The following is a 111,323-nucleotide window of genomic DNA, read 5'->3' on the forward strand; positions in this document are numbered from 1 at the left end:
GACGCGGGCCGACGCGGGCCGACGCGGGCCGACGCGGGCCGACGCGGGCCGACGCGGGGCGACGCGGGGCGACGCGGGCCGACGCTACATGCGGACGACCACGGTGTTGGAGACGCGGTCGTGGACGCCACGCTGGTCGCGGTCGAAGATCACCGCGGGGACGGCCAGGCACAGCAGGATCGTGCGGACCAGCACGGGGAACCACCGCGGCCGCCCGCCGTCCATCGCGGCGACCCTGATGCCCAGCAGGCGGTGGCCGAAGGTCTGCCCCAGGAACCCGACGAGCAGCAGGTACTGCACCGCGAAGATCGCCACCGGCACCCAGGGCGACTCGGCGGGGTTGACCCGCAGCAACGCCTGGGCGATCGCCCAGGTGCAGATGAGCCAGTCGATGACCAGCGCGCCGATCCGGCGGCCGAACCTGGCCACCGAGCCACTGCCCTCCTCGGGCAGCCCGAGGCGCTCACCCGGGTAGCCGAGGTCGACGCCGGCGGACCTCACCCCGCCCAGCCAGGTCTGGGTCCACCGGGGTTGCTGCTCCTTGCTGCTCATGCATCAACGGTATCCGGCGGGGTGGCCGGTCACGCCAGCCGTACATCGTGATCTGATCGCGCTTCTGCCCAGGGGGGTCGCACCAGCATCATGGGCCGGTTGGGCGGCGCCGTCCGGCTTCCGCGGAACGGGGGTAAGGGATGACAGGGGACGATCTACACGCCCGCTTCGACGCGGTCGTCGCGCAGATCGGCGAGGACGAGCGGCGCAGGATGCGCGCGGCGGCCACCAAAGGGATGCGCTCACCCCGGCGAACCCGGCCACGGCGGCGCGTGTGGCTCGCGGTGTGGATCGTCGTCGCCGTCGTCGCGGGCGCGGCGGTGCTCGTGGCGGCCTGGCCCGAACTGCTGGCGGACATCGTGCCCGCCGTACGGCAGGAGCCGCCGGCCGTCCTCGTTCCTGGGCCGGGACACGCCGAAGGGTCCTGAAACGGGAGGACCGGACGGCGCGGCGGGCCGGGTCCCCCTTAACACATGCGAAACAATCGGGACACGGGCCGGAAACGGCCGACGCCTAGGGTCTGCCTGATAGCCCATGCCCCGGGAGGTTCGAGAGTGTTTAACTCCGCCGACGACGTCCTGAAGTTCATTGGGGACGAAGGGGTGCAGTTCGTCGATGTCAGGTTCACCGACCTGCCGGGAACGACGCACCACTTCACCTTTCCTGTGGAGAACTTCAGTTCCAACGTTTTCTCCGACGGCCTCATGTTCGACGGCTCGTCGATCCGCGGTTTCCAGGCCATCCACGAGTCGGACATGCTCCTGCTGCCCGACCCCACCAGCGCCGTGCTCGACCCGTTCCGTCAGCACAAGACGCTCAACATCAACTTCTTCGTGCACGACCCGCTGACCGGTGAGGCCTACAGCCGCGACCCGCGCAACGTCGCCCGCAAGGCCGAGGAGTACCTCAGGGGCACGGGCATCGCCGACACCGCCTACTTCGGCCCCGAGGCCGAGTTCTACATCTTCGACGACGTCCGCTTCGAGACGAACCAGCACTCGAGCTACTACTACGTCGACTCCATCGAGGGCGCCTGGAACACCGGCAAGGCGGCCGAGGGCGGCAACCTCGGCTACAAGCCCCGCTACAAGGGCGGCTACTTCCCCGTCCCGCCGATGGACCACTTCACCGACCTGCGCTCCGAGATGGTCCGCAACCTCATCGAGTGCGGCATCGACGTCGAGATGCAGCACCACGAGGTGGGCACCGCCGGCCAGGCCGAGATCGACTTCAAGTTCGGCACGCTGCTGAAGACCGCCGACAACCTGATGCTCTACAAGTACGTCATCAAGAGCACGGCGCTGGAGTACGGCCACACGGTCACCTTCATGCCCAAGCCGATCTTCGGTGACAACGGCTCCGGCATGCACTGCCACCAGTCGCTGTGGAAGGACGGCTCGCCGCTGTTCTACGACGAGGTGGGCTACGCGGGCCTGTCCGACACCGCCCGCTACTACATCGGCGGCCTGCTCAGGCACGCCCCGTCGCTGCTGGCCTTCACCAACCCGACGGTCAACTCCTACCACCGGCTCGTGCCCGGCTACGAGGCGCCCGTCAACCTGGTCTACTCGCAGCGCAACCGCTCGGCCTGCGTGCGCATCCCGATCACCGGGTCCAACCCGAAGGCCAAGCGCATCGAGTTCCGGGTGCCTGACCCGTCGTGCAACCCGTACTTCGCGTTCGCGGCGATGCTCATGGCCGGCATCGACGGCATCCGCAACAAGATCGAGCCGCCGGAGCCGGTCGACAAGGACCTCTACGAGCTTCCGCCCGAGGAGGCCCGCCAGGTGCCGCAGGTGCCCGCCTCGCTGCCCGAGGTGCTCGACGCCCTCGAGGCCGACCACGACTACCTGCTCGAGGGCGGCGTGTTCACGCCCGACCTCATCGAGACGTGGATCGCCTACAAGCGGGAGAACGAGGTCGACCCGATCAGGCTGCGCCCGCACCCGCACGAGTTCGAGATGTACTACGACGTCTGATCGCGCGTTTCCGGCCTGGACGACCTTCTCGAAGATGGGCGCTGAGCTAGGAAACCTTGTCGTTGGTTGTCGTTGTTTGTAGTTGCTGAGCGACGTCAGCCGGAACAGATCCGGACCAGAACGGCCCGGCACCGTCATCGGTGTCGGGCCGTTCGTCGCTGGTGGGGCTGATGGCAGCGCTCCCGCAATCGTGTTCCGCGTAGTGCTCATCCTCCTCCCAGGCGCGTTCGTTCTACGCCCTTGACGCGTCTGGCGTGCCGACAGACGATCGGCACAGGTCGAGAAACTTCGAGCAATTCGATCAAGGAGCAGTCATGCGCCTGCGGTTCCTCGGAAGCAACAGCGAGCAAGGCACCTGTCCCGCCGTCTACGAGACCGACCGCGGCACGATCGCCGTCCAGGGGAAGGTCGTCATCGATCCCGAAGCGCTCGGGGATGCGATCAATCTGGCCTCCGACGAGGTCATCGTCGAGATCCCCAAGGACCTCCTGCCGTACTTCCCCCAGGGGTGATCGTGCTTCTGTCCGAGGCCGAGCTGGGCGACCTGCTCTCCAGCTTCACCGCAAGCGCGTTCCGCTTCGAGCTGCGCGAGCGCTACAACAGCACCGTGGGCGCCGAGCCGTTCCGCAAGTGGCGGGCCGGCGAGCCGGATGACTACGTCTGGCACCGGTCTTGGATGGAGAAGATCAGCCGTGATGTCGCGGCTGGGAAGACCTGGCAGCGGATCCGCATCGTATCCGTGCCGCCATCCGACTACACCCGGTACGGCATCGAGGTAGCCAGGCTCAGCGTGGAGGCCGGCGAGGACATCCGATACCTGCGCCGGGACAAAGCCGAGCAGCTGGGACTACGCCCCTACGACGCGTGGCTGCTCGACGGCTCCCGCTTGGTCTGGCTGCACTTCAACGACGCCGACGACACTTTCACCGGCGCCGAGCTCGTCACCGATCCAGACGTCGTCTCCCGCCATGCCCGATGGCGGGACCTGGGCCTGGAGCACGCTCAACCGCTGGACGAGTTCGCCGCGCATCTGCCGTGAATCAGCCCCTCCTTGGCCAGCAAGCCGTTCAAGCGCTCGGCGTCCGCCTGCGAGACCTACGGCGTGATGCCGGGCTGACCGGCCGCCAGCTCGCCGCCGCCTGCAGGTGGGTGCCGTCCAAGGTCTCCAAGATCGAGCTCGGCAAGCAGGTCCCGACCGAGGACGACATACGCGAGTGGTGCCTGTCCTGCCGCTTTCCAAGCGAGATCGCAGACCTGATTGCCGCCGTCCGGTCGATCGACGCCCAGTACATGGACTGGCGGCGCTCCCTCAAGACCGGCACCCGCCGCCGCCAGCGCGCCAACATCGACGCCTACGAGAAGAGCACACTTATCCGGGCCTGGGAGCCTACAGTCATCCCTGGCCTCCTCCAGACGGCCGCCTACGCACGCGGGATCTTGGCGACTGTCGTCGACTTCCACGGCATCCCAGACGACATTGAGGAGGGCGTACAGGCCCGCATGGAAGCCCAGCGCGCGTTCGATCGCCCGCAACGCCGCTTCCTGTTCCTCCTCGGCGAGGCAGCGCTCCATACCTCCGTCGGCGAGCGCGCCACGATGGCCGAACAACTCGACCGCCTCATCGAGGCCTCTCGCGTCCCACGGATCAGCCTGGGAATCGTGCCACTCGCGGCCCCGTACACCGTGCCGCGGAACAACGCGTTCACCATCTACGACAGTCGAATGGTCACGGTAGCCACGTATACCGCCGAACTGACCTTGCAGCAACGCCATGAGGTCTCCATCTACGAGAAGGCGTTCGACCGCCTTCTGGCCCTGGCCGTGCACGGCGAGGCAGCACGCAGGCTGATCGAGCGGACCCTTCCCGATCAACAAGAAATCTGAAGCAACTTCATTGAGCTCGGCGCAACCCGATTCATAGCGTCCTGGCCATGGACAGTCACGGGTCCACGCCCTCCACACCCGCTGACCGACCGTGTTTCCTTCTACACGGCGACCACGACCATGAGCGCAAGTCTCCTGGCGGACCCGTGCCACCACGGCATGGTCGACCAGCCCATCCTCGCCGAACACATCGTCTTCGTCGCCTGGGATGCCGTCCGCTACCACGCGTACGCGCTGGCCCCAGCCCAGGTGGTCGAGCTGCACGGCATGAAGTCCCCCCTGTAGGAGCCCAAGTGCTCTCTTCTGAAGTCCTCCTCAGGCGAGGGCGTCCTGCACCACCACTCAACCGCAGCACAACAGAAGGAAGGACAGCATGATCGCAGCAACAGCAGTCGCCCCATGGGGGCTCAGCCGGATGACCGATCCGGTTCCGGACTCCCCGCGGCTGTATGAGACGGTCCACCTCGACCCGGAGACGCAGATCACGACCTTCCGCGACACGGACGGCGGCATCGTGGACATGGGCAACAAGGTCACCGTCACCACATCGAAGGGCGGCGGCAGCGACGGCTCAGGCGGCAGCCCGAACGTCGCCGACGACTCCACCACCGACTCGTAACCCCCGTGCAGCCCACAACTCAGGCCGTGCTGGTCATCACCGCGGAAGAGGACGTCACCGCCAACTTGGTGATCGAGGCGCTGCGCGAGCGCCAGGTGCAGGTCGTCCGTACCGATCCGGCCGACATCGGCACCGAGCTGACGTTCAGCGCCTTCATCGGCGATGACCGCAAGGAGTGGGCGGGCCGGCTACGTACGGCGAGTCGCGACATCGCACTCGCAGAGGTTGGGGCGGTGTACTACCGCCGCCCCACCCCGTACTCGACCCGATTCGCCCACCTGCCCGCCCAGCAAAGCGCCTTCGCCACCGCTGAAGCACAGCACGGACTCGGTGGCATCCTGCGCACCCTGCACGGCGCGACCTACGTCAACCACCCCGCGGCGATCAACGCCGCCGACTACAAACCGGCCCAACTCCACATGGCCACCCGTCTCGGACTGACCATCCCGCTGACCCTGATCACCAACGACCTCGAACAGGCGCAGAAGTTCGCCACCGAGCACGGCCCGATCATCTACAAGTCATTCCGAGGCGCCCCATCGACCCCAGATGGCCACGTCGCCATATGGACGCAGCGGGTCGCCCCGCAGGACCTGGACGACTCGGTGTCAGTGACCGCCCACCTGTTCCAGCAGGAGGTGCGCAAAGTCGCCGACGCGCGGGTGACGGTGATCGGGCAGCGCGTGTTCGCCAGGAGGATCACCACTCCTGACGGTGCGCTCGACTGGCGCAGCGGCGACTGGGAGCATCTGGCCCACGACCCCATCGACGTGCCCGAGTCGATCAGGCATGCGCTACACGCCTACCTCGACCACTTCGGGCTGGTGTTCGGGGCGTTCGACTTCGCGCTCGACGCCGACGGGCAATGGACCTTCATCGAGTGCAACGCCAACGGGCAGTGGGCCTGGTTGCCTGACTCCGACGCGATGGCGCACGCCTTCGCTGATGTGATCTTGAAAGGATGGCGGTCGTGAGCGACACAGCCGCAAAGCTTCGCCACGCCCTGGCGGACACGGTGGGATCCAAAGGCTGGCGCGCGGCGCTGGAGGCAGTGCCCCGCGAGCTGTTCGTCGGCGACGCCGTCCTGCTGCGCGACGCGGCCCGCGGCGACCTGTGGACAGCCGCCCGCCGAGCCGAGACGGACGAAATGGACTGGCTGCGCCAGGTCTACACGGACGCGACATGGGTGACCCAGGTCGATGGCGTCCTGGCCGAAGAGTCGACGGGCGCGGTGTCGGGCGCACCCAGTTCATCGTCCACGACCCCGAGTCTGGTCGTGCGGATGTTGGAGGCCGCCCAGATAGCCGAAGGCGACAAGGTGCTGGAGATCGGCACCGGCACCGGCTACTCCACGGCACTGATGTGCCACCGCCTCGGCGAAGGTGCGGTCACCTCGATCGAGTACGACCCGGCCGTGGCCGAGCGCGCAAGGAAGGCGATCATCGGGGCCGGATACACGCCGGCTCTTGTGGTGGGTGACGGCCTTCACGGCTACGCCGACAACGCCGACTACGACCGGCTGATCGGCACCTGCTCGGTACGGACCATCCCCCCAGCGTGGATGGGGCAGGTACGCGCCGGAGGAACCATCACCACCCCCATGTGGGGCTGGATGGGTGGGGTCGCGTTCGCGCACCTCACCCTGACCGACAACGAGGAGGCGAGCGGACGCTTCCTGCCGGACGACCTGTACTTCATGCGCGCCCGAACCCACATGCCGCCGCCCAGGCCGCCGGTCAAGACGGGGATCGGAGACGCCCGCGAATCCAGGATCGACCCTGCAGTCCTGGACGGTGAAGCCGCACTGTTCGTCGCCCAGCTCGCCGCGCCGGCCGCTCAGCGGGCATCGGTCGGCGACACGACGATCCTGTTGGACGTCGGCACCGGCTCGCGGGCCGACGCCAAGCCGGCCCCCGGCGGCGGGTGGATCGTTCATCAGCACGGCCCGCTGCGCTTGTGGGACGCGGTCGAGAACGCCATCCTGCTCTGGCAGGACGCCGGATCACCGCACCAGTCGGCGTTCGGGCTCACGGTCACCCCAGAGCGCCAACACGTCTGGTTGGACGAACCGGGCGGCCCATCCTGGGACCTGCCTGCCTGACAACCGTGCCGTGAACACGAAAAGGCGCCCCGCATCTCCAGCGGCGCACTCGAGGGTCGTACGAGGATCTGGTCGCCGCGGGCATGGCGGACGCGGACCTGCTGGAGGCGCTCGCCGGGGTCCGGGCGCGCTTGACGGAACTCCAGGGCTGACGAGCCCGTGAACGCGCGCCCGGGGTGCCCGCCTCGCCGTACCCGACGGCGGGACGGCGAGGCGGGCCTCCGGCGGCGTGCGGTCAGGGGCAGGACTCGCCGTACTTGACCACGCCGAGCGTGACGGGACCGGTCAGCGGCGCGGCAGGGGCCGGCCGCTGGGTGCACACCTGCCAGGCGGTGTCCCAGAAGACGAGGCGGTTGCGCCCCGTGGCGTCATTGATCCTGATCGTCGTACGGCCGGGCAGCGACCGGCGGGCGACGCGGACGCTCTTGCCCGCGAGGTCGGGCATGAGCCCCGGCGCCACCTGCGGGCTCTCGCGGACGGGACAGGTCTCGTTCGCCTTCACCACAGCCAGCTCCACCCGCTGCCTGTCCGGCGTCTGTCCGGCCGTCGGCCGCTGAGCGCAGACCTTCCAGTCGCGGCGCACGACCACGACCCGCCCGCGGCCGCTGACGTCGACGGTCCTGACGCGCTCGTATCCTGCGTCCCTGAGCTCGCCCAGCGCCTGCACCAGGCCCTGGCCGGCGACGTCGGGCACCGGCGCCGCGACGCTCGACAGGATGACGATCCCGGCGATCAACCACATGTGAGGACTCCTCCCTGAAGACCATGGGGGGAGTGGGCTGATCTTACTTCGGGGAGCGCAGGCCGGTGATGCGGCGGAAGAGATCCCACCAGAAGGGCGCGCCGAACAGCAGCGCCACGTAGGTGAGCAGGAAGCCGGGCCAGTGACTGAGCGTGGTCAGGCGCGACCACCAGACCGGGCCGTTCCACGAGAGGGACGGGTCGCCCTCCTCGGGGATGACGACGCTGACGATGGCGTGGTCGAAGACCTTGACCAGGGCGGGCGAGCTGAGGGTCTCCGTGACGCACAGGTAGGGGTTGCCCGGCGTGTCGCACTCCTGGCGCAGCGGTTCGATCTGCTCGGCGCCGCTTCCCGCGATCGCCGAGACCGCCGAGCGGTAGGCGTTGTCGCGCAGCAGCGTCTTGGCGTACTCCAGGCCGTCCATGCTGAACAGCAGCACGACGACCAGCCCGAGGACGCCGACGACCCACTTGACGTAGCGCTTGTACAGCATGGACAGGCGCTGCATCTCGGCGTCGAACCAGGTCTCGACGCCCTGCCGGAAGCGGTCGAGGTCGCGCTGGGCGCCCTCCCACAGGCCCTGCAGGTGGCCGTGGAGCGGGCTGCCGATGCCCTTGAGCTTGGCCAGCAGCCCTTCGACGCCGTCCTTCTCCGCCGAGGCCATCTCCATCATGGCGACGGCGAACCGTTCAGGGGGGATGTTGGCGATGCTGGTCCTGCCGGTCTTGGGATGGTCGATCTCGCGGACCCGCTGGTAGAACAGCGTGGTCATGGCCTCCTTCGCCGCGCTCTCCTCGGCCGGCACCGGCGCGACCTCGGCCGGCGCGGGCAGCTGGCTGTGCTCGGGCCTGGGGTCGTGGGTGAACGGCAGCTTCGCGAAGACGTCGGCGACCTTGCTGGGCAGCCACGCCCTGCCGGAGGAGTCGGCGCCGTCCATGGTGTCCCTCAGGTAGGCCCACAGGAACTTGCTGCGGATGGACAGCAGCCGGACGAAACCCTCGTTGAGGCCGCTGACCAGGAGCGACAGCAGCAGGAAGCACAGCACGAGACCGAGCGCGAGATCGACGTAAAGAGACAGCAAAGCGATCACCCCACGCCGTGATACACGCCTGGCTCGCCGCACGCAACGCCTTTCACCCACGCAGGCCGGGGAAAGGCGCGTCAGTAGAAGACGCGCTCCACCACCTGGCGGGCGCGGCGGGTCACCCTGCGGTAGTCGTTGACGAAGTCCTCCGAGCCGTCGGGCGGGTAGCCGAGCGTCCTGGCGAGCAGGCGGCGCTCGTGCGCGCCGGACGGCACCATGTCGCCCGCCCTTCCCTTCACGAGCATGATCGCGTCGCGGATGCGGGAGGCGAAGCGCCAGCTGTCGGCCAGCACCTCGGCGTCGGCCGGGTCGAGCAGCCCGCGGGAGGCGGCCGCGCGCAGGGCTTCGAGCGTCCTGGTCGTGCGCAGCGCGGGCTCCGTGGCGGCGTGCCGGAGCTGCAGGAGCTGGGCCACCCACTCCACGTCCGACAGCCCGCCCCTGCCGAGCTTGGTGTGCAGCGTGGGGTCGGCTCCGCGGGGCAGCCGCTCGGCCTCCATGCGCGCCTTCAGCCTGCGGATCTCGCGCACGGACTCCTGGGGCAGGCCGCCGGGCGGGTGGCGCAGGTCGTCGATCATCTCGACGAACGCCGCGCCGAGCTCGGCGTCGCCCGCGCAGAAGCGGGCACGCAGCAGGGCCTGCGACTCCCACGGCGAGGACCAGCGGGCGTAGTAGGCGCGGTAGGAGGCCAGGGTGCGCACCAGCGGGCCCTGCCTGCCCTCGGGCCGCAGGTCGGGGTCGATCGGGAGCGGCGGGTCGGGCGCGGGCAGCGACAGCAGCCGCCGCAGTTCGTTGGCCACGGCGAAGCCCGCCTCCGGGCGTTCGGCGACGAACATGACGTCGGCGTCGCTGGCGTAGGAGCACTCCATGCCGCCCAGCCGGCCCATGGCGATGACGGCGAACGCGCCGAGCGGCTCGCCCCTGCGCTCCGCCCGGACCTTGGCCAGCGCGGCGTCGAGCGCGGCCTGGATCGTCACGTCGTTCAGCTCCGACAGAGCGACGCCGACCGTTTCGATGTCGGTCAGGCCCGACAGGTCGGCGACCGCCGTACGGAACAGCTCCCTGCGGCGCAGCGCCCGCACGGCGGCGACGGTGGCCTCGGCGTCGGTGTGCCGGGAGACGGCCGCCGCCGCCTCGGCGCGCAGCGCCGCGACCGGACGGGGCCGCAGGTCGGCGTCGGAGCCGAGCATGGCGACGCCCTCGGGGGCGCGGGTGAGCAGGTCGGTGGCGTAGCGGCTGGTGCCGAGGACGCGCGCCATGCGGGCGGCCACCGCGGTCTCGTCGCGCAGCAGCCTCAGGTACCACGGTGTGGTGCCGAGCCGGTCGCTGACCTGGCGGAAGCCGAGCAGGCCCGCGTCGGGGTCGGGGGCGTCGGCGAACCAGCCCAGCATGACCGGCAGCAGGGTGCGCTGGATGGCCGCGCGCCTGGAGACGCCGGTGGTGAGCGCGGCGATGTGGCGCAGCGCCCCGGCGGGGTCGTGGTAGCCGAGCGCCTGCAGGCGGGCGGTCGCCGCGGCGGTGGACAGCCGTGCCTCGGTGTCGGGCAGCCTGGCGACGGCCTGCAGGAGCGGCCGGTAGAACAGCTTCTCGTGCAGCCGCCGCGCCTCCATCGCGTGCTTCTTCCACTGCCGGGTGAACGCGGCGGCGGGGTCGGGGCCCAGCTTGAGCGCCCTGCCGAGCCTGCGCAGGTCGTCGCTGCCCGAGGGCACGACATGGGTACGGCGCAGCCGGTGCAGCTGCAGCAGGTGCTCGACCTGGCGCAGGAAGGTGTAGGCCTCGGCCAGGCCCCTGGCGTCGTCCCTGCCGACGTAGCCGCCGCGGGAGAGGGCGGCCAGGGCGGGCAGTGTGGCCCTGCGGCGCAGCAGCGGGTCGAGCCGCCCGTGCACGAGCTGCAGCAGCTGGACGGCGAACTCGATGTCGCGCAGACCGCCGGGGCCGAGCTTGAGCTGCCGGTCGCCCTCCTCGCTGACGTGCGCCTCGACGCGGCGGCGCATCGCCTGGACGTCCTCGACGAAGTTCTCCCTGGCGGCGGCGTTCCAGACCAGCTCGTCGACCGCGGAGACGTAGGCGGCGCCGAGGGCGGTGTCGCCGGCGACGGGCCTGGCCTTGAGCAGCGCCTGGAACTCCCAGGTCTTGGCCCACCGCTGGTAGTAGGCCAGGTGGCTGCCGAGCGTGCGCACCAGGGGGCCCGCGCGGCCCTCGGGGCGCAGGCCCGCGTCGACCTCCCACAGGGCGGAGCAGGCGCGCATCATCGCCTGCGCCAGGCGTGTGGCGGTGCGCAGCGCCTTGGTCTCGTCGGCGCCGTCGGCGGGCTCGGCCACGAAGACGACGTCGACGTCGCTGATGTAGTTGAGCTCGCGGGCGCCGCACTTGCCCATGCCGATGACGGCCAGCCGTACGCCGGTGGAGTCGACCTCGGCCCGCGCCACGGCCAGGCCCGCCTCGAGGGCGGCCCCGGCCAGGTCGGACAGCTCGGCGGTGACCTCGGCGAAGGAGGCGGCGCCGGTGACGTCGCGGGCGGCCAGGAGCAGCAGGCGCTGCCGGTAGGCGGACTGCAGCGCCTGTTTCGCGCCCTGGTGGGAGGCGGTCGGGCCGGGCTCGGGCGCCCCAGGGTCGGCGCCGACGGCGCGCAGCAGCGCGGCGCGCAGCTCCTCCTCTCCCGGCCTGGCCGGCGCCGGCTCCCCCGCCAGCGAACGCCACTGGCCGGGGTGGGTGATCAGGTGCTCGCCCAGCGCCGCGCTGAGCCCGAGCACGCCGAGCAGCCGCGCGCGCAGTCCTTCGTCCGATCGCAGCGCGTCGAGCACGGCGGGGTCGCGCTCGGCGAGCCGGGTCAGCGACAGCAGGGCGAGGTCGGGATCGGCGACGGCGGCGAAGGCGTCGAGCAGCCATGGCCCGTCGATCTCAGCGACCAGGCGTTCGGCGCGGGCCGCGTCGGCGAAGCCGAGCTTGGCCAGGCGGGCGGCGGTGGACTCGATCCTCGGCACCTTCTCATCTTGTCAGCTACGCGTATAGTGAGAACTGCAACGCAACGTTGCGTTGTATTAAGGGGAGAGGAGAGGTCATGCCCGCATGGGGACTGCTCGCCGCCTGGGCGCTGCACGACGCCGAGGAACTGGCCACGATGGCGGGCTGGGCCCGCAGGGCGCGTCCGCGACTCGTGGAACGCTTCCCCTGGGTGCCCGACCGGGTGTGGGAGGCCATGGACGTCGACCAGCGGCACGTCAACGTCGCCATCGGCCTCATGGGCGGGGTCGTGGCCGCCGCCGCGGCCAGCGGGCCTCGCAGCGGCTTCTACAAGGCGGCGCTGGCGGCGTTCGGCGCGCACGGGGTCATGCACCTGGCCCAGGCGGCGACCGTGCGCGGCTACACGCCCGGCGTGGTCACCGCGCCGCTGGTGGTGATCCCGTACTCGGTGTGGGCATGGCGGCGGCTGGAGGACAAGCGGCTGCCCGCCTCGAGCTGGCTGCTGCTGCCGCTGGCGCTCGGCGGCGTCCACACGGCCGCGCACGTGCTCACCAGGCCGCGCGCCCGCGCGCTCACGCGGTGGCGCGACCGCTGGTTCTGACCACCTCGCCGAACGCCTCGGCCAGCGGCCGCCACGCGGCGACCAGGTCCTCCTCGGCCCGCTTGACCTCGACCACCAGGTCCTCGGGAGAGTTCCAGCCCGCGAAGATCTCGGGCGTGGCCTCGGGGTGGAACTGCACCGCCCACGCCCGCTCGCCGAGGCGGTAGGCCTGGTGGGGGTACTGCTCGCCGGTGGCGAGGAGCACCGCCCCCTCGGGCAGCACGGTCATGACGTCCTGGTGGTACTGCACGGCCACGGCCCTGTCCAGGCCGCCCAGCAGCGCGTCGCCGGCCGCCGCCGGCAGCGCCACCACCTCGCGGGCGCCCACCTCGAGCCCGTCGCCGCCGCGCTCCACCGTGCCGCCGCAGGCGATCGTCATGAGCTGGGCGCCCAGGCAGATGCCCAGCGTGGGCGTGCCGTCGGCCACGCCGGCCCGCAGCAGCTCGCGGGTGGCGGGCAGCCACGGGTAACCCGCGTCGTCCCAGGCGGACGCCTCGCCGCCGAGCACGATCAGCCCGTCCTCGGCGCGCGCCGGCACCTCCTCACCCAGATACGGCCGGACGACCCGCACGTCGACGCCGAGCCATTCCGCTAAGTACCCCAGACCGGCGCCGGCCTCGTGCTCGATGACAGTGATGCGCATACGCGCATTATCCGACCTTTATCCGCACAGGCGGGTCGGGCTCGGCCATGTACTTCGGCATCCCGGGGAGCGTCGGCCTGGGCCGCCTGGGCTCCCTGACGCCACCCTCGCCTCCCGGCGGTTCGCCGGGGGAATCACCGGAATCACCGGAATCACCGGGAAAGTCGTCGGTCCAGTGCGGCTCGCCAGGGCCGAACCCCGGCATCCAGGCGGGCGCGCCGCTGGTCAGCGCGCGACGCCGGCGTGAGCGCTTGCTCATCGCGGGCACCCTTCGTGGGGGAAGACTCCAGTGTCACCCGGGCATCCCGATAACGCCAGATCGAACCTTGTACCCAGCTTTCGCATCAAACGCCACAGAGATCACGATCACGGGGACGGCGGTATGGCGACGGCACTGATCGACGGGGACCCGCAGCGGCTCGGCGGCTACTGGCTGGCCGCCAGGCTCGGCGCGGGCGGCCAGGGCGTGGTGTACGAGGCGTACGCGCAGGACGGCCGGCGGGTCGCGGTCAAGGTGCTGCACGGCGACCAGGCGGCCCAGCTGGGCAGGGAAGCGGAGGCGGCCCAGCGGGTGGCCTCCTTCTGCACGGCCAAGGTGATCGCCGCCGAGCTGGACGGGCCGCGGCCGTACATCGTCAGCGAGTACGTGGAGGGGCCGAGCCTGCGCAGGGCGGTCGCGGACGGCCGCAGGTTCGCGGGGGGCGACCTGGTCAGGCTGGCCACCGCGGTGGCGACCGCGCTGACCGCCATCCACGAGGCGGGCGTCGTGCACCGGGATCTCAAGCCCGACAACGTGCTGCTGGGCCCCGACGGACCTCGCGTCATCGACTTCGGCATCGCCAGGACCGAGGAGATGTCGCTCACCGACACCGGCCTGGTCAAAGGCACGCCCAGCTACATGGCGCCCGAGGTGTTCACCGGACAGCGGGCCGGCGCCCCCGCCGACGTGTTCGCCTGGGGCGCCATCATGCTGTTCGCCGCGACGGGCGCCGACCCGTTCCAGGCCGACAGCCTGGGCGGGGTCATGCACAGGGTGCTGTCGTCCGTTCCCGACCTCGGCGCGCTGCCCGAGCCCCTGCGCCCGCTGGTCGCCGCCGCGCTCGGCAAGGAGCCCGCGCAGCGGCCGGTCGCCCGCCGGCTGTTACTCGCGCTGGTCAGCGGCGAGGCGGGGATCGGTACCGCGCGGCTGCTGGCCAGGGGCGGGAAGCAGGCCGCGCTGGTCAGCGGCACCGCCGACGATCCCGCGCTGGGCACGCTGGCCGAGGAGGCCTACGCGCTGCTCGACCCGGCCGAGCGGGAGCTGGCGCCCGAGGTGTTCCTGCGCCTGGTGACCGTGGACGAGCACGGCGAGCTGTCCGTACGGCACGCCGCGACGGCCGAGCTGGTCGAGGGCAGGCCACTGCCCGAGGTGGCCGCCATCACCAAGATCCTCAAGGTGTACGGCTACCTCCTCGGCCGGGACGGGGAGGAGATCTGGCTGGCCCGTCCGGCGCTGCCGCACGCCTGGCCGAGGTACCGCCGATGGATCGACACCAACAGGGACGGTCTCGCCGTCCACCGGCAGATCCTGCTGGCGTCGCGCCGGTGGGACCAGGGCGGCCGCAGGGACGGCGACCTGTTCCACGGCTCCAGCCTGGAGAACGCGCTGCAGTGGGCGGCCACGGCGCGCAGGAACATCACCCTCTCCCCCGCCGAGCGCGACTTCCTCGACGCCGCGGCGGGGGTGCGCAGGCGCCGGGCCAGGAGGAGCAGGCTCGCCTCGCTGAGCCTCGCGGGACTGCTGGTGATCTCCCTGGTGGCCGGGGGCCTGGCCGTCCAGCAGAGCATGGTCGCCGACGAGCGGGCCGCGCGGATCGCCAGGCAGCTCGAGCGCTCGGAGGCGACCAGGCTGACCGCGCTGGCCGCCGCGACGCGCGACACCGACCCGAGGCTGGCCATGCGGTTGAGCGCCGCGGCGTGGACGCTGGACCACACCCCGCAGACCAGGGCGGGCCTGGTGGCCTCGCTGGCGCAGCGGGAGACGGAGGTGTTCCAGGATCCCGCCGCCGACGGCGGCACGGTCAGGCGGCTGAGCGCCGACGGCAGGACGCTGCTCAGCGTCGGCGAGAACGCGGCGCGGCTGTGGGACCTGCGCACGGGCCGGAGCGCGGGCGGTGTCCCCGCTCTCGGGCTCGGCACCGAGACGGTCGCGGACGCCGCGCTGTCGCCCTCGGGCCGCACCCTGGCGGCCGTCACCGACAAGGGCATGAGGGCGTGGGACCTGCGCGGCGGCAGGCTCGTCGGGAGGTGGGACTTCCCGCGCACCCTCGACCTGGTCAACGCCGGAGCCTCCGTCGCCTACGCCGACGAGCGCGGCCCCGTCCTGTCGGTGACCGAGCGGCCCAGCGTGCGGTGGGACCCGCGTACCGGGAGCAGAACCCGCGCCGCCTTCCGGCACCGGCTCGACGCCGGGGGCGAGTGGGACACGGCCGACCATCCGCGCGAGCTGCGCCTGGTCAACCTCCGGACCAGGCGCGAGGTTCGGCTGGGCGTGCGCGACGGCGCGAACGAGCGCGGCGGCTGGAACCAGGGATCGGTGGCGGTCAGCGCGGACGGCCGGTTCGCCGCCTCGGCCTCCCACCGGATGATCCAGATCTGGCGGATGGGCGATCGGGGACTGCTCGCCACCATGCCGGTGCGGGGCGACTCGGCCGACACCGACCTCCCGCAGGGCGCCTTCGACGGCCGCACCTACCGCTACCTCGTCGACGACCGGGTCTTCTCCATGGACCTGTCCGACCTGGCCTGGCGCGACGGCGAGCACCCGTCCTCGGTGGCGCTCGCCCCCGGCGGCCGTCACCTGCTGAGCGACGGCGAGCTGCGCCAGACCCGCGGGGGAGGCGTCCTCGGCTCGCTGCCGTCCACCGACCAGCCCGTCTTCTCCCCCGACGGCAGGCGGCTGGCCCTCCTGCTGCTCGACAAGATCAGGATCGTGGACGTGCCGTCACGGGCCACGCTCGCCGAGTTCCGGCCGGCCGTCCGCGGCATGGAACCGCTGACGGCCGTCTTCAGCCGGGACGGCGCGCGGCTGGCGGTCGTGCTGCGCACCCCCGACGACGGCACGTCGGTACGCCACCACGCCGCCCAGGTCTGGGACTGGCGGAGCGGGCGGCGGCTGTGGAGCGCGGACCAGGACGAGATCATCGACGTCGCGCTCTCTCCCGACGGCCGCACGCTCGCGCTGACCGGTCCCCGCCAGTCACTCCTCGACGCGGCGACCGGCAGGCGCGTGGGGGCGCCGTTCGGCGGCGAGGGGGTGCGGGTGTTCTTCACCCGGACCGGCAGGCAGCTGGTCGTGCTCGACTCCCGGGGACGGGTGACGCTCTGGGACGCCGCCACCAGGCGCCGGCTGAGCCCCGTCGCGAGAGGCGCCGACGGCATGTCCGCCGCCTACTCCCCCACCGAGGACGTGGTCGCGGTGGGCGGAAAGGCCAGGCTGCTGCTGTTCGACCCGATCAGCGGGGTGAGCCTGGGCGGCTACCCGGACGCCGGCGGGGCCGAGGCCGACGGCGGCGGCTGGATCAGGTCGGTGGTCTTCACCGACGACGGCACGTCGGTCCTCACGGTGGACGAGAAGGGGGTGGTCCGCGAGCAGCCGGTGGCCCCGGCCAAGGTGCTGGCGGCCGTCTGCGCCAGGGCGGGCGGGGCGCTCACCCCGGCCCAGTGGGGGGCGTACGTGCCGGGCCTGCCGTACCGGGAGGTCTGCCCCTCCTCATAAGATCGCCCGCATGAGGGAAGAGGATGTCGAAGGCCTGCGGATCGCCACCTTCGGAACGGGTCCCCGGCTCGTCATCGCGGTCCACGGCATCACCGCGTCGCTGATGGCGTGGGCGGCGGTGGCCCGCCGGCTGCCGCAGGAGTGGTCGCTGGTGGCGATGGACCTGCGCGGCCGCGGTCACAGCCGCGACCTGCCGGGCCCGTACGGCCTGCCCCGGCACGCCGACGACGTGCTGCGGGTGGCCGAGCACGTCGGCGCGGGCCCCGACGCGGTGCTCGCCGGGCATTCCATGGGCGCCTACGTGGCCGTCCTGGCCGGGGCGCGACGGCCCTTCGGCAAGGTCGTGCTGGTGGACGGCGGGCTGCCGTTCCCGCCGCTGCCGCCGGGCACCGACGTGGACGCCGTCATGGAGGCCACGCTCGGGCCGGCGGTCGCCAGGCTGAGCCAGACCTTCGCCACGGCCGACGACTACGTCGCCTTCTTCAAGGCGCACCCCGCCTTCGCCGGGCAGTGGACGCCGGAGGCGGAGGAGTACGTCAGGTACGACCTGGTGGGGGAACCGGGGGAGCTGCGCTCGCGGGCGGTGGGCGCCGCCGTACGCGAGGACGGCAGGTGGATGCGGCTCAACGGCGACGCCATCGGCGCCGCGCTGGCCGCCGTCCAGGCGCCGACGACCCTGCTGCGGGCACCGCGCGGGCTGCTCAACCAGGACGTGGGGATGCTGCCGGACGCGCTGGCCGCCGAGTGGACGGCGCGGGTGCCGGGGCTGCGCGACGAGCTGGTGCCCGACTGCAACCACTACACGATCCTGTTCGACGACCGGTGCGCGTCCCTCGTCGCCGCTCGCCTGACGGAGCGGGCGGATCGGCTCGTCTGACGGAGTGGCCGAGCGCGTGGGTGGCCCGAGCGGGCCACCCACGGGGCGTGTTCTAGCGTGGAGCGATCCAGGTCGCCTTGGCCGCGGCCACCGGCGTGCCGTCCACCTCGTAGATGGCGCTCTCGCCGAAGAGCTTGCGGCCCTCGCGGCCCGTGGCCCTGGCGACGACGGAGTAGGTGCCGCCGGGGTAGACGCGCCGGTTGACCTGCAGGGTCAGGCGGCCGAGCAGGGCCGACTCGCCGGGCTCGAAGTGGGCCCAGCCGGTCACGCAGTCGAGCACGGCGCCCACGACGGACACCGGGACCGCGCCGTCGGCGTCGGTCACCGTGAACGGCACGCGCCACCCGGCCGCGACGAGGCGGCCCTCGCCGGCGTCGGCACCGTCGACCGGGCCGGGGAAGACGCGCAGGCCGTCACCGGGCTCGCGCAGACCGCAGGCGAAGCACTCGGGGAAGGCGTGGCCCTGCCAGCCGGCGAAGCCGGCCTCGGCGCGGGCGGCCTCGTTGAACGGCACGAAACCGGGACCGGTCAGGTGCTCGGCGACCGGGATGGCCTCGACGAGCAGCTTGCCGTCATGGTGAAGGGACGCGGAGTTGGCCACGTGCTCCAGACGGACCTCGGTCTCGAGCGGAGTGGGGGCATGCAGCGTGACCTCCACGGCCGAGGAGAGACCGTTGAGCGCCTCGGCCACGGTGCCGGAGATCCAGCCGCCGTTGGCGATGCCCGCGGGGCCGCGGAAGCGCTCGGGGACGGTCAGCACGGTCTGCAGGGCAGCCGTCGTCATCCACACCCTCCAATATGTCCGGAAATATCATTTAGAACGGACCGATTTTACCCGAGGGTCCACACACCAAGAGAACCAGGGGCTCATGTCAGGGTCGCTAAGCACGTGTAACGCGCCGATGACGGCCTAGCTTCCCATGGAATCGGCAAAAGCACTCACTTGTCCGTAAGATTCTGCTCCTTGACACAGATGTGACATGGGGGTCAGAAGTGACTGTGCTGAGCCGTCGGAACCTCATCAGGGCGGGCGCCGCCGCCACCGTGACGCTGGCGTTGCCCACCAGGGCCGAGGCGGACCTCCTGGTCAGCGGGACCATCCCGGCGCAGCTGGCCGCCTTCGACAAGACCATGCAGAAGTACATGTCCGAGCGGAGCATCGGCTGCGGCCAGCTGGCGGTCGCCAGGAAGGGCAAGCTGCTGGCCGCCCGCGGTTACGGCTTCTACCGCCCCAACACCACCGACTCGGTGGCGCGCATCGCGCGCGTGCAGCCGACCTCGCTGTTCCGTGTCGCGAGTCTGAGCAAGAGCCTCACCGCGGCGGCGATCCTGCGCCTGGCCCAGGACGGCAAGTTCACCCTGACGACCCCGGTGACCACGCTCCTCGGCCTGTCGGCCGCCGCCGACCCGCGCCTTGAGCAGGTCACCCTGTGGCGGCTCATGCAGCACACCGGTGGCTGGGACAGGGCCGTCAGCAAGGACCCGCTGTGGCTCGACGCCACCATCTCCGCCTCCCTCGACGCGCCGCTGCCGATCAGCCACGCCGACATCGTGAAGTACGTCACCGCCAAGCCGCTCGACTTCGACCCCGGCAGCAAGATGTCCTACAGCAACTACGGGTACATGCTGCTGGGCCGGATCATCGAGAAGGTGTCGGGGCAGAGCTACGAGTCGTACGTGCGGTCCAAGCTGCTGGCGCCGCTGGGCATCGACCGGATGACGCTCGGCAGGAGCCTGCGCGCCGAGATGTCGCCCAGCGAGGTGAGCTACAGCTCCAAGTACACCAACAAGAGCGTGGTCGACTCCTCAGGCGCGGTCGTGCCGTACCCCTACGGCGGGTTCAACATGCCCAACCAGGACGCCAACGGCGGCTGGGTGGCCTCGGCCGTCGACATGGTGCGGTGGGCCAGCGCCTTCGACGCCTCCGGCGCCGTCCTGAACGCCACCTCCATCTCCCGCGCCTTCGCCAAGCCCGAGATCGGGGTGAGCGGCGACGGCTGGTGGTACGGCTGCGGCTGGTACGTCAGGACGTGGGGCAACGGCCTCAACACCTGGCACACCGGGTCGATGCCGGGCACGTTCACCCTGCTGGTACGGAACGCGGCGGGCGTGACCTGGTGCGTGCAGTTCAACCGGCGGGAGGAGGAGGGCTCGCCCGACTTCGACGTGATCGACAGGCTGATGTGGCAGGCGCACGACACGGTCACCTCCTGGCCCACCACCGACCTCTACCCGAAGTACCTCTGACACCGGCCGGCCGCCGGCGCACCCGCTCGGCACCCGGGCCGCAGGTCGTGAATTCTTCACTGGCCCGCGCCCCCAGCGCCTTCGACGATCGAGGACATGACGAACCTCGACAGTCAACCGCCCCGCCAGGTCATCCCCGCCCGCCCCGCCGACCTCCTGGTGTTCCTCGCCATCGCGTTCGGCGGCGCGTGGCTGGCCGCGATCCCGCTGTGGACCGCCCCCGCGTCGGGCGCGGGCGGCGCGCTGCAGCTGACGCTGGCGGGCATGCAGCTCTCCCCCACGCTCGGCGTCCTGGCCGTCTGGCTGCTGCGCAGGGACAGGGCGCGAGCCTGGGCCCGCGACACCGGCCTGACCCTCGGCGGCAGGCGGGGGCGCACGCTCGGCGTCACCGCGCTCACCTGGATCGGCACGCCCGTGCTCGTCGCGGCCGTGATCGCGGCCAGCGCGCTGCTGGGCCTGTTCCCCACCGACCTGGCCGGGCTGTCCGGCTACCGCCAGGTCTTCCCCGGGGCCACGCACAGCTTCGCGGTCATCGGGGCGCTCCTCGCGGTCGTGGTCTACCCGCTGCTGTACGCGATCGGCGCGTTCGGCGAGGAGTGGGGCTGGCGCGGCTGGCTGCTGCCCCGGCTCATGCCGCTCGGCCGCGGCAGGGCGCTGCTCGTGTCGGGCGTCATCTGGGGCCTGTGGCACGCGCCGCTGACCGCGGCCGGCCTGCACTACCCCGGCCTCGGCTGGGCGGGCGTGCCGCTCTTCACGGTCAGCTGCGTGGCACTCGGGTCGTTGCTGGGCCTGCTCCGCCTCCGTACGGCGAGCATCTGGCCCGCCGTGATCGGGCACGCCGCGTTCAACGCCTCCGCGCAGGCGCTGCCGTTCATCGTCTCCGACGCCCGCCACCCGGCCGACGCCGTGCTCGGTGGCGTGTTCGGGCTGACCGGCTGGGTGCTGACCGGCGCCGTCGCCGTCCTGCTGGCCAGGAAGACCCCGGCGCCGCGGCCCGCCCTCGATGTGGCCGGCCGCTAGAGGAAAGAACTCGGGACCTGAACGAGATGGGTCATCGGTGGCGTTCGTGGAGCTCAGCGCGAGTGCGACGACCAGCCGCGCGGTCAAGGCCGGTAGACGTTCGGCAGCGGCAGATAGGAGCTGAAGTGGTCGGCCACGATGTCCGCCATGGCCTCCGCATCATCGAGCCCGTCAACCTCGAGGACTCGTATGCCCAGGCGACGAGCGGAGCGGGCGGCCTCGTCGGCGACGAGGCGGTCTCGGGCGAGCCGGTTGCGCTGTGCTCGATCAGGGTCGCTGACCGCGCGATCGACGGCGGCGGCACGGGGCAGTTCGCGGAGCTGACGCTCACGGAATTCCTCGCTCGGCACCATCACGATCATTCGACGGGGTGAGTCGATGATGGGGGCGACCAGTTCGGGACGCAGTCCCCAGCCTTCGGCGACGATGGGTCGCCCCGATACCAGGCCGCGCAGGTCGTCCAAAGCCCACTCGAACCGCGTGGGGAAGCCGGCCAGGGTCTCGTCGGCCATCTCCTGAGGGCTGGTGTTCACCCAGACGCTGTCCGGATCGGGGTCCGCGGTGGGCTCGCCGAGTCGCGCTCGGCGTGCGATCCGACGGTCGTTGTGCGCACGCGCGTCGTGATAGTCGTAGTGGTACGCGGTCAGCCCGTAGCGGGTGGCCAGCAGCCTGGCGACGGTGGATTTGCCGGCCCATTGGCCACCTCCGATCCATAGGGCGCTGCGCAAGGTGCCGAACGGATCCCAGACCTCACCACCTGTGGCGTTCACGGTTACAGCCTGACAGCCGTACAGACCAAAGAAACAGTCTTGTTCCTGCCTGCCTGGCCGGAAGATGATCGAAGAGAAGGGGAAAGTCGATCACCCCCGAGCACGTACGGTGACCGGTCATGCCTCGGCGATCGTCAGGGCCGCGACATGCCCTGCCGCTGAGCGACTCCCGATCACGACGGAGGTCTCAGCAGCAGGGCTGCTTGCCTGCTCAGAGCACGGGCAGGTAGCGGCCCAGCTCGAACTCCGTCACCTGGCGGCGGTAGTCGCGCCACTCGGTGCGCTTGTTGCGCAGGAAGTAGTCGAAGACGTGCTCGCCCAGGGTCTCGGCGACCAGCTCGCTGCGCTCCATCACGGAGATGGCCTCGTCGAGCGACTGCGGCAGCGGCTGGATGCCGAGGGCCCGCCGCTCGGCGCTGGTCAGCGCCCAGACGTTGTCCTCGGCGGGGGCGGGCAGCTCGTAGCCGTCCTCGATGCCCTTCAGCCCGGCCGCCAGCACGAGCGCGAAGGCGAGGTACGGGTTGCAGGCCGAGTCGAGCGAGCGGAACTCGATGCGGGTGGAGCCGCCCTTGTGCGGCTTGTACATCGGCACGCGCACCAGCGCCGAGCGGTTGTTGTGGCCCCAGCAGATGTAGGACGGCGCCTCGCCGCCCTGCCCCGCGATGGCCTCGGCGCCGCCCCACAGGCGCTTGTAGGAGTTGACCCACTGGTTGGTGACCGCGGTGATCTCGGCGGCGTGCTTGAGCAGCCCGGCGATGAACGACCTGCCGATCTTGGACAGCTGGTACTCGGCGCCCGCCTCGTAGAAGGCGTTGCGGTCGCCCTCGAACAGCGACATGTGGGTGTGCATGCCGGAGCCGGGGTGCTCGGTGAACGGCTTGGGCATGAACGAGGCCCAGATGCCCTGCTCCAGCGCGACCTCCTTCATGACCAGCCGGAAGGTCATGATGTTGTCGGCGGTGGTGAGCGCGTCGGCGTAGCGCAGGTCGATCTCCTGCTGGCCGGGGGCGCCCTCGTGGTGGCTGAACTCCACCGAGATGCCCATCGACTCCAGCATCATGATCGCCTGGCGGCGGAAGTCGTGGCCCGCGCTGTGCGGGGTGTGGTCGAAGTAGCCGCCCGAGTCGATCGGCTCGGGGCGCGGCCCGCCCGTCTCCGGCCGGTTCTTCAGCAGGAAGAACTCGATCTCGGGGTGGGTGTAGAACGTGAAGCCCATGTCGGCGCACTTGGCGAGGGCGCGCTTGAGCACCCACCGGGGGTCGGCGTGGGACGGCGAGCCGTCCGGCATGAGGATGTCGCAGAAGATGCGCGCCGCGCCCGGCGCCTCGCTGCGCCACGGCAGGATCTGGAACGTGCCGGGATCGGGCTTGGCGAGCATGTCGCTCTCGTAGACGCGCGCGAAACCCTCGATCGCCGAGCCGTCGAACCCGATGCCCTCGGCGAAGGCGCCTTCCAGCTCGGCGGGCGCGATGGCGACGGACTTGAGAAAGCCGAGCACGTCAGTGAACCAGAGCCGGATGAACCGGATGTCGCGCTCCTCGAGTGTGCGGAGAACGAACTCCTGCTGACGGTCCAAGGCGTCCCCTTGACTGAAAAGACATGTCTGGTCCTCTACAGTCTGCCTGTTTCGTGTTTCACGCGCGTTACGAAGGTCGCACGGGGTGTCACGCGGCCAGCGCGTGCCTCGCTGACAAACGGCTCCCGCCCCTCCTAGGGTGATCACGCACTACCGTCTCGGGGGAAACACGGATGAGCACTGAGCTGCGCAAACACAAGCTCGATCGAGCTTTCACGCATATCGACGTCGACGGCAGGGGGCAGATCGAGCGCGACGACCTGCTGGGGCTCGGCGCGCGCCTGCTGGTGGGGTTCGGCGAGTCTCCGACCTCGGTCGTCGGCGACCGTCTCGTGCGGAGCTTCGACGCCATCTGGTCGGCGCTGACGGCCGAGCTCGGCAGGGACAACGACGCGTGGATCTCCAACGCCGAGTTCCACGCCGGGATGACCGGCGCGTTCGTCGAGGGCGACATGTTCGAGCCGGTCTTCAGGCCCGCGGCGACGGCGGTCGCGGAGCTGTGCGACGGCGACCACGACGGCCGGATCGGGGTGGCCGAGTTCCGCGTGCTGCTCAGCGCGTTCGGCACCGCCTACGACGACGTCGACGAGGCCTTCGACCGGCTCGACCGCGACAGGGACGGCGAGCTGGGCGTGGCGGAGCTGGTCGAGGCCGTCAGGCAGTACTACACCGGCGACGACCCCCACGCGGTGGGCAACTGGCTGTTCGGGCCGCTGTAGTGCTGACCATGACGCCCGCGAGCGCGCTCACGCCGCTCACCTCGCGGGTTCCCGCGCTGGCCGCGCCGTGCAGGATGCACCGCTCGGTCCACGCCATCGAGGCGGCCGTCATCGACTGGACCCGGCGGACGGGACTCCAGGTGGACCGCAGGTCGGCGTGTCACCGCCTGGCCGCGCGTGCCTTCGCCGAGTTCGACGCCAGGGCGGCGGCGCTGTTCGCGCAGTGGCTGACATGGCTGTTCCACCTGGACGACCTGGTGGACGAGGAGGGCCAGCCGTACCCGAGGTTGTTCGCGGGGAACGGGGCGCACCCGCTGGAGGCGGCCTTCACGGACCTGTGGCGGGCCACGAGCGCCACCATGAGCGACGACTGGCGGCTGCGCTTCGCGACGAACCTGCAGCGGCAGGCCGACGCGTGCCGGGCCGAGGCGGACAACAGGGCGAGCGGCGCGGTGCCGACCATCGCGGAGTATCCCGCGCTGCGCAGGGGCACGGCGGGCCCCTTCCTGTACGACCTGGTGGAGCCGTGCCTGGGCGTCGAGGTGCCGCCCGAGCTGGCCGCCGCCGAGCAGTGGCAGGCGCTGGTGGACTCCTGCGCCGACGTGGCCGCCTGGTGCAACGACCTGGCCTCGCTGGCCAAGGAGCGGGGCGACGCGCACAACTTCGTGGTCGTGGCCGCGCGGGAGCTGGAGGTGGGCGAGGCCGAAGCCGTCGACTGGGTGCTGGACCGGATCGAGGAGCGGTGCGCCGACATGCGGACGGCGGCCAAGCGGCTGCCGCTCGGCGAGCTGCCCCGCAGGACGGCCAGGGACGTCAGCATGGTGGCCTGCGCCTACCTGACCGCCCCGCGCGCCCACATGGACTGGGCCGCGGAGAGCGAGCGTTACACGTAACGTCATCGCCCGCTTCCCCTATGTATTCATCGTGGGGGGCAGACACGCGAGACGGATGCCGTGGCGGCGGCGAGGAGCGACGAGCGTGACGGCGCTGGCCGCCCTCGCCGTCGCGTTGTGGGCGGTGAACCTGCCGGGCCGCGACGGCTGCGCCGTGGCCGACGTCGAGCCGGTGATGTCCGGCAGGGCGCTGCACTACCAGGGCACGGCGGGCAACTGCGCGATCACCGGAGCCGAACTGTACGCGTCGGTGTCGGCAGAGGAGTACGCGGGAAGCCGGGCGTGCGGCGGCTATCTCGACGTGAAGGGGCCGCGCGGCACGGTCCGGGTGCAGGTCGTCGACAGCTGCCCGACCTGCCGGCGGGGCGAGCTGGATCTCAGCATGGCGGCCTTCGCCGTGATCGCCGATCCGCGCTCGGGCGTGGCCACTGTGGACTACCACCAGGTCCGCAACCCCGAGCTGGGCCAGGGCCTCGCCGTCAGGGTGCGGAAGGGCTCCACGGCAGGCTGGCTGGCGCTCCAGCTGCTCGATCACGGCAATCCGCTGCGCTCGGTCGAGATCCGCGACCACGGCCGCTGGCGCGCGCTCGAGCGTGGCTCCGACAGCTACTGGGTGGCGGCGGGCGGCGCGGGCGCGGGGCCGTTCAGCCTGCGGGTGACCGACGTGCACGGCCAGCAGGTGACCGTCGAGGGCGTCGACCTCGACCCGGACGAGATCCAGCGCACCACCGCCCGCCTGTACGGCCCCGCACCGGCGGGACGCGCCCCGGCCACCCCCGCCCCGCTGGCCGCGGAGAGCGTCAGGCGGCGCTGCTAGCCAGCGCGTCGCCCGTCGCGGTGCGGCGGTAGACGACCTCCTTGCCCAGCCGGGTGCCGACCGCGAGACCGCCCGCCGACAGCACGCCGAGATGCTGGCTGACCGCGCCGGGCGTCAGCGACATCCGCCTGGCCAGCGCCGACGTGGTGGCCGGTTCGGCCAGGGCGGTGAGGATCTGCGCCCTGCTGCGGCCGATGAGGGCGGCCAGCGCGCCGGGCGCGGGCGGCGGCCCCTGCTCCCACAGCGTGCCCACACCCTGCACCGGGTAGATGAGCATCGACTGGTAGGGGGCGGTCATCACCGCCACGCTCGGCCAGTAGAACGCCGACGGCAGCAGCACGAGCCCGTCGCCGTGCAACCCCCCGCCGGTGCACCACGGCCGGTCGACGAGCAGCTGCTCTCCCGTCCACACGACGGCGGGGTCGAGACCGGCGAACAGCTGGCGCGCCCCGCCGGAGGCCAGCTCGCGGGAGCGGCGCATGACGTCCCGTTCGAGCAGGGCGTACACGCGCGGCCAGTACTCGGCGAAGCAGGTCTCCCAGTAGGCTTCCAGCGCGTCGGCCACGCGGGCGATCCCGGCCGCCGGGTCGGACCTGAACCGCCGGACGACCTCCGGGTCGGAGCCGACGACCATGCCCGCCTCCTCGGCCGCGCGCTCGGGCGGCGTCCGCCGTACCCTCTCCAGCTCGGCGGCGAACTCCGGCAGCGGCGTGTCGGGCGGAGGGGTGATGAAGTCGGCCAGGTAGCCGCTCGGCGCCACCAGCGCGAGCAGCTCGCTCAGGTCGAGCGCGGGCAGGCGGGGCCGCACCGCCTTGATCCACGGCAGGTGGACGGACTGCCGCGCGGGATCGCGCAGGGTGCGCAGGCTGGCCACGAGCTCCCACAACGGGGAGAAGGCGAACCTGATCCGGGCGACGTCCTCGGGCCTGAGGGTCCAGACGATGGACATGTTTTTAGTCTGCCCTAAATGGTTCGCGAAGGGGACGGATCACCGTCAGCCTTGCGGCGTGACTACCGCAAGCGTGGAAAAGCCGTCGTTCCTGAAGGCGCAGATCGGGGGGCTGCCGAGGCCGTTCTGGGCACTGTGGAGCGGCACCCTCGTCAACCGGCTGGGCACCATGGTGATGCCGTTCACCGGCGTGTACCTGAGCCAGGCGCGCGGCCTGTCGCTGGCCGCCACCGGCATCGTGATGGCGGTGTTCGGCGCGGGCCAGCTCGCCTCGCAGCTGGTCGCGGGCTCGCTGACCGACCGGATCGGGCGCAGGGCGACGCTGTCCGGCGGCATGCTGGCCACGGCGGCGGCGATGCTGGCGCTCGGCTACAGCACGACGCTGCCGGCGATCCTGGCCTCCATGTTCGTGCTCGGCCTGGTGATCGACGCCTACCGGCCCGCCTCCAGCGCCCTGGTGGCCGACCTGATCGCGCCCGCCGAGCGGCCCAGGGCGTACGGCCTGCTGTTCTGGGCGATCAACCTCGGTTACGCGGTCGGCATGACGGCCGGCGGCTGGCTGGCCCAGTCGGGCTTCCTGTGGCTGTTCTGGTTCGACGCCCTCAGCAGCGTCGTCTTCGCGGTGCTGGTGTGGCGGGCGGTCCCCGAGACCAGGCCCGAGCCGGAGGAGGGCGGACCTGGCGGCGGGATGCGGGAGGTGCTGCGCGACCGGCTGATGCTCGCCTTCACCGCTGTCGTGCTGGGCGACGCCCTCGTCTACAGCCAGACCTTCACCACCCTGCCCGTCGCCATGAAGCTGGTCGGGCTGAACACCGGCGAGTTCGGCGCGGCGATGGCGGCCAACGGCGTGCTCATCGTGGTCCTGCAGCCGCTGGTGTCGGGCTGGCTCGGCCGCAGGGACCCCGCCAGGACCTTCGCGCTGGGCGTCGCCGTCATGGGCGCCGGCTTCGCGCTGACCTCCTTCGTCACCTCCACCGCGGGGCTGGTGGCCACCATCGTGGTGTGGACGCTGGGCGAGATCGTCACGGCCGGCATCGCCGGGGCGATCGTGGCCTCGCTCGCCCCGGCCCACCTGCGCGGCAGGTACGCGGGTCTGTTCGGCTTCGCGTGGGCGGCGGCGGGCATGGTCGCGCCGCTGATGACGCCGCTGCTGGAGATCAGCGCGTCCGCGCTGTGGTTCACGGTCGGCGCCATCGGGCTGGTCACCGGTGCGGCCGGGGTCGCGCTCTCCCCCGCCATCCGGCGCAGGGCGGCGTTGAACGAGCGTTGATCGGGCATTGGCAGGAGACCGGTAGCGTCCACACGTGCCCGTCCTGCCGCCCGGCCCCTCGCACGTCTCTCCTCACCCGGGCCCCGCCACGCAGGCCAGGCGACCCGGGTGAACGGAGATTGTTGAACATGTCGTCATTTCGCGCGGTCACCGGTGGCTCTACGCTTACGCCTGCCATGGTGACCTTCAGCGCACTGGGACCGTTCCAGGTCCTCCTCGACGGACTTCCCCTCGACCTCGGCGGCCAGCGGCAGATGGCGGTGCTGGCCAGGCTGCTGGTGGCGAGGGGCAGGGCGGTGCCCGTGACCACGCTCATCGACGAGCTGTGGCCGGGCCGGCCGCCCACGCAGGCCCTGTCCACCGTCCAGGGATACGTCTCCCGCCTGCGCCGCGCCCTGGAGCCGAACCGCGCGCCCCGGTCGGAGGCCGAGGTGCTGGTCACGGCCCCGCCCGGGTACGCGCTGCGCGCCACGGTCGAGCAGGTCGACTGCTGGCACTTCGAACGGCTGGCGCGCGTGGAAGGTCCCGCGCCCGTGGTGTGGACGGCCATGGAGGAGGCGCTGGGACTGTGGCGGGGTCCCGCGCTCGCCGAGTTCGCCGAGCTGGCGTGGGCGGCGACCGAGGGCGCGCGGCTGGAGGAACTGCGGCTCGTCGCCCTCGAACGGCGGGCCGACGCGGGACTGCGCCTCGGCCACGCGGCCTCGCTCGTCCCCGACCTGGAGGCGCACGCCGGCGCCTGCCCGCTCAGGGAGGAGGCGTGGCGGCTGCTGGCCACGGCCCTGTACCGCAGCGGGCGGCAGGGTGACGCGCTGGCCACGCTCCGGCGGGCACGGGCGATCTGGCGCGACGAGCTGGGCCTCGACCCGTCGGCCGTGCTGCAGCGGCTGGAGGCCGACATGCTCGCCCAGTCACCGCACCTCGAGGCCGACCTGGCGCCCCCGCCGGCCTCCTTCCCCGCCCTCCACCACGTCCCCGGCCATACCCCCAGCCATGCCCCCGGCCACGTCTCCCCTGCCCCCGGCGTCCCGGGCCCGTCGCCCGCGGTCCCCGGTACCCTCCCTGGCAGCCCCGGCGCCGCCCACGGTGGCGCGGGGCCGGCGCCCGCCGCCGGACACTCCGGCGACCTCGCGGGCCAGGCGCACCTGGACGGCGGGGCGGGCCCGGCGAAGGAGCTGCGCGTCGTCGTCGCCGACGACCAGGCGCTCGTCAGGACGGGGCTGCGCGTCGTGATCGACACCGAGCCCGGCCTGGAACTGGCCGGCGAGGCCGCCGACGGCGAGCAGGCCATCGCCGTCGTCGAGGCGACCCGGCCCGACCTGGTCCTGCTGGACATCCAGATGCCGCGGCTCGACGGGCTGACCGCGGCACGCCGGATCCTGGCCGACCCCAACCCGCCCAAGGTCATCATGATGACCACGTTCGGCACCGACGAGAACCTCTACGCCGCCCTGCGCGCGGGCGTCAGCGGCTTCGTGCTGAAGACCTCGGCCCCCGAGCAACTGGTCGCCGCCATGCGTGCCGCCGCGGCCGGAGACGCGCTGATCGACCCCTCGGTGACCACGAGGATCATCTCCGCCTTCGCCGGCCGGACCGACCCCGACGCGCCCCCCGCGCTGGCAGGGCTGCCGGACACGCAGCTCGACGTGCTGAAGCTGATCGCCCGCGGGCTGACCAACCGGCAGATCGCGCAGACGCTCGCCGTCCCCGACCGCCAGGTGGCCGGCGCGGTCGCGGGCCTGCTCGACCACCTGGGGCTGTTCGACCGGGCCCAGCTCGTGGTCGCCGCGTACGAGTCGGGCCTGGTCACCCCGGGGAGGTGACGACCTCCTTATCGTCGCTTTGACGATAAAAAATCCGGCGTACTAGGCTGGGGCCGTGGCTCACTTGCGCATCGCCCTGGCACAGACGAACCCGGTCGTCGGCGACCTGACCCGCAACGCCGACGCGCTGGTCCGATGGACGCGCGAGGCCGCCGGCCGCGGCGCCCACCTCGTCCTGTTCACCGAGATGTTCCTGACCGGCTACCCGGTCGAGGACCTCGTCCTGCGCACCTCCTTCGTCGAGGCCAGCATCAGGACGCTGGAGGACGTGGCCGCCCGGCTGGCCGGCGAAGGGCTCGGCGACCTGCCCGTCGTGGTCGGCTACGTCGACCGGGCCGGGCTCGCGCCCCGGGTGGGCCAGCCCAAGGGCGCGCCGCTCGACGCCGCCGCGGTGCTGCACCAGGGCAGGGTCGCCACCCGTACGGCCAAGCACCACCTGCCCAACTACGGCGTGTTCGACGAGTACCGCTACTTCGTGCGCGGCGACCGGCTGCCGATCTTCCGCGTGCACGGCGTCGACGTGGCCATCGCGGTGTGCGAGGACCTGTGGCAGGACGGCGGCCCCGTCGCGGTCGTCGGCCAGGCGGGCGCTGGCCTGCTCGTGGTGCCGAACGCCTCGCCGTACGAGCGGGAGAAGGACGACGTCCGCCTGGAGCTGGTCGCGCGCCGGGCCAGGGAGGCCGGGTGCGCGCTGGCCTACGCCAACCAGGTAGGCGGCCAGGACGAGCTGGTCTTCGACGGCGACTCGATCGTCGTCGACAGCACGGGCGAGCTGGTGGCGCGGGCCGGGCAGTTCCGCGAGGAGCTGCTGGTGGTGGACCTCGACCTGCCGGTCTCCGCCGCCGAGCCCGGCGTCTTCCCCATCGACGCGGGCGACGGCACGACGATCACGGTGGAACGCCTGGTGCTGTCGGACGCGCCCGTCGCGCCGTACGCGCCGGTCGAGCCCCGGGTGGCGCCCCGGCTCGACGACACCGGCGAGGTCTACCAGGCGCTGGTCCTCGCGGTGCGCGACTACGTGGCCAAGAACGGCTTCCGCTCGGTGATCCTCGGTCTGTCCGGCGGCATCGACTCGGCGCTGACGGCCACCATCGCCTCCGACGCGATCGGCCCCGATCGCGTGCACGTGGTGCTGATGCCGTCGCGCCACTCCTCCGAGCACTCCGTCGGCGACGCCGAGGAGCTGGTGCGCAGGCAGGGCATCAACGCCCAGGTGGTGCCGATCGCCGACATCGTCACCGCCTTCGAGAAGGAGATCGAGCTGTCGGGGCTGGCCGCGGAGAACCTGCAGGCCAGGGTGCGCGGCATGATCCTCATGGGGCTGTCGAACGAGCACGGCCACCTGGTGCTGACCACCGGCAACAAGAGCGAGCTCGCGACGGGCTACTCCACGCTGTACGGCGACTCGGCGGGCGGCTTCGCGCCGATCAAGGACGTGCCGAAGACGATGGTGTGGGCGCTGTCCAGGTGGCGCAACGAGCACACCGATCCCTCGTTCCTGCTGCGCGCCGAGCGGCCGATCCCGGAGAACTCCATCACCAAGGAGCCCAGCGCCGAGCTGCGGCCCGACCAGCGCGACACCGACTCGCTGCCGCCGTACGAGGTGCTCGACCGGCTGCTCGACGACTACGTCGAGAAGGACATGGGCTCGGCCGAGCTGATCGCGGCCGGCCACGACCCCGAGCTGGTGACCAGGGTCATCAGGCTGGTCGACCTCGCCGAGTACAAGCGCCGGCAGTACCCGCCGGGCCCGAAGATCACGCCGAAGAACTTCGGCAGGGACCGCAGGCTACCGATCACCAACAGGTGGCGGGAGACGACGGCCTAGGTAGGCGCGCAGCAGCTGCTTGGTCTCCTCGATCAGTTCGGGCTCGTCGTGGTGGGCCCGCAGCAGCGTGTCGGCCGCCTCGACCGCCACCAGCATCGGGTTGACCGCGTCGATCCCGAGCAGGTCGGCGAGGGCGTGCGCGACCTCGGAGTTGTCGCCGAAGTCGAGGACGGCGAAGCCGGGGACCGTGGCCTTCATGAGCAGGTACTCGTCGACGACGGCGTCGATGACGGGCTCCCAGCCGCGGGCCCCGGCGAGTTTCGGCTCGATGCGGGCGACGAACTGCTCCAGGTTGCGCCTGGTCAGCGCGGCGGCCAGCGACCGCTTGTCGCTGAAGAAACGGTAGATCGAGCCGATCGGCATCCCCGTGCGGGCGGCCACCGTCCTGGTGCTCAGCGCGTCGTAGCCGCCCTCGTCCAGCAGCGCCGCCGCCGCGTCCAGCATCCGGTCGACCTTCTCGGCGCTGCGCCGCTGAACGGGAATGCGTCTCATGCGGCAAAGAGTAGGGTCAGCCCGCCGATGGTGTAGCAGACCATGAGCACGAACAGCGGGATCTGGCCGGCCACCGCCCTGGCCGGTTCGAGCAGCCGCACCGACCTGTCGTGGGCGGCGACCACGCCGAGCACGTGGCCGATCACGATGGCCAGCACCTGGACGGTCGCGATGGTGCCGGGGCCGACGACGTCGGCGTCGACCTCGCCCGGCAGCCCGAGGGCCAGGATGACCGCGCGCTGCCCCTCGATGACGAACAGCGAGAAGTAGTGCGCGACCAGGTAGCCGATCGCGATCGGCACCAGCGAGTGCGCGAAGCGCGGGGTCAGCCCGCGCGTGCGGCCGATCAGGCCCGCCGCCCACAGGCACGCGGCGTACAGCAGCGCCACTCCCCCGATGGCCACGGCCAGGCCGACCGTGCCGAGGCCGACCCGGCCGAGCGGGCTGGTCTGCAGCGCGGTCACCCAGAACGGCGCGCCCGCGAAGCCGTCGTAGCCGGTGCTGCCGAGCAGGACGCACACGGTCGCGACCAGGCCGGGCGCCGGGACGATCGCGTCGAGGCCGTTGAAGGGGCTGCGCAGCACCAGCGTCCCGTCGGCCCTGCGGCCCAGCGGCGACAGGTGGCCGACGAGCGTGGAGAAGACCTCGAACGGGTCGCCCCTGTCGAGCCACGCGTGGCCGTACACGAGGGTGCCGGCGGCCGTGGCGGTGCCGTACAGGAGGAGGAAGGCCAGCAGTGTCGGCGGCGCGGCCGGCTCGGGCGAGACCAGCTCCATCCAGGTGAAGGCGGTCAGGCCCGCCGCGGCGGGCCAGTAGCCGAGCCGCCGCGGCAGCGGGCGGCGCGGCCGGTCCGGCAGCAGCCGGAACGGGTTGGCCAGCCGCCACACCGGCCCGAACAGCAGCGACGCCGGCACCAGCCCCACCCAGAAGACCACATAGACCAGGTACGGCGCGGCGTTGTCCCTGGCCGGGCCCAGGACCAGCCAGCCCACCGTGTAGAGCGCCACGAGCGCGGCCGCGACGCGCAGTGCCCGGGCGGGAGGGCGCCACGGCAGGACCCTGCCGGCCCTGTCGCCGCTGAAGCGGGAGTCGGCCCAGAGCAGGCCGAGCGCCAGGAAGGACACGACCAGCGCCGCGAACGCCCCCGCGTAGGCGTAGAACAGGGGGATCGGCAGGTCGCTGCGGCTGCCGATCCCGTGCGCCAGGATCCCGGTCACGTGACCGCGAGCTGGATGAGCACCAGCTTGCTCTCGTGCGTCTCGACCTCGAACACGCCCGTCATGTCCGCCGTGAAGCTGACGACGGCGGGCTTGCCCGGTTGCAGTTCCTTGCCGATGTCGAAGCCGTGCACGTGCAGCTCGTCGGCGACGTCGCTGGTCACGGTGAGGGTCACGGTCTGGCCGCGCCTGACCTCCAGCCAGCCGGACGGCGGTGTCACCTTGCCCCCGGCGATCGTGATCTCGGCGCGCGGGTCGCCGGGCGCGGGCGCCGCCGTCGCCACCTCGTGCCCGGTGCCCGGCCGGTGATGCGTCTCCGGCAGCGATCCGCACCCCGCCACCAGCGCGAGCACGACCAGCGCCGCTCCCCGCCTCACGCGGTCTCCTCCGCGACCCTGCCGGTACGGCGGGGCGCGACCGCCACCACTGCGCACAGCACCCACACCCCGGTCAGCAGCCCGCGGATCCAGCCCGGCCCGATCGGCAGCACGGGCAGCATCCACACCGCCTTGTCCAAGGCGTCGACCAGGTGCAGCACGCCCAGCACGACGCCGAACCAGCCGAAGGCCCCCCGCATGACCAGCCCCGTTCCGAGCAGCCAGACGCCCGTCAGCGCCAGCGCGGCGGCGGGCAGGACCGTGTAGGGCTCCAGCGCCCCGACCACGTCGAGCGCCAGCCCCGCCAGTCCGGCGAGCGTCAGCGGCAGCGCCCACCGCGAGCGCAGGCGGCGCCGCCACAGCAGGACGGCCATCAGCCCGAGCACCAGCGAGCCGCCCAGCGCCAGCTGCACCTCCACCCTGGCCAGGCCGCTGGAGCCGAACCACCAGCACCCGCCGGGCAGGCGGCGGTCGCCGACGCTGTAGTCGTTGCACAGGTACATCTGCACGAGCTTGACCGGCTCGGCCACCACCCTCGACGGGCCGCTCGCGCCGCACGCGGGAAGCGCGCCGGGGCTGGTGACGCGCACCCCCTCCCAGCAGTTGCCGGTGCCCTGGCCGTCCCAGTAGACGTCGGCGCCGTTGGGCCGCTTCTCGCCGGCCGGCGAGACGCCCAGGTGGTTGCCGGCGTAGAGGTTGTGGTGCGAGGTGTCGAACTGCTTGTCCCACGACTCCTCGCCCCTGATGAAGGCGGGCACGGCCAGCAGGTTGAAGGCGGCGTTGTCGTGGCCCCAGATCCAGTTGTTCCTGAAGACGTTCCAGTTGCCGCCGCCGGTGATGATGCCGCTGCCGGGCGGCAGGCCGATCTGGGGGCAGACCACGCCCTTCTCGTAGCCGCGTTCGGCGGGGGGCTTGGCGCAGGTGCCGTCCCTGACGTACTCGTAGTAGGAGGCGTTGTTGTCGTAGATCTTGTTGTTCTCGAACCTGGCGTGGTTCTGCGGCAGGCCCGGATGGCCGGGGAAGGCGCTGTCCATGGTGGCGCCGGCCAGGTTGCCCCAGAACTCGCTGTCGTGGACGTAGACGGAGTCGCCTGCCGTACCGGAGTAGCCGACCATGTTGTGGTGGCTCTTGCAGCGCCTGATCTCGATGGAGTAGCGCGGCACCTCGTGGCCGCGGCCGTCGTTGATGTTGGAGGCGCTGCCCGGGTACAGGCCCGAGTCACCGTTGCCGTAGGACTCGCAGTCGGTGTAGAGGCCGTGGTCGCTGGCGAAGGTCAGGAAGCCGTACTCGTCGTTCCACCTGGTCAGCATCTGGTCGATGACGAAGCCGTCGGTCGCCAGGATGTAGAGGGAGTTGAAGGTGGTGCGCTGGGCGGTGAAGTTCCTGAAGTAGATGCCGTTGGTCATGTCGGCGCGGATGGCGTTGAGCTTGCGGTACTGCGCGTCGACGATCACGTCGAGCGGGCCCGCGCCGGTGCCCTCGATCTGCAGGTCCTTCTTGCCGAGGATGGCGACCAGGTTCTGGTTGTGCGGGCACTGGGCCTGCTGCTCGTAGGAGAGGATCTGGTAGCCCCAGCTCGACCAGCGGGCGTCGAGCTTGGCGCAGGCGCCCCCCGGCTGCGGCAGGCTCGGCTCCTCCAGGTAGCGGCCGGGGAGGATGGCGATGTTCATCCCGGGGCGGTCGACCTTGTCGACGGCCTCCTGGAGATGCCGGACGCCCTCCTTCTGGCAGCGGGCGAACAGGTCGAGGTTGCGCTGCTTGAGCTCGGCAGGGAAACTCGCGATCCGGCGCTCGAAGTCTGATCGATCCGTCTTGCAGACCAGCAGGTCGGGCTCCCTCTGCCGGTAGGTGGGGACGCTCCCCGAGCCGTCCGGCAGCTTCACCTCCCGCTCCTCGTGAGCCAGGGCGGCGCCGGCGGGCAGGAGCAGGGCGAGGACCACGCCTAAGAGCGTCAGCGTCCTTCGGGCGATGAGGGGCATGGCGGCGAGATTAGAACATTGCTCACGTTCTGCCTAGGGCCCCCGGAGCTCGCCCGCCCGGTCAACGGGGCCGGAGGAACGGCTCGGTCACCCAAGGTGACCGGATGGCGGCAGGGCTCCGCCCCGAGGGACCGCGGGACGGCATGGCCGCCCCGCGCGGCCTCTCAGGGCGCCAGACCGCGCAGCGCGCTGTCGACGATGCGGGCGGGCAGGTCGTCAGGCAGGTCGCCGTCGTCCTTGGCCCGCTTGATGTGCCACATCATCGTGCCCGACAGCGTGCCCAGCGCCAGCCGCGTGTCGAGATCGGCGCGCAGCTCACCGGTGCGCATGCCGCGCTCGATCACCGCCGTCATGGCCGCCGTGCGCGGCTCGACCGCCTGGCGCATGAACCTGGCGAACAGCTCCGGATAGCGGTCGGACTCGCTCATCGCGATGTTCATGACGCAGCGCGTGCGGGCCTGACCCGCCTCGCGCATCGTGGTGTCGAGCAGGGCGACCAGGTCGTCGCGCACCGAGACGCCCGCGAGCGGCGGCACCGGGGCCTTCAGCGAGGCGAGCGCGTCGGCGACCAGGTCCTCCTTGTTGGACCAGCGCCGGTAGATGGTCGTCTTGCCGACCCCGGCCCGTGACGCGATCGCCTCGATGGACAGCTCGGAGACACCCATCCCCTCGCCCATCAGGTCGAGGGTGGCCTCGATGATCGCCTTCTCGGCCTTCTCGCTGCGCGGACGGCCCGCGGGGCGGGCCGTCCCGGTCTCTGTCGTCGTCATCGCAGCCTCAGACTACCGCTGGTTCCTTCTCTTCCACCTTGGCGACCAGGCGCGCCTTGCCCGGCATCCAGACCGCCACGACCACCACGCCGACCAGGGCGATGGCCGCGGAGACCAGGGCCGTGGTGTGCATGCCGTCGATGAAGGCGTCGAAGGCGGTGTTCAGGACGGCGGGGTTGCCGCCGGCCAGGCCCACCGTGGCCATGATGGACTCGCCGGCCGCGTGCCGTACACCCTCGGGAAGGGCGGTGAGCGCGGGGGCGATCTCGCCGCGGTAGGTCGACGACAGCAGCGAGCCGAGCACGGCCACGCCCAGCGCGCCGGCCACCTGGCGGACGGTGTTGCTCATGGCCGAGCCGACGCCCGCCTTCTCCCTCGGCAGCGACTCCATGATCGCGGTGGTCGCGGGCGGCATGATGTTGGCCATCGCGGCGCCCTGGACGAAGAAGACGACCTCCATCAGCCAGATCGGGGTGGTCCTGTCGAAGAGCGAGTAGCTGACCAGGGCGAGGGTGACCACGATCATGCTGGCCACCGCGGAGGACTTGGCGCCGAAGCGCTCGTTCACCCGCTGGCTCAGCGGCGCGAAGATCAGCTGCGCGGCGGCGAACGGGATCATCAGCGCGCCCGCCTGCATCGGGCTGAACCCCCTGACGATCTGGATGTAGAACGTCAGGAAGAACATCCCGCCCATCATCGCGAAGAAGACGATGCCCATCATGCCGATGGCCGAGCTGAAGCGAACGTTGCCGAAGTTGCGCACGTCGAAGGCGGGGTGGTCGATGCGCCGCTCCCACCAGACGAAGCCGGCCAGGACGAGCACGCCGAAGACGGTCGGGACGAGCACCTCCGCGCTGGCGACCGTGGCGAGCTCGCCCATGCGGATGATGCCGTAGACGACGGCGACCAGGCCGACGATCGACAGGATCACACCGACGGGGTCGAGCCTCGACGGCCTGGGGTCACGCGACTCGGGGACGATGGTGCCGATGAGGATCATGCTGATCAGCACGATGGGGACGTTGATCAGGAACACCGAGCCCCACCAGAAGTGCTGGATGAGGAAGCCACCGGTGATCGGGCCGACCGCGACGGCCAGGCCGACGCCGCCGGCCCAGTAGCCGATGGCCTTGCCGCGCTCGTGCGGCGGGAACACGTTGGAGATGATGGCCAATGTCGCCGGCATGATCGCCGCGCCGCCGATGCCCATCGCGGCGCGGGCGAGGATCAGTTGCACCGGATCCTGGGAGTACGCGCTGGCCAGCGAGGCCAGGCCGAACAACAACATGCCGATGAACAACATCCGCTTGCGGCCGGTACGGTCACCGATCACGCCGAAGGTGAACAGCAGGCCCGCGAAGACGAGAGTGTAGGAGTTGATCGCCCACTCCAGCTCGGCCTGCGTCGCCCCCAGCCCTTCGACGGGGTCGGCGATGGTCTTCATCGCGACGTTCAGGATGGTGTTGTCCAGCACGACAGCCAGGAGGCTGAAGACGAGGACGCCGAGGATCGCCCACCGGCGGGGGTGGCCGGTCTCTGGTTTCATGGGGACTCCACATTTCGATACGGCTTAGTTTCGCAACGCAACCGTAGCGCAACGAATTCCGATACGCAACGGTTGCGTTTCATAACCAGGCCGAACGGGAGTCACGCGTGCACGCGCTCGGGCTCCGGCTCCCGCTCGGCGGCCGTCTCCGGCTGCGGCGTCCGCTTCCAGAACGGCAACGCCACCAGCACCATCACCACGGCCACCAGCCCCGCCAGGGCGAACGCCCAGCTGGGTCCGTGGGCGTCGATGACGGCTCCGGCGATCGGCGCCGACGCGGCACCGCCGATCAGCAGGGCGGTGCCGTGCAGGCCCATGGCCTCGCCGCGGGCCGCCGCGGGGGTCCACCTGCTCAGGGTGTCGACCGACGACGACAGGGCGGGCGCGCACAGCACGCCGGCGGGCAGCAGCGCCACCACCAGCCACCGCCAGTCACCGCCGACCAGGCCGACGGGGATGGTGAGCGCGCCCATCAGGCCGGTCAGCAGGAGGGTGGGGAAGCCGCGGGGCAGCCCGCCGTACACGAAACCGCCGATGAGCGAGTAGACGCACCAGACGGCCACGGCCAGACCGATCCACCGGGTCTGGCCGGCGTGCTCGATCGTGGCCACCAGCGACAGCTCGGTGGCGGTGAGGACGAACGTGGCCGCGGTGACCGTGCCGAGCAGCGCGACGAGCGAGGGGGTCAGCCACTGGCGACGCGAGACCTTCTCCTGCGCCGCCTCCAGCTCCGCCTCGGACCTGATGGGCGGGTTCAGCACCAGGAGCCCCGTGCCCGCGCACGCCAGCCCGGCGGCGATCAGCGACATCGTCCACGTGCTGCCCAGCGTGGTGATGCCGGCGACGGCCAGCGCGGGACCGGTCATGTACGACAGCTCGACCATGATGGAGTCGAGCGAGAAGCCCATCCTGCGCTGCTCGACGGGAACCATCGCGGCCAGGCACTGCCGGATCACGCTGAAGATCGGCAGGGCCAGCAACCCGGCCACGCCCGCCGCCGGCACCAGCACCGCGAACGGCAGCAGCCACGCCGTCGACCAGAACGCCACCTGGGCGACCGTCGTGACGGCCAGCACCGGACGCAGCCCGTGCCTGTCGACGAACCTTCCCGACAGCGGCGAGCCGACGGCCATGCCCACGGTGCTGGCCATGGCGACCACGCCCGCCTCGGCGAACCCGAATTTCAAGCCGTTCACGACATGCAGCGTCAACGCCATGGCGGTCGCCGTGGCGGGGATCCTGGCCAGCATGCCGACCAGCAACAACGTACGGACACCGGGGATCGCGAGCAGACGCCGGTAAGGTTCGATTGCCATTTTTATTGCTTACCTCCGGCCCCATTCTCTCGTCAGGCACCGACACTTCGGGCCGCATGCCATCATCGGAGAGGTCCGGGTACGCCACTGGGGCGACTCGAGACGGCTCAGGAGGGTTACACCCATGTCCTCTTCCCTGTACGGCGGCGCCCTCGGGCGCAGGGTCACCGTCCGCGACCTCGCGGCGGCCAAGGAGCGCGGCGAGAAGTGGCCGATGCTGACCGCCTACGACGCGATGACGGCCCGCGTGTTCGACGAGGCGGGCATCCCCGTCCTGCTCGTCGGCGACTCGGCGGCGATGGTCGTCTACGGCTACGACTCCACGCTCCCCGTCTCCGTCGACGACCTGCTGCCGCTGACCGCGGCCGTGGTGCGCGGCTCCTCGCGGGCGCTGGTCGTGGCCGACCTGCCGTTCGGCTCCTACCAGTCCTCCCCCGCGCAGGCGCTGGAGTCGGCGGCCCGCTTCATGAAGGAAGCCGGAGCGCACGCCGTCAAGCTGGAGGGCGGACGCAGGGTCCTGCCGCAGGTCGAACACCTGGTCTCGGCGGGCGTGCCGGTCATGGCGCACCTCGGGCTGACACCCCAGTCGGTCAACGCCTTCGGCGGCTACCGGGTGCAGGGCCGCGGCCAGGCGGGCGACGAGCTCATGGCCGACGCCAAGGCCCTGGAGCAGGCCGGGGCCTTCGCGGTGGTGCTGGAGTGCGTGCCGGCCGAACTGGCCGAGCGGGTCACCACGTCGCTGGCCATCCCGACGATCGGCATCGGGGCGGGGGTCGGCACGGACGCGCAGGTGCTGGTCTGGCAGGACCTGATGGGTCTGACGGCGAAGCCGGCCAAGTTCGTCAAGACGTACTCGGATCTGGGCGCGGAGATGGACAGGGCGGTCCGCTCCTTCGCCACCGAGGTGGCCGCGGGAGTGTTCCCGGCGGCCGAACACGCCTACAGCTGACGCGGTGAAGGCGGGCCGGCCCCGAACATGCGACCGGCCCGCCTCCCCGAGGAACAGCCCAGCCCTCCGGCTCCCCTGCCGGCCGCGCTGGCCCACCCGCCTGGGCTGCCGGGCCTACCCGCCGCACAGGACGCACCCCAGCCCGCCAGGCCGCGACCGGCAGCACGAACCCACCCACCGCCGCCGGGTCGGACCGGGGCCCGACAAGCTACCCGAGGGTGGCGGGGTCGGTGTTGGACCCGCACAGCACGACCGCGACCCGCTCACCGGGCGCCCGCTCGTAGGCGCCGGACAGCAACGCCGCGTACGCGGTCGCACCGGCGTGTTCGGCGGCGATCCTGTACTCCGCCCACAACGTACGCCGCGCGGCCTCGATCGCGTCGTCGGACACCAGCAGGCTCCTGACGCCCGCCCGCTCGACGATGCCGTAGGCCACGTCGCCGAGGCGGCTGGCGCCCAGCGCGTCGGCCGCGACCCCGCTCACGGCGACGGGGACGGGCCGTCCCTCCTTCAGCGCCTCGTGAAGCGTGGGGCAGCGCTCGGGCTCGACCGCGACAACCACCGGCGCGCCCTGGGACGCGCCCGAGCCTACGGTGACGCCTGCCACGAAACCGCCGCCGCCGACCGCGATCAGGATCGTGTCCACGCCGCCCGTCTGCTCCATCAGTTCGAGCCCGAGCGTGCCCTGCCCCGCGACCACGTCGGGGTGATCGTAGGCGTGCACCTCGAGCGCCCCGGTCTCGGCCGCTCGTTTGGCCGCCGCCTCCGCGGCCTCGGAGTAGATCGCCCCCGTCTGCGTGACGTCGGCGCCGAGCGCCCGCAGCCCCGCCACCTTCACGGGACTGGAGACCTCGGGTACGAAGATCTCGGCCCGCAGCCCGAGGGCCCTGGCCGCGTAGGCCACCGCGAGCCCGTGGTTGCCGCCGCTGGCGGCGATCACGCCCGCGTCCGGCACGGTGGCCGACAGCATCCTGTTGAACGCCCCCCGCACCTTGAAGGAGCCGGAGTGCTGCAGCGTCTCCAGTTTGAGGAACAGCCCTTCGCCGACCTCGACGACCGGGGTCCGCAGCACGCGACCCCTGATCCTGTCCGCCGCCGCCAGCACGTCGTCATACGAAACCGCCATCACAGCTCCCGCTCGATCGTTCGCTTCAGCTCGGCTATCCGTGCCTCGTCGCGCCGGTAGAAGACCCACTGCTTGATCTTCGTGCCCCGGATCAGCCCTGCCCTTTCCAGGATCTTCAGGTGCGCCGAGGCGCTCGGCTGTGTCATGCCGAGCTTGGTCGCGATGAAGATCGAACAGACGCCGTCCTCCATCAGATCGCCGTCGACCTGCGGCGGGAAATGGGCGACGGGGTCCTTGAGCCAGTCGAGGATCAGCAACCTCGGCTCGCTGGCGAGCGCCCGGAGAGTCGGCAGCACTGAGGAAGTTTCCTCAACGCCTAAGCGTCACGTCAAATCGTCGGCGCCGTCGAGTAGCTTTCCGAACATGGAATCGAACCTGCGCGAACGCTTCGTCGAACTGGTGGAATCCTGTGGTCCCGTGACCTGCGTCAGGTCCGCCACCTCGATGACCTTCCGCGGGCGCCGTGACTTCGCCGGAGCCCGCACCACTGCCCACGGCCTGACCGGCTATCTCGGCCTGCGCCGGATCGTCCACGACCGCCGCTTCGGCGGGGCCACGCGCTACACCGACCGTCTCTACGTGCACCGGTTCCACCTGCGCCACTGCGAGGACCTCGACGAGGAGTTCGCGGCCTGGGTCCGCGAGGCGTACCTGGTGGGCTCCGCCTGAGCCAGGGTGCGGAGACCTCGCCTTCGGCCGGGACAGCCCCGCCACCGTGAAACCCGTCGGTCCGCCCGAAGCCGCCCCTCTCCGCGAGTTCACTTCCGCTCGCCCGAAGCCGCCCCTCTCCGCAGGTCCTGCCCGAACACCGGAAGCCACCCCTCAACAGGTCCCATCGATCCGCCCGAAGCGCCCCTCCGCGGGGGAATCCCGGAAGCCACTCCTCAGCAGGTCCCATCGATCCGCCCGAAGCGCCCCTCCGCGGGTCCCCTCGGAACGCCTGAGGCCGCCCTTCTCCGCGAGTCGCTTCCGATCCGCCCGAAGCCGCCGTCTCAGCGGGCCGCGTCCAGGGCCTGGGCGAAGTCGGCCCAGAGGTCCTCGGCGTGCTCGATCCCGACCGCCACCCGCACCGTGCCCTCGGAGATGCCGTGCCGTCCCAGTTCCTCCGCGCTCAGCGACCTGTGCGAGGTCGTGGCCGGGTGCAACACCAGCGTCTCCACGCCACCGAGCGAGGGCGCGAGCAGCGCCAGCCGCAACGCCGCCATGAACCTCTCGCCGGCCGCCCGACCACCCGCGAGGTCGAACGAGAACACTCCCCCGAACTCGGGCAGCAGCTTGACGGCCACGTCGTGCGACGGGTGCGAGGGCAGACCGGGCCAGTGCACGGCGCTGACGGCGGGGTGCTCGGCGAGCCTGGTGGCCAGCACGCGGGTGTTGGCGCAGTGGCGCTCCATCCGCAGCGGCAGCGTCTGCATGCCACGCAGGGTCAGCCACGCGGCGAACGGGTCGGGGGTCGAGCCCAGTTCGATCGCGAAGTGCCACACCGTGCGGTGAAGTTCCTCGTCGGCGAAGACGGCGATGCCGCCGATCACGTCGGTGTGCCCCGACAGGTACTTCGTGGTCGAGTGGATCACGATGTCCGCGCCGTGCTCGAGGGGACGGCAGAGCACGGGCGAGGCGAAGGTGTTGTCGACGACGGACAGCAGGCCGAGGTCCTTGGCCGCCGCGCACATCGCGGGCAGGTCGGCGACCTGGCAGACCGGGTTGGCGATGGTCTCCAGGTAGACGAGCTTGGTCTCGGGCCGTACGGCCGCGCGCAGGGCCGCGGGGTCGTCCTCGGCGACGTAGGTGACGGAGATGCCGAAGCGGGCCACCATGTCGTTGATCATCGCGGCTGTCCCGCCGTACAGCGCCTTCTGGGCGATCAGGTGGTCGCCGGGCTTGAGCAGGCCGAGCAGGACCGAGTTGATCGCGCCCATGCCCGAGGCGGTGGCGACGGCCGCGACGCCACCCTCCAGACCGGCGACGGCCTCCTCCAGCGAGCGCACCGTGGGGTTGGAGAGCCTGCCATACACGAAGGCTCCGTCGGGCCTGCCCATGCCGTCGGCGAAGACCTCGGGGTCGTCGAACACGAACCCGGACGTCTGGTAGATCGGCACGGTGATCGGCACGCTTCCGCTGATCACGGGCTTGGGCAGGTGGACGGCACGGGTCTCGGGACGCAGTTGGCTCATACCGACAAGGATCGCCGTTCTGACGGCGGGATGTCAGAGCCAATCATCCATAATTGGTCCATGGATGAGGCCAATCTCGCGGATCTCCTCGGTCGATGGGCGTCCGGACGCGGCCCGCTCTACCTGCTGCTCGCCGCCCGGCTGCGCGATCTCATCGATGACGGGCTGCTGCCGCCCGGGGCTCCGCTGCCGCCCGACCGGGTTCTCGCCGGGGGGCTGGCGGTGGCGAGAGGCACCGTGGTCGCCGCCTACGACCTGCTCCAGCAGGAGGGGCGCGTCGTCAGGCGCAGAGGCAGCGGCACCCGTGTGGCCAGCGCCGACCTGCCCGCCACGCGCGCCACCAACGAGGTGGGCTCCAACCCGCTGCTGTCGCACATCCTCCACCCGCCGGACGGGGTCACGCTGCTGACCTGCGCCGCGCCCGACGAGCCACCGCCGTTGCTGGCCGAGGCCTTCGGCGAGGCCGTGTCGATGCTGCCCCGGCGCGACCTCGGCTACCACCCCGCCGGGCATCCCGCCCTCCGTGCCGCGATAGCCGCCTACTACACCGGGCGCGGCCTGCCCACCGACGCCGGCCAGGTCATCGTCACCACCGGCGCGCAGCAGGCGCTGACCCTGCTCACCGGCCTGCTGGTCAACCCCGGTGACACCGTCCAGACCGAGACGCCCACCTATCCGGGCGCGCTGGAGGTGTTCCGGCACGCCGCCGCGGTCGTCCGGGCGGGCGTCGAGGCGGGCGGCCGGCCCGCCCTGATCTACGTCACGCCCACGGCCAGCAACCCCACCGGCGCGATCATGGATACGGCGGAGCGCGGAAGGCTGGCCGTCTCGGCCGCGGCGCACGACGTCCCGCTCATCGACGACGAGGTCTGCGCCGAGCTGTGCTTCGCGGGCGACACCCCGCCCCCGCTCGCCGCCTTCACCCCGGGCGAGCAGGTCGTGACCATCGCGTCACTGAGCAAGCTCGTGTGGGGCGGGCTGCGCGTCGGCTGGATCCGCGCCGCTGCCCCGCTGGCCGCCCGGCTGGCCAGGCTCCGCGCCATCCACGACCTCGGGGGCGACGTGCTGTCCCAGCTGGCGGCGGTCGCGGTGCTGCGCAGGCTCGACGAGGTACGGCAGGCGCGCGTCGCGGTGCTGCGCGCGCAGCACGACCACCTCCTGGGCGAGCTGCGGGCCAAGCTGCCGTCGTGGGAGTTCGCCCCGGCGCTCGGCGGGCAGACGATCTGGGTCCGCCTGCCCCGTGGCGACGCCGACACCTTCGCCCAGGTGGCGCTGCGGCACGGGGTGGCGATCCCGCCCGGCCGGTCGTTCGACCCGGCGGGCGGGCATGCCGACCACATGCGGCTGCACTTCCTGTTCCCGAAGGAGGAGCTGACGGCGGCGGTCGACGCGCTCGTGAAGGCGTGGGACGCCTACGACGGAGCCCGCCACACCGCGTCCCGCCACACGCTGATCGTCTGACCCTGCCCGCGCGCTCGCGGCCGTGGGCGAGTCCCAGGGACCCGTCGCAGAAAGACCGGTCACTCAAGGCCCGTTTCCAGAAGGTCCGGTCACCGGAGCGCCGGTTACCCGAGAGCCGCCTGCCGGAGAACCGGTCCCAGGAGCCGGTCACAGGGGCCGGTTGCAGGGGATCCGTTTGCTGAAGGACCGTTTTCCGGACGGGGTCAGGCGAGTGCCGGTGTGGACGAGCGCCGCTCACACGAAGGCCGGTGTGGACGAGCGCCGCTCACGCGAGGGCCGGTGTGACGCCAAACCCGGTCATCCGAGGACCGGCGTGATCCCAGGCCCCGTCACGAGGGGCGGGCGCACGAGAGGCAGGCGCACGAGAGGCGGGCGCACGAGAGGCGGGCGACCAGTGGGCGGGGAGGCCGAGGCGGGATGGCCCGTGGTGTGTCTGCGGCTCCTCCGCCGGCGCATCGGCGCCGGAAAGCGTGACAAGACATGAATTCTTCACTGCCCGCCATCGAGCGCGGCCCGAAGAATCAGACCCATGATCCAGGTGAACGGGCTCACCAAGAGCTACGGAGACTTCCAGGCGGTGAAGGGCATCTCCTTCGAGGCCGTCCCGGGTGAGATCTTCGCGCTCCTCGGCAGGAACGGCGCGGGCAAGACGACCACGATCGAGGTTCTGGCGGGCTTCCAGCGCGCCGACGCGGGCGAGGTGCGGGTGCTCGGCCTCGACCCCGGCAAGGACCGGAGAGGGGTGCGCCGCCGCACCGGCATCATGCTGCAGGAGGCGGGGTTCTTCCCTGACCTCACGGTGGCCCAGACCGTCGACTCGTGGCGCGACTTCACCCCCTCGGCCCGGCCGACGCGGGAGGCCCTGGAGCTGGCGGGCCTGCTGGACCGGTCGGCGACGAAGGTGCGGCAGCTGTCGGGCGGCGAGAAGCGCAGGCTCGATCTGGCGCTGGCCCTGCTGGGCCGTCCCGACGTGCTGTTCCTGGACGAGCCGACCACCGGGATGGATCCCGAGGCGCGGCGCAACACCTGGGAGGTCGTCCGCGACCTCGCCGCCTCGGGCACCACCATCCTGCTGACCACCCACTACCTGGATGAGGCGCAGCGCCTCGCGAGCCGTATGGCGATCATGGATCGGGGCGAGATCGTCGCCGCCGGCGGCATGGCGGAGACGCTGGCCGCGCAGGCCGGACGGGTCTCCTTCGAGCTGCCTGCCGGCATCTCGCCGGGCGACCTGCCGCTGCCGGTGACGATGGAGGGCGGCGTGGCGACGTGCAGGGCGGAGGATCCGGATCTGGCCGCGCAGGAGCTGCTGAGCTGGGCGGCGGCCAAGGGCCTGCGGTTGCGCGGCATCGAGGTGCGGACGGCGTCGCTCGAAGACCTGTTTCTCGAAGGGATCGACCATGCGTGAGTTCGTGGCGGTGGCCCGGTTCGGCGGGCGGCTGTACTGGCGGGACAAGGTGGCGCTGTCGACCTCGGTGGCGTTGTCACTGGGGCTCGGCATCGGTCTGCCGTTCATGATGGCGAAGGTGCGGCCGGGCGTGCCGGGCGTCGTGCTGGACACGCATCTCGGCGTGCTGGCCATGGTGCTGACGGTGGCCGCGTTCATGCAGGCGGCGGTCACGCTGACCGCGCGCAGGGACCAGCTGATCCTCAAGCGGATGCGCGCCACGGGCCTGCACGACCGCGAGATCATCGGCGGCGAGCTGATCAACATCTCCGCGCAGACCGTGCTGCTCGCCTTCGTGGTGTGCGGGGTGCTCTACGCCGTCGCGGGCCTGCCGCTCCCCCGCAACCCGCTGGCGCTGGTGCTGTTCCTGGTGGCGGGCGTTTCGGTGCTGTCACTGCTCGGCGCGGCCTGGACGGCGGTGATCTCCCGGGCGGAAGTGGCGGCGGTCATGTCCATGCCGTGGTTCATGCTGGCGGGCGTGGGCGCGGGCGGTTTCGGGCCGGTCGTCAAGCTGCTGCCCGCATGGGTGGGCACCGTCCTGGACCTGCTGCCCACCGGCGGCCTCGTGGCGGGCGCGCGGGCCGCCTACACGGGAGAAGGAGGTCTGCTCCTGCCGCTGCTGAACCTGGCGGTGTGGGCGGTCGTCGCGCTGGTCTCGGTCCGCCTGTGGTTCCGATGGGAACCCAGGAAGTCATAATTGGTCGCGCCATGACATCAGAATCCGCCCGCCGCCTCGCGATCATCGTGATCACCACGATCTCCGCCTGCTACACGGTGATGGCCGTCGTGCTCTACCTCTGGTCGGCCTATCTCGTCATCGTCACGGTGCCCATGAGCCTGTGGGCCATGGCGGCGGGCGTGTGCATCGGGGTCACCCACTACCTGCACGTGCGGGCGGGCCTGCGCGGCCGGCGGCCGCCGCTGTTCCCGCTGACCCTCGTCCTGCAGACCGCCGCGACCTACCTGACCGACTTCGTCCTCCCGTACGGCTGGTCCGCCGTCGTCTCGCCGCTGCTGGCCGGATCGCTGCTGATCCTGCTGCCGCCGCGCGCCGCCTGGCCGCTGGTGGGGCTGGCCACGGCGTACCAGGGCTGGCAGATCTACGTGGCGACCAGCGGGCACCTGGCGCTGACGTTCTTCTACGCCGTCACCGTCTTCAGCACCGGCGTGATGATCTACGCGCTGGTCCGGAGCGCCCTGATGGCCAAGGAACTGGACCAGGCCAAGGCGGAACTGGCCGAGGCGGCCGTGCTCAAGGAGCGCCTGCGGATCTCCCGCGACCTGCACGACGGTCTCGGCCGCAGCCTCACCGCGATCGCGCTGAAGGGCGATCTGGCCGCCAGGCTCGTCGAGCGCGACCCGCTCGCCGCCAGGACCGAGGTCGGCGAGCTGGTGCAGGTGGCCCGCGAGGCCGTCCAGGACGTACGGCACGTCGCGCGCGGCTTCCGGCAGATGTCGCTGTCCGGCGAGGTCGAGCGGGCGACGGCGCTGCTGGCCGCCTCGGGCGTCGACTGCCAGGTCAACCTGGCCGCCGCGGCGCTGCCCCGTCCCTCGGAGGAGGCGCTGGCCTGGGGGGTGCGCGAAGGCGTCACGAACATCCTGCGGCACAGCCGCGCGACCACCTGCTCGATCAGCACCTCCGTCAGGGCGGGCACGGCACGCCTGGAAGTGGTCAACGACGGCGCCCCCGGCTCCCCGATGTCCAGGGGCAACGGGCTGACCGGCCTGAGCGAGCGGGCGAGCCAGGCGGGCGGCACCGTCACCGCCGAGCCGACGGAAGCGAACGGCTTCCGCCTCACCATGGAGGTTCCCGCGTGATCAGGGTGCTGCTCGCCGAGGACATGCACATGATCAGGGCCGCCCTGACCGCGCTCCTCCGCCTCGAACCGGACATCGAGGTCGTCGCCGAGGTGACCAGGGGCGACGAGATCGTGCCGGAGGCGCTGCGGGTCCGGCCCGACGTGGCGATCGTGGACATCGACCTGCCCGTGGTCGACGGCATCACCGCCGCCGCCACCCTGCGCACGCGGCTGCCGTCCTGCCGGATCCTGGTGCTGACGGCGATGGGCCAGCCCGGCCAGGTACGGCGGGCCTTGGAGTCGGGCATCGAGGCGTTCCTGGTGAAGGACGCCCCGGGCGACCGGCTCGCCGAGGCCATCCGCAGGACCGCGGCGGGACTGCGGGTGCTCGACGCCGACCTCGTGTCCTCGGCCATGGAGTACGGCGAGAGCCCGCTCACCCCGCGGGAGCGCACGGTCCTGGCGGAGGCGGCCCGGGGGGCGACGGCGGAGGAGATCGCCTCGCGGCTGCACCTGTCGGCGGGGACCGTGCGCAACTATCTGACCGGGGCGATCACCAAGACGGGCGCCAGGAACAAGATCGACGCGATCAGGATCGCGGAGGACGCGGGCTGGCTCTGACTGCGGGCCATCGCCCAGGTGGTGCGGACCGTGCTGGCCGTGGCGCTGGGGGCGTCCTTGGAGCCGTGGTCGGGCAGCGCCGGCGGCCGCCGCCGCGGACCGGCACGCCTGTCCCGCCCGGTCGCGCCCTTGAGCGCCGGTCGGCGTGCCCGTGGCTGGGGGCCGGAGCCGGGACCGGCCGACAGGGCAGACGCTCCGCGGTCGTCCGACCGGGAAGCGGCCCGGAAGCGGCCCGGAAGCGGCCCGGAAGCGGCCCGGAAAACGGTTGGACGTGGGGCAGGCGGGTGTGGTGACCCTTAGGGCCGAGATCTCGGTCCGAACGAAAGGCCTGCCGCGTGTCGTTGTGGCGCAACAGGAACTTCTCCATCTTTCTGGCGATCCAGGCGCTGTCGGTGGCGGGTGACTCCTTCTCCACGATCGCCATCCCGCTGCTGGTGCTGCGGGAGACCGGTTCGGTGGTCCAGATGGGCATGATGACCGCGTTGTCCGGGGTGGCCTCCCTGGTGGCGGGGGCGTTCGCCGGGCTGGCCGCCGACCGGCTGGACCGGCGACGGCTGTTGATCGGCTGTGACGTCGCGCGGGCCGCGCTCTACGCGCTCATCCCGCTGGTCTGGATCGTCGAGCCGCAGATCTGGCTGCTGTACGTGGTCGTGCCGGCGGGCGCGGCGCTGGGGATGGTCTTCCAGGTCACCTATGTGACGGTGGTGCCGCGCCTGGTCGGCAAGGACCAGCTGATGCGTGCCAACGGCCACCTGTACGCGGTCTACGCCGCGGCCAGCGTCGGCGGTCCCGCGCTGGCCGGTCTCGCCTCCCATCGGTTCGGCCCGACCGTGGCGCTCGGCGTCGACGCGGCGAGCTTCGCCGTCTCGGCGCTCGGCCTGTGCCTGGTACGGCTGCGCCCGGCCGAGGCGCCGACCGCCGCCGAGCGCGGCGGCTTCCTCGAAGGGGCCAGGTTCCTGTGGCGCCAGCCGGTGCTGCGCTGGCTGACGATACTGCTGACGTTCTACATCTTCCTCACGGCGGGGCTCGACGACATCGTCATCTACTACCTGAAGAACGATCTCGGCCAGAATGACGACGCCGTCGGAGTCGTGCTCACCTGCGGCGCCGTCGGCGCGCTGCTGGGGTCGGCGGCGGTGGCCAGGGTGCGGGGACGGCTCGGCTTCGGCCCGACCTGGATCACCGCGATCGCCCTGTCGGGTGTGGCGATCGCCTGCGCCGGGCTGGGCCCTGCCGTACCGGGGGTCGCGGCGGTCATGGCGGGGTTCGTCCTCAGCCAGTCCATCGGCGGCATCTCCTCGCAGTCGCTGCGCCAGGAGATCACACCCGACCATCTGCTCGGCCGGGTCACCTCGGCCTTCTGGACGATCCATTTCGCGCTGGGACCGATCGGCGCCGGTTTGCTCACGCTGGCGGCTTCGCGGCACGGCACTCCGCTGGTCGCGCTGGTGGCGGGGGTCGCCGTCGTCGTGATCGCGCTGGTGGGGGTGCTCACTCCGGTCAGGCACCGGCATCCGGCGCGGGTGGAGGTCGCGGTGCGTGAGGCGGGTCGGGTCTGACGTCGGGCGACGGTTCACCGGCCGGCATGCGACCATCCGAGGCCCGGACAAGTCGAACCGCCGAACCAACCGAACCGTCGGACCAGCCGAGCCGCCCGGGACAGCGGGAGCGGACGGCCCGCCGGCGGTCGCGGCCCCTCCCGCGTCGCGCGGTCCGCACGGGAGGGGCCGAGGCCGGTCGGGCCGGGGTGCGGGCTCAGACGTCGGTGATGCGGATGCCCGCGTGGGCCTTGTAGCGCCGGTTGATCGAGATCAGGTTGGCCGTCAGCGCCTCGACCTGGTGGGCGTTGCGCAGCCGCCCGCCGTACACGCCGCGGGCTCCGGGGATCTGCGCGGCGAGGGCCTGCACGGTGTCGGTGGCCTCGCGGTCGTCGCCGAGGACCAGCACGTCGAGGTCGATCTTCTCGACGGCCGGGTCGAGCAGCAGCATGGCCGACACGTGGTGGAAGGCGGCGACGACGCGGCTGTCCGGCAGGACGGCGGCGGCCTGCTGGGCGGCCGAGCCCTCCTCGACCGGCAGCGCGTAGGCGCCCTGCTTGTCGAAGCCCAGCGGGTTGACGCAGTCGATCACGATCTTTCCGGACAGGGGGGCGCGGAGGGATTCCAGCGTCGCCTTGTGGCCGTCCCACGGCACGGCGACGATCACGATGTCGGCCTCGGCGGCCACCTCGGCGTTCTCCGCTCCCCTCGCCCCGTTGCCGATGGACTCGGCCGCCTCGTGGGCGCGCCCCGCGCTGCGCGAGCCGATGAGTACGGGGTGCCCGGCGAGGGCGAACCTGCGGGCCAGGCCCTTGCCCTGGTCGCCGGTGCCGCCCAGGATGCCGATCGTCAACCCGCTCACTTCAGGAAGGTCAGTCATATCGCCGATGATGCCAGCAGCGGGGTTCGTGTGTGGAACCCAGGCCTCGGGCGCGGAAACGGGCGCGGGAACGTCACAGGTCAGGCACCATGGACGGATGGACGCAGGCTCGGTGGCTCTTCTCCGCGAGGTTCTGGCCGAGACCGGCTGGCTGGAGCGCACACGAGAGCTGGGCACGGCGCTGAGAGCCACCCGCTCCCCTGGCGGCCTGCTCCTGGTCGGCACGCCCGACGACGAGCCGTGGCACCTCACCGCCCATCTCGGCGACGAGGCGAGGCTGGCCGGGCTGCCGCAGCTGGCGCCGACGCTGGTGCGGTGGCAGCCGCCACAGCAGGCCCCGCCCCACCTGCGGGTCGGTCTCGACCGGATCGAGCGGGCGGGCAGGGGGGAGACGCTGTTCGTGGTGGCCGAACGGCAGGCGCCGGTGCCGCTGCTGGAGCGGGTCGACGACGCCAGGCGCACGGGTGCCACGATCCTCGCTCTGGGGTGCGGCGACTCGGAGCTGGCGGGGCTGGCGCACGACGCGCTGGTGATCCCGTCCGGCGGTCCGGTCAGTTTCGACGGCGCGCAGCATCTCGTCAGCACGGCCGCGGGCGAGCTGCCGCAGCGCCCGCGGCTAAAGGACCGGCTCGCCCGGCTGCTGGAGCGGGTCAGCGGCCCGCAGGTGGCCGACTAGCGCCTCCTCGATCGCCGCGATGACGACGGCCTGCACCGGGTCGGGCGCGCCCGAGCGCGTGCGGCTGAGGCGGGTGACGGCCTCGATCCTGCGCGCGCCCACCTCGGCGATCCGGCTCACCCTGACGAACCCCTCCGGCACGTCGAGCAGCGCGAGCTCGGGCACGATCGCCACCCCGTGGCCGGCCGCCACCAGCGCGAGCGTGGGCGGGAACTCCTCGATGACGTGCGCCCTCCTGGGCGTGAACCCGTGCCGCGCCGCCAGCCGTTCGAGCGCCTGCCCGCACGCCTGGTCGGGCCGTCCGGCCACCCAGGGGGCGGTGGCGAGCTCGGCGACGGTCGCCGGCGTCGACGGCCAGCCGGGCGGCACCACGACGCGGAACTCGTCGATGTGGAGCGTCCGCGCCACCAGCGAGGGCTGGAGCGGGCCGGGCAGGCTCGCGTCGCGCTCGGCGATCACCAGGTCCACCCCGCCGTGCCGCAGTTCCTCCCGTGCGGGCGGCCCGATCAGCTCGCGGATCACGGGCGTGATCCGCGGATGCCGTACGGCCAGCATGCGCAGCGCGGGGACGAGCAGATGCGTGATCACCGTGGGGAACGCGGCGATGGTCACCGGGCCCGCCAGCCGTTCGGTGAAGGTCGTCAGCTCCCGACGAGCCTCGGCGAGCTCGTCCTCGATCCGGTCGGCGTAGCCGGCCAGCACGCGCCCGGCCGGGGTGAGGGACACCCGGCGCTGTGACCGGTCGATCAGCGCGAGCCCGACCTCGCGTTCGAGCTGCGCGAGCTGCTGGGAGACGGCCGAGGCGGTCAGGTGCAGGGCCTCGGCCGCCCGCATGACCCCGCCCCGCCTGGCGACCTCGCGCAGGACGCGCAGCCGCCTCGGATCGATCTCCATTAGCTCAGCTTACGGGTAACTGTAGATTTCGTAATTTGCCCTGTAGGAAAGGTCGTCAGCAGAATGAGCCGCATGGAGCACGCATGATCGTCGAACTGAGCCACCGGATCACCGAGGGCATGGTCACCTATCCCGGCATCCCGGGGCCCGTCCTCGGCTCCCATCTGACCCGGGAGGCATCCCGCGAGGTCTACGCCCCCGGCACGGAGTTCCACCTCGGGACCATCACCATGGCGTGCAACACGGGCACGTACCTGGACACGCCGCACCACCGCTACGCCGACGGGACGGACCTGTCACAGGTGCCGGTGGACCGGCTGGCCGACCTGCCCGGCCTGGTGGTACGCGCCGTGGACCGGCCGAGCGTGGGCATGGACCTGCTCGACGGCCTCGACGTGCGCGGCAAGGCGGTCCTCCTGCACACCGGGTGGGACCGGCACTTCGGCACGCAGGCCTACGTGCACGGCCACCCGTACCTGACGACCGAGGCCGCGGCGTGGCTGGCCGAGCAGGGCCCGGCGCTGGTCGGCATCGACTCGCTCAACATCGACGACACCCCGCCCCGGGGGGAGCGCCCGGCGCACACGCTGCTCCTCGCCGCGGGCATCCCGCTGGTCGAGCATCTGACCGGACTGGCCGGGCTGCCCGACAGCGGGTTCCGCTTCCACGCGGCACCGCCGATGATCGCCGGTCTGGGGACCTTCCCCGTCAGGGCGTACGCGGTGGTCTAGTCGTCGTCGTCCGCGTCCTGCTCGTCCCATGCCTTGTTGCGTTCCGCGGCGCGCTGCAGCGCGCCTGCCGCCTCCTGCTCGGAGGCGTAGGGGCCCATGCGGTCCTTGTTCGGGCAGCCCTGGTCGGGCTCGACGCGCATGTGCTTGAGGCAGAACCACCACTGACCTTCGCTCACGGGGTGAATTGTGCCCCGTAAACTCGGTTTCATGACCACACTGCTCCAGCCCGGGCGGATCTCGCCCATGCGCAAGGTTCCCGCCCACATCCAGCGGCCGGAGTACGTCGGCAGGAAGCATCCGAAGACGGGAGAGGCCGACGTCAAGACGCCGGAGATCATCGAGCGGATGCGCGTCGCCGGACGGATCGCCGCGCAGGCCCTCGAGGAGGTCGGCAAGCACGTCGCCCCCGGCGTCACCACCGACGAGCTCGACCGGATCGGCCACGAGTTCCTGCTGGACCACAACGCCTATCCGAGCACGCTCGGCTACCGCGGCTACCCCAAGTCGCTGTGCACGTCGATCAACGAGGTCATCTGCCACGGCATCCCCGACGACACGGTGTTGCGCGACGGCGACATCGTCAACGTCGACATCACCGCCTACATCGGCGGCGTCCACGGCGACACCGACGCCACGTTCCTGGTCGGCGACGTCGACGAGGAGTCGCGCCTGCTGGTCGAGCGCACCCGCGAGGCGACGACGCGCGCGATCAAGGCGGTCGCCCCCGGCCGGCAGCTCAACGTCGTGGGCCGCGTCATCGAGGCCTACGCCAAGCGGTTCGGCTACGGCGTCGTGCGCGACTTCACCGGCCACGGCATCGGCACGACGTTCCACTCCGGGCTGATGGTCCCCCACTACGACGACCCGTCGCTCCAGGTGGAGCTGGTGCCTGGCATGACGTTCACGATCGAGCCGATGCTGACGCTCGGCACGATCGACTACGAGATCTGGCCCGACAAGTGGACCGCCGTCACCAAGGACCGCAAGCGCACCGCGCAGTTCGAGCACACGATCCTGGTCACCGACACCGGCAGCGAGATCCTCACCCTCCCGTGAGCCCGGCGGCCACCGCCGCGCCGCCCGCCTGCCCGCCCTACCGGCTGCCCGCCCTACCGGCTGCCCGGCCGCCCGGCTGCGGGATCGTCCGGTACGGCTGCCGCGTGCCGTACCGGATCAGCGCCGGCGGGGCACGGAGCCCGTGACGGTCGTGCCCTCGCCCTGCACGCTGTTGACCGACAGGGTGCCGCCGAGCTCGGACATCAGCACGCGCATGCGGCTGATCCCCCTGCGCTCGTCCGGCATGCCGAAGCCGGCGCCGTTGTCGCTCACCGTCAGCCGTAACCCGCTCCGCCCCGTGGTGACGGCCACGGAGACCAGCCCGGCGCGGCTGTGCAGCTCGACGTTGAGCAGCGCCTCCTCGACCACGGCGAGCACGCCTCGGGCGATCGTCGCCGGGACGTCGCCGTGCGGGAGCGCCCACACCTCCACCGCGATGCCGGTGCGCTGCGACCAGTCGGTCAGATACTCCTGAAGAGCCTCGGCCAGGCTCCGCCCCCCGCGCATGCGCGTCTCATCCACCAAGTCCGCACTCGCCTTCCTGAGCACACAGCGGACGCCCCCCGAGCCATGGTCTGGCGCCCCCGCGATGGCCAGGACACACGGCGCACCAAGGTGATGCCCGTCTCCCCCGCCCGCAAGGCTACCGGGCGGTTCGAAGGCGCGTGGAGCGAAGATAGAAGGCCGTAGCCGCAGGGCTACTGGGCCTGGTCGCGGCGGTTCAGCTTGGCCAGGTAGTCGTTGTAGGAGTCGAGCTCGGCGTCGCCGGTGCCGCCGGTGCGGGCGGCCAGCGCGTCGGCTCGCCGGTCGGCCCTGCGCGCCTTCCTCTCGTCGTCGCTGTACCACTGGAAGGCCAGCGCAAGCAGCACGATCAGGGTGGGGATCTCGCCGAAGCCCCAGGCGATCGCGCCGCCGTTCTCCTGGTCCTGCAGCGCCGACAGGCCCCACGTACGGCCGAGCTGCTCGTACCAGTCGGCGGCGACGACGGTGCCCATCATCATCAGCGCGATGCCGAAGAAGGCGTGGAAGGGCATGGTGACGAACAGTGTCAGCAGGCGGCCGACGTGCGGCAGCTTGTGCGGCGCCGGGTCGACGCCGATGATCACCCAGAAGAACAGCGACCCGCTCAGCAGGAAGTGGAGCGTCATCGTGATGTGCCCGAGGTGCTCCTCCATCGCCGCCGCGAACAGCGGGGTGAAGTAGAGCGCGTAGGTCGAGGCGATGAAGATGGAGGTGGCGACCACCGGGTGGGACACGACGCGGACGAACCTGCTGTGCAGGATCACGGTCAGCCACTCGCGCGGACCCCTGTCGCCGCGGCGGGCGGCGGGCTTGAGCGCGCGCAGCGCCAGCGTGACGGGCGCGCCGAGCACCAGGAAGATCGGCACGAGCATCGCGAGCGTCATGTGCTCGATCATGTGGACGCTGAACAGCACCTTGGCGTAGCGGGCCAGGCCGCTCTGCGTGGCGAGGACGAGGATCGCCACGCCGACGAACCAGGCGGCGGTACGGCCCGCCGACCACGCGTCGCCGCGGCGGCGCAGCCGTACGACGCCGGCGGCGTACAGGCCGCCGAGGGCGGCGGCGAGCAGGGCGAAGAACAGGTCGAGCCACCACAGCGAGGCCAGGGTGGCGAGCGTGATCTCCGGCGGCATCGGGAAGCCGAGCAGTTCGAAGGCGCGGTCGGCCGGCAGCGCGACGTCGGGCGGCGTGGTGCGGGCCAGCGCGACGGCCAGGCCGATGGTGGCGAACATGAGCACCAGCTCGCCGGCGGCCAGCCGGGTGAACGCCCCTGGCCTGCCCTTGCCGAGCTGGGCCATCGTGCGCTGGCGGTGCCACCAGCCGATGTAGCCGAGCACGACGAACGCGGCGGTCTTGGCCACGAGCAGCACGCCGTAGGCCGAGGTCCACAGGTCGCTGATCGCGGTCAGCCGGGCCAGGACGCTGAAGAGGCCGGACAGCCCGACGCCGATGTAGCACCACAGCGCCATCCGGGAGAAGCGGTTGGCGGCGACCTCGAGCTGCGGCTGCCTGCGCAGCCCGTGGGCGAGCAGGACGGTGAGCCCGCCCACCCACAGGGCCAGCGACACCAGGTGGGCGGCGACGCCGGTGGTGGCGAGCCCGTGGTTGGGCGAGGAGGAGGCGTGGGTGGTCAGCGCGGGCGGCAGCAGCGTCACCACCGCGAGCGCCAGCAGGCCCGCCGACGCTCCCGCGGTGATGGCCCCGCGGGAGAACATCGCGATGGCCACGCCGAACAGCACCACGAGGGTGAGCGCGATGCCCTGGCCGACCTGGCTGGCGAAGCTGGTCAGCTCGTTGCCGGAGAGCACGTCGGCGACGGGCAGGCCGAGCTGCTCCGACAGCGTGAACACCATGGTGACGACGCCCGCGCCGGCCCAGACCAGCGCCGTCCACGACGCCGCCTGGACGTAGCTCAGCGCGGTCTTGCCGAGCATGCCCTTGTCGCTGGGCAGGAAGAAGGTGGCGGCCAGCAGCAGGCCGACGGTCAGGACGCCCGCGACGTCCATCACCAGCTTGGCGATGGGCAGGCCCCACCGGGTCAGCGTGCCCTCGTCCGGCAGGCCGGGGATGATGCGCGGGAACGCCGCTCCTCCCGCGACCATGGCGATGACCAGGGCGAGGAGCGCGGCCCCTGCCAGCGCGAGCGCGAGCCGCGCGGTCCTGGTCACGGCTTCTTCTTCCGGGCGCTCAGCAGGAAGCCGATGCCGATGCCGACCAGCCCGCCGATGACGATGACGAGCCAGACGGGGAAGCCGGTCGCGGCCTGCGACGTCTGTCCGGCGACGGGCTGCGGCGCGACGGGCTGCGCGGCCGGCGTGGCCGCGGGGGCGCTCTGCGCGGCGGGCGCGGTCGCGGGGGCGCTCTGCGCGGCGGGCGCGGTCGCGGGGGCGCTCTGGCCGGGTGACGCGCTCTGCGGTACGGCGGAGGCCGGCTGCCCGGTCGGTTCGGGCCGCGGCGCGCCCTTCACCGCGAACGGGATCTCGCCCTCGATGGGGTGACCGTCGGAGGAGACCACCCTGAAGGCGATCGTGTAGCCGCCGTCGGGCAGTACGCCCTTGAGCCGCTGCCGCACCACCTTGCCGTCGATCTCCGGCTTGCCCGCCTGCATCTCGGCGCCGCCGTCGGCGCGCACGATGACGAACGGGAGCTTCGGGGTACTGGTGAACTCCAGCTCGACCTGTTCGAGGGTCGCGACGGTGGCGTTCTTCTTCGGCGTGCTGCTCTTCAGCGCGTCGTGGGCCAGCGCGGGGGGCGCCGTCAGGACGACGCCGACCAGGACGGCGAGCAGGGCGGTGAGGGCCGGCAGCGGGGATCTCTTCATGGCATCCCCAAGGCTACCCACCACCCTGCCCGGTGGTGACGTCGCTACAACCCCACGCAGGCCAGCGCCCGGTGGTAGGCCTCGACGGTGCCCTCGTCGTCACCGAGCGCCTCCAGGGTCTCCGCTGCCGCGTACCACTTGGTGGCCGCCTGGCGCGAGGTGGAGGCCCGGTCCATGAACCGCACCGCCTCGCGCGCGCTGGCCAGCGCCGCCTCCCTGTCGCCCATGGCGCCCTGGGCCCTGGCGAGGACCATCCGCATGTGCGCGTCCATCTCGGGCGTCTGGTCGGCCAGCAGTTCCTCGGCCGCCCTGGCGTGCTCGGCCGCGCGCTCGGGGTTGCCGGCGGTCAGCTCCACCGTGGCGAGCTGGAGCTCGGCGATGGCCTGGTCGGTCACGCCCGCCGAGGTCTCGGCGATCTCCTTGGCGGTCTGGCTGAACAGCTCCCTGAGCTTGTCGGTGTCGTGGGGCTGCAGCCTGGCGCGGTGGCCCGCCACGGCGCCGCGGAGCCTGGCCAGGTTGCGCGGCGCCGTGGCGGTCTCCGACTGGATGGCGTAGGCGCGCTCGATCAGGCTCAGAGCCTCCTCCGCCCGGCCGATGGACTCGGCGACCCTGGCGGCGTTCCAGCTGGCCGCGACGGCCGCGCGCGGGGTGCCGAGAAGCTCGGCGGCGGCCAGCAGCTCGGCGGAGAACTGGCGGGCGCGCAGCAGGTCGCCGCGGACCCAGTAGACCGACAGCAGCGTCGCGCCCAGCTCGACCAGGCCGTCGGTCCACGTGGGCCGCACCGCGCCGGCGAGGACGCGCTCGCCGACCGCCACGGCGGCGACCAGCTCGCCCTTGTCGCGGTAGCACCGGCACAGTGCCAGCGCGATCTCCACGTGGCGCTCGGCGCTGAGCTCCTCGCCGTCGAGCCGCTTGAGGATCCTGATGGCCTCGGCGATGTCGCCGGTCGCCTCGGTCGCGAGCGCCAGGCCGTACTCCGCCTCTTGACGAAGGGCGGTCAGACCCGTCAGGTTGTTGTCCGCAACGAGCTCGGCGAACCTGGTCCGGGCCTCGTGAACCTCGCCGTTCTCCAGTGCGAGCCGCGCGTAACCCAGGCCGAGTTCGAGATCGTTCAGCTGCTCGGCGGTCACGCCGTTGACGAGGTAGCTGAGCGAACAGTCGAGCTTCTGGGCCAGGAGCTCAAGTACCGCGGGGGTTGGCGTGCGCTTTCCACTCTCGATCAGAGAGACGTAGCTGTCCGACAGTTCAGGGTGGGCGAGCTGGGCCTGTGACAGGCCACGCTGGCGGCGGACCGTCTTGATGCGGAGTCCGACCAGATCAGATGTGGTCACGGCAACGTCTCCCTGGGATGATGTACTTCAAGCACCACCTGAGCGAGGGAGAACCCCCCATGCGCAAGCGACTTGTCATGTCCGCACTCACTGTCCTCGTCGCGGCAATTGCCACGGTTGGAGGACATGGTACGACCGCAGGTGCCGAGGTGTCGCCTAAGGGACCGAGCTACGACTACCTCTGCTGCTAGTGCCCTTCAGTCCTTGCTGGAAAGTGCCGCGGTCAAGCCCTCGAATCGCCACAATTCGGGGGCTTCGGCATTCCCATGGGGGATTAACAGCGTAACCAACCCGTCTACATTTCAACTACAGGCCATATCGATCTTCGATCGTCTGCGTTCCTGAATGTGGTTGCCGTTTCACCATCCCCCGCGGCGAATCCGGAGGCTCGTGTGTTCATCGCTCTCCTGGGCCCGATGCTCGGACGGCTTCATGGACGCGAGGTCTCGCTGGGCGCGCCGCGTCAGCAGGCGATCGCGGCCATCCTCGCCTGCTCTGCCGGCGAGGTGGTGCTGAAGGAGCACCTCATCGACGGGCTCTGGGGCGAGGACCCGCCGAAGAGCGCCGAGCAGAGCGTCTACACCTACGTCGCCGGGCTGCGCAGCGTGCTCGAACCCGGTCGCGGCTCCCGTGAGGAGCCGAGGATACTCGTCGGCGTCCCCGGCGGCTATTCCTTACGCGTCGACCCTCTCCACGTCGACTGCGTGGCCTTCGCCGGCCATCTCGACGGGGCGGCGCGCCGGCGCGCGGAAGGCGACCTGCGCGGCTGCCTGCGCAGCCTGGACCTGGCGCTGGAGTTGTGGCGCGGGCCCGCGCTGCCCGGCGTGCCTGGGCCGTTCGCCGAGGGGCGCCGGCAGCACCTCGACGAGCTGCGCGTCACCGCCATGGAACGCAGGGCCGAGGTCATGGTCGAGCTCGGCAGGCACCAGGAGATCCTGCCCGCGCTGATGGCGCTGGTGGCCGAGCATCCGCTGCGCGAGGGGCCGCGCGAGTCGCTGATGCGGGCGCTGCACCTGGGCGGGCGCCAGGCCGAGGCGCTGGAGGTCTTCAGGGAGGGCGAGCGCGTGCTGGCCGAGGAGCTGGGCGTCGATCCCGGCGAGCGGCTGCGCGCCTATCGCGACGTGATCCTGCGCGGGCAGACCGCGCCACCCGCCCAGGCCGCCGTCGCGGTCCCGCGCCAGCTCCCCCGCGACCTGCTCGGCTTCGTCGGCCGCACCACCGAGCAGCTCAGGATCCGCTCGCACCTCGCGCCCTGGGACGAGGCGCCGCCCGCGCCGGTCGTGGCGATCTCGGGGCCGCCGGGCGCCGGCAAGTCGGCGCTGGCCGTCCGGGTGGCGCACGCCGTCGGTCACCGCTTCCCCGACGGGCACCTCTACGTCAACCTCCGCGGAGGCACTCCAGGCGTCAAACGGCTGACCTCCTCCCAGGCGCTGGGCCGGTTGCTGAGAGCGCTCGGCACCGCGCCCGAACGGGTGCCGGTGGACCTCGACGAGGCCGCGGCGCTGTGGCGCGGCCTCCTCAGCGACCGGCGGATCCTGGTTCTGCTCGACGACGCGGCCAACCTCGCCCAGGTACGGCCGCTGCTGTCGGTTCCCGCCGGCTGCTCGGTGCTGGTGACCAGCAGGGAGACGCTGGCGCCCGCCGACGACTGCGTCCAGGTACGCCTGGGAACCCTCCAGGACGCCGAGGCCGTCACCATGCTGGCCAGGCTGACCGAGGCCGGCCGTACCTCCGCCGACCCCGCGGCGACCACCCGGCTGGTACGGCTGTGCGACGGGCTCCCGCTGGCGCTGCGCATCGCCGGCGCCCGGCTGGCCAGCCGTCCCGACTGGACGGTCGGCATGCTGGTCGACCGCCTGGCCGACGAGCAGCGCAGGCTCCACGAGCTGGAGGCCGGTGACCTGGCCGTCCGGTCGGGGCTGACGGCCAGCTGGCAGGCCCTGCACGACAGCGACCATCCCACCGACCGGACGGCCGCCAGGCTGCTCGTGCTGCTGGCCCTCATCCGGGTGCCCGACGTGAGCACCCGGGTCGCCGCCGCGCTCCTCGACGCGGCGCCCGCCGACGCCGAGCGCGCCCTCGACCGGCTGGTCGACGCCAACCTGCTCGAGCGGGGCCGCGCGTGGCACTACCAGATGCACGACCTGGTCAGGCTGTTCGCCGGCGAGCACGCCGTCACCGACCGCGCGGCGTGCCTCGAGCGGGTGCTGGGCTACTACCTCGTCACCGTCGAGCACGCCACCCGCCTGCTGGACCCGCACCGGGTGCAGGCCGACATCCCGGCCGTCGACATGCGCCCGCACCCGCTGGCCGACCGCGACGAGGCCCACGACTGGCTCAACACCGAGGAGCCCAACCTGGTGGCCGCGGCCGCGCAGGCCATGGACGATCCGCACGAGCGGATCGCCCGCCTGGGGGCGGCGCTCAGCATCGCGCTGCGGTGGTTCCAGCGGCACTCCTACCGGCTGGCGGACATGATCTCGCTGTGCCAGCGGGCCCTCGCGGTCGCCAGGCGGCTGAGCGACGAGGCGATGGCGCTGGAGGCCCACGGCGGGATCGCCAGCGGCTTCGGCCACCAGGGCCAGGTCGACGCGGCGGTCCGCCACCTGAACGAGGAGCTCAGGCTGGCCAGGCGGCTCGGCGACCGGTTCGCCGAGCAGCGCGCGCTCGGCAACCTGGCCAACTCCTACGTGGACGTGGGCCGCCACGACCTGACGCTGCGGCACGCCATGGCGCAGCTGGAGATCGCCACGGAGATCGGCTCGCAGGTCGGCCAGCGCTACGCCCTGCTCATGGCGGGCCAGGCCAACGGCCGCCTGCGCAGGTTCGCCGCGGCGGAGGAGTGCCTGACCAGCGCGCTGGCGATGGCGCGCCGGGTCGGCGATCTCGGCCACGAGGGCGCCATCCTCGGCGTGCTGGGCCTGGTCAAGGTGGACAAGGGTGATCTCGAAGCGGGTGTCGAGGCGCTGTCGGCAGGGCTGAGGGCCGCCCGAACCGTGCGGTTGCTGAGCACCGAGATGGACTGCCTGATCGCGCTGGCCAGGGCGTACCGGCTGCTCGGCGACCAGCGCAGGGCGCGCGCCTACCTGAGCGAGGCCGCCGTGCTCTCCCAGAGCATGCAGACGGACGAGGTCCGCCGCCAGGTGGCCGAGGAGCGGGAGGCCCAGGGAGCGGGTGCCGCGCTCCCGCAGGCCGGCCTGGTCTGATCAGCGGGCCCGCAGGGCGAGGAAGAAGTCCACCCGGTCGGCCATGGTCGACAGGTCCCTGCCGGTCAGCTCCTCGACGCGCCTGATCCGGTAGCGGACCGTGTTGACGTGCACGTGCATCCGCTCGGCGCAGGCGTTCCACGAGCCCGCCGTGTCGAGGAAGGCGCCGAGGGTGCGCACCAGCTCCGACTGGTGCTTGGCGTCGTAGTCGACGAGCGGGTCGAGCAGCCGCTGCGTGAACGAGCGCCGGACGTCGCCAGGCACGGTGGCCAGCAGCAGGTCGTGGGTGTAGATCTCGTCGCTGGTGACGACCCCGCCGGAGCGTGCGGCGGCCATGCGCAGGGCGTGGCCCGCCTCCTCGATCCCGCCCCTGATCGAGGCGGCGCCGGTGAGGGCGCCGCTCACGCCGATCGACACCCGGGTGTCGCGCAGCGCCGACAGCACGCCGAGCCCCGCCCGCAACCGGTCGGCGAGCGCGGAGACCGGGACCGGGACCGGGACCGGGACCGGGACCGGCAGCGGGACGAGGGCGACGGCGCTGTCGGTGCCCGCCGCGGCCACCACGTCCCGGCCGAGCAGCTCCTCCAGCACCTGCCCGCCCAGCGTGGCCGGGTCAGGGCCGCGGGTGGCGCCGGGGCGCGGGGCGGTCGCCGTCACCACCGCGTACGGCTGGCCGGGCCCCAGCCCGCACGTGCGCAGCCGGGCGTTGAGCTCGGCGGCATCGGCCTCGGCGGACAAGGCGGCGCCGACGAGCTGTTCGACGAGGCGGCGCTCGACCCGCCTGCCCTCCTCCATCCTGGTGCGTTCGAGCGCGACGCAGGCGGCCAGCTCGAAGCCGAGGTCGGCGCGGCCGAGCAGGTCTCCCTCGCAGGCCAGCACCCAGCCGGCGGCGCGATGCCCCCGGCCGACGCCGAAGAGCGTGTGGCCGTGCGCCGCGCACGGCAGCCGGGACGCCGACAGGTAGGCGCGGGCCAGCCGGACCGGGTCGGGGCACGAGCCGACGACGATCTCGCCGGTGGAGGACAGCACCGCGCCGGTGACGCCCAGCTCGGCGGCGGTGAGCGCGAACAGCTCGCCCAGGCCGGCGCCTTCGGCGACGGCGTCGACGATCCTGCGCTGGCGGCCGAGCGCCGCCCTGACCTCGCCCGACAGCCGGGGCGCCGCCGCCTCTTCGACGGCGCGGAAGGCCACGGCGGTCGGGATCTCCAGCAGCGGCATGCCCGCCTGCGCGCAGGCGGCCACGAGGTCGTCGGGCACGTGGCCGAGCCACGCCTGGCCCGCGCCGAGGGCGGCGACCCCCGCGGCGCGCAGGGTCGCGACGAAGCGGGCGGAGTCGGCCGGCTCGTGCCGCCACATCAGGCCGGTGAGCACCAGCTCGCCGCCGCTCAGATAGCGGCCGGGCTCGGGCAGGTCGGTGACGTGCACGGCGGTGAACTCGGTGTCCTCGTCCCCCGCCAGCAGGACGAGGCCGAGTTCCGAGGCGGCGAGCAGGTCCCTGATGCGCACTTGGAGGAATATACAAGTCGGCCCAAGGACGGCTTACCGCGATTTCACATCGCACACATAGGCCCTCCCTCCGCCGGGTGCTGTACTCGGAAGATGACGGAGACGGCCAGCACGACGCGGCAGGGCGTGGGCGAGAGCGTCCGGCGCCCCGACGCCGTCCTCAAGGTGACGGGCGAGTTCGCCTACTCCTCCGACCTGTGGCTCGACGACATGGTGTGGGGCGTGACGCTGCGCAGCCCGCACCCGTCGGCCTGGATCAGGTCGATCGACATCGGCCCCGCGCTGGCCATGCCGGGGGTGCTGGCGGTGCTCACGCACGAGGACGTGCCGGGCGAGAAGTTCTACGGCCTGGAGCACAAGGACCAGCCGGTCCTGGCCATCGACCAGGTCCGCTACCAGGGCGAGCCGGTGGCGCTCGTGGCGGCCGATCACCCGGAGACCGCGCGCAGGGCCGCCGCCGCCGTCGTCGTCGACTACGAGGTGCGGGAGGCGGTCACCGACCCCCGGCTGGCCACCGAGTTCGTCCGCAGGCAGCCGGTCAAGGTGGGCGACACCTTCACGGCCGAGGTCGTCGTCACCGGCGAGTACGAGGTGGGTATGCAGGACCAGGCCTTCCTCGGACCCGAGTCGGGGCTGGCCGTACCGGCGGAGGACGGCGGGGTCGATCTCTACATCGCCACCCAGTGGCTGCACGTCGACCGCGACCAGCTGGCGCCCTGCCTCGGCCTGCCGCCGGAGAAGGTACGGCTGACGCTGGCGGGCGTCGGCGGCGCGTTCGGCGCCCGCGAGGACCTGTCGATGCAGGTGCACGCCTGCATGCTCGCGCTCCGCCTGAACCGGCCCGTCAAGATCGTCTATGGGCGTGAAGAGTCGTTCTTCGGCCACGTGCACCGCCATCCCGCCTGGCTGCGTTACGAGCACGGCGCCACCCGCGACGGCAGGCTGGTCTACGTCAAGGCCGAGATCCTCCTGGACGGCGGCGCCTACTGCTCCTCCTCGCCCGCCGTCGTCGGCAACGCGGCCTCCCTCGGCGTCGGCCCCTACGAGGCGCCCAACGTCGACATCCTGGCCACCGGCGTCTACACCAACAACCCGCCCTGCGGCGCGATGCGCGGCTTCGGCGCGGTGCAGGCCTGCTTCGCCTACGAGTCGCAGATGGACAAGCTCGCCGCCGCCTGCGGCCTCGACCCGGTCGAGATACGCGTCCGCAACGCCGTCTCCCAGGGGTCCGCCCTGGCCACGGGCCAGATCATCGACTCGCCCGCGCCGCTGGCCGAGATGCTGCGCGAGCTGGCCGCCATGCCCCTGCCAGGCCCGGCCACGGACGACCTGCGCGACCTGCCGGGCGGCGTCTCCCAGACCACCCACGGCGAGGGGGTACGGCGGGGCGTCGGCTACGGCGTCGGCATCAAGAACATCTGCTTCTCGGAGGGCTTCGACGACTACTCCACCGCCAGGGTGCGCGTCGAGCTGATCGGCGGCGAGCCCCACGTGACCGTGCACACCGCGGCCGCCGAGGTGGGACAGGGCCTGGTGACGATCCAGGCCCAGATCGCCCGCACCGAGCTCGGCGTCGACAGGGTGACGGTGGCCACGGCCGACACGCGGGTCGGCTCGGCCGGATCGTCGTCGGCCTCGCGCCAGTCCTACGTCACGGGCGGCGCGGTCAAGGCGGCCTGCGAGGCCGTACGGGCGCGGTTCGAGGGGCTGCCCGTCGTCGAGGCGCTGGAGAAGTACGGGCCGATCGAGGAGACCAGGGAGTACCGGCACCGGCCCACCTATCCCATGGACCCGGTCACCGGACAGGCCGACTCCCACACCCAGCTCGCGCTGTGCGTGCACCGCGCGGTCGTCGACGTGGACGTCGAGCTCGGCCTGGTCAAGGTCGTGGAGCTGGCGGCCGTGCAGGACGTCGGCAGGATCCTCAACCCGGTCGCGCTGGAGGGCCAGATCCACGGCGGCTCGGCGCAGGGGCTGGGGCTGGCGCTCATGGAGGAGATCCAGGTGCGCGACGGGCAGGTGCTGAACCCGTCCTTCACCGACTACCTCATCCCGACCGTGCTCGACATGCCGCCCATGCAGACGTCGATCAAGGAGAACCCCGACCCCGCCGCGCCGTACGGGCTGCGGGGCGCGGGCGAGCCGCCGACGCTCTCCTCCACGCCCGCCATCGTGGCCGCCGTCCGTGACGCCACGGGCGTCGCGCTGACCAGGGTTCCGGTACGGCCGGAGCACATCGTCGGGGTCCCTGCCTGACAAGGGCGCGGCCACGCTAGGTTGGATGCTCGACAGCACGACTGAACACGGAGGAATAGGCCCACATGTCCGAAGCGCGCGAGGCGGCCAAGGCCGAGTTCGAGAAGTTCGACACCGACCACGACGGCGTGCTCACGGCGGGCGAGATCCGGCAGGTGAACCAGGCGCTGGGCGGCCACGGGGTCACCGACGAGGAGATCGAGGCGTTCGTCGCGTCGGCCGACCAGGACGGCGACGGCAACATCACGCTGGACGAGTTCGTCGCCCTGGTCGGCGGCGGCAAGCACGAGCAGCGATAGCCGCAGGGGAAACGGGGTAGAGAAACGATCATCCCCCTGCGTGCGTAAGGGGGATGATCGTGCTCGACCGGCTGTTCGAACTGTCCGCCCGCGAGGCGACGGTCGGACGCGAGATCCGCGGCGGGATCACGACCTTCATGGCGATGGCCTACATCGTCCTGCTCAACCCGATCATCCTGGCCGGCGCCAGGGACGTCACGGGCGCGCGGCTCGACATCGGCCAGCTGACCACCGCGACCGCGCTGGCGGCGGCGGTCAGCACGCTGCTGATGGCCTTCGTCGGCAACGCGCCCTTCGGTGTGGCGGCCGGCCTCGGGCTGAACGCGGTGGTGGCCTACCAGGCGGCGCCGCACATGACGTGGGCGCAGGCGATGGGCCTGGTCGTGCTCGAAGGTCTGGTGATCATCCTGCTGGCGGTCTCGGGCATCCGCCGGCTCATCATGGACTCGATCCCGCTGGCGCTGAAACACGCCATCAGCGTGGGCATCGGGATGTTCATCACGCTGATCGGCCTGGTGGACGCCGGATTCGTCTCCGGTACCGGCGCCACTCCCCTTCAGCTCGGCGCCACCGGGCGGCTGACGGGCTGGCCGGTGGCCGTCTTCTCCTTCGGGCTGCTGCTGATGATCATCCTGTTCGTCCGCAAGACGCCCGGCGCGATCCTGCTCTCGATCGTGATCACCACGCTGGTCGCGATCGTCGTCAACGCCGTGGCCACCATCGACCCGAAGCAGTGGGGCATCGTGGTGCCCCACGTGCCCGAGGCCGTCATCTCGCCGCCCGACTTCGGGCTGATCGGCAACGTCGACCTGTTCGGCGGGTTCGTCACCGCGGGCGCGGTCACCGCCTCCATCGTGCTGTTCACGCTGGTGCTGTCCGGATTCTTCGACGCGATGGGCACCATCATCGGGGTCGCCGACGAGGCGTCACTCGTCGACACCCAGGGCCGGGTGCCGCGGCTGGGCGCGATCCTGACCGTGGACGGCATGGCGGGCGTGATCGGCGGCCTGTGCAGCGCCTCCTCCAACACGGTGTTCGTGGAGTCGGCGGCCGGTGTGGGCGAGGGCGCCCGCACCGGCCTGGCCAGCGTCGCGACGGGCGCGCTGCTGGGCTTGACCATGCTGTTCACGCCGCTGGCCGAGGTGGTGCCCGCCGCTGCCGCCGCGCCGGCGCTCGTGCTGGTTGGCGCGCTGATGATGACGCAGAGTCGTAACGTGCCGTGGGAGGATCTGGAGCTGGCGATCCCGGCGTTCCTGACGATCGTGCTGATGCCGTTCACCTACAGCATCACCAACGGAGTGGGCGCGGGGGTGATCGCCTACACCGTCATCAAGGCGGCGCGCGGGAAGTACGCCGAGATCCCGGGGCTGCTGTGGGTGGTCTCGCTGATCTTCGTCGCCTACTTCGCGCTGAGCGGCCTGTTCTGACGGCCCGGCACCGGCGCGACGTCTAGCCGTCCTGCGGGTCGCAGGCGAAGCCGTCGCCGTCCTTGTCGGTGTACCAGGAGTACTGCGGGTGCCTGCCCTTCTGGTACGGCCCGCCGTACCCGGCCGCCCGTGCCTCCTTGCAGGTGGAGTAGCGCTTCTCGGTGCCGGCGTCGAGCGAGGAACGCGCGCTCCGGGAGGCGTCGGCGGACGTGCCGAGACCCGCGCCCGGTGACGCCGTGGCGGTCGTGCGGACCCCGGACTGGCCGGTGCCGGACTGGCCGGTGCCGGACTGGCCGGTGCCGGGCTGGGTGGTCCCCGGCTGGGCTCCGGGCGGGGTCGCCCCGGTCCCGGTGGTGCCGGGCTGCGTACCGGGCGGCGTGGCGCCCGGTTGCGTACCCGGCGAAGTGGCGCCGGGTTGCGTACCGGGCGGGGTGGTGCCGGGCTGAGGCGTGGTGCCGGGTGTGGTGCCGGGCTGGGGCGTGGTGCTCGTGCCGGGGACGCCCGGCTGGGGCGGTGCGGGGGTGACGGCGGCGCCCAGCATCGCCTTGACCAGCGCGTCGGCCTTGTCCTTGGTGAAGCCCGCGATGCTGACGCTGTCACCGCTCATCTGCTGGGCGACCGTGGGCGCGGCCAGCACGGTGGCGGTCTCGTTCTGGCCGACCAGGATGGCGATCTGCTGGTCGACGCGCTCCTTGATCAGCGCGGCCAGCGCGTCGCGGAAGGCCGGGGCGACCGCGATCCTGACGCCGTAGCTGTCCTTCTCCTTCACCGTCTCGATCGCCTGCACCGCCGAGACGGGCACCGCCTCGGACAGGAAGTAACAGATCTTCCCGTCCTGGGAGAGCGCCACCTTCTGGCCCGGGCACGGCGAGGCCTTCTGGTCCTCGACGGGGGCGAAGTAGATCGGCTCGCCCAGCCTGATCGGCGGTTTGCCGCCGAACAGCGGCGAGTCGGGGTTCCTCGTCATGAGCACCGCGACGGTGCCGAGCACGCCCGCGGTCAGCACGACCAGGACGAGGGAGACGATCAGCACGATGGTGGTGAGCCTGCTCGCCCTCGGCCCCTCGGGGACCGCTGCGGGCTGCGCCCCGGGCGGACGCCCCGGCGGCGGCGGTTTCTCCATCCGTGAACCCCATCCTGACTGGTGCTTCCGCAGAGCCTAGCGAGGACGGCAGGAACCGGGAAATCATCGACAGTCTGCCAAGAACCTTGGCACGGTCCATACAGAGTGTCGCCCCCGGCCTGGGGGACATTGGACATATGAAGGTCGGAGTTCCTCGCGAGGTCAAGAACCACGAGTATCGCGTGGCCCTCACACCCGCGGGCGCGCACGAACTGATCAGGCATGGACATCAGGTCTTCGTCGAACGGGACGCGGGAAGGGGATCGTCCATTCCCGACGAGGACTTCGTCGCCGTCGGCGCGGTGGTGCTCGACGGGCCCGACGAGGTGTGGGGCATGGGCGACCTCGTCCTGAAGGTCAAGGAGCCCATCGCCGAGGAGTACCACCGGATGCGCAAGGGCCAGGTGCTGTTCACCTACCTGCATCTGGCGGCCTCCGAGGCGTGCACGAGGGCGATGCTCGACGCGGGCGTGACCGGCATCGCCTACGAGACCGTGCAGGCGGACAACGGCGCCCTGCCGCTGCTCGCCCCGATGTCGGAGGTGGCCGGACGGCTCGCGCCGCAGGTGGGCGCCTACCACCTGATGCGCCCCGAGGGCGGCCGCGGCGTGCTGATGGGCGGCGTCTCCGGCGTGCGGGCGGCGAACGTCGTCGTGATCGGCGCGGGCGTGTCGGGGATGAACGCCGCGGCGATCGCCCTCGGCATGCAGGCCGAGGTGCTGCTTCTCGACCGCAACATCGACAAGCTGCGCCAGGCCGACATGATCTACCAGGGCTACTGCCAGACGATCGCCTCGAACACGCTGGAGATCGAGAAGGCCGTGCTGGAGGCCGACCTGGTGATCGGCGCGGTGCTGGTGCCGGGCGCGAAGGCGCCGACGCTGGTCACCAACGAGCTGGTCAGCAGGATGAAGCCGGGCTCGGTGCTGGTCGACATCTCCATCGACCAGGGCGGCTGCTTCGAGGACTCCCGGCCCACCACGCACGCCGAGCCGACCTACCCGGTGCACGACTCGCTGTTCTACTGCGTGGCGAACATGCCGGGGGCGGTACCGCACACCTCCACGTTCGCGCTGACGAACGTCACGCTGCCCTACGCGCTGGCCATCGCCGACAACGGCTGGCTGGCGGCGCTGCGCAGCGACCGCGTGCTGGCCCGGGGGCTGAGCACGCATGAGGGGCGGCTGCTCAGCGAGCCCGTGGCCGAGGCGCACGGGCTCGTGGCGACGCCGATCGCCGAGGTGCTCGGCTAGCGGGAGCCGTCGCGCCGGTCACCCGCGATCGGCGAGACGGCTCCCGGCTCAGGACTTGGCGGGCGACGGCGTGGCCGAGGGCGCGAGCGACTCGTGCGGCAGCGGCGTCGTCGTGTTCTTGGGCTCCGGCGGCAGCGGCTGCTGGTCGGCGGTCGAGGTGATCGCGTACTCGCCGCCGCAGGTGGCGCCGAGCTCAGGGGTGTCGGGCCCGTTCTGGTACTTGGTGATGAACTTGGGCAGCTTGGCGTCGCCGGCGTCCTGGAAGGTCAGCTGGTGTCCCCAGGTGCTGGCCACGATGGGGGCCGGCAGGCCGGGGTACGGGCTGACCAGCATGTACTTGGAGTCGCCTGTCGACTCGGCGATCGTCTTCAGCTTCTCGAGCTGGGCCTTGGGCAGGTCGGGGCGGTAGGTGATCCAGACGGCGCCGTGCTCGAGCGAGTGAACCCCGTGCTCGTTGTGGATGGGCTTGTCGTAGATCGCGCACTGCTGCCAGTAGTTGTTGTGCTTGCCGCCGACAGGCGGGCTCTCCTTGTACTTGACCGAGCTCCAGACGTGCTCGCCGCCCGCGTAGGAGACGTTGGTCACCGCGTCGAGCGAGGTCGCCTGCCGGTCCTTCACGATGTAGAAGCCGACGCCGCCGACCAGAAGGAGGATGACGAGACCGCCCACGCCCCACATCAGCATGGCGGACCGGCGCTCCTTGGCCTTCTGCTCCGCCCGCATCTTCGCCAGATGCTCGCGTCGCGCCTGCGCCTTCTCCTTCGTCATCAGTTCCTCCATGGGGTCACCAACTGCGGGTCACCCTATGCCCTCGGGGCGTATGTGGCGAATAAGGAAGGACCGGTGAGTAGTCTGGGAAAACGATGACGAAAAAGCCTCTTCTGATCGCGGGATTCGCCGCGCTCGCGGTCGCCGCAGTGTTGTTCTTCGTGATGGGCAGGACCGGCACCCCCACCGACTCGTCCGCCGAGGCCGGATTCGCCCGCGACATGGGCAAACACCACGCGCAGGCGACCGAGATGGCCTTCGCCGCGCGCGACAGGTCGGCCTCCCCCGACATCAGGAACCTGAGCGAGGACATCATCGTCACCCAGACCGCGCAGCGCGGGATGTTCATCGGGTGGCTGCAGCAGTGGGGGCTCGACCAGGCGAGCGCCCGTCCCGAGATGGCGTGGATGGTCGGCCACGCGGGCCACGGCGGCACCCAGGACAAGCCTGAGCCGATGCCGGGTGTGGCCACCCCGGAGGAGATGGCCAGGCTCAGGAGCCTGCAGGGCAAGGAGGCCGAGATCTTCTTCCTGCAGTTGATGATCCGCCATCACGAGGGCGGCGTGGAGATGTCCAAGGGCCTGCTGGAGCTGTCGGACCGGGCCGAGGTGAAGGGGCTGGCCCAGCAGATCGTCAACAGCCAGACCAGCGAGATCAAGCTGATGACGGACCTGCTGAAGCAGCGCGGCGCGGCACCCCTGCCGTCGATCCTCCGGTAGCGGCGCGCGGCCCAGCCGCGGGTCCTGCGGTAGCGGCGCGCGGCCCAGCCGTGCGGGTTCTGTGGTAGCGGCGCGTGACCATGCCGTGGATCCGGAAAATGGGGCACGATGGCGACATGGGAGAGCCCGAAAGCCGCCTGGAGGTCAGCATCTCGCCGGAGGTGGAGGCGGGGCAGTACGCCAACTTCGCCTCCGTCTGGCACACCCGCGACGGGTTCGTGCTCGACTTCGCGGTGATCACCAGGCCGCCGCAGCTGTCGGAGGAGCCCGAGTCGGGACAGCCCGTGGTGAGCGTCCCGACTCGGATCGTCAGCCGTATCAGAATTCCGCCGAGCCAGGTCTTCGAGCTGATGAAGGCCCTGGAGCAGCAGCTGACCGCCTACGAGAAGGAGATCGGCGGCTCGCCCTGAAGCTCCTCGGCCACGGCGGCGGCGAAGGCGTCGACGTCGGCCTCGGTGGTGTCGAAGGAGCACATCCAGCGCACCTCGCCGGTGGCCGCGTTCCAGGTGTAGAAGCGGAACCGCTTCTGCAGCCGCTCGGTGACGTCCTGGGGCAGGCGCACGAAGACCGCGTTGGCCTGCGCCTCCCTCGACAGTTCCACGCCGGGGATGTCGCGGACGGCCGCGGCCAGCCGCGCCCCCATGGCGTTGGCCTGCCGGGCGTTGCGCAGCCACAGGTCGCCCGACAGCAGGGCCTCGAACTGCGCTGAGACGAAGCGCATCTTCGAGGCCAGCTGCATGAACGTCTTGCGCAGGTAGTCGACGCCGGTGGCCGCCTCGGGGTTGAGCACGACGACGGCCTCGCCGTACAGCAGGCCGATCTTGGTGCCGCCGAAGGAGAGCACGTCCACGCCCGCGTCGGTGGTCAGCGCGCGCAGCGGCACGTCCAGCGCGGCGGCGGCGTTGGTGAGCCTGGAGCCGTCGAGGTGGACGGTCATCCCCAGCCCGTGGGCGTGCTCGCAGATGGCCGCGATCTCGTCCGGCGTGTAGAGGGTGCCGAGCTCGGTGGTGTTGGAGATCGAGACGACCTTGGGCTGGGCCCGGTGGACGTCGCCGAAACCCCACGCCTGGGTGTCGATGAGGGCGGGCGTGAGCTTGCCGTCGGGCGTGGGCACGGTGAACAGCTTGATGCCGCCCACGACCTCGGGCGCGCCGCCCTCGTCGGTGTGGATGTGCGCGGTGTCGGCGCAGACCACGGCCTCCCACTGCCGGGTCATGGCGCGCAGCGAGACGACGTTGGCCGCGGTGCCGTTGAAGACCGGGTAGGTCTGGGCTCCGGCGCCGAAGTGGCTCCTGAAGATCTCCTGCAACGCCTCGGTGTAGACGTCCTCTCCGTAGGAGATCTGGTGGCCCTCGTTGGCCGTGACGATGGCCTGGAGGATCTCCGGGTGCACGCCTGCGTAGTTGTCGCTGGCGAACGCCTTGAGAGCGGGGTCGTGGCGGGGAATCACTGGGTGAGGTCCAATCGGATGCCGTTGATCTCGTCGGCGGGCCGCTCGTACAGCTGCGCGACCGCCTCGGCGAGGGTATCGACGTGGGTGAACCCGGCGAACTTCGCCTCCGGCTTGGCGGCCTTCATGGCGTCGTTCAGCAGCGCCTTGACCACGAGGACGGTGGCCGCCGAACCGGTGTCCTTCAACGCGTCGGCCAGCGAGAACGTCCACGCCTCGGCGGCGGCCTTGGCCGCCGCGTAGCAGGCGCCGCCCGCGGTGGGCTTCTCGGCCGCCTTGGCCGACACGATGACGAACCGGCCGTTGTCGGACTTCCTGAGCAGCGGCTCGAAGGCCAGCGTCACGTGCTGGAGGGTGCGGACCAGCAGGTCGTGCAGGACGGCCCAGTCCTCCAGGTCGGTGTCGGCGAACGTCTTGCCGCCACGCCACCCGCCGACCAGGTGGACGACGCCGTCGACCTGGCCGTGCTCGGCCTCGATGCGCTCGGCCAGTGCCTGGACGGCGCCGCGGTCGAGCAGGTCGACGTCGTCCTTGTCCACACCGATGACCGTGTGACCGTTCTCGGTGAAGTGCTTGGCGACGGCCTGCCCGGTCGGCCCGGCCGCACCTGTGATCAGAAGGATCATGCTCGGATCCCCTTCGTGGACTCGACGACGTCACCGAGCTTACGGCGGAGGGCCTCGTAGAACATGCTCAGGGGGAACTCGTCGGGCAGCACGGCGTCGACCATGGCCTTCTGCTCCTCGGGAAGCCGGCCGGTCTTCCACACCGAACGGGGGTGCGGCTCGACGTAGGCGGTGACCAGCTCGTAGGCGGCGATCCAGTGCGCCATCTTGGCGCGGTCGATGCTGTCGCGGTAGAGCTTCTCCACCTCGCCGCGCAGGTCGGCCACGCCGTCGGCGACGCGGTTCCAGTCGATCGACAGCCGGTTGTCGGTCCACCTGATGATGTCGTTGCGGTGCAGGTAGGCGAACAGCAGCTGGCCGCCGAGCCCGTCGTAGTTGCGCACCCGCTCACCGGTGATGGGGAAGCGGAAGAGCCGGTCGAACAGGATCGCCAGCTGCACGTAGCGCGCGTGCGGCACGCCCGCCGCCTCCAGCTTGACCGCCTCGCCGAACGCGGTGAGGTCGCAGCGCAGCTCCTCCAGCGAGTACAGCCAGTACGGCATGCGCTGCTTGATCATGAAGGGGTCGAACGGCAGGTCGCCGTGGCTGTGGGTGCGGTCGTGGATGAGGTCCCACATGACGAAGGTGTCCTGGGCCAGTTCCTGCGACTCCAGCAGCCTGGCCGCGTCCGGCGGCAGGTCCAGCTTGAGCGTCCGGGCGGCGGCGCTGCTGACCGAGCGGAAGCGCGCGGCCTCCCGGTCGGCGAAGATGCCGCCCCAGGTGAAGCGCTCGGGCGCCTGCCGTACCGCGACGGTCTCGGGGAACAGCACCGCCGAGAAGGTGTCGTAGCCGGCGGTGAAGTCCTCGAAGGCGATCGGCACGAACAGCGGGTTGTCGTAGCCGTTGGACTCGAGCTCGGCCAGCCAGTCGGGCCAGATCGTGCGGATCCAGACCGCTTCGAGGTTGCGGTTGGGGTTGCCGTTCTGGGTGTACATGGGGAACACCACGAGGTGCTCCAGGCCGTCGACGCGCTGGGTGTCGGGGTGGAAGAGGTTGAGCGAGTCGAGGAAGTCGGGCACGCCGAGGCCCTGCTCCAGCCACTTGGCCAGGTCGGCCTGGACGGCCTGCAGGTAGGCGGCGTCGTGCGGGAAGTAGCCGGACAGGCGGCCCACGAGGTCGGAGACGTAGCCGACGAGGGCGGCGGCGGCCTGCTTGTCGTCGGGGACCGAGCCGTCCTTGGCCTGGAGCGGGCGCAGCTCCTCGACGACGGCCTTGAGCTGGGCGAACAGCTCGGACTTGGCCTCGTCCTGGGCGCCGGCCGGACGGGTGGCGGACGGCACCCGGGCCGCCCACGTCACGACGTTGCCCCACAGGGCGCGGTGGTCGTAGTCGTCGATGGAGTCGTCGCCGAACAGGTCGGAGTCGGCGAAGGCCACGACCTTGCCCTTGCCGTACTCGACGGAGACGGCCAGGGGCGCGCCCGCGGGGTCGGCGGTGGCGGAGGTGGTGAACAGCACGGTGGCGTCGTCGCGGGCGGTGAGCACGCCGGAGCGGTAGAAGCAGGCGCTGCCGACGCCGGCGAGCACGCCGCCGGTGGAGGGGGTGCCGAGCACCCAGGTGGCGACGCCGCGGTGGGCGTTGCCGGGGTCGCGAACGGTGGTGTGGGTGATGCCGATGCCGAAGCGGGCGAGCAGCTCGGCCAGGTTGTTGCCGTACTTGTCCTGCTCCTCCTCGGCCAGGACGATGAGCCCGCCGCCGTCGGCGACGAAGGACTCGATGGCGTTGAGCTCGTCGGCGGTGAAGACGGGGCTGCCCTGGCCGGTGGTCCGCTCCCAGCGCTGCTGCGACGGGTGGGCGACCACCAGGACGTCGTGGTCGGCGAGCTGCTCCAGGCTGCCGGAGGTGACCCGGTGCCCCAGGCGGCGCAGCAGGCCGGCGGCGCGCGCGTAGCTGTTGTCGTCGGGGTGGGCGGGATTGATGGCCTCGGCGACCTCACGCCTGATCGTCCACGACTCGCTGTGCGCCTCGTCGAACAGCACCCTGGGGAACGCTCGCATGAAAATCTCCTGTTTCGGACGCTCTCTTACGGAAAATATACACATAGAACGGGCAAGGACCGCCATACCCTCCCGAATCGCGAGACAGGGGTGGCGTCCCGCTCCCCCGGCCGGGTGACGGCGGATCGGTCAGCAGGCGGACGACCGGCGGCCCGGCGCGACCTAGCGTGCCTGGCATGCTCAACAACCAGGTCGCCTTCCGCAGGATCGCGGCGGGCACGCTCCTCATCACCGCACCGCTGCTGCAGGCGGTCGCCGTCGTCGTCGATCCGGGCACGTGGGGCGACGACCGCGAGGCGGTCAGCTTCGGGGTCAACCCCACCCTCGCCCAGCTGCAGTCCGCGCTCTACCACTGGAGCTGGCTGCTGATGGCCGTGGCCGCGCTCGGCCTGGCCCACCTCACCCGGCGCCGCAACACCAGGCTCGGCCACGTGGCCGCCGCCATGGCGGTGATCGGCTACAGCTCGCTGTCCGGCATGCTGATCATCGACCCGGTCGAGTGGTGGCTGGGCCGGCACTACCCGCCGGAGCGGGCACAGCAGATCATGGACGAGATGCTCGGCCTGCCGATCACCGTGGGCGCCTTCCAGCCGTGGATGTTCCTCGGCCTGATCGGCCTGCCGCTGCTGACCGTGGCGGTGTGGCGGTCCGGCTTCGTCGGCTGGTGGGTGCCGCTGGTCGTCACCCTAGGCTACCTGGGCTCCTTCGCTGTGCCGTACGGCCCGCTGACCGTGCCCTTCTGGTGCGCGCCCGTGCTCGCCCTGGGCTGGACGGGCCTCAAGGTGCTGCGCATGGGCGACGCGGCCTGGGCCGCGTACTACCCGATGGCGGCGCCCGGCCGGACCACGCCCGACTCGTACGCGAACACGACGGCCTGAGCCCGGTCGCGCAGGTGCAGCTTCATCAGCACGCGGGCCACGTGCGTCTTGACCGTGGCCTCCCCGACGAACAGCTCGCGGGCGATCTCGGCGTTGGTCAGCCCGCGGGCCAGCAGGCGCAGCACCTCGAGCTCGCGCGGGGTCAGGTCGGCCAGCTGCGGCGGCGGGGTGGGGTCGTGCCGCCCGGCGAAGGAGGCGATGACCCGGCTGGTCACCGCGGGGTCGAGCAGGGCGTCACCGGCGTGCACGACCCTGATCGCCTCCACGAGCTGCTCGGGCGGCGACACCTTGAGCAGGAAGCCGCTGGTGCCGGCGCGCAGGGCGGCGTAGAGGTTCTCGTCGGTGTCGAACGTCGTCAGCATGACGACCTTCGGCGGCGCGGGCTCCTCGAAGATCTTCCTGGCCGCGGCGAGGCCGTCCATGCGGGGCATGGAGATGTCCATCAGCACGATGTCCGGACGCGTCCGCCTGACCACGGCCAGCGCCTCATGACCGTCGGCGGCCTCGCCGACGACCTCCATGCCCTCTTCGCTGTCGACGACCATGCGCAGGCCCACTCGGACCATGGCCTGGTCGTCCGCGATGACGATGCGAATACCCACACGCGGAGAGTAGACGTTGGGGACGCTCTTGCCCATAGGGGTACAGCGGGCTCCAAGTCAGGCTCAAGTGAGCGCCACGCTCGTCTTGATCTTCGCCAGCGTCTCGGGGTCGCATGCTTCCGGCGCGCAGAAGTAGAGGATGAGCGCCGGCTTGGAGGGCGTCTCGACGAGATAGCCCGTCACGTTCAGCTCGCTGGAGTGGTCGGGGCTCTGCATGAAGCCCGTGAACTCGGTGGCGGGCCGGCCGGCGACCAGCGCCTTGCTGGGTTCGCTGTTGAAGGTCACCTTGCCCGGCAGCATCGTGTTGAGCGTCTCCTGCATGGTCTGCAGGTCGGCCTTCGGATCGAAGGTGTCGGCCAGCTGGACGAACACGCCTTGGGTGTCGGCCGGATCCAGGGCGTGGACCTCCTTCCAGTCGGCGTCAGGGCCCGCGACGAACAGCGACTCGAACTGCGGGGCGCTCGGCGAGGCCAGCGCGAAGAGGTCCAGGTGCGTCTCGGCCGTCCAGCTCTCGGGGTAGTCGAAGCTCATCGGCACCGCGGCGGACGGCTTGTAGACCCGCATCTCCTCGCTTCTGTTGGTCAGGAAGAGCACGGCGGCGACGGCGATCGCGGCGAGGACGGCGACCGCCCCGGTCAGGAAGAGCACCAGCTTCTTCCGCCTGCGCGGCGGGGCGCCGGCGGCGCGCTTGGCCGTCCTGGGCTTGGCCGCACGGGTCTTGGCCTCCGGCGGGATGCCGGTCTGCTGCTGCGGGCGCGTGGGCGCGTACTCGCCGCTGATGGCGTCGCGCAGCGCGCCGACGAACGCCGTGCAGGTGGGATAGCGCTGTTCGGGCGACTTCGCCAGCGCCTTCATCATCACCCCGTCGACCTCGAGCGGTAGTTCCTGGCGCAGGTGCGACAGCGGTGTCGGCGCCTCGGCCAGGTGCGCCCACAGCAGGGCGACGTCGTTGTCGCGTTCGAACGGCATCCGCCCCGCCAGGGCCTCGTAGACGACGCAGGCCAGCGCGTACTGGTCGGCGCGGCCGTCGATGTGCTCCTTGTTGATCTGCTCAGGCGACATGTAGCGCGGTGTGCCGATGAACTGGTCGGTCTGCGTGAGCCCGGTGATCGAGGTGCGGTGCTTGGTGATGCCGAAGTCGGTCAGGTAGACGTGGTCGCCCGCCAGCAGGATGTTGGCCGGCTTCACGTCGCGGTGGATCAGGTCGTGCGCGTGGGCGGCGTCCAGTGCCGCGGCCACCTGCGCGGCGATGGAGTTGACCTGACCGACCGGCATCGGTCCCCGGTCGTAGATGAATCTGCGCAGGTCGAGGCCGTCCACATAGCGCATCGAGATGTAGAGCACGCCCTTCTCGTCGGAGTTGGCCTCGTAGATCGGGATGATGTTGGGGTGCTCGATGCTGGCGACGGTCCTCGACTCCAGGATGAAGCGCTGACGGAAGCGGTCGTCCACGCTGAGGAGCGGATTGAGGATCTTCAGGGCCACGCGGCGGCTCAGGCGGGGGTCCAGCGCAAGGTAGACCACCGCCATGCCGCCTTTGCCGATGACGTCCTCGATGTAGTATCCCGCGACCTCCTGGCCGATCAGGGATCTCTCGTTCAAGTGCATCACGTTTCGATCGGGTGGCCGCAGTAGCCACAGAACCGGTGCGCGGGGCCCAGTTTCATACCGCAGGACGTGCAGAACTTCACCTGTTGCTGTGCGGTCAGCACAGGCTGCGACTGCGGTTGTTGCGGTGGGACCGCAGGGAAGTTCTGCGATCGTCTGACCATCACGGTCGGATTGGCGCCGTCATCAGGCGGCGGTGCGCCGACGTGAACCTCCTGCGGCTGCATCTCCTCCAGTTCTTCTCCTTCGGGTCCGGCCCTGCGGCGGCGCCGCCACAGCAGCACCGCGATCCCCGCGGCCAGCGCCAGCAGGACCGCCGCCCCGACGACGAACGGCCACAGCGGGATGCTGGTGGGCGGAGGCGCGGTGGCCTTGCGGGCGCCGATGTCCTGGGCCGTGCCCTTCTTGGCCAGTGAGTCCTTCAGGTGCGCCTGGGCCACCGGCTGACCCGGGTAGTAGTCGAGCACGCGTTTGAAGGCCGGCGCGGCGTCGGTGTAGTTGTGGGTGTGGTACCGGGTCAGCGCCGCCTCGAAGGCGGCGTCGAGCGGACCCCTGCGCGCGGGCGTCTTGGCGGCGGCCAGCGCGGAGGTGATCTCCCTGACGCCGATCATCCGTGCCACCGTGCCACCACCGACCAGCAGGCCGATGACGTGGCCGTCCTTGTCACCGATGACGGGCGCGCCGAGCATGCCCTGGTCGATCAGCTTGCCGAGCTTGACGGGCTCGTCGACCTTCTTCTGCGGGTCGGCGAAGATCCGCCCGCCCTCACCCGCTCCGCCGGGACCGAGGTGCGCGATCTCGACCTTGAGGGGCTGCGTGGCGGCCGGCCTGCCGAGGAATCCCGCGACCGCGGTCGGCGCGCCGACCTTGTCGGGCACCTTGTCGGCCAGCGGCGCCGTGGGCATCCCGATGCCGCCCTCGGACGTCGAGGTCGGCCGCAGGACGGCCGGCGACAGCGGGTCGTCGCCGAGCTTCACGACCTCGGCCTTGAACCCCCGGCCGGCGGGCGTGATGTTCGGGAACACCGTGATGTCCTGCTTGATGTCGACGATGCAGGTCGACATCTTGCTCTTGAGGTCGTAGCAGAGCTGGAGATGGTGGTTGAGCTGATCGTCCGACACCGTGTGCCGGTCGAAGTCGGCGGGGATGTTCACCTTGTGGTAGTCGCCGAACACCTTGTTCGCGGCGTAGACCGCCAGGTCGTTGTCGGTGTGGACGACCTGGGTGAGCGTGACGAGCGTGCCGTCGGGATTGACCACGGTGCCGGTGCCCGTCCCGATGGGCACGTCGTAGGTGCGCTCGATGTGGAGCAGCTCGCCGACGTGGTCGAGCAGGGTGATGTCGATGATCGCCTTGGCCTCGACCCGCGCCACCGCGGGCGTGACCAGGTCGGTGATGCCGCTGGGGTGGTTATGCGCTAATGCCGGGGGCACGCTCAACATCGCGAGGGCGACCGCCACTCCGGGCACTGCGAGACGCCTCATAACGAGCTCCCTACCGACGACAGAACCAGACTCCCAACCGCCCACCGAAAGTCAATCGTGACAAGCGCTTGCTTGAGTCCTACCGTATCGACGTGGAATACCAGATCGGGGTTGACGTCGGCGGCACATTCACGGACACCGTGCTGCACGGCCCGTACGGCGAGGTGTCCGTCGCGAAGTGTCTGACCACCCCTGACGACCCACTCACTGGCATCATGTCCAGTATCTCCCAAGTGCTGTTTTATGCCACCCCCTCGAAGGTCAAGAGGGTCGTCCACGCCACCACCCTGGCCACGAACGCCGTGCTCGAACGCACCGGCGCCCGCGTCGCCTTCGTGACCACGCGGGGCTTCCGCTCGCTGCTCCCGCTCGGCCGCTACGCGCGCGTCGAGGAGGACCGCTACGACCTCCGCTTCACCCCGCCGCCGCCACCCGTGGCCGCCGAGGACTGCTTCGAGGTGGACGAGCGCGTGGCCGCCGACGGCTCGGTGCTCGTGCCGCTCTCCCAGGAGTCCGTACGGCGGGCCGGCCGCGAGATCGCCGCCCGCGGCATCACCTCGGCCGCGGTGTGCCTGGTGCACTCCTACGCCGACCCCACCCACGAGCGGCAGGTGGCCGCCGTGCTGAAGGAGTACGTGCCCGAGGTGGTGATCTCGTCGGAGGTGTGGCCGGAGCTCAGGGAGTACGAACGCGCCACGACGACCGTCATGTCGGCCTACGTGGGGCCGCTCATGTCGTCCTACCTCACCAGGCTCCGCGAAGGGCTCGCCGCGCTGGGCATCACCGCCCCCGTGCACGTCATGGAGTCCGGGGGCGGCGTCATGTCCGCCGCCCAGGCCGCGCGCAGGGCGGTGGCGACGATCGAGTCCGGCCCCGCGGCCGGCGTGCTGGCCGCCGCGCGCACCGGGCACCCCCGGGTGATCTCCTTCGACATGGGCGGCACCACGGCCAAGACCTGCGTCATCACGAACGGCAGACCCGAGATCACCCACGAGTTCCACGTCGGCGGCAAGGGCAGCTTCGGCGGTCGCCGGGCGGGCACCGGCGTGCCGGTGAAGACCCCTGCCATCGACCTGGCCGAGGTGGGCGCGGGCGGCGGCAGCGTCGCGTGGGTGGACCAGGCCGGCGCGTTACGTGTGGGGCCGCGCTCGGCGGGCTCCTCCCCCGGCCCGGCCTGCTACGGGCTGGGTGGCTCCGCCCCCACGGTCACCGACGCGAACCTGGTCCTCGGCTACCTCTCCCCCGCCTCCTTCTCGGCCTTCCCGCTCTCCGCCGACCTCGCGGAGAAGGCGCTGGACAGGGTGGCGGGGCCGCTCGGGGTGTCGCGCGCGGCGGCGGCGCACGCCGTCCACGAGATCGTCGCGGCGGCGATGGGATCGGCGGTGCACGTGGTGACCGTGCAGCGAGGGATCGACCCGCGCGGGTTCGTCATGGTGGCCTTCGGCGGCGCGGGCCCGATGCACGCGGCCAGGGTCGCCGAGCGCTTCGGCATCGGCACGGTCGTGGTGCCGGCCCTGTGCGGCGTCGCCTCGGCCGCCGGGCTGCTGGCCGGCGAGCTGACGGCCGAGCGCGTGCGGTCCGCGCCGTCGGCCGCCGATCCCGAGGCCGTCTTCGCCGCCCTGGAGGCCGCGGCCCGCGACGACCTCGCCGTCGCCGCCGGCGCTCCCGGCGTGCGGGCCGAGCGCGCGGTGGACGTCCGCTTCCGCGGCCAGGCGCACGAGCTCACCGTCCCGTGGGGGCCGTCGGTGGCCGGCGCCTTCCACGAGAAGTACCGGCAGGTGTACGGCATCGCGCAGGAGGGCGAGATCGAGCTGGTCAGTTTCCGCCTCCGGCTGAGCGTCCCCGCCACGAGCGCTGCTGCCGGGACCCGAGCCACCGGCGAGCTCCCCGGAGCCGGAGCCGGGGTCACAGGAGCCGGTGTCACAGGGGGCGGGGTGACAGGAGCCGAGGCGACAGGGGCCGGGGTCGGGGTCACAGGAGCCGGGGGCACACGAGCGGGGGGCACTGGCCGCAGGGTCGCCTACTTCGCCGAGTGCGGCGGCTACGCCGAGGTGCCCGTGCTGCCCCGCGCCGCGCTCACCCGGCTGGCGGGCCCCGCCATCGTCGAGGACCCCGAGTCGACCATCGTCGTCCCGCCCGGCTGGAGCGCCGCCCTCGCGTCCGACGGGGCCGTGGTCCTCACCAGGACGACCGGGCAGGAGGACCGGGCATGACCCTGACCGCGGAGGTCCTGCGCAACGCCCTGGTCGTCGCGGCCGAGGAGGCGAGCATCGTCGTCGTCCGCTCGGCCTACTCCACGTTCATCGTCGAGGGCTCCGACGCCTCCGCCGCCCTCCTGGACGCCAGGGGACGGCTGATCGCCCAGTCGACGGCCACCACGCTGATGAACAGCATGGCGCTCAAGGTCGCCCTGCCGTACCTGCTGGCCGACCACCCCGCCGGCACCATGCGGGAGGGCGACGTCTACGTGCTGAACGACGCCTACCGCGGCGGCGTCCACACCAACGACCTGCTCGTCTACCGGCCCGTCTTCGTCTCGGGCGGGCCGGCCTACTTCACCGCCACCATGATCCACGTCTCGGACCTGGGCGGCCTGTCGGCGGGCGGCATGGCGCCGCTGGCGACCGACATCTTCCTCGAGGGCCTCCAGCTCCCTCCCGTACGGCTGGCCACTGCGGCGGGTCTGGATCCCGCCGTCGAGGCCATCCTGCGCGCCAACTCGCGCACGCCCGACAAGGTGATGGGCGACGTGCGCGCGCTCGTCGCGGGCACCGCCGTCGCCGCCGCCCGGATGTCGTCGCTCGTCGCCGAGCACGGAGCCGAAGGCCTGGCGCGCGGCATCGACGCCTACCTGGACTACACCGAGGCGCGCACCAGGGCCGCACTGGCCGACCTGCCGCGTGGCCGCTTCACCGGGTCGTACCCGATCGACGACGACGGCGTCCACCCGGACCGGACGCACACGGTCAGGGTCGCGGTCACGACGGGCCCGCCGTCCACGGACCCCTCGCCATCAGGCGGCTCATCACCGGACCGCTCGCCATCGGGCCCCTCGTCACCGAGCGGCTCACCATCGGGCCCCTCGTCACCGAGCGGCTCACCATCGGGCGGCTCATCACCGGGCCGCTCGCCATCAGGTCCCCCGCCGTCGGGAGCCGCCGCGCACGTGGTGGTGGACTTCGAGGGGACCGACCCGCAGGTACCCGCCGCGATCAACGCCTCCGCCTCGCAGTCGCTGGCCGCCGCCGTCTTCGCCGTGCGCTGCTTCCTCGACCCCACGATCCCCATGAACGACGGCTGCCTGCGCGCCATCAGCGTCCTGCTGCCGGAGGGGTCGCTGCTGAACGCCCTGCCACCGCACCCGTGCGGCGGCAGGTTCGTGCCGATCTACGCGGCGATGGAGGCCATCTTCCAGGCGCTGTCCGACGCGATGCCGGAGCGGGCCATCGCCGCCAGCGGCATCCTCCAGCCGTTCTCGATCGCCGCCGTCGGCGCGCCGTACTGGATCCACCTGTCCTACGACTTCGGCGGCGTGGGCGCGCGGCGCGGGCTGGACGGGCCCGACGCGACGGGCGTGCACTTCGGCATCGGCCGCAACTCCGTGCCGCAGGCCGAACCGGTGGAGACGCGCTGCCCGCTGGTCGTCGAGTCGATCGAGACCATCACCGACTCGGGCGGTCCCGGCGCGTACCGGGGCGGGCTCGGCTCGCGCACGGTCCTGCGTTTCCTCGCGCCGTGCCATGTCACGACGCGCGGCGACCGGCTGCGCCACGCCCCTCCCGGCCGGGACGGCGGGCTGCCCGGCAGGCTGGGCGGCTTCTTCCGGCGGCGGGCGGACGGCTCGCTCGAGCGGCTGCCGGCCAAGGCGAACAACGTGCTGTTCCAGGCGGGAGAGGCGTTCGTGGTCGAGACGACCGGCGGTGGCGGGCTGGGCTCGCCGCTGCTCAGGGACCGGACCCTGGTGGCGGCCGACGTCCGGGCGGGCCGGGTCAGCGCGCGGGCGGCCAGGGAGGACTACGGCCTGCGCGGGTGACCAGCCGCGCGCGGGGACACCACGGACGACGCGAGCGGAAGCCGTGGATGATCAGCCGCGCGTGCGGGGACGCCGCCGAGGTGAGCGAGCGGGCGAAGCGCAGGGTCAGTGATCAGCCGCGCGGACGCCACTCGGCGGCGCCCTGCCGTACGGCGGCGTGGACGGCACGGGCGAGCCTGGAGCCGTAGTCGGAGCGCGGGCCGCCGAACAGTTCCGCCGGGCCCGCCGCGGGAACGGCGACGCAGACGGCGTCGGAGGCGGTGCCCGTGCAGGGGAAGCCGGCCTCGACGAGCGCCTGAGTCTTGGCCTCGGTCGCGGTCATGACCGCGTTGACCAGGGCCGCGTCGGTCATGGCCACCGGGACGGTGATCATGAGGTTGATCGTGCCGACCCGCAGGGGCGCCAGCTCGGGATCGACGTGGTCGGGAGCGGCGGCGGCCCAGGTGGGGACGCGCAGGCCGACGGTCGCGACCGCCTCGACCCCGCCGTCCGAGCCGGTCGTGTAGCGGTCGACGGAGGCCGCGGTCATCATCCCGACGCCCTCCCCGTCCGGGCCGAGGGAGACCAGGTGGTCGACCGGGTCCATGCGCGAGTATCCGGCGACGACCTGGGCGTTCAGCACCCACGAACGCGGGCCGATGCCGCCGCCGAGCATCGCGGAGGAGATCATCCGCCAGCCGGGCCCGAACTCCCACAGCAGCGAGCCGAGCCTGGCCCCTTCCTCGGTCCGGTAGGACAGCTTCAACGGCCCCTCACCAGGTGGACGACGGGCCGCCCGTCGGGGCCCGGCTCGATCTTGACATGCGCGTCGAAGTGCCTGCCCACCAGCTCCTCGGTGAGCACCTGGACCGGCGCGCCCGAGGCCATCGCGCGCCCTTCGGCGAGCAGGAGCAGCCGGTCGGCGTACTGTCCGGCGAGGCTCAGGTCGTGCAGGGTGGTGACGACGGTCAGCCCGTCGGCCAGCCTGAGCTGGTCGACCAGTTCGAGGACCTGCTGCTGGTGACCGAGGTCGAGGGCGGTGGTGGGCTCGTCGAGCAGCAGCACCGGCGCCTCCTGGGCCAGCGCCCTGGCCAGCACGACCCGCTGCCGCTCGCCGCCCGACAGGTTCTCCACCCGCCGCCCGGCCAGCCCCGCGAGGTCGAGCCGGTCGAGCACGGCGGCGGTCACGTCCCTGTCGCGCCTGCTCTCCCGCCCGAGATAGGGGATGTACGGCGTGCGGCCCAGCAGCGCGTAGTCGAAGACGGTCATGTCGGCGGGAAGCGCGGGCGTCTGGGGGGCGAAGGCGACCGTCCTGGCCCGCTCGCGCGGCCGGCCCGGCGGCGCCCCGTCGAACAGCACCGATCCGGCGAACGGCACCAGCCCCATGATCGCGCGCAGCAGCGTGGACTTGCCCGCGCCGTTGGGCCCGATCACGGCCAGCCACTCGCCCCGCCGTACGGTCATGGAGACCTCGGCCAGCACCTGCCGCTCCCCCAGCACGACCGACAGCTCACGGGTCTCGATCACATCCCCGCCCTCCTGGTCATCCGCAGCACGCCGACGAAGAACGGCGCGCCGACGAAGGCGGTGACCACGCCGATGGGCAGCTCGGCGGGGGCGATGACGGTGCGGGCGATGAGGTCGGCCAGGACCAGGAAGGCGCCGCCCCCGATCAGCGACAGCGGCAGCACGATCCGGTAGGAGCCGCCGGCCAGGCGGCGCACCACGTGCGGGACGACGATGCCCACGAAGGCGATGAGCCCGCTGACCGCGACGGCGGCGGCGGTGGCCAGGGACGCGCCGAAGAGCACGGCCAGCCGTACCCTGGCGGCCCTGACGCCGAGGGTGGTCGCCTCGTCGTCGCCGACGGACAGCACGTCCAGCATCCGGCCGTGCAGCAGGAGCAGGGCGCTGGAGCCGACCGCGTACGGCGCGACGAGCGCGAGCTTGTCCCACCCGCCCTGCAGGTCGCCGAGGATCCAGGCGTAGACGCGTTCGAGCTCCTCGACCTTGAGCTGCTGGACGAAGGTCTGGATGGCGGTGAGGAAGGAGGTGACGGCCACGCCCGCCAGCACCAGCGTGGCGGTGCCGCCGGAGCGCCCGGCGGTGTTGCCGAGGGCGTAGGCGAGGAAGACGCCGCCGACCGCGCCGGCGAAGGCGGCCAGGGGGACGCTCGCGACGCTGCCGGGCAGGAACACGATCACCATCGTGACCGTCAGGCCCGCGCCCGAGGCCGCGCCCAGCAGGTAGGGGTCGGCCAGCGGGTTGCGGAAGACGCCCTGGTAGCCGCCGCCCGCGACGGCCAGCAGGCCGCCGACGGTGGCGGCCACCAGCACGCGCGGCAGTCTCAGCTGCCACAGCAGGCCCTGCTCGACGGGGGCGAGCCCGGAGTCGACGTGGACCCACGGCAGCCAGTCGGCGGCCTGGAGCACGACCTGCCAGGGCGAGATGTCGGCAGCGCCGCCCAGCAGTCCCGCGATCATCGAGAGCGCGAGGACCGCGAGAGCGGCCGCGACCCACAGCGGCCTGGCCCTGGCGGGCACGTGCGGCTTCACTGGCTCGTGTCGGCCTTCCGCACGGCGTCACCGATCGTGGTGGCCAGGTCCACGATGCGCGGACCCCACCGGGAGGCGATGTCGTCGTCGAGCTGGGTGACGCGGTCGTTCTTGACGGCCTTCAGGTCCTGCCACCCGGGCCGCTTGGCCAGCGTCTCCTTGCTCTGCTGGCAGCACTTCACGTCGGCCAGGAAGATCAGGTCGGGGTCGGCCTGCGCGACGAACTCCGCCGACAGCTTGGGGTAGCCGCCCGCCGCGTCGGGCGCCTTGTCGGCGACGTTGACCAGGCCGAACATGCCATAGATTTGGCCGATGAAGGTCGTGGACGTGGCGGCGTAGGGGGTGGTGTCGAGCTCGTGGTAGTAGGTGAGCTTCGAGGCCTTCGGCGCCTCGGCGGCCAGCCGGTCGAACGTGGTCTTCATCCCGGAGACGACCTCGTCGGCCTTGGCCTTGTTGCCGGTCGCCACGCCGAGGTCGACGATCTCGTCGTAGGCCTCGTCGATCTTGGTGGCGGCGGGCTCCACGAGGACGGGCACGTTCACCTTGGCGAGCTGGGCGGCCACCTTGTTGTCGGAGGCGACGACGAGGTCGGGCTTGTGCGCGATGATCGCCTCGACGTTGGGCTTGAAGCCCGACAGGTCGGTCCTGGGCGCCTCGGCGGGGTAGGTGGACATGTCGTCGACGGCGACGACCTGCGGGCCGGCGCCGATCGCGAAGAGGGTCTCGGTGGCGGTCGGCGAGATGGAGACGATGCGCTCGGGCTTCTTGGCGATGGTGACCGCGCCGTTGCCCGCCTGCACGGTGGCGGGGAAGGCGGCCTCCCGCGCGGCGGAGGCGGTGGTCTGGGCGGCCGAGGGGGCGGTGGCCGAGGGGGCGGAGGAGGGAGCGGGAGTCTGGCCGCAGCCGGCCAGGACGACCGTTCCCAGCAGCGCGCCCGCGAAGGCCGTGCGTACGGGCCTCACGAGTAGTCCTTTCACACTGTCGGAACCGAGAGACCCGCGAAGATGCGACGGATCACCCTTTTCCACGAGGGTTGATGACGTCGGCGCGGCGGCAGGCGACCTGGCTATGACAGTTGCGGGACAGCGCCGGACTCGCACCGGACTTCGCTGCAACGCTGCGCGTCGGACAAACGCTATCAATTCTCCCGATGGGCCCGAAGTCAAGGGGTGGCGAGCTGGGCCTCCGCGGCGGCGATGATCTCCTGTAGGTGCAGGCCGCGCGCGGCGTCGAGCGGGTGGCCGCCGCCCCGCCGTACGGTGGCGGCGAACTCCTCGGCCACGCGCGCGAACTCGTCGTCGTCGGAGGCGGGCAGCCGGACGCTGCCCTGCGTGCCGTACACCTCGACCCGCAGCGGCGGCAGGTCGCCCACCGCGGCCATGGTCAGCGACACCTCGCTGACGGCGCCGCCCTCGTGCTCCAGCAGCAGGCCCACCCAGCGGAGCGGGTCGCCGTGGGCGCGGACGCCGACCACCCTGCCCAGGGCGGCGTCGAGCAGGTCGATGACGTGCGGCCCGACGTCGAGGAGCGCGCCGCGCTCCAGCCGCCACGGCGTGGCGAAGTCGCCGCCGCCGCTCAGCACCCCCGAGATGGCGGCGGCCTGGCCGCCGAACGCCCCGATCCGGGCGCACCCGGCCAGGAAGTCACGCGTGCCCGGGGAGTAGCGCAGCGTGAGCAGCATCTGGGACGCGACGCCCGCCTCCCCGATCGCGTCGGCCAGCCGGCGCGCGCCGTCGAGGTCGGCCGCCAGCGGCTTCTCCAGCAGCAGCGCCTTGCCCGCCTTGGCGGCCAGCACGCCGAGCTCGGCCTGGACGGCGGGCGGCACGCAGAAGGCCACCGCCTCGACGGCGTCGAACAGGTCCTCGATCCGCTCGTGGACGGGAGCACCCAGCCGGGCCGCCGCCTCGGGACGGCGCGCCCACACGCCCGCGAGCCGCGTGTGCGGCCCCTTCGCCAGCATGGGCGCGTGCGCCATCTCCGCCCACGGGCCCGCGCCCACCAGTCCCACCGCCACAGGTTCCACGGCCGTCACTCTAGGCCCTGCCGCGCGTGGATCGCGTGCTCGGGCCGGTGCGCGGAGGTGCCCGAGTCGATGACCAGCGTCTGGCCGGTGACGCAGCGCGCCTCGTCGGAGGCGAGGAAGGCCACCAGCGCGGCCACGTCGTCCACCTCGCACGGCCAGGGCAGCAGCCGCTCTGCCGCCTTGTCGGCCAGCCGGTCGGGACCGAGCGCGAGCCTGGCGGCCTCGGTCATGACCAGCGCGGGGGCCACGGCGTTGCAGCGGACGCCACGCGCGCCGTACATGGTGGCGACGTAACGGACGAACCCGCCGATGGCCGCCTTGGAGGTGCCGTAGGCGTCGTGGTCGACGTCGCCGAGGAGTCCGGACAGGGAGGAGGTGATGACGATCGACCCGCCGCCGCCCATCGCCGGGACGGCGTGCTTGACCATCAGCATGGCGCCGCGCAGGTTGACCGCCATCGTCCGGTCCCACACGGCCACGTCGAGGTCGGCCAGGTCGCCGTCGCGGCCGTAGACGTCGCGGTCGAGGCAGGCCGCGTTGGAGTGGAGCACGTCGAGGCGGCCGAAGCAGCTCACCAGGTCCACCACGGCCGCGGCGACCTGCGCCTCGTCGGAGACGTCACAGGTGATGGCCATGGCCGAGCCGCCCCGCGCCCTGATCGCGGCCGCCGTGCGCCTGGCGGCCGCCGCGCGCAGGTCGGCGACGCCGACGCTGGCGCCCTCGGCCGCCAGCCGCGCCGCGCAGGCCGCGCCGATGCCCGAGCCCGCGCCGGTGACCAGCGCCACCCTGCCGGCGAAGCGGGTCACCACTCGACCGGCAGCGACGGCAGGCCGCGGCCGACGATCGACCGGCGGTAGGCGACGGGCGCGCCCTCGGCCAGGCGCAGCCCCGGCAGCCGGCGGCCGAGCACGTCGAGCGCGGTGCGCAGCTGCAGGCGGCCGAGGGCGGCGCCGACGCAGAAGTGGATGCCGTAGCCGAAGACCATGTGCGCGTCGGCGTTCGGCCGGTCGATCACGAACCTCTCCGGGTCGGGGAAGACGGTCTCGTCGTGGGCCGCGGAGTCGGTCGACAGCAGCACCAGCGCCCCGGCGGGGATCGTCACGCCGTGCAGGTCGATGTCCGTGGCGGCGAACCTGAACGAGCCGAGGGAGGCGCCGTCGATGCGCATGCACTCCTCGGCCGCGCCGGCCACCAGCTCGGGCGGCACCGGCCAGCGGCCCTCCCTGAGCAGCCGCAGGACGCTGTTGCCGAGCTGGTTGGGCACCGTGTCGTTGCCGCCGAGCAGGATCGTGGAGATCAGCTCGACCACCTCGCGGTGCGACAGCTCCTTGCCGATCAGCGCGGTCATGAGCGAGGTGAAGTCGTCCTGCGGGTCCTTGGCCCTCGCCGCGACCAGCCGGTCCACGTAGTCGAGATAGGTCAGGAAGCCGTCGGCGAGCTCGAGCTGCCGCTCCGGCGGCTGCGGCGACAGGAAGAGCTGGAACCACTCCTTCACCCGCCGCTGGACGAACTCCTCGTCGGCCGCGGGCACGCCGATGAAGGCGGCGGTGAGCTTGACCGAGGGCTCGTGCGCGATCTCCTGGACGAAGTCGGCCGCGCGGCGGCCCGCCATGCGGTCGAGCAGGCTCTCGTTGAGCAAGCGGAAGCGCCGCTCCAGCGCCGCGACCGCGCGGGGGGTGAAGGCGCGCGAGACCGAGCGGCGCAGGCGGGTGTGGTCGGGCGGGTCCACGTTGGCCACGAAGCTCGACAGGAACGAGCCGTGCTCGCCCAGCTTCCGCCTGGTCTCCTCGGTGAGGCTGCGCGAGATCGTCAGCGAGCCCCGCGAGGAGAACGCGCGGTGGTCGCCGTAGGCGGCGCGCACGTCGGCGTACCTGGTCAGGACGTAGGCGCCGAGGTGCTCGCTGCGGAAGACCGGCTGCTCGTGGCGCAGCCGTCTCAGGAAGTCGTACGGCGCGGCGACGTGCCAGTCCTGGGTGACGTCGAAGTCCATCCGAAGATCCTCCGCGGGTTGTCGACCAGCATCTGATGGATCTGCTCCTCGGTGACACCTCGTCCGCGCAGCGCCGGCAGGACGTCGGTGGTGATGTGGAGCAGGTGGTAGTTGGGGTGGCGGCGCCGTACGACGTCATGGTCGAACCGGTCGTTGAAGCAGTAGGAGTCGTGGGACAGGACGAGCCGGCCCGCGTGGCCGCGCTCGCACAGCCTGGCGACCACGCTCACCCGGTCGTCGAAGGAGCTGATCGTCTCGATCCCGAAGCGGTCCATCCCCAGGTAGGAGCCGTTGGCGATGAGCTCCTCCAGGTAGGCGAGGTCGGTGGAGTCGCCCGCGTGGCCGATCACCACCCTGCTCAGGTCGACGCCCGCCTCGGCCAGGACCCGCTGCTGTTCCAGGCCGCCCGGCTGGGCGCTGTGGGTGGTGATGGGCGTGCCCGTGGCCACGTGGGCCTCGGCGACCGCCCTGAACACCCGCTCGCAGTTCGGCGTCATGCCGGCGTGGTCGGTGGCGCACTTGAGCATCGCCGCCTTCACGCCCGTCCTGCCGATGCCCTCGGTGATGTCCCTGACGAAGAACTCCGCCAGCCGGTCGGGACCGCCGAACAGGCTGCCGGGACCGCGGTTGGCGAAGTAGGGCGGCAGCGCGTCGTAGGTGTAGAGCCCGGTGGCGGCGACGATCGTCAGCTCGGTCAGCTCGGCCACCCGCTGGACGGCGGGCACGTAGCGGCCGAGGCCGACCACGGTGAGGTCGACGATCGTGTCGATGCCGGCCGCCTTGAGCGCGTCGAGCTTGGCCGCCGCCTGCCGGGCCCTCGTCTCCAGGTCCCAGCCTTCGGGGATGTCGGGCCAGTTCCACAGGATCTCGGGGCTCAGCCCGAAGACGTGCTCGTGCATGAGCGTGGCGCCGAGGTCGGCCCGGAAGCCGCTCACCGTCCAAGGCACGGGAACCTCGGGTGGTCGAAGGGCTTGTTGACGGCCAGGCCGAGGCCGTCGGTCTGGCCGTACGGCATGCCGGTGTAGAGCGTGTCGGCGTCGAAGTAGGTCACGGTGAACGACAGCCGGGGCGAGCGGTGCCGGTTGGCGGGCGCGCCGTGCACGGTCAGCGCGTGGTGGACGGTCGCGTCGCCGGCCGCGAGGTCCAGCGGCGGTGACAGCTCCAGCTCCTTCAGCCACGGGTGCTGGGTGAGCTGGTCGTCGCCGGTGGTGGTGAAGCTCCTGCCGAGCAGGCCGTGGCGGTGGGAGCCGCTGTAGAAGCGCAGCGCGCCCATGTCGGCGGGCACGTCGGCCAGCGCCAGCCAGACCGTCAGCATGGCCGAGCGGTCCATCGGCATCCACGGGAAGTCCTGGTGGAACGGCGTGGCGCCGTGCCCGTCCGCGCCGCCGCCGTCCTTCACCAGCAGGTTGGTCACCTGCATCCGGACCGCGCTCACGCCGGACAGCAGCCGCACCGCGTTCGGCGCCAGGCGCCTGGTCAGCTCGGCGAACCTCTTGTCCTCCTGCGCGATGTCGCGTGACTGGCCGAAGGCCCGGTCGACGAGGGTGGCGCGGGACCTGGGGCGCTCGCCCAGCCGGGCGAGGGCGCGGTCGCGCAGGTCGGTCACGGTGTCCTGGTCGACCAGGCGGGCCAGCCGTACCCACCCGTTGGCGTGGAAGAAGGCGGTCTCGCCGGCGGTCGTCGCGCGCACGTCCATGAGCCCAGTGTCTGAGCAAGCGCTTGGTAAAACAAGATGAGTAGGGACCTACTCATGCGCGGCGCCCGCGCCGGGCGCACGCTCGGGCCATGACCAGTCTCGACACGACTCCCCGGTCGGGAGCCGACACCTTCACCCGCTACGCCATGATCGCCGCCGCCGTGATCTCGCCGCTGGCCATCGCCGCGTCCATCCTCCTCGCGCCGGGCAACGTCACCGCCGAGGGCGAGGCGTACGTGCGCCAGTTCGTCGCCGCCGCCGGCTCCTACCCGCTGCTCGCCTGGCTGTCGGCGATCAGCTCCCTGACGATCGTCCCGGCCGCGTTCGGCGTGGCCAGGGTCGCCCGCGCCGGCCGGCCGGTGCTCGGCCTGGTCGCCATGATCCTGGCGTTCGTCCTGATCGTCCCGATCGGCGGCAACTCCGACGACGTCCTGTACGCCGGCATCGTGGCGGGCCTGGACCAGGCCACGCTCACCAAGCTCTACGCCGCCTACAACGAGGGGCTGCCCACCTCGATCCTGGGCATGTCGTTCCTGTTCGGCCTGCTGGGCTTCCTGCTGCTGGGCGTCGCCGCGCTCCTCGGCAGGACCGCGCCGGTGTGGGCGGCCATCGCGCTGGTCGTGGCTCCCGTGGCGATCCCGATCTCGTGGTTCGCCGGGCTGGGCAACGTGGCGGCGGGCGTCGCGTGGCTGCTCATGACGGCGGGGATGGGCGGGGTGGCGCTCGGCCTGCTGAACCAGCGCGGAGCCTGACTTCTGGCCGAAAGATCCTTCCCGGTCTAAGGTGTGAACCAAACGCTTGGCCGGGAGGCGTCATGCGGCGGTTCAGGTTCGCGGCGGTCGTCCGTCACGCCGAGTCGGGCAAGGCATGGGCGGAGAAGGCGCGGCGGCTGGAGGCCACGGGGTTCGACGCGCTGCTGGTGCCCGACCACCTGGTCGGTCCCCGCCTGGCCCCCTTCGCGGCGATGACGGCGGCCGCCTGCGCCACCACGCGGCTCAGGGTGGGCACGCTCGTGGCCGCCAACGACTTCCGGCACCCTGCGGTGCTCGCCAAGGAGTCGGCCACCCTCGACCTGCTCTCCGACGGGCGCCTGGAGCTGGGGGTCGGCACCGGCTGGATGGCGGCCGACTACGTCGCCGCCGGGATGGAGCTCGACCCTCCCGGTGTGCGGGTCTCCCGGCTGGCCGAGGCGGTGACCGTCCTCAAGGGGCTCTGGGGTGAGGCGCCGTTCTCCTTCACCGGCAGGCACTACCGCATCGACTCCCTGGACCAGCAGCCCAAGCCGGTCCAGCGGCCGCACCCGCGGCTGCTGCTGGGCGGCGGCGGGCCGCGCATGCTCCGCCTGGCCGCCCGCGAGGCGGACGTGATCAACCTCGGCATGCGCGTCCGCGCCGACGGGACGGGGCCCGACGACGCCGACGGCGGGCCGTCCGCGTTCCTCGCGAAGATCGACGTGGTCCGGGCGGCCGCCGAGGGCCGGTACGACCAGGTGGAGCTCGGCACGAGCGTCCAGCAGGTCGGCGCCAGGCGGTCGAGGGAGTCGTGGAGCGCGGCCGACTCCGCCCCGCAGGCCGACACGCCGCAGGTGCTCCCCGGGACCAGGCAGGACGTCGTCGACAAGCTGCGCCGCTGGCGGGACGATCACGACGTCTCCTACTACGTTCTCCACCACGAGCGCGACCTCGACGCCTTCACCCCGGTGGTGGAGGAGCTGGCGGGCACCTGACCCACATCGCCCGGCCGGCCAGGAGCGGAAGCCGGCACACTCCCCCTGCCGGTCAGGGGATCAGGACCACCTTTCCCGACGTCGCCCTGCTCTCCAGCGCCGCGTGCGCGGCGGCCGCCTCGGCCAGCGGGAACGCCTGCACCTGCGGCACCAGGCGGCCCGAAGCCGCCTCCGCCAGGGCCCGCTCCTCCAGCTCGCGCAGCCCGCCGGGCCGGCTGAGGATCCGCTCGATCGCGTAGATCGACGTGATGTCCTTCGCCTTGATCTCCTCGGGCGCCGGCGCGCCCGCCTCCTCGCGCGAGGCGTTGCCGTACACGATGTGCCGCCCGCCCGCGCCCAGCAGGGAGAACGCCTCCCTGCCCCGGCTGCCGCCGACGCCGTCGAAGACCAGCGTCACCTCGCCGACCCGCGCGCTCCAGCCGGGCACGTCGTAGTCGACGGCGCGCCCCGGAACCGTCGCCACCTTCGCCGGCCCGCCCGCCGCCCCGACGACCTCGGCGCCGATGTGGCGGGCGTGCTGCACGAGCAGACGGCCGATGCCGCCGGCCGCCGAGTTGACCAGGATCACGTCGGCCGCGGTGGGGGCGCCCAGCTCGATCAGGGCCATCGTGGTGGTGCCCGTCACGATCATGGCCACCGCCTCCTCGAACCCGAGGCCATCGGGTACGGCGTGCAGCGCGCCCACCTCGGCGACGCTGAGCTCGGCGTAGCCGCCTGGCCTGCTGGCGCCGGTCACCACCCGGCGGCCGATCCACGACTCGTCGACACCCGGGCCGACGGCGTCCACCACGCCCGCGACCTCGCCGCCGAAGACGGTCGGCAGGTCGGGGACCGGCGGCCCGATGGTGACGCCGGTGCGCAGCAGGGTCTCGATGAGGTGCACGCCCGCGGCCTTCACCACGACGCGCACCTCGCCCGCGCCGGGGACGGGGTCGTCGACCGTCTCGTAGGTCAGGTTCTCCGCGGGCCCGAAGGCGTGCAGGACGACGGCGTGCATGAGGCTCTCCATCCGGTGGGTGGTCGTTCCACCGCCACGATGCAACCTCAAGCGGGGTTGAGGTCAACGTGGCGGCCCGTGGGACGCCCCCCGGCGGGCCGGACGCGGGCGGTCGGCGATGATGGTCCTGCTATGGATGACCTGATGCTCTTGAGACACGGCGAGACCGAATGGAGCAGGACGGGCCGCCACACCGGCCGTACCGACCTGCCCCTGACCCCCCACGGCGAGGAACAGGCCAGGGCGCTGACGCCGCTGGTGAAGGCGCGCGCCTTCGACCTGGTGCTGGTGAGCCCCGCCGGCAGGGCACGCCGTACGGCGGAGCTGGCCGGGCTGACCGACTACGAGGTGGACCCCGACCTGTGGGAGTGGGACTACGGCGGCTACGAGGGCATCACCACGCCGACCATCCGCGAGACCCGTGCGGGCTGGTACCTGTGGCGTGACGGCGTGATCCCCGGCGACGCCGAGCATCCCGGCGAGAGCGTGGAGCAGGTCGGCGCGAGGGCCGACAGGGTGATCGAGCGGGCCAGGGCCGCGAAGGGCTCGGTGGCGCTGGTCGCGCACGGGCACTTCCTGCGCGTGCTGACCGCCAGGTGGCTGGGCCTGCCGCCGCGTGACGGCAGGTTCTTCCGGCTGGACACGGGGACCTACTCGCGGCTCGGGTTCGAGCACGCCGAGCCGGTCGTCCTCAACTGGAACGCCCCGGTCTAGGCGCGGGCGGCAGCCGGCTCGGGCGCCAGCCGGCTGCCGGGGAAGGGCACCAGCATGGTCTCGCGCCAGGGGCCCGACAGGTAGGCGCGGGCCCGCTTCCCCCAGGTGAGCAGCCGCTCGTCGGGCACGACCTCGTCGTCGAGCCCGAGGGCCGCGTCCCTGGCCCGCTGCACGGCCAGGTGCGCGTCGAGGGTGGTGCCCCACACGGTGACGACCTCGGTGTCGCACATCAGCACCTCGTACAGCCCGACGAGCGTGTGCCCGTGGTCGCGCAGGATGGGCAGGCGTTCGGCGCGGACGGCTTCGAGGTAGTCGAGGGCGGCGCCGGGCCGTACCGTGGCGCTCTCGAACAGGAACAGCGGCGCGGGCGCGGCCGAGGCGAGCGGGGGGCTGCCGTGGACCGCGCCGAGCGGCCGGGAGAAGGCCGAGAAGCGCAGGTCGTCGATGTCCGACAGGAACAGGCGCGCGTCGACGCCCGAGTAGATCTCCATCATCTGGCGCCAGCCGCCCTCCCACCCGCCGTGGCAGTCCCACAGCGTGACGGCCTTGAACTGGTGGTGGCCGGTGATCCCGACGGCGTAGAAGGCGCCGACGAGATCGATCTCCCGCGACCGGATGGACATGCCCTCGGTCAGCTCGGGCGCCTGGCGGCCGGCGTCCTCCTGCTTGTAGCGGGTCAGCCAGGTCAGGTACTCCAGCGGCCGGCGGGAGTTCATCGGCCGGAAGTCGACTTCCTCGAGCAGGTGGATGCCTCGCCGCACGGCGGCCTCCCGAAATCGAACCAAGCGATTGCTCGGGATGATATCAGGCGATGGCCGGAACCGGCTGGGGCCCGCGCCCCGTCAGCCACTCCAGCACGCGCCGGTGCCCCGAGGTGGCGTCCTCGAAGTGACCCCAGTGCCAGTAGCGGGGCTGGTCGCGCACGCCGGTCACCCAGGTGCGGTAGGAGACCACCCCGTCGGGCACGGCGGAGCCCACGCCGTAGGTGCGGATCACGACCCTGCCGCCCGGTGCGATCAGCACGTCGTCGGCGATGGGATAGAGCGTCATCTGATCGAGCATGAAGAGATCCTGCTTGAGGGACGAAACCGGGGGATTTCCCGTCCGGCGCACCCGGGTTACGCGGGTGCGCCGGAGGTGAACACCGTGTTAAACCAGCAGACCGTCGAACTCCCCGTCCTTCACCCCGAGCACCAGCGCCCGGATCTCGTCACGGGTGTAGATCAACGCGGGGCCCTCGGGGAAGCGGGAGTTGCGGACCGCGATCCCGCCGTCGGGGAGCTCCGCGAGCTCCACGCAGTTGCCCTGCGAGTTGCTGTAGCGGCTCTTCCGCCAGGCGACCTCGGTGAGGTCGGTGGCGGGCATGCCGTTGTAGGTGTGCTCCATCTACATCTTTCTGAGAAGACCGTCGATGAGCTCCACGGTGCCGCCCGGCGTGGTGCTCTCCACGCACAGCTGCTCCATGGCGGTGAGGTACGGGTCGATGTCCTCACGCTTGTCCAGGTACAGGGCACCCCAGAGCTGTTCGACGTAGACGACGTCCGACAGGTCGGACTCGGGAAACCGCATGATGCTGAACGCGCCCCCTTCGGCGGCGTGCATGCCGTACCGGAAGGGCATCACCTGGATGGTGATGTTGGGGAAGGTCGCCACGTGCAGCAGATGCTGAAGCTGTTCGGACATGACCTCTCGGCCGCCGATGGTCCGCCTCAGGGTCGCCTCGTCGATGACGGCCCACAGCCGGGGGCCGTCTTTCCGGGTGAAGCGCTCCTGCCGCTGCATGCGCAGATGCACGCGCTGGTCGATGTCCTGAGGAGAGGCGTCGGGGTTGCCGAGCTGGTAGACCGCCCTGGCGTAGTTCGCCGTCTGCAGCAGGCCGGGCACGAACTGCACCTCGTAGGTGCGGATCAGGCTGGCGGCCTCCTCCAGTCCCACATAGGTGGTGAACCACTGGGGCAGGACGGCTGAGTACTTGTGCCACCACCCGGGGGTGTTGGCCTCGCGGACCATCTCCAGCAGGGCACGCCGCTCGGCGTCGTCGACGACGCCGTACAGCGTGAGCAGGTCTTCCACATCACGTGTCTTGAAGCCGACGCGGCCGAGCTCCATGCGGCTGATCTTGGACTCGGAGGCCCTGATGTGGAATCCGGCCACATCACGGGTGAGTCCGCGCTGCTCGCGCAGGCGACGCAGGCTGGCGCCGAGCATGATGCGCCGAACGGTTGAGCCAGAACCCGGCGGATCCATGGACACGTGCTGCTCCTTGGTCGTTTCCGTACCACACAGTCTGTCACTTCGCGCCCCAAAGATCATGGGTCGCGGCAAGATCCCCCTTTGCCACCTGATTCACCGATACAGGGCAAACGGTAGCGGTTGCCCATCCCTTCTGCACGTGCATTCGCTCTTGCACCTGCACGAGACTCTGCCTCAGAATGATCACCGTGCAGTCCACCAAACCCCTCGGCCTGTGGACCACGCTCGACTGGTGGCCCCCGGTCGGCTGGTGGCCTGAGGCGGCGCGCGACCTCGTCGTCCCTGGCACGGCGGTCGGCGCCAGCGCGACCTTCGTCCTCCCCCCGGCGGCCTCCTCCGTCCACTCCGCCCGCAGCTTCACCGCCGGCACGCTCGCCGGCTGGAAGCTGGAGGAGATGGTCGACAGCATGGAGCTGGTGGTCTCCGAGCTCGCCACCAACGCGCTGCGCCACGGCCTGACGCTCGACGAGCCGCGCCGGCACGAACCCGTGCGCATGTCGCTGGTGCGCAGGGGCGCGCTGGTCACCTGCGCCTTCACCGACCCGGCCGCGGCCGTGCCCGTGCTGCGCTACCCCGGGCCGCTCGACGTGGGCGGGCTCGGCCTGCACATCGTGGAGTCGCTGAGCATGCGCTGGGGCTGGTCGGCGCTCGCGCCGTACGGGAAGATCGTCTGGGCGGTGCTCTCCTGAGGTCGGCGCGGCCCTCCCCGCGCTCCCGGTGACCTCTCCGCGCTCCTCCCTGTGCTCTCCATGCGCTCTCCCCACGCCTTCTCCACGCTCTGTCGCATGCACGCGAAGGCCCGGACACCCCGGCATGGAGCGCGTATGCTGAGGTCTGCCTCGTAGTGAGGCCCACGTGGATGATCAAGGCTCACGGCGAGTCCCCGCGCGCGACCCACTGAGAGTGCTGACAGATGGATGATCACCTGCTCGGCTGGCTGCGAACACTGGACGAAGCGAGGCTCGCCCGCGTCCTGTCCAACCGACCGGATGCCATAGCGGCCCCCTGGCCGCGCCGGCTCGACACGCTGGCCCAGCGGCTGGGCAACGGTTTCGCCGTCATGGAGGCGATGCGGGCGTTGCCGCTGCCCTGCCTGGAGATCGCGCAGGCGTGCCTGGTGCTCGGCGACGGCGTGCCGCCCGACCGGCTGGCGCGCTTCCTGGACGCCCCGGTCGAGCAGGTCGTCCCCTGGCTCGACGTCAGCTACGACCACGCGCTGGCCTGGCCCGACGCCGACGGCGGCATCCACCTGGCCGCGGCGGTCGCGCGCTGGTGGGCGGCGCCGCTCGGCCTCGGCGAGCCGCTCGACCACTACCTCAACTCCTGGACCATCAACAACGACACGCTGCGCGCCCTGGCCCGCAACCTCGGCCTGCCCGCGCACGGCAGCAAGCGTCGCACGATCGTCAGGGCGACGGAGGTGCTGTCCGACGGCGAGCGGCTCACCGCCCTGCTGCGCAACGCGCCCGAGGGCACCGAGCGCCTGCTGGCCGACTTCGCGTGGGACGGTCCGGTCCGCGACGTCGACGGCGGCGCGTTCGTGACGCTCGGCACCCCGGAGAAGTGGGCGGCCGACCACGGCCTGCTCTACCGCCCCCGCTGGGAGGTGGCGGAGATGCCGCGCGAGGTGGCGCTGTCGATCCGCGGCCCCGGCTACCACCCGCCCTTCACCCCCGAGCCGCCCGAGGTGCCGACGATCCCGGTCGACCCCGAGGAGGTCGACCACCTGATGACGCTGGCCGCCCCGCACATGGTCGAGCGCTGCGCCACCCTGCTCGACAACACCGCCAAGACGCCGCTGCCGCTGCTGAAGACCGGCGGGGTGGGCGTGCGCGAGGTGCGCAGGGTCGCCAGGGAGACCGGCTGCGACGAGGACGAGACCCGGCTGCTGCTGGAGATCTGCGCGGTCGCCAGGCTGCTGGCGTGGGACGAGAAGTCGGGCGGCATGGTGCCCACCGACCGGTACGACAGGTGGCGGCTCGACGAGGGCTCGGCCAGGCTGCGGCTGCTGCTGTCGGCCTGGTGGCGGATGGAGCGTTCGTCGCTGCGCAAGGTCGAGGGCAAGTACCCCACGGTGCTCGGCGACGAGCGGAGCGGCGCGGCGATCGCCCGCGTGCGCAGGGCGCTGCTGGGCGTGCTGTCCCACCTGCCGGCGGGTACGGCCTTCGCCGACAGGGGCAGCCTCGTGCGCAGCGCCCACTGGCACGCTCCCCTGCTCGACCAGGCCCTGCTGGCCGACTGCGCCGCCGCCGTGCTGGAGGAGGCCACGCTGCTCGGCCTGCTGGCCAACGACGCCCTCACCGACCTCGGCCGGGCGCTGGCCGGGCTGAGCGCCCACGCGGGCGAGGAGAACGACGACGCGGTGCCGCTGGTCGAGCACGATCCCGTCCTGGTCGAGGTCTCGACGCGGGCGCTGGCCAGCGTGCGCAGGAGCGCGCTGTTCGGCGCCGACCTGACCGCCGTGGTCACCGGGCCGCCCTCCACCGAGCTGGCCGAGCTGCTCGACAGGGTGGCCGAGCGGGAGTCGCGCGGCGCCGCCTCGGTGTGGCGCTTCACCGCCGAGAGCGTGCGCGGCGCGCTCGACCGGGGCTATGACGCCGACGAACTGCTGGCCGAGCTGGGCGAGGTCGGCACGATCCCGCAGCCGCTCGACTATCTCGTCCGCGACATGGCGCGCCGGCACGGCGAGGTGACGGTGACGACGGTCGCCTGCATCGTGCAGGCCTCCGATCCCGCCCTGCTGGCCGAGATCGCCCACAACCGCGGCCTGTCCCGGCTGGGCCTGCGGCTGCTGGCCCCGACCGTGCTGGTCAGCTCCACGCCGGCCGAGCCCACGCTGGCCGCGCTGCGGGAGAACGGCTACGCGCCCGTGCCGATCGCCGACACCGGCGAGATCGCGGTCAGGCGCACCAGGGTCGCCGGTTCCGAGGATCCGCAGAACGGCAAGCTCATCCTGCTGCCCGGCGGGCAGGTCGCCGAGGTCGACGCCCCCGCGCACATCCTCGCCGAGCCCGCGCCCGACCCTCACGAGCACGCCCGCCGCCTGCTCGGCGCCCACGACAGCGCGGAACAGAGCGGGCGCACCTGGGCGGTCATCGGCAGGAACGCCACCAGGTTGCCGACCGCCCAGCAGTCGCTGCTGGGCCTCGTGGTCGACCGCGGGGTACGGGCCGGCATCACGCTGACCGACGGGCTGACCGCGACGATCAGCCACGGCGAGCTGCGCGGCGGCACACTCGACGCCTGGTGCGAGGAGGCGGGCGATTACCTGGAGTTCCCGCTGACGGAGATCGTCGAGGTCAGGGGAGCTTACTAGCCTTCCCCAGGTCGGCCACCAGGCCCTCGAGCAGGTCGGCCCACTTCTGGTAGCTGTAGGGGGTCTCGACCCACATCGGGTAGATCTGGCCCTTGGCCACGGCGGGCAGCTTGGCGAAGGTGGGCTTCTTCTTCATCTCCTCCAGGCCGAGGGCCTGGGTCCTGCTGTCGAACAGGATGACGTCCGCCTTGTACTTGTCGGCGTTCTCCCAGCTCAGCGACTCGAAGTAGCCCTGGGCGTCGACCTTCGGCTTCACGATGTCGAGCCCGGCGTCGCTCAGCAGCTTGAAGTCCGGCACCATCTCGGGGGTCGAGACGTACATCGCGTCGGGGCTGCCGGAGACCAGCTCGATCGTCAGGCCCTTGGCCGCGAGCTTCCTCAGCGCCTCCAGCTCCGCCTCGTAGCGGGCCCTGGCCTGGGTGATCTCGGGGGCGGCGAGGTCGGCGCCGAGCTTGGCCGCCAGGTCACCGTACTTGGCGATCACCTCGGTGGCGTTCCTGCCGGTGAGCATGACGCCCGCCGTCGGGGCGACCTTCTCGATCGTGTCCTTGGACTTCTCCGGCACGTACCACAGCGTGTCCTTCAGGTACATGCTGCTGACCAGCAGCTCGGGCTGCAGGCCGATGTACTGCTCGACGTTGAACTCGTCCCAGACGTTGCCGAGGCCCGTCACCTTGGTGATGTCGACATTGCCCACCTGGGGGTCGCGCTCGCCGTTCGACAGCTTGTGCGGGCCGAAGACGGCGATCGGCTTGACGCCGAAGTCCCACAGCGCGGCGGCCGAGCCGACCTGGGCCACGATCCTCGCCGGGGTCTTCGGCAGGTCGATCTTCCTGCCGCGGTCGTCGGTGTAGGTGAAGGGGGCGGCCGCGGCGCTGGCCTGCGCGGGTGCGGCGGGGGCGGACGCCGACTCCCCGCCGCACGCGGCGAGGGCCAGAGCGGCGCCCAGGCCGGCGGCCGCCGCGAGCAGTCCTCTACGGGATACCGACATCTTCCTACTCCTTAGGCGAGGCTTACCTAAAACAGACGGCGGTTAGCATAGCCTTACCTTCCCTTTTCCCGGGACCCGCCCTCCTGCGATGCTGTGGCGCCGAGTTAGATTAGCCTTGCCTAAGGATCTACCACGAGAGGACACCGTGACCGCGCCTCCGCTGACCGGCTCCGCCACGAAGGAGCCAGCCGCCCCCGCGCGGGGGCGCTCCGCCGTCCTGGCGGCGGGGCTGCTGGCCGCGCTCGGGCTCCTGGCGCTGGTCGCCCTGCTGAGCGTCGCGCTCGGCGCGCGCTCGGTGCCGCTGTCGACGGTCATCAGCGCCTTCACCGCCCCCGACGGCTCCAGCGACCACACCGTCGTCCGCGAGCTCAGGGTGCCGCGCACGGTCCTCGGCCTCGGTGTCGGAGCGGCGCTCGGGCTCGCGGGAGCGCTCATGCAGAGCCTGACCCGCAACCCGCTGGCCGATCCGGGACTGCTCGGGATCAACCAGGGGGCCGCGCTCGGCGCGACCGTCGCGATCGGCGTGCTCGGCCTCACCGACCCCGCCGCCTACGTCTGGTTCGCCTTCGGCGGCGCCGCGCTGGCCTCGGCGGTCGTCTACGCGCTCGGCTCAGCGGCCCGCTCCGGCGCCTCCCCCGTACGGCTGGCGCTGGCCGGCGTGGCGCTCGGCATGGTCTTCACCGCCGTCTGCCAGGCGATCCTGCGCCTGGACTCCCAGACCTTCGACCGCATGCGGTTCTGGCTCACCGGGTCGCTGGCCGCCCAGACGGCCGACGTGATCTGGCGGCTGGTGCCGTTCATGGGCGTGGGGATCGTGCTCGGGCTGCTGCTGGCCAGGCCGCTCAACGCGCTGGCGATCGGCGAGGAGGCCGGCAGGGCGCTCGGCGTGGCCGTCGGCCGCACCAGGACGCTGACCGCGCTCGCCGTCACGCTGCTGTGCGGGGCGGCCACGGCGGGGGCGGGACCGCTGTGGTTCGTCGGCCTCGCGGTGCCGCATGCCGTCCGGGCGGTGGTGGGGCCGGACCAGCGGTGGCTGCTGCCGTACGCGGCGGTGCTCTCGCCCGCCCTCGTGCTCGTCGCCGACATCGTGGGGCGCGTGATAGCGCCGCCGGGCGAGGTGCAGGTCGGCATCATGTGCGCGGTGGTCGGCGCCCCCGTCTTCATCCTGCTGGCCCGGCGCAGGAGGCTGGCCGCGCTATGACCTCCCCCGTTCGGCTCGGCCCCTACTCGGTGCGGCCGGCCCCCCGCGCCGTCCTGGTGAGCATCGCGCTGCTGGTGGCCGCGGTCGCGATCGCGCTGGTCGCGGTCTCGACCGGCGAGTTCACCGTGCCCGTCGGCGACATCCTGGCCGCCCTGTTCGGCGACGGCTCGCCGGTGGCGGAACTGATCGTGAGCGAGTTGCGGGCGCCCCGCGTGGTCACCGGACTGGCCGTCGGCGCCGCCTTCGGCCTGAGCGGCGCGATCTTCCAGTCGCTCACCCGCAACCCGCTGGGCAGCCCCGACTTCATCGGCTTCACCGCCGGCGCGTCGACCGGCGGCGTGCTGACCGTCGTCCTGGGCGGTACGGCGACGCAGATCGCCGCGGGCTCGATGCTCGGCTGCGTGATCTCGGCGGCGCTGGTCTACGCGCTCGCCTTCCGCAGGGGCGTGCAGGGCTACCGGCTGGTCCTGGTGGGCATCGGCGTCAACGCCCTGCTGCTGTCGGTCGACTCCTACCTGCTGACCAAGGCGAACATCAACGACGCGGCCACCGCGGGCGCCTGGCTGACCGGCAGCCTCGGCGGGCGCGGCTGGGACCACGCGATCCCCGTCGCGGTCGCGCTCGCCCTGATCGTCCCCGTCTGCTGCGCCGTCTCCAGGCCGCTGCGGATGATGGAGATGGGCGACGACGCGGCCAGGGCCGTCGGCATCAGCGTCGAGCCCGTCCGGGCGGCGGCGATCGTCGCGGGCGTGCTGCTGTGCGGGGTCGCCACCGCGGCCGCGGGCCCGGTGATCTTCGTGGCGATGGCGGCGCCGCAGCTGGCCCGCAGGTTGACCCGCTCCCCCGGCGTCACGCTGCTCGCCTCCGCGCTGACCGGCGCGGTGCTCCTGACCGCGGCCGACCTGGCCGCCCAGCGCCTGTTCGCGCCCACCCAGCTGCCCGTCGGCGTGCTGACCGCCGCCATCGGCGGCACCTACCTGGCCCTGCTGCTGCGAAAGGAACGCCGCTGATGGCTCGGCTGACCGGTTCCGGCCTCACCCTCGCCTACGAGCAGCGGGTGGTGGCGACCTCGCTCGACGTGGAGATCCCCGACGGCTCGTTCACCGTGATCATCGGCCCGAACGCGTGCGGCAAGTCGACGTTGCTGCGCGCGCTGGCCAGGATGCTGAAACCGCGGGCGGGCGCCGTGCACCTCGACGGCAGCGCGATCACCTCGCTGCCGTCGAAGGAGGTGGCGCGGCGGCTCGGGCTGCTGCCGCAGACCTCGATCGTGCCCGACGGGATCACGGTGGCGGACCTGGTCGCCAGGGGGCGCTACCCGCACCAGCGGCTGATGCGGCAGTGGTCGAAGGCGGACGAGCTGGCCGTGGCCGCGGCCATGGCGGCCACGAACGTCGCCTCGCTGGCCGAGCGGATCGTGGACGAGCTGTCCGGCGGCCAGCGGCAGCGCGTGTGGCTGGCGATGGCGCTGGCCCAGGAGACGCCGATCCTGCTGCTCGACGAGCCGACCACCTACCTCGACATCGCCCACCAGGTCGAGGTGCTCGACCTCTGCGCCGACCTGCACGAGGCGGGACGGACCATGGTGGCCGTGCTCCACGACCTCAACCAGGCCTGCCGTTACGCCACCCACCTCGTCGTCATGCGCGACGGAGTGATCGTGGCCGAGGGCGACCCGGCGGCGGTGATGACGGCCGCGCTGGTCGAGCAGGTCTTCGACCTGCGGTGCGAGATCATCACCGACCCGCAGACCGGGACTCCGCTGATCGTCCCCGAGGCGCGCAGGGCGCGCAACCCGGTCGCCCTGTAGGTCATCGGGATCGGCCGGCGGTCAGCCGGGGTCGTGCGCGGCCCCGTGGTCCCGGGGCTCGCCGGTGGTCAGCCGCGGTCGGGCGCGGCCCCGTCGTTTCGCGGCTCGCCGGTGGTCACCCGCGGTCGGGCGCGGCCCCGTCGTTCCGGGGCTCGCCGGTGGTCACCCGCGGTCGGGCGCGGCCCCGTCGTTCCGGGGCTCGCCGGTGCCGCAGACCGCCAGTGCCGCCTGGGTGAGCGCGGCGCGGGCACGCGGCTCGCCGTACCTGTCCTTGAGCATGGTGGCGGGCTCGCCCCCGAGCCCCGCGAGGACGGCGTGCGCCAGCGCGTCGGCGTCCGCGCCCGGCAGCGCCTGGCCGAGCAGGATCGCCACGTGCCGGTGCCAGAAGACGTAGGCGCCGATCCGGTAGCGCGCCCCCGGGCTGGCCGTCTCCGACATCCGCACCAGGTCGAGGTGGGCGAACAGGTAGTCGAGGTAGGCGGCGACGAAGGCGGCGAGCCGTTCGGCCGGTGCGACGTCGCGGCCGGCACCCCCGGGGCCCAGCGGGGGCGGCCCGGACAGGACGCGTTCCTGCAGGTCGCGTTCGCGGGCGTCGAGCAGGGCGACCGCCAGCCCCGACTTGTCGCCGAACCGGCGGAACAGCGTGCCCTTCCCCACTCCCGCCTCGGCGGCGATCGCGTCCATGGAGACCGCCTCCACGCCCTTGTCGGCGAACAGCCTGGCCGCCGCGGCCAGCACCTTCTCGCGGTTGCGGGCAGCGTCTGCCCGCTCCTGGGGCGGGCGGTTGCGCAGGATCTCCAGAACCTCGCTTGACGAACCGGACTGCGGTCCGGTAATTTCCGTGCCATCCACAAACCGGACTGTAGTCCATTTTTTCAGGAGGTCGCAATGACCCAGCTCATCTCCCGCGACGAGCTCAAGGCCGCGATCGACGCCGGCACCGTCACCGTGGTGGACGCGCTCGGCGGCGACTACTACGCGCAGCAGCACCTGCCGGGTGCCGTCGCTCTGGTCGAGAGCGAGGTCGAGGAGCGGGCCGCCGCCCTGCTGCCCGACAAGCACGCGGCGATCGTCACCTACTGCTCCAACCCCGCCTGCCCCAACAGCCAGGCCGTGGCCAACCGGCTGGCCGCTCTCGGGTACACCGACGTGCGCAAGTACCGCGAGGGCATCCAGGACTGGGTCGAGGCGGGGCTGCCGGTGGAGTCCTCGGTCACCGTCTGAGGCTCCTATCCGGCTGCACCGAGGATCGCGGGCGGTCTTCACGGTTTCTGCACACCGGCCAGGTAGGTTCCCTCCCATGATCCGTACCGTGCTGGCCTGGGTGCTCGTGCTGCCGTTCGCCGTCTGGGCGCTGCTCAGGGTGACCGGGGCGGACGTGGGTGACCGGTGGATCCAGCTCGTCGCGTTCACCCCGTACGTCGCCGCCGCCTCGGCGGTTCCGGTGCTGGCGGCCGGCCTGCTGAGGCGGTGGGTCCCGCTGGCGGTGGCCGCGGTGACGGCGGGGGCGCTGGCGCTGGCCGTCCTGCCGCGGTCCTTCGCCGACGCCGGCCCCTCCGGCGGCACCGCCTTCAAGGTGCTGGCCGCCAACCTCGCCGTCGGCGCGGGAGACGGCGCGGAGCTGATGCGGCTGGTCGAGCGGTTGCGGCCCGACGTGCTCACCATCCAGGAGCTGACGCCCGCGGCCCGGGACCGGCTCGACGAGCTGGGGCTGCGTGAGCGCATGCCGTACGTCGTCGACAGGTCCCACACCGGCGTCTGGGGGTCGGGGATCTACTCCACGCACCCGCTGACCGAGCAGCCGATGATCGCGCTCGGCGGCTTCCGGCAGGCCCGCGCCGTGGTCGGCGTCAAGGGCGGGCCGGAGATCGAGGTGGTCTCCGTGCATCCGTGCGCGCCCAGCCACGCCGCGAAGATGGCCTGCTGGCGGTCGGGGCTGGCGGCGCTGCCCAGGGCGGGACAGCGGCTGACGGTGCTGGCGGGCGACTTCAACGCCACGCTGGACCACTGGCCGGTCGGGGAACTGCTCGCCTCCGGCTACCGCGACGCGGCCGACGCGGCGGGACTGGGGTTCACCGCGACCTGGCCGCAGCAGGGGTGGCGGCCCGTGCCCGGGGTGACGATCGACCACGTGCTGGCCGACCAGCGGATGGGGGTGCGGTCCTTCAGCGTCCATCAGCTGGCGGGTACGGACCACCGGCCCGTGTTCGCCGAGCTGACCCTGCCGTGACCGGGGGCGGACCGGGCGCCGTGACCGGCCGACCGCTGTCGTGACCGGTCAGGCGGGGGTGACGCTCAGGGAGTCGAAGCGGACGGGGAAGCCCTTACCCACCGGAGCCGCGGCCATCGCCCCCGCCAGCGCGGGCGCGCCCGGCGGGAAGTAGGCCAGCCGCAGCGTCGACGCGGGGGCCGCGCCGTCCAGGCCGTAGCCGACGGTCACCGCGTCCCCCCTGCGCTCCATCGTGAACGTGACGCTCTCCGCGGCGGCGGGCAGCGGCAGCGCCGACCAGTCCGACACCTGGCGGGTGACGACGGTGCTGAGGTGGAAGGCGCCGTCGACGTACTCGACACCCGCCTTGATCCAGTTCTCCTCGTCGATCCGCAGGACGGCGCCCGCCTGGTCGTACTGCTCGGCGTAGCCCCCCGAGAACGTCACCGTCAGCAGGAAGTCGCCCGAGACGATCCGGCCGAACAGGTGGGCGGTGTCGTAGGTGTAGCCGTAGCGGGTCCGCCGCCACAGATCCGTGCCGGCGTCGCAGACCAGGCTGAGGCCGTCGTCGGCGGTCCACTCGCGGGGCGGGTTGATCCACTGCCAGTCCGCGGACCCGAACGCCATGATCATGGCGGTCATCCTGCCATGCTCACCCGAAATATGTGGGTAGATCCCGCCAGGGGGCCGCCCCCGTCCTGTCCGTCACGTGGACGGTGCCCGCATGCCGTGCGGCCTTGCGGAGAGTCGGCGCCACCTGCTCGTACGGCACGCCGTGCACCAGATGGCAGAACCGCTCCCTGGCCAGGCGCCGCGCCCAGGCCGGCACGCGCATCGCGCGGTAGGCCGGCAGCGGGCCCTCGAAGGTGACGAGGATGTCGGCGAGCGAGACGTAGGCGGGGTCGGGGTAGACGCCCGGGTTGAGCACGACCGGCCCCCGCACCTCCGCCACCAGCTCCGCGTAGTGCGCCAGGCGCTCGGCCGAGGCGGCCACCTGGTCGAGGAAGGCGCCGCGGATGCCGTACCAGACCAGGTAGCGGCGCAGGTCGGCGCGGACCTGCGCGGCCGGGCGCAGGCCGAAGTCGGTGTCGGCGTAGCCGAGGACCTGGGTGCCGGCGGCCACCAGGGCGGCCACGGCGGCCGCGCACCCCGGATCTCTCGCCTGGCCTGGCCCGTGGTCGACGGAGACCACCGCCATGCGCGGCGGATCGACCAGCAGGCGCCGCCATGCCTCGCCCGCGGTGCGGGGATGGAAGTAGGCGGGCACCAGCGAGATCGGACCGATCTCGGCGCCCGGCGACCCCCCGCCGCACAACCGGGTCACAGCGCGCCGCCCCCCGCAAACCCTCGCCCGCCCCCTGGCTCTCGGCACGTTATCGCCCGCTGACCCGGCTGTCAGGGGAATCGGCCCTACGGGCCCGCGTAGACTGACATTCGTGGCAGACCCCAAGTTCGAGATCCAGATGCTTCACGACCGGGTGATGATCCGGCTGGAGAAGGACGGCGAGGAACGGCGCAGCGGCGCCGGCATCGTGATCCCCGCGACGGTCAAGATGGCCAACAGGCTGGCCTGGGGCGAGGTCTGCGGCGTGGGAGCCAACGTGCGCGCGGTGAAGGTGGGCGACAAGGTGCTGCTCAACCCCGAGGACCAGTACGAAGTCGAGCTGCACACCAAGGTCTACCTCGTCATGCGCGAGCGTGACCTGCATGCCGTGGCCACGCACGAGACCGACCACGGCACCGGCCTCTACCTCTGACGTCCGCCCGCCGGCCGCCCGCGGGTCCTCAGTCGCGCGTGTAGCTCAGGTAGACGTCCTGGTCGCGCCACGCGGAGCGGCCGATCTCAGCCAGCGGGCGCACGACCTTTCCCTTCAGGTCGACCACCACGCCCAGGTAGCCGCGGCCCTGCCTGCCGACCGCGATCAGGTGCTCGCGGTCCCACCAGCCGTAGGAGGCGACGGCGCGGACCTTCACCTTCTTGTCGATCTTGCCGTTGTAGGGGTTCCAGGTGCACAGGACGGCCTTGTACCGCTTGGGGCACCAGGTGGCCATCCGCCTGCCGTCCGGGGAGAAGGCGCTCTCGCCGCCGACGAGCCCGCCCGTCCGCCACAGGGTCCAGGCCACCCTGCCGTCGGTCAGGTAGAAGCGGACGCCGTCCCAGTAGTCGGAGACCACGCGCCGGCCGTCGGGCGACCACTGGAACAGCGCGTCGTGGTAGGCGTCACGCACCTTGACGACCCGGGCGCGCCTGGCGGCCACGTCGACCACGACGAATCCGACGCTGCGCCAGCCGCCGCCCGTGTCGTCGCCCTTCGAGACGGTCAGCACGACCTTGCGCCCGTCGGGCGACCAGTACGGCGAGCCCGCCACCATGGGCGCCTTGACCGTGCGGATCTTCGTGGTCCTGCCGGTGGCCCGGTTGACGATGGCGATCCGGTCGTAGCCCTTGGCGAACTTCCTGGGGACGGCGGCGACGAACCCGCCCCCGGGGGAGACCGAGAGGTCGTTGTAGGAGCGCTGCCACGCGAACGAGCCGCCGGTCCGCAGGTAGGCCGAGCCGGCGGTGGTGAAGGCGGTGACCCGCTTCGGGTCGCCCGGCTGCTCGCGCAGGGTCACGTCGGCCCCTGGCAGTTTGACGTCCGCCCCGGTGAGGGCGAGCGTGGCCGCGAGAAGGAGGGTGCTTAAGCTCACGGGAGGCACCTTCTCACTTGCGGGTGAAGCTCAGCCAGAGTTCGGCCTGCCAGGTGCCGGACGGAATCGCCGCGAGCACCCGCCTGACCCGGCCGGCGGTGTCGGCCACGACGAGGCGATAGCCCTTCTGATGTGGCACGACGGCGATCAGCCTGCTCTCGTTCCACCAGCCGACCACCGTCTCGGGCTTCAGCCGCGACCGCGTCACGATCCTCCCGGTCGCCGGGTCGGCCAGGCACACGTGCTCGGCGTACCGGGCGGGACACCAGGTGACCATCCGCCCGCCCGAGGGTGAGAAGAGGTCCGGCCCCGCGGGGGTGCCGGCACCGGGCAGGAGCCGGGGCCGTCGCCCCGCCCGGAGGACGATCGCACCGCCACCCTGCTGGGCGATCACCCCGCCGTCCGGAGTCCACCAGTAGGTGGCGGCCGGGTCGGCGTCCGCGACCACGGTCGTGCGCGCGGTGCC

Annotated in this window: 106 protein-coding genes and 1 pseudogene (1 of these 107 running past the window's edge); 52 read left to right on the plus strand and 55 right to left on the minus strand. The window is 71.9% G+C overall.

Annotated elements, in window-relative coordinates; genetic code table 11:
- Positions 1 to 84 precede the first annotated feature (84 nt).
- Complete coding sequence (locus ACWDLG_RS05280; RefSeq protein WP_449916195.1) at positions 85 to 552, minus strand: RDD family protein; 468 nt, start codon at positions 550 to 552, stop codon at positions 85 to 87.
- 140 nt (positions 553 to 692) lie between these two features.
- On the opposite strand from ACWDLG_RS05280, the gene ACWDLG_RS05285 reads away from it, so the two are divergent.
- The 9 genes from ACWDLG_RS05285 to tgmC all read left to right on the plus strand — a co-directional run bounded on the left by ACWDLG_RS05285 (position 693) and on the right by tgmC (position 7,135).
- Complete coding sequence (locus ACWDLG_RS05285; RefSeq protein WP_449916197.1) at positions 693 to 980, plus strand: hypothetical protein; 288 nt, start codon at positions 693 to 695, stop codon at positions 978 to 980.
- Between the two features lie 126 nt (positions 981 to 1,106).
- Positions 1,107 to 2,531 carry a type I glutamate--ammonia ligase gene (gene glnA, locus ACWDLG_RS05290; protein WP_354912885.1) on the plus strand — a complete coding sequence of 475 codons (1,425 nt, stop codon included), beginning with the start codon at positions 1,107 to 1,109 and terminating at the stop codon, positions 2,529 to 2,531.
- A 314-nt stretch (positions 2,532 to 2,845) separates the two neighbouring features.
- Complete coding sequence (locus ACWDLG_RS05295; RefSeq protein WP_449916200.1) at positions 2,846 to 3,043, plus strand: hypothetical protein; 198 nt, start codon at positions 2,846 to 2,848, stop codon at positions 3,041 to 3,043.
- A gap of 2 nt (positions 3,044 to 3,045) precedes the next feature.
- Positions 3,046 to 3,570, plus strand: a complete 525-nt coding sequence (locus ACWDLG_RS05300) for a DUF6879 family protein (protein WP_449916203.1) — start codon at positions 3,046 to 3,048, stop codon at positions 3,568 to 3,570.
- Positions 3,567 to 4,415 carry a helix-turn-helix domain-containing protein gene (locus ACWDLG_RS05305; protein ID WP_449916204.1) on the plus strand — a complete coding sequence of 283 codons (849 nt, stop codon included), beginning with the start codon at positions 3,567 to 3,569 and terminating at the stop codon, positions 4,413 to 4,415. Before ACWDLG_RS05300 ends, ACWDLG_RS05305 begins: the two co-directional genes overlap by 4 nt.
- Positions 4,416 to 4,535: 120 nt before the next feature.
- Positions 4,536 to 4,700: a hypothetical protein gene (locus tag ACWDLG_RS05310; RefSeq protein WP_449916206.1), complete on the plus strand. Its 165-nt coding sequence runs from the start codon at positions 4,536 to 4,538 to the stop codon at positions 4,698 to 4,700.
- A gap of 88 nt (positions 4,701 to 4,788) precedes the next feature.
- A complete protein-coding gene (tgmA, locus tag ACWDLG_RS05315) occupies positions 4,789 to 5,034 on the plus strand; it encodes a putative ATP-grasp-modified RiPP (RefSeq protein ID WP_449916207.1) in 246 nt (81 codons plus the stop codon).
- 5 nt (positions 5,035 to 5,039) lie between these two features.
- Positions 5,040 to 6,008 (plus strand): ATP-grasp ribosomal peptide maturase, encoded by a 969-nt coding sequence (tgmB, locus tag ACWDLG_RS05320; RefSeq protein ID WP_449916208.1) that lies wholly within the window; start codon positions 5,040 to 5,042, stop codon positions 6,006 to 6,008.
- On the plus strand, positions 6,005 to 7,135 hold the full coding sequence (gene tgmC, locus ACWDLG_RS05325; RefSeq protein ID WP_449916210.1) for an ATP-grasp peptide maturase system methyltransferase: 1,131 nt from the start codon (positions 6,005 to 6,007) through the stop codon (positions 7,133 to 7,135). The genes tgmB and tgmC overlap by 4 nt, the downstream gene beginning before the upstream one ends.
- Before the next feature lie 235 nt (positions 7,136 to 7,370).
- Here the strand turns inward: tgmC and ACWDLG_RS05330 are convergent, their stop codons facing one another.
- The 3 genes from ACWDLG_RS05330 to ACWDLG_RS05340 all read right to left on the minus strand — a co-directional run bounded on the left by ACWDLG_RS05330 (position 7,371) and on the right by ACWDLG_RS05340 (position 11,942).
- Positions 7,371 to 7,877 carry a PASTA domain-containing protein gene (locus tag ACWDLG_RS05330; RefSeq protein WP_354912889.1) on the minus strand — a complete coding sequence of 169 codons (507 nt, stop codon included), beginning with the start codon at positions 7,875 to 7,877 and terminating at the stop codon, positions 7,371 to 7,373.
- 43 nt (positions 7,878 to 7,920) lie between these two features.
- Complete coding sequence (locus ACWDLG_RS05335) at positions 7,921 to 8,967, minus strand: hypothetical protein (protein ID WP_449916213.1); 1,047 nt, start codon at positions 8,965 to 8,967, stop codon at positions 7,921 to 7,923.
- A gap of 71 nt (positions 8,968 to 9,038) precedes the next feature.
- Entirely contained in the window at positions 9,039 to 11,942 is a 2,904-nt protein-coding gene (locus tag ACWDLG_RS05340; protein WP_449916216.1) for a bifunctional [glutamine synthetase] adenylyltransferase/[glutamine synthetase]-adenylyl-L-tyrosine phosphorylase, read from the minus strand.
- Positions 11,943 to 12,019: 77 nt separating this feature from the next.
- On the opposite strand from ACWDLG_RS05340, the gene ACWDLG_RS05345 reads away from it, so the two are divergent.
- On the plus strand, positions 12,020 to 12,523 hold the full coding sequence (locus tag ACWDLG_RS05345; protein WP_449916218.1) for an HXXEE domain-containing protein: 504 nt from the start codon (positions 12,020 to 12,022) through the stop codon (positions 12,521 to 12,523).
- Here ACWDLG_RS05345 and ACWDLG_RS05350 read toward each other — a convergent pair.
- Positions 12,495 to 13,166 carry a type 1 glutamine amidotransferase gene (locus ACWDLG_RS05350; protein WP_449916221.1) on the minus strand — a complete coding sequence of 224 codons (672 nt, stop codon included), beginning with the start codon at positions 13,164 to 13,166 and terminating at the stop codon, positions 12,495 to 12,497. The two genes, ACWDLG_RS05345 and ACWDLG_RS05350, sit on opposite strands and share 29 nt — an antisense overlap.
- A 382-nt stretch (positions 13,167 to 13,548) precedes the next feature.
- On the opposite strand from ACWDLG_RS05350, the gene ACWDLG_RS05355 reads away from it, so the two are divergent.
- Positions 13,549 to 16,923, plus strand: a complete 3,375-nt coding sequence (locus ACWDLG_RS05355) for a serine/threonine-protein kinase (protein ID WP_449916223.1) — start codon at positions 13,549 to 13,551, stop codon at positions 16,921 to 16,923.
- Positions 16,924 to 16,933: 10 nt separating this feature from the next.
- On the plus strand, positions 16,934 to 17,800 hold the full coding sequence (locus tag ACWDLG_RS05360; RefSeq protein ID WP_449916224.1) for an alpha/beta hydrolase: 867 nt from the start codon (positions 16,934 to 16,936) through the stop codon (positions 17,798 to 17,800).
- 52 nt (positions 17,801 to 17,852) lie between these two features.
- On the opposite strand, the gene ACWDLG_RS05365 is transcribed toward ACWDLG_RS05360, so the two are convergent.
- The gene (locus ACWDLG_RS05365; RefSeq protein WP_449916225.1) at positions 17,853 to 18,584 is read right to left on the minus strand and encodes a hypothetical protein; all 732 of its coding nucleotides are present in this window, start codon (positions 18,582 to 18,584) and stop codon (positions 17,853 to 17,855) included.
- Positions 18,585 to 18,799: 215 nt separating this feature from the next.
- Here ACWDLG_RS05365 and ACWDLG_RS05370 point away from each other — a divergent pair, with 215 nt between their 5' ends.
- Complete coding sequence (locus ACWDLG_RS05370) at positions 18,800 to 20,047, plus strand: serine hydrolase domain-containing protein (RefSeq protein WP_354912904.1); 1,248 nt, start codon at positions 18,800 to 18,802, stop codon at positions 20,045 to 20,047.
- A 96-nt stretch (positions 20,048 to 20,143) separates the two neighbouring features.
- Positions 20,144 to 21,067, plus strand: a complete 924-nt coding sequence (locus tag ACWDLG_RS05375) for a CPBP family glutamic-type intramembrane protease (RefSeq protein WP_449916227.1) — start codon at positions 20,144 to 20,146, stop codon at positions 21,065 to 21,067.
- A gap of 83 nt (positions 21,068 to 21,150) precedes the next feature.
- On the opposite strand, the gene ACWDLG_RS05380 is transcribed toward ACWDLG_RS05375, so the two are convergent.
- Together ACWDLG_RS05380 and glnA (ACWDLG_RS05385) are read right to left on the minus strand one after the other, a co-directional pair.
- Complete coding sequence (locus tag ACWDLG_RS05380; RefSeq protein WP_449916229.1) at positions 21,151 to 21,837, minus strand: hypothetical protein; 687 nt, start codon at positions 21,835 to 21,837, stop codon at positions 21,151 to 21,153.
- A 211-nt stretch (positions 21,838 to 22,048) separates the two neighbouring features.
- Entirely contained in the window at positions 22,049 to 23,413 is a 1,365-nt protein-coding gene (glnA, locus tag ACWDLG_RS05385) for a type I glutamate--ammonia ligase (protein ID WP_449916231.1), read from the minus strand.
- A gap of 173 nt (positions 23,414 to 23,586) precedes the next feature.
- On the opposite strand from glnA (ACWDLG_RS05385), the gene ACWDLG_RS05390 reads away from it, so the two are divergent.
- From ACWDLG_RS05390 to ACWDLG_RS05400, 3 genes are all read left to right on the plus strand, one after another.
- Entirely contained in the window at positions 23,587 to 24,132 is a 546-nt protein-coding gene (locus ACWDLG_RS05390) for an EF-hand domain-containing protein (RefSeq protein ID WP_449916232.1), read from the plus strand.
- An 8-nt stretch (positions 24,133 to 24,140) separates the two neighbouring features.
- Positions 24,141 to 25,025: a terpene synthase family protein gene (locus ACWDLG_RS05395; RefSeq protein ID WP_449916234.1), complete on the plus strand. Its 885-nt coding sequence runs from the start codon at positions 24,141 to 24,143 to the stop codon at positions 25,023 to 25,025.
- Positions 25,026 to 25,110: 85 nt separating this feature from the next.
- Complete coding sequence (locus tag ACWDLG_RS05400; protein WP_449916237.1) at positions 25,111 to 25,842, plus strand: expansin EXLX1 family cellulose-binding protein; 732 nt, start codon at positions 25,111 to 25,113, stop codon at positions 25,840 to 25,842.
- Here the strand turns inward: ACWDLG_RS05400 and ACWDLG_RS05405 are convergent.
- Positions 25,826 to 26,791 (minus strand): DUF5937 family protein, encoded by a 966-nt coding sequence (locus tag ACWDLG_RS05405; protein WP_449916239.1) that lies wholly within the window; start codon positions 26,789 to 26,791, stop codon positions 25,826 to 25,828. The genes ACWDLG_RS05400 and ACWDLG_RS05405 overlap by 17 nt on opposite strands.
- A gap of 58 nt (positions 26,792 to 26,849) precedes the next feature.
- Between ACWDLG_RS05405 and ACWDLG_RS05410 the strand changes: the two genes are divergently transcribed.
- The 3 genes from ACWDLG_RS05410 (at position 26,850) to ACWDLG_RS05420 (ending at position 31,709) form a co-directional block, all read left to right on the plus strand.
- Positions 26,850 to 28,061, plus strand: coding sequence for an MDR family MFS transporter (locus ACWDLG_RS05410; RefSeq protein ID WP_449916241.1), 1,212 nt, complete (start codon positions 26,850 to 26,852; stop codon positions 28,059 to 28,061).
- Between the two features lie 176 nt (positions 28,062 to 28,237).
- Positions 28,238 to 29,881 carry a BTAD domain-containing putative transcriptional regulator gene (locus ACWDLG_RS05415; RefSeq protein ID WP_449916243.1) on the plus strand — a complete coding sequence of 548 codons (1,644 nt, stop codon included), beginning with the start codon at positions 28,238 to 28,240 and terminating at the stop codon, positions 29,879 to 29,881.
- Positions 29,882 to 29,936: 55 nt separating this feature from the next.
- On the plus strand, positions 29,937 to 31,709 hold the full coding sequence (locus ACWDLG_RS05420; protein ID WP_449916246.1) for an NAD+ synthase: 1,773 nt from the start codon (positions 29,937 to 29,939) through the stop codon (positions 31,707 to 31,709).
- Here ACWDLG_RS05420 and ACWDLG_RS05425 read toward each other — a convergent pair.
- The 7 genes from ACWDLG_RS05425 to ACWDLG_RS05455 form a co-directional block, all read right to left on the minus strand.
- A complete protein-coding gene (locus ACWDLG_RS05425; protein WP_354912924.1) occupies positions 31,671 to 32,201 on the minus strand; it encodes a TetR/AcrR family transcriptional regulator in 531 nt (176 codons plus the stop codon). The two genes, ACWDLG_RS05420 and ACWDLG_RS05425, sit on opposite strands and share 39 nt — an antisense overlap.
- Positions 32,198 to 33,418 (minus strand): hypothetical protein, encoded by a 1,221-nt coding sequence (locus ACWDLG_RS05430; protein ID WP_449916250.1) that lies wholly within the window; start codon positions 33,416 to 33,418, stop codon positions 32,198 to 32,200. The genes ACWDLG_RS05425 and ACWDLG_RS05430 overlap by 4 nt, the downstream gene beginning before the upstream one ends.
- Entirely contained in the window at positions 33,415 to 33,795 is a 381-nt protein-coding gene (locus ACWDLG_RS05435) for a hypothetical protein (RefSeq protein WP_449916252.1), read from the minus strand. The genes ACWDLG_RS05430 and ACWDLG_RS05435 overlap by 4 nt, the downstream gene beginning before the upstream one ends.
- Complete coding sequence (locus ACWDLG_RS05440; protein WP_449916253.1) at positions 33,792 to 35,774, minus strand: right-handed parallel beta-helix repeat-containing protein; 1,983 nt, start codon at positions 35,772 to 35,774, stop codon at positions 33,792 to 33,794. Before ACWDLG_RS05440 ends, ACWDLG_RS05435 begins: the two co-directional genes overlap by 4 nt.
- 164 nt (positions 35,775 to 35,938) lie before the next feature.
- Positions 35,939 to 36,544 carry a TetR/AcrR family transcriptional regulator gene (locus tag ACWDLG_RS05445; RefSeq protein WP_449916254.1) on the minus strand — a complete coding sequence of 202 codons (606 nt, stop codon included), beginning with the start codon at positions 36,542 to 36,544 and terminating at the stop codon, positions 35,939 to 35,941.
- Positions 36,545 to 36,551: 7 nt separating this feature from the next.
- Positions 36,552 to 38,090, minus strand: a complete 1,539-nt coding sequence (locus tag ACWDLG_RS05450) for an MFS transporter (RefSeq protein WP_449916256.1) — start codon at positions 38,088 to 38,090, stop codon at positions 36,552 to 36,554.
- 101 nt (positions 38,091 to 38,191) lie between these two features.
- Complete coding sequence (locus tag ACWDLG_RS05455; protein ID WP_449916259.1) at positions 38,192 to 39,406, minus strand: MFS transporter; 1,215 nt, start codon at positions 39,404 to 39,406, stop codon at positions 38,192 to 38,194.
- 124 nt (positions 39,407 to 39,530) lie between these two features.
- On the opposite strand from ACWDLG_RS05455, the gene panB reads away from it, so the two are divergent.
- A complete protein-coding gene (panB, locus tag ACWDLG_RS05460) occupies positions 39,531 to 40,355 on the plus strand; it encodes a 3-methyl-2-oxobutanoate hydroxymethyltransferase (RefSeq protein WP_354912940.1) in 825 nt (274 codons plus the stop codon).
- Positions 40,356 to 40,563: 208 nt separating this feature from the next.
- On the opposite strand, the gene ACWDLG_RS05465 is transcribed toward panB, so the two are convergent.
- Together ACWDLG_RS05465 and ACWDLG_RS05470 are read right to left on the minus strand one after the other, a co-directional pair.
- Entirely contained in the window at positions 40,564 to 41,481 is a 918-nt protein-coding gene (locus ACWDLG_RS05465; protein WP_449916262.1) for a threonine/serine dehydratase, read from the minus strand.
- A complete protein-coding gene (locus ACWDLG_RS05470) occupies positions 41,481 to 41,777 on the minus strand; it encodes an ArsR/SmtB family transcription factor (protein WP_449916265.1) in 297 nt (98 codons plus the stop codon). The genes ACWDLG_RS05465 and ACWDLG_RS05470 overlap by 1 nt, the downstream gene beginning before the upstream one ends.
- Positions 41,778 to 41,844: 67 nt before the next feature.
- Here ACWDLG_RS05470 and ACWDLG_RS05475 point away from each other — a divergent pair, with 67 nt between their 5' ends.
- A complete protein-coding gene (locus ACWDLG_RS05475) occupies positions 41,845 to 42,150 on the plus strand; it encodes a hypothetical protein (RefSeq protein ID WP_449916267.1) in 306 nt (101 codons plus the stop codon).
- Positions 42,151 to 42,473: 323 nt separating this feature from the next.
- Here the strand turns inward: ACWDLG_RS05475 and ACWDLG_RS05480 are convergent, their stop codons facing one another.
- Complete coding sequence (locus tag ACWDLG_RS05480) at positions 42,474 to 43,655, minus strand: trans-sulfuration enzyme family protein (protein WP_449916270.1); 1,182 nt, start codon at positions 43,653 to 43,655, stop codon at positions 42,474 to 42,476.
- 60 nt (positions 43,656 to 43,715) lie between these two features.
- On the opposite strand from ACWDLG_RS05480, the gene ACWDLG_RS05485 reads away from it, so the two are divergent.
- The 6 genes from ACWDLG_RS05485 to ACWDLG_RS05510 all read left to right on the plus strand — a co-directional run bounded on the left by ACWDLG_RS05485 (position 43,716) and on the right by ACWDLG_RS05510 (position 50,542).
- On the plus strand, positions 43,716 to 45,116 hold the full coding sequence (locus tag ACWDLG_RS05485) for an aminotransferase-like domain-containing protein (RefSeq protein ID WP_449916272.1): 1,401 nt from the start codon (positions 43,716 to 43,718) through the stop codon (positions 45,114 to 45,116).
- A gap of 529 nt (positions 45,117 to 45,645) precedes the next feature.
- Complete coding sequence (locus ACWDLG_RS05490) at positions 45,646 to 46,524, plus strand: ATP-binding cassette domain-containing protein (RefSeq protein WP_449916275.1); 879 nt, start codon at positions 45,646 to 45,648, stop codon at positions 46,522 to 46,524.
- The gene (locus ACWDLG_RS05495) at positions 46,517 to 47,260 is read left to right on the plus strand and encodes an ABC transporter permease (RefSeq protein ID WP_449916277.1); all 744 of its coding nucleotides are present in this window, start codon (positions 46,517 to 46,519) and stop codon (positions 47,258 to 47,260) included. Before ACWDLG_RS05490 ends, ACWDLG_RS05495 begins: the two co-directional genes overlap by 8 nt.
- 11 nt (positions 47,261 to 47,271) lie before the next feature.
- Positions 47,272 to 48,381 carry a sensor histidine kinase gene (locus ACWDLG_RS05500; protein WP_449916280.1) on the plus strand — a complete coding sequence of 370 codons (1,110 nt, stop codon included), beginning with the start codon at positions 47,272 to 47,274 and terminating at the stop codon, positions 48,379 to 48,381.
- Complete coding sequence (locus ACWDLG_RS05505; RefSeq protein ID WP_354912958.1) at positions 48,378 to 48,983, plus strand: response regulator transcription factor; 606 nt, start codon at positions 48,378 to 48,380, stop codon at positions 48,981 to 48,983. Before ACWDLG_RS05500 ends, ACWDLG_RS05505 begins: the two co-directional genes overlap by 4 nt.
- A 335-nt stretch (positions 48,984 to 49,318) precedes the next feature.
- Complete coding sequence (locus ACWDLG_RS05510) at positions 49,319 to 50,542, plus strand: MFS transporter (protein WP_449916282.1); 1,224 nt, start codon at positions 49,319 to 49,321, stop codon at positions 50,540 to 50,542.
- Between the two features lie 196 nt (positions 50,543 to 50,738).
- Here the strand turns inward: ACWDLG_RS05510 and npdG are convergent, their stop codons facing one another.
- Entirely contained in the window at positions 50,739 to 51,401 is a 663-nt protein-coding gene (npdG, locus tag ACWDLG_RS05515; RefSeq protein WP_449916285.1) for an NADPH-dependent F420 reductase, read from the minus strand.
- Between the two features lie 97 nt (positions 51,402 to 51,498).
- Between npdG and ACWDLG_RS05520 the strand changes: the two genes are divergently transcribed.
- On the plus strand, positions 51,499 to 52,077 hold the full coding sequence (locus tag ACWDLG_RS05520; RefSeq protein WP_449916288.1) for a hypothetical protein: 579 nt from the start codon (positions 51,499 to 51,501) through the stop codon (positions 52,075 to 52,077).
- Here ACWDLG_RS05520 and ACWDLG_RS05525 read toward each other — a convergent pair.
- On the minus strand, positions 52,018 to 52,971 hold the full coding sequence (locus ACWDLG_RS05525) for a LysR family transcriptional regulator (RefSeq protein ID WP_449916290.1): 954 nt from the start codon (positions 52,969 to 52,971) through the stop codon (positions 52,018 to 52,020). The genes ACWDLG_RS05520 and ACWDLG_RS05525 overlap by 60 nt on opposite strands.
- 83 nt (positions 52,972 to 53,054) lie before the next feature.
- Here ACWDLG_RS05525 and ACWDLG_RS05530 point away from each other — a divergent pair, with 83 nt between their 5' ends.
- Positions 53,055 to 53,702, plus strand: a complete 648-nt coding sequence (locus tag ACWDLG_RS05530; RefSeq protein ID WP_449916293.1) for a cyclase family protein — start codon at positions 53,055 to 53,057, stop codon at positions 53,700 to 53,702.
- Here ACWDLG_RS05530 and ACWDLG_RS05535 read toward each other — a convergent pair.
- The gene (locus ACWDLG_RS05535) at positions 53,699 to 53,911 is read right to left on the minus strand and encodes a hypothetical protein (protein WP_449916296.1); all 213 of its coding nucleotides are present in this window, start codon (positions 53,909 to 53,911) and stop codon (positions 53,699 to 53,701) included. The genes ACWDLG_RS05530 and ACWDLG_RS05535 overlap by 4 nt on opposite strands.
- Here ACWDLG_RS05535 and map point away from each other — a divergent pair.
- Positions 53,910 to 54,758 carry a type I methionyl aminopeptidase gene (map, locus tag ACWDLG_RS05540; protein ID WP_354912968.1) on the plus strand — a complete coding sequence of 283 codons (849 nt, stop codon included), beginning with the start codon at positions 53,910 to 53,912 and terminating at the stop codon, positions 54,756 to 54,758. The genes ACWDLG_RS05535 and map overlap by 2 nt on opposite strands.
- A gap of 117 nt (positions 54,759 to 54,875) precedes the next feature.
- Here the strand turns inward: map and ACWDLG_RS05545 are convergent, their stop codons facing one another.
- The 4 genes from ACWDLG_RS05545 to ACWDLG_RS05560 all read right to left on the minus strand — a co-directional run bounded on the left by ACWDLG_RS05545 (position 54,876) and on the right by ACWDLG_RS05560 (position 59,432).
- Complete coding sequence (locus tag ACWDLG_RS05545) at positions 54,876 to 55,265, minus strand: sensor histidine kinase (protein ID WP_449916299.1); 390 nt, start codon at positions 55,263 to 55,265, stop codon at positions 54,876 to 54,878.
- A 191-nt stretch (positions 55,266 to 55,456) separates the two neighbouring features.
- Positions 55,457 to 57,448, minus strand: a complete 1,992-nt coding sequence (locus tag ACWDLG_RS05550; protein WP_449916300.1) for a cytochrome c oxidase assembly protein — start codon at positions 57,446 to 57,448, stop codon at positions 55,457 to 55,459.
- Entirely contained in the window at positions 57,445 to 58,101 is a 657-nt protein-coding gene (locus ACWDLG_RS05555) for a copper resistance CopC family protein (protein ID WP_449916302.1), read from the minus strand. Before ACWDLG_RS05555 ends, ACWDLG_RS05550 begins: the two co-directional genes overlap by 4 nt.
- A 44-nt stretch (positions 58,102 to 58,145) precedes the next feature.
- Positions 58,146 to 59,432, minus strand: a complete 1,287-nt coding sequence (locus ACWDLG_RS05560) for a helix-turn-helix domain-containing protein (RefSeq protein ID WP_354912976.1) — start codon at positions 59,430 to 59,432, stop codon at positions 58,146 to 58,148.
- Between the two features lie 392 nt (positions 59,433 to 59,824).
- On the opposite strand from ACWDLG_RS05560, the gene ACWDLG_RS05565 reads away from it, so the two are divergent.
- On the plus strand, positions 59,825 to 62,638 hold the full coding sequence (locus ACWDLG_RS05565; protein WP_449916305.1) for a BTAD domain-containing putative transcriptional regulator: 2,814 nt from the start codon (positions 59,825 to 59,827) through the stop codon (positions 62,636 to 62,638).
- On the opposite strand, the gene ACWDLG_RS05570 is transcribed toward ACWDLG_RS05565, so the two are convergent.
- Complete coding sequence (locus ACWDLG_RS05570; RefSeq protein ID WP_449916306.1) at positions 62,639 to 64,144, minus strand: PucR family transcriptional regulator; 1,506 nt, start codon at positions 64,142 to 64,144, stop codon at positions 62,639 to 62,641.
- Positions 64,145 to 64,237: 93 nt separating this feature from the next.
- Here ACWDLG_RS05570 and ACWDLG_RS05575 point away from each other — a divergent pair, with 93 nt between their 5' ends.
- The 3 genes from ACWDLG_RS05575 (at position 64,238) to ACWDLG_RS05585 (ending at position 68,126) form a co-directional block, all read left to right on the plus strand.
- Positions 64,238 to 66,400, plus strand: a complete 2,163-nt coding sequence (locus ACWDLG_RS05575; RefSeq protein ID WP_354912981.1) for a xanthine dehydrogenase family protein molybdopterin-binding subunit — start codon at positions 64,238 to 64,240, stop codon at positions 66,398 to 66,400.
- A 65-nt stretch (positions 66,401 to 66,465) separates the two neighbouring features.
- A complete protein-coding gene (locus ACWDLG_RS05580) occupies positions 66,466 to 66,699 on the plus strand; it encodes an EF-hand domain-containing protein (RefSeq protein ID WP_449916308.1) in 234 nt (77 codons plus the stop codon).
- A gap of 53 nt (positions 66,700 to 66,752) precedes the next feature.
- Positions 66,753 to 68,126, plus strand: coding sequence for an NCS2 family permease (locus ACWDLG_RS05585; protein WP_449916310.1), 1,374 nt, complete (start codon positions 66,753 to 66,755; stop codon positions 68,124 to 68,126).
- 22 nt (positions 68,127 to 68,148) lie between these two features.
- Here the strand turns inward: ACWDLG_RS05585 and ACWDLG_RS05590 are convergent, their stop codons facing one another.
- On the minus strand, positions 68,149 to 69,249 hold the full coding sequence (locus ACWDLG_RS05590; RefSeq protein ID WP_449916312.1) for an excalibur calcium-binding domain-containing protein: 1,101 nt from the start codon (positions 69,247 to 69,249) through the stop codon (positions 68,149 to 68,151).
- A 137-nt stretch (positions 69,250 to 69,386) separates the two neighbouring features.
- Between ACWDLG_RS05590 and ald the strand changes: the two genes are divergently transcribed.
- Complete coding sequence (ald, locus tag ACWDLG_RS05595; RefSeq protein WP_354912987.1) at positions 69,387 to 70,502, plus strand: alanine dehydrogenase; 1,116 nt, start codon at positions 69,387 to 69,389, stop codon at positions 70,500 to 70,502.
- Positions 70,503 to 70,550: 48 nt separating this feature from the next.
- Here the strand turns inward: ald and ACWDLG_RS05600 are convergent, their stop codons facing one another.
- Positions 70,551 to 71,270, minus strand: coding sequence for a DUF3105 domain-containing protein (locus ACWDLG_RS05600; protein ID WP_354912989.1), 720 nt, complete (start codon positions 71,268 to 71,270; stop codon positions 70,551 to 70,553).
- 95 nt (positions 71,271 to 71,365) lie between these two features.
- Here ACWDLG_RS05600 and ACWDLG_RS05605 point away from each other — a divergent pair, with 95 nt between their 5' ends.
- Together ACWDLG_RS05605 and ACWDLG_RS05610 are read left to right on the plus strand one after the other, a co-directional pair.
- Complete coding sequence (locus ACWDLG_RS05605; protein ID WP_449916315.1) at positions 71,366 to 71,989, plus strand: DUF305 domain-containing protein; 624 nt, start codon at positions 71,366 to 71,368, stop codon at positions 71,987 to 71,989.
- 116 nt (positions 71,990 to 72,105) lie between these two features.
- Complete coding sequence (locus ACWDLG_RS05610; protein WP_449916318.1) at positions 72,106 to 72,399, plus strand: DUF3467 domain-containing protein; 294 nt, start codon at positions 72,106 to 72,108, stop codon at positions 72,397 to 72,399.
- On the opposite strand, the gene ACWDLG_RS05615 is transcribed toward ACWDLG_RS05610, so the two are convergent.
- From ACWDLG_RS05615 to ACWDLG_RS05625, 3 genes are read right to left on the minus strand one after another with little or no spacing between them, the layout of a single operon-like run.
- Positions 72,369 to 73,439: a threonine aldolase family protein gene (locus tag ACWDLG_RS05615; protein WP_449916321.1), complete on the minus strand. Its 1,071-nt coding sequence runs from the start codon at positions 73,437 to 73,439 to the stop codon at positions 72,369 to 72,371. The two genes, ACWDLG_RS05610 and ACWDLG_RS05615, sit on opposite strands and share 31 nt — an antisense overlap.
- Entirely contained in the window at positions 73,436 to 74,065 is a 630-nt protein-coding gene (locus ACWDLG_RS05620; protein WP_449916324.1) for an SDR family NAD(P)-dependent oxidoreductase, read from the minus strand. The genes ACWDLG_RS05615 and ACWDLG_RS05620 overlap by 4 nt, the downstream gene beginning before the upstream one ends.
- Positions 74,062 to 76,101: a DUF6421 family protein gene (locus ACWDLG_RS05625; RefSeq protein WP_449916327.1), complete on the minus strand. Its 2,040-nt coding sequence runs from the start codon at positions 76,099 to 76,101 to the stop codon at positions 74,062 to 74,064. Before ACWDLG_RS05625 ends, ACWDLG_RS05620 begins: the two co-directional genes overlap by 4 nt.
- 176 nt (positions 76,102 to 76,277) lie before the next feature.
- On the opposite strand from ACWDLG_RS05625, the gene ACWDLG_RS05630 reads away from it, so the two are divergent.
- Positions 76,278 to 76,979: a hypothetical protein gene (locus tag ACWDLG_RS05630; RefSeq protein ID WP_449916329.1), complete on the plus strand. Its 702-nt coding sequence runs from the start codon at positions 76,278 to 76,280 to the stop codon at positions 76,977 to 76,979.
- Here ACWDLG_RS05630 and ACWDLG_RS05635 read toward each other — a convergent pair.
- The 3 genes from ACWDLG_RS05635 to ACWDLG_RS05645 all read right to left on the minus strand — a co-directional run bounded on the left by ACWDLG_RS05635 (position 76,919) and on the right by ACWDLG_RS05645 (position 80,673).
- On the minus strand, positions 76,919 to 77,581 hold the full coding sequence (locus tag ACWDLG_RS05635; protein ID WP_354913003.1) for a response regulator transcription factor: 663 nt from the start codon (positions 77,579 to 77,581) through the stop codon (positions 76,919 to 76,921). The two genes, ACWDLG_RS05630 and ACWDLG_RS05635, sit on opposite strands and share 61 nt — an antisense overlap.
- 63 nt (positions 77,582 to 77,644) lie before the next feature.
- Complete coding sequence (locus tag ACWDLG_RS05640) at positions 77,645 to 79,189, minus strand: serine/threonine protein kinase (protein ID WP_449917550.1); 1,545 nt, start codon at positions 79,187 to 79,189, stop codon at positions 77,645 to 77,647.
- Positions 79,189 to 80,673, minus strand: coding sequence for a hypothetical protein (locus ACWDLG_RS05645; RefSeq protein WP_449916333.1), 1,485 nt, complete (start codon positions 80,671 to 80,673; stop codon positions 79,189 to 79,191). The genes ACWDLG_RS05640 and ACWDLG_RS05645 overlap by 1 nt, the downstream gene beginning before the upstream one ends.
- A gap of 92 nt (positions 80,674 to 80,765) precedes the next feature.
- Between ACWDLG_RS05645 and ACWDLG_RS05650 the strand changes: the two genes are divergently transcribed.
- Positions 80,766 to 82,886: a hydantoinase/oxoprolinase family protein gene (locus ACWDLG_RS05650; RefSeq protein ID WP_449916336.1), complete on the plus strand. Its 2,121-nt coding sequence runs from the start codon at positions 80,766 to 80,768 to the stop codon at positions 82,884 to 82,886.
- Positions 82,883 to 84,706: a hydantoinase B/oxoprolinase family protein gene (locus tag ACWDLG_RS05655; RefSeq protein WP_449916338.1), complete on the plus strand. Its 1,824-nt coding sequence runs from the start codon at positions 82,883 to 82,885 to the stop codon at positions 84,704 to 84,706. The genes ACWDLG_RS05650 and ACWDLG_RS05655 overlap by 4 nt, the downstream gene beginning before the upstream one ends.
- A 112-nt stretch (positions 84,707 to 84,818) precedes the next feature.
- On the opposite strand, the gene ACWDLG_RS05660 is transcribed toward ACWDLG_RS05655, so the two are convergent.
- The 9 genes and pseudogenes from ACWDLG_RS05660 to ACWDLG_RS05700 form a co-directional block, all read right to left on the minus strand.
- On the minus strand, positions 84,819 to 85,451 hold the full coding sequence (locus ACWDLG_RS05660) for an adenosylcobinamide amidohydrolase (protein ID WP_449916341.1): 633 nt from the start codon (positions 85,449 to 85,451) through the stop codon (positions 84,819 to 84,821).
- A pseudogene (locus tag ACWDLG_RS05665) lies at positions 85,448 to 86,164 on the minus strand (ABC transporter ATP-binding protein); the annotation flags it as partial. The pseudogene ACWDLG_RS05665 and the gene ACWDLG_RS05660, both read right to left, overlap by 4 nt.
- A 44-nt stretch (positions 86,165 to 86,208) precedes the next feature.
- Positions 86,209 to 87,168: a FecCD family ABC transporter permease gene (locus ACWDLG_RS05670; protein ID WP_449917552.1), complete on the minus strand. Its 960-nt coding sequence runs from the start codon at positions 87,166 to 87,168 to the stop codon at positions 86,209 to 86,211.
- Positions 87,169 to 87,236: 68 nt separating this feature from the next.
- Positions 87,237 to 88,202 (minus strand): ABC transporter substrate-binding protein, encoded by a 966-nt coding sequence (locus ACWDLG_RS05675; RefSeq protein WP_449916343.1) that lies wholly within the window; start codon positions 88,200 to 88,202, stop codon positions 87,237 to 87,239.
- A 200-nt stretch (positions 88,203 to 88,402) separates the two neighbouring features.
- Positions 88,403 to 89,263, minus strand: coding sequence for a Gfo/Idh/MocA family protein (locus ACWDLG_RS05680; protein WP_449916346.1), 861 nt, complete (start codon positions 89,261 to 89,263; stop codon positions 88,403 to 88,405).
- A gap of 5 nt (positions 89,264 to 89,268) precedes the next feature.
- Positions 89,269 to 90,069 (minus strand): SDR family NAD(P)-dependent oxidoreductase, encoded by an 801-nt coding sequence (locus tag ACWDLG_RS05685; protein ID WP_449916348.1) that lies wholly within the window; start codon positions 90,067 to 90,069, stop codon positions 89,269 to 89,271.
- On the minus strand, positions 90,066 to 91,253 hold the full coding sequence (locus ACWDLG_RS05690) for a cytochrome P450 (RefSeq protein ID WP_449916350.1): 1,188 nt from the start codon (positions 91,251 to 91,253) through the stop codon (positions 90,066 to 90,068). Before ACWDLG_RS05690 ends, ACWDLG_RS05685 begins: the two co-directional genes overlap by 4 nt.
- Positions 91,199 to 92,200, minus strand: a complete 1,002-nt coding sequence (locus tag ACWDLG_RS05695) for a phosphotriesterase family protein (RefSeq protein WP_449916352.1) — start codon at positions 92,198 to 92,200, stop codon at positions 91,199 to 91,201. The genes ACWDLG_RS05690 and ACWDLG_RS05695 overlap by 55 nt, the downstream gene beginning before the upstream one ends.
- Positions 92,185 to 92,949 (minus strand): phytanoyl-CoA dioxygenase family protein, encoded by a 765-nt coding sequence (locus ACWDLG_RS05700; RefSeq protein WP_449916353.1) that lies wholly within the window; start codon positions 92,947 to 92,949, stop codon positions 92,185 to 92,187. The genes ACWDLG_RS05695 and ACWDLG_RS05700 overlap by 16 nt, the downstream gene beginning before the upstream one ends.
- A gap of 89 nt (positions 92,950 to 93,038) precedes the next feature.
- Here ACWDLG_RS05700 and ACWDLG_RS05705 point away from each other — a divergent pair, with 89 nt between their 5' ends.
- Together ACWDLG_RS05705 and ACWDLG_RS05710 are read left to right on the plus strand one after the other, a co-directional pair.
- Positions 93,039 to 93,701, plus strand: a complete 663-nt coding sequence (locus ACWDLG_RS05705; protein WP_449916355.1) for a hypothetical protein — start codon at positions 93,039 to 93,041, stop codon at positions 93,699 to 93,701.
- Between the two features lie 62 nt (positions 93,702 to 93,763).
- Entirely contained in the window at positions 93,764 to 94,675 is a 912-nt protein-coding gene (locus tag ACWDLG_RS05710) for a TIGR03621 family F420-dependent LLM class oxidoreductase (RefSeq protein ID WP_354913030.1), read from the plus strand.
- 52 nt (positions 94,676 to 94,727) lie between these two features.
- On the opposite strand, the gene ACWDLG_RS05715 is transcribed toward ACWDLG_RS05710, so the two are convergent.
- Positions 94,728 to 95,672: a zinc-binding dehydrogenase gene (locus ACWDLG_RS05715; RefSeq protein ID WP_449916358.1), complete on the minus strand. Its 945-nt coding sequence runs from the start codon at positions 95,670 to 95,672 to the stop codon at positions 94,728 to 94,730.
- A gap of 132 nt (positions 95,673 to 95,804) precedes the next feature.
- Here ACWDLG_RS05715 and ACWDLG_RS05720 point away from each other — a divergent pair, with 132 nt between their 5' ends.
- Positions 95,805 to 96,386 (plus strand): histidine phosphatase family protein, encoded by a 582-nt coding sequence (locus tag ACWDLG_RS05720; RefSeq protein WP_449916361.1) that lies wholly within the window; start codon positions 95,805 to 95,807, stop codon positions 96,384 to 96,386.
- Here ACWDLG_RS05720 and ACWDLG_RS05725 read toward each other — a convergent pair.
- From ACWDLG_RS05725 to ACWDLG_RS05740, 4 genes are all read right to left on the minus strand, one after another.
- Positions 96,383 to 97,147 (minus strand): hypothetical protein, encoded by a 765-nt coding sequence (locus ACWDLG_RS05725; protein ID WP_449916363.1) that lies wholly within the window; start codon positions 97,145 to 97,147, stop codon positions 96,383 to 96,385. The genes ACWDLG_RS05720 and ACWDLG_RS05725 overlap by 4 nt on opposite strands.
- Before the next feature lie 43 nt (positions 97,148 to 97,190).
- Positions 97,191 to 97,448: a hypothetical protein gene (locus ACWDLG_RS05730; protein ID WP_449916365.1), complete on the minus strand. Its 258-nt coding sequence runs from the start codon at positions 97,446 to 97,448 to the stop codon at positions 97,191 to 97,193.
- Positions 97,449 to 97,535: 87 nt separating this feature from the next.
- Positions 97,536 to 97,772 (minus strand): DUF397 domain-containing protein, encoded by a 237-nt coding sequence (locus ACWDLG_RS05735; protein ID WP_183658472.1) that lies wholly within the window; start codon positions 97,770 to 97,772, stop codon positions 97,536 to 97,538.
- The gene (locus ACWDLG_RS05740) at positions 97,773 to 98,594 is read right to left on the minus strand and encodes a helix-turn-helix domain-containing protein (RefSeq protein ID WP_354913195.1); all 822 of its coding nucleotides are present in this window, start codon (positions 98,592 to 98,594) and stop codon (positions 97,773 to 97,775) included. It abuts the gene before it with no gap.
- A gap of 224 nt (positions 98,595 to 98,818) precedes the next feature.
- Here ACWDLG_RS05740 and ACWDLG_RS05745 point away from each other — a divergent pair, with 224 nt between their 5' ends.
- Complete coding sequence (locus ACWDLG_RS05745; protein WP_449916370.1) at positions 98,819 to 99,328, plus strand: ATP-binding protein; 510 nt, start codon at positions 98,819 to 98,821, stop codon at positions 99,326 to 99,328.
- A gap of 224 nt (positions 99,329 to 99,552) precedes the next feature.
- Complete coding sequence (locus ACWDLG_RS05750; RefSeq protein ID WP_449916371.1) at positions 99,553 to 101,955, plus strand: helicase-associated domain-containing protein; 2,403 nt, start codon at positions 99,553 to 99,555, stop codon at positions 101,953 to 101,955.
- Here the strand turns inward: ACWDLG_RS05750 and ACWDLG_RS05755 are convergent.
- Entirely contained in the window at positions 101,939 to 102,946 is a 1,008-nt protein-coding gene (locus tag ACWDLG_RS05755; protein ID WP_449916373.1) for an ABC transporter substrate-binding protein, read from the minus strand. The two genes, ACWDLG_RS05750 and ACWDLG_RS05755, sit on opposite strands and share 17 nt — an antisense overlap.
- 145 nt (positions 102,947 to 103,091) lie before the next feature.
- On the opposite strand from ACWDLG_RS05755, the gene ACWDLG_RS05760 reads away from it, so the two are divergent.
- Genes ACWDLG_RS05760 through ACWDLG_RS05770 form a run of 3 tightly spaced genes read left to right on the plus strand, consistent with a single transcriptional unit; the run spans position 103,092 to position 105,957 of the window.
- Positions 103,092 to 104,147: a FecCD family ABC transporter permease gene (locus ACWDLG_RS05760; protein WP_449916374.1), complete on the plus strand. Its 1,056-nt coding sequence runs from the start codon at positions 103,092 to 103,094 to the stop codon at positions 104,145 to 104,147.
- Complete coding sequence (locus tag ACWDLG_RS05765) at positions 104,144 to 105,157, plus strand: FecCD family ABC transporter permease (protein ID WP_449916377.1); 1,014 nt, start codon at positions 104,144 to 104,146, stop codon at positions 105,155 to 105,157. Before ACWDLG_RS05760 ends, ACWDLG_RS05765 begins: the two co-directional genes overlap by 4 nt.
- A complete protein-coding gene (locus ACWDLG_RS05770) occupies positions 105,157 to 105,957 on the plus strand; it encodes an ABC transporter ATP-binding protein (protein ID WP_449916378.1) in 801 nt (266 codons plus the stop codon). Before ACWDLG_RS05765 ends, ACWDLG_RS05770 begins: the two co-directional genes overlap by 1 nt.
- A gap of 162 nt (positions 105,958 to 106,119) precedes the next feature.
- Here ACWDLG_RS05770 and ACWDLG_RS05775 read toward each other — a convergent pair whose 3' ends face one another.
- A complete protein-coding gene (locus tag ACWDLG_RS05775; RefSeq protein WP_449916380.1) occupies positions 106,120 to 106,809 on the minus strand; it encodes a TetR/AcrR family transcriptional regulator in 690 nt (229 codons plus the stop codon).
- A 36-nt stretch (positions 106,810 to 106,845) separates the two neighbouring features.
- On the opposite strand from ACWDLG_RS05775, the gene ACWDLG_RS05780 reads away from it, so the two are divergent.
- Both ACWDLG_RS05780 and ACWDLG_RS05785 read left to right on the plus strand, forming a co-directional pair.
- The gene (locus tag ACWDLG_RS05780; RefSeq protein ID WP_449916382.1) at positions 106,846 to 107,181 is read left to right on the plus strand and encodes a rhodanese-like domain-containing protein; all 336 of its coding nucleotides are present in this window, start codon (positions 106,846 to 106,848) and stop codon (positions 107,179 to 107,181) included.
- Between the two features lie 76 nt (positions 107,182 to 107,257).
- Complete coding sequence (locus ACWDLG_RS05785; RefSeq protein WP_449916384.1) at positions 107,258 to 108,187, plus strand: endonuclease/exonuclease/phosphatase family protein; 930 nt, start codon at positions 107,258 to 107,260, stop codon at positions 108,185 to 108,187.
- Between the two features lie 48 nt (positions 108,188 to 108,235).
- Here the strand turns inward: ACWDLG_RS05785 and ACWDLG_RS05790 are convergent, their stop codons facing one another.
- On the minus strand, positions 108,236 to 108,808 hold the full coding sequence (locus tag ACWDLG_RS05790; RefSeq protein ID WP_449916386.1) for a DUF1349 domain-containing protein: 573 nt from the start codon (positions 108,806 to 108,808) through the stop codon (positions 108,236 to 108,238).
- Positions 108,809 to 108,818: 10 nt separating this feature from the next.
- On the minus strand, positions 108,819 to 109,490 hold the full coding sequence (locus ACWDLG_RS05795) for a spherulation-specific family 4 protein (RefSeq protein ID WP_449916389.1): 672 nt from the start codon (positions 109,488 to 109,490) through the stop codon (positions 108,819 to 108,821).
- 112 nt (positions 109,491 to 109,602) lie between these two features.
- Here ACWDLG_RS05795 and ACWDLG_RS05800 point away from each other — a divergent pair, with 112 nt between their 5' ends.
- A complete protein-coding gene (locus ACWDLG_RS05800) occupies positions 109,603 to 109,923 on the plus strand; it encodes a GroES family chaperonin (protein WP_449916392.1) in 321 nt (106 codons plus the stop codon).
- 28 nt (positions 109,924 to 109,951) lie between these two features.
- On the opposite strand, the gene ACWDLG_RS05805 is transcribed toward ACWDLG_RS05800, so the two are convergent.
- Both ACWDLG_RS05805 and ACWDLG_RS05810 read right to left on the minus strand, forming a co-directional pair.
- A complete protein-coding gene (locus ACWDLG_RS05805; protein WP_449916394.1) occupies positions 109,952 to 110,857 on the minus strand; it encodes a TolB family protein in 906 nt (301 codons plus the stop codon).
- A 13-nt stretch (positions 110,858 to 110,870) separates the two neighbouring features.
- On the minus strand, positions 110,871 to 111,323 hold the 3' portion of the coding sequence (locus ACWDLG_RS05810) for a hypothetical protein (RefSeq protein ID WP_449916396.1). 414 nt of this gene lie beyond the right edge of the window; only the last 453 of its 867 coding nucleotides appear in the window; its start codon lies beyond the right edge, outside the window; the stop codon is at positions 110,871 to 110,873.

It is taken from the genome of Nonomuraea sp. NPDC003727 (assembly GCF_053586935.1).

Bases quoted from the DNA above. Each gene is read 5' to 3' on its own strand.
- ACWDLG_RS05345 (WP_449916218.1), top strand. From the start codon at position 12,020: ATGCCCGCATGGGGACTGCTCGCCGCCTGGGCGCTGCACGACGCCGAG.
- ACWDLG_RS05350 (WP_449916221.1), bottom strand. From the start codon at position 13,166: ATGCGCATCACTGTCATCGAGCACGAGGCCGGCGCCGGTCTGGGGTAC.
- ACWDLG_RS05765 (WP_449916377.1), top strand. From the start codon at position 104,144: ATGACCTCCCCCGTTCGGCTCGGCCCCTACTCGGTGCGGCCGGCCCCC.
- ACWDLG_RS05450 (WP_449916256.1), bottom strand. From the start codon at position 38,090: ATGAAACCAGAGACCGGCCACCCCCGCCGGTGGGCGATCCTCGGCGTC.
- ACWDLG_RS05690 (WP_449916350.1), bottom strand. From the start codon at position 91,253: ATGGACTTCGACGTCACCCAGGACTGGCACGTCGCCGCGCCGTACGAC.
- ACWDLG_RS05720 (WP_449916361.1), top strand. From the start codon at position 95,805: ATGGATGACCTGATGCTCTTGAGACACGGCGAGACCGAATGGAGCAGG.
- ACWDLG_RS05620 (WP_449916324.1), bottom strand. From the start codon at position 74,065: ATGATCCTTCTGATCACAGGTGCGGCCGGGCCGACCGGGCAGGCCGTC.
- ACWDLG_RS05530 (WP_449916293.1), top strand. From the start codon at position 53,055: ATGATCGTCGAACTGAGCCACCGGATCACCGAGGGCATGGTCACCTAT.
- ACWDLG_RS05610 (WP_449916318.1), top strand. From the start codon at position 72,106: ATGGGAGAGCCCGAAAGCCGCCTGGAGGTCAGCATCTCGCCGGAGGTG.
- ACWDLG_RS05500 (WP_449916280.1), top strand. From the start codon at position 47,272: ATGACATCAGAATCCGCCCGCCGCCTCGCGATCATCGTGATCACCACG.
- ACWDLG_RS05645 (WP_449916333.1), bottom strand. From the start codon at position 80,673: ATGAGGCGTCTCGCAGTGCCCGGAGTGGCGGTCGCCCTCGCGATGTTG.
- ACWDLG_RS05710 (WP_354913030.1), top strand. From the start codon at position 93,764: ATGCGGCGGTTCAGGTTCGCGGCGGTCGTCCGTCACGCCGAGTCGGGC.
- ACWDLG_RS05735 (WP_183658472.1), bottom strand. From the start codon at position 97,772: ATGGAGCACACCTACAACGGCATGCCCGCCACCGACCTCACCGAGGTC.
- map (WP_354912968.1), top strand. From the start codon at position 53,910: ATGACCACACTGCTCCAGCCCGGGCGGATCTCGCCCATGCGCAAGGTT.
- ACWDLG_RS05310 (WP_449916206.1), top strand. From the start codon at position 4,536: ATGAGCGCAAGTCTCCTGGCGGACCCGTGCCACCACGGCATGGTCGAC.
- npdG (WP_449916285.1), bottom strand. From the start codon at position 51,401: ATGACTGACCTTCCTGAAGTGAGCGGGTTGACGATCGGCATCCTGGGC.
- ACWDLG_RS05445 (WP_449916254.1), bottom strand. From the start codon at position 36,544: ATGACGACGACAGAGACCGGGACGGCCCGCCCCGCGGGCCGTCCGCGC.
- ACWDLG_RS05330 (WP_354912889.1), bottom strand. From the start codon at position 7,877: ATGTGGTTGATCGCCGGGATCGTCATCCTGTCGAGCGTCGCGGCGCCG.
- ACWDLG_RS05600 (WP_354912989.1), bottom strand. From the start codon at position 71,270: ATGACGAAGGAGAAGGCGCAGGCGCGACGCGAGCATCTGGCGAAGATG.
- ACWDLG_RS05375 (WP_449916227.1), top strand. From the start codon at position 20,144: ATGACGAACCTCGACAGTCAACCGCCCCGCCAGGTCATCCCCGCCCGC.
- ACWDLG_RS05295 (WP_449916200.1), top strand. From the start codon at position 2,846: ATGCGCCTGCGGTTCCTCGGAAGCAACAGCGAGCAAGGCACCTGTCCC.
- ACWDLG_RS05670 (WP_449917552.1), bottom strand. From the start codon at position 87,168: ATGATCGCGGGACTGCTGGGCGGCGCTGCCGACATCTCGCCCTGGCAG.
- ACWDLG_RS05755 (WP_449916373.1), bottom strand. From the start codon at position 102,946: ATGTCGGTATCCCGTAGAGGACTGCTCGCGGCGGCCGCCGGCCTGGGC.
- ACWDLG_RS05655 (WP_449916338.1), top strand. From the start codon at position 82,883: ATGACCCTGACCGCGGAGGTCCTGCGCAACGCCCTGGTCGTCGCGGCC.
- ACWDLG_RS05785 (WP_449916384.1), top strand. From the start codon at position 107,258: ATGATCCGTACCGTGCTGGCCTGGGTGCTCGTGCTGCCGTTCGCCGTC.
- ACWDLG_RS05555 (WP_449916302.1), bottom strand. From the start codon at position 58,101: ATGAAGAGATCCCCGCTGCCGGCCCTCACCGCCCTGCTCGCCGTCCTG.
- ACWDLG_RS05390 (WP_449916232.1), top strand. From the start codon at position 23,587: ATGAGCACTGAGCTGCGCAAACACAAGCTCGATCGAGCTTTCACGCAT.
- ACWDLG_RS05475 (WP_449916267.1), top strand. From the start codon at position 41,845: ATGGAATCGAACCTGCGCGAACGCTTCGTCGAACTGGTGGAATCCTGT.
- ACWDLG_RS05790 (WP_449916386.1), bottom strand. From the start codon at position 108,808: ATGACCGCCATGATCATGGCGTTCGGGTCCGCGGACTGGCAGTGGATC.
- ACWDLG_RS05480 (WP_449916270.1), bottom strand. From the start codon at position 43,655: ATGAGCCAACTGCGTCCCGAGACCCGTGCCGTCCACCTGCCCAAGCCC.
- ACWDLG_RS05580 (WP_449916308.1), top strand. From the start codon at position 66,466: ATGTCCGAAGCGCGCGAGGCGGCCAAGGCCGAGTTCGAGAAGTTCGAC.
- ACWDLG_RS05535 (WP_449916296.1), bottom strand. From the start codon at position 53,911: ATGAAACCGAGTTTACGGGGCACAATTCACCCCGTGAGCGAAGGTCAG.
- ACWDLG_RS05605 (WP_449916315.1), top strand. From the start codon at position 71,366: ATGACGAAAAAGCCTCTTCTGATCGCGGGATTCGCCGCGCTCGCGGTC.
- ACWDLG_RS05365 (WP_449916225.1), bottom strand. From the start codon at position 18,584: ATGACGACGGCTGCCCTGCAGACCGTGCTGACCGTCCCCGAGCGCTTC.
- ACWDLG_RS05730 (WP_449916365.1), bottom strand. From the start codon at position 97,448: ATGCTCGATCAGATGACGCTCTATCCCATCGCCGACGACGTGCTGATC.
- ACWDLG_RS05280 (WP_449916195.1), bottom strand. From the start codon at position 552: ATGAGCAGCAAGGAGCAGCAACCCCGGTGGACCCAGACCTGGCTGGGC.
- ACWDLG_RS05490 (WP_449916275.1), top strand. From the start codon at position 45,646: ATGATCCAGGTGAACGGGCTCACCAAGAGCTACGGAGACTTCCAGGCG.
- ACWDLG_RS05465 (WP_449916262.1), bottom strand. From the start codon at position 41,481: ATGGCGGTTTCGTATGACGACGTGCTGGCGGCGGCGGACAGGATCAGG.
- ACWDLG_RS05520 (WP_449916288.1), top strand. From the start codon at position 51,499: ATGGACGCAGGCTCGGTGGCTCTTCTCCGCGAGGTTCTGGCCGAGACC.
- ACWDLG_RS05715 (WP_449916358.1), bottom strand. From the start codon at position 95,672: ATGCACGCCGTCGTCCTGCACGCCTTCGGGCCCGCGGAGAACCTGACC.
- ACWDLG_RS05285 (WP_449916197.1), top strand. From the start codon at position 693: ATGACAGGGGACGATCTACACGCCCGCTTCGACGCGGTCGTCGCGCAG.
- ACWDLG_RS05740 (WP_354913195.1), bottom strand. From the start codon at position 98,594: ATGCTCGGCGCCAGCCTGCGTCGCCTGCGCGAGCAGCGCGGACTCACC.
- ACWDLG_RS05705 (WP_449916355.1), top strand. From the start codon at position 93,039: ATGACCAGTCTCGACACGACTCCCCGGTCGGGAGCCGACACCTTCACC.
- ACWDLG_RS05395 (WP_449916234.1), top strand. From the start codon at position 24,141: ATGACGCCCGCGAGCGCGCTCACGCCGCTCACCTCGCGGGTTCCCGCG.
- tgmA (WP_449916207.1), top strand. From the start codon at position 4,789: ATGATCGCAGCAACAGCAGTCGCCCCATGGGGGCTCAGCCGGATGACC.
- ACWDLG_RS05545 (WP_449916299.1), bottom strand. From the start codon at position 55,265: ATGCGCGGGGGGCGGAGCCTGGCCGAGGCTCTTCAGGAGTATCTGACC.
- ACWDLG_RS05750 (WP_449916371.1), top strand. From the start codon at position 99,553: ATGGATGATCACCTGCTCGGCTGGCTGCGAACACTGGACGAAGCGAGG.
- ACWDLG_RS05630 (WP_449916329.1), top strand. From the start codon at position 76,278: ATGCTCAACAACCAGGTCGCCTTCCGCAGGATCGCGGCGGGCACGCTC.
- ACWDLG_RS05625 (WP_449916327.1), bottom strand. From the start codon at position 76,101: ATGCGAGCGTTCCCCAGGGTGCTGTTCGACGAGGCGCACAGCGAGTCG.
- ACWDLG_RS05440 (WP_449916253.1), bottom strand. From the start codon at position 35,774: ATGCCCCTCATCGCCCGAAGGACGCTGACGCTCTTAGGCGTGGTCCTC.
- ACWDLG_RS05700 (WP_449916353.1), bottom strand. From the start codon at position 92,949: ATGGACGTGCGCGCGACGACCGCCGGCGAGACCGCCTTCTTCCACGCC.
- ACWDLG_RS05355 (WP_449916223.1), top strand. From the start codon at position 13,549: ATGGCGACGGCACTGATCGACGGGGACCCGCAGCGGCTCGGCGGCTAC.
- ald (WP_354912987.1), top strand. From the start codon at position 69,387: ATGAAGGTCGGAGTTCCTCGCGAGGTCAAGAACCACGAGTATCGCGTG.
- ACWDLG_RS05405 (WP_449916239.1), bottom strand. From the start codon at position 26,791: ATGTCCATCGTCTGGACCCTCAGGCCCGAGGACGTCGCCCGGATCAGG.
- ACWDLG_RS05640 (WP_449917550.1), bottom strand. From the start codon at position 79,189: ATGCACTTGAACGAGAGATCCCTGATCGGCCAGGAGGTCGCGGGATAC.
- ACWDLG_RS05590 (WP_449916312.1), bottom strand. From the start codon at position 69,249: ATGGAGAAACCGCCGCCGCCGGGGCGTCCGCCCGGGGCGCAGCCCGCA.
- ACWDLG_RS05415 (WP_449916243.1), top strand. From the start codon at position 28,238: ATGGTGACCTTCAGCGCACTGGGACCGTTCCAGGTCCTCCTCGACGGA.
- ACWDLG_RS05425 (WP_354912924.1), bottom strand. From the start codon at position 32,201: ATGAGACGCATTCCCGTTCAGCGGCGCAGCGCCGAGAAGGTCGACCGG.
- ACWDLG_RS05525 (WP_449916290.1), bottom strand. From the start codon at position 52,971: ATGGAGATCGATCCGAGGCGGCTGCGCGTCCTGCGCGAGGTCGCCAGG.
- ACWDLG_RS05745 (WP_449916370.1), top strand. From the start codon at position 98,819: ATGATCACCGTGCAGTCCACCAAACCCCTCGGCCTGTGGACCACGCTC.
- ACWDLG_RS05495 (WP_449916277.1), top strand. From the start codon at position 46,517: ATGCGTGAGTTCGTGGCGGTGGCCCGGTTCGGCGGGCGGCTGTACTGG.
- panB (WP_354912940.1), top strand. From the start codon at position 39,531: ATGTCCTCTTCCCTGTACGGCGGCGCCCTCGGGCGCAGGGTCACCGTC.
- ACWDLG_RS05455 (WP_449916259.1), bottom strand. From the start codon at position 39,406: ATGGCAATCGAACCTTACCGGCGTCTGCTCGCGATCCCCGGTGTCCGT.
- ACWDLG_RS05575 (WP_354912981.1), top strand. From the start codon at position 64,238: ATGACGGAGACGGCCAGCACGACGCGGCAGGGCGTGGGCGAGAGCGTC.
- ACWDLG_RS05780 (WP_449916382.1), top strand. From the start codon at position 106,846: ATGACCCAGCTCATCTCCCGCGACGAGCTCAAGGCCGCGATCGACGCC.
- ACWDLG_RS05485 (WP_449916272.1), top strand. From the start codon at position 43,716: ATGGATGAGGCCAATCTCGCGGATCTCCTCGGTCGATGGGCGTCCGGA.
- ACWDLG_RS05360 (WP_449916224.1), top strand. From the start codon at position 16,934: ATGAGGGAAGAGGATGTCGAAGGCCTGCGGATCGCCACCTTCGGAACG.
- ACWDLG_RS05585 (WP_449916310.1), top strand. From the start codon at position 66,753: ATGATCGTGCTCGACCGGCTGTTCGAACTGTCCGCCCGCGAGGCGACG.
- ACWDLG_RS05770 (WP_449916378.1), top strand. From the start codon at position 105,157: ATGGCTCGGCTGACCGGTTCCGGCCTCACCCTCGCCTACGAGCAGCGG.